The organism is Pseudomonas sp. A-B-19 (genome assembly GCF_019947515.1).
GTDB lineage: Bacteria > Pseudomonadota > Gammaproteobacteria > Pseudomonadales > Pseudomonadaceae > Aquipseudomonas.
The window spans coordinates 57,672-171,215 of the sequence record NZ_JAGYGN010000006.1 but is presented as its reverse complement, the minus strand read 5'-3'; the positions used below and the strand labels follow the sequence as shown (position 1 = coordinate 171,215).

Annotated in this window: 112 protein-coding genes, 4 tRNA genes and 1 pseudogene (2 of these 117 running past the window's edge); 23 read left to right on the top strand and 94 right to left on the bottom strand. The window is 60.4% G+C overall.

Annotated features, from left to right (window positions below; translation table 11 throughout):
• From ngg to KGA81_RS09230, 3 genes are all read left to right on the top strand, one after another.
• On the top strand, positions 1–865 hold the end of the coding sequence (gene ngg, locus KGA81_RS09240; RefSeq protein WP_223545566.1) for an N-acetylglutaminylglutamine synthetase. It extends 884 nt beyond the left edge of the window; the window shows 865 of its 1,749 coding nt (coding positions 885–1,749); its start codon lies beyond the left edge, outside the window; its stop codon occupies positions 863–865.
• A 154-nt stretch (positions 866–1,019) separates the two neighbouring features.
• The gene (locus tag KGA81_RS09235) at positions 1,020–2,210 is read left to right on the top strand and encodes an osmoprotectant NAGGN system M42 family peptidase (protein WP_218427562.1); all 1,191 of its coding nucleotides are present in this window, start codon (positions 1,020–1,022) and stop codon (positions 2,208–2,210) included.
• A 225-nt stretch (positions 2,211–2,435) separates the two neighbouring features.
• Complete coding sequence (locus KGA81_RS09230; RefSeq protein ID WP_150726221.1) at positions 2,436–2,663, top strand: YheU family protein; 228 nt, start codon at positions 2,436–2,438, stop codon at positions 2,661–2,663.
• A 5-nt stretch (positions 2,664–2,668) separates the two neighbouring features.
• Here KGA81_RS09230 and csrA read toward each other — a convergent pair whose 3' ends face one another.
• From csrA to KGA81_RS09165, 13 genes are all read right to left on the bottom strand, one after another.
• On the bottom strand, positions 2,669–2,854 hold the full coding sequence (csrA, locus tag KGA81_RS09225; RefSeq protein WP_223545565.1) for a carbon storage regulator CsrA: 186 nt from the start codon (positions 2,852–2,854) through the stop codon (positions 2,669–2,671).
• Between the two features lie 154 nt (positions 2,855–3,008).
• Positions 3,009–3,341 carry a YnfA family protein gene (locus KGA81_RS09220; protein ID WP_223545564.1) on the bottom strand — a complete coding sequence of 111 codons (333 nt, stop codon included), beginning with the start codon at positions 3,339–3,341 and terminating at the stop codon, positions 3,009–3,011.
• A 64-nt stretch (positions 3,342–3,405) separates the two neighbouring features.
• Positions 3,406–4,221 (bottom strand): SDR family oxidoreductase, encoded by an 816-nt coding sequence (locus KGA81_RS09215; protein WP_223545563.1) that lies wholly within the window; start codon positions 4,219–4,221, stop codon positions 3,406–3,408.
• 200 nt (positions 4,222–4,421) lie between these two features.
• Positions 4,422–6,515 (bottom strand): LTA synthase family protein, encoded by a 2,094-nt coding sequence (locus KGA81_RS09210; protein ID WP_223545562.1) that lies wholly within the window; start codon positions 6,513–6,515, stop codon positions 4,422–4,424.
• A gap of 337 nt (positions 6,516–6,852) precedes the next feature.
• A complete protein-coding gene (locus KGA81_RS09205) occupies positions 6,853–7,458 on the bottom strand; it encodes an START domain-containing protein (protein ID WP_223545561.1) in 606 nt (201 codons plus the stop codon).
• Positions 7,459–7,554: 96 nt separating this feature from the next.
• Positions 7,555–7,809, bottom strand: a complete 255-nt coding sequence (locus KGA81_RS09200; RefSeq protein WP_223545560.1) for a YkgJ family cysteine cluster protein — start codon at positions 7,807–7,809, stop codon at positions 7,555–7,557.
• A gap of 166 nt (positions 7,810–7,975) precedes the next feature.
• On the bottom strand, positions 7,976–8,458 hold the full coding sequence (locus KGA81_RS09195; protein ID WP_223545559.1) for a translation initiation factor 2: 483 nt from the start codon (positions 8,456–8,458) through the stop codon (positions 7,976–7,978).
• Between the two features lie 80 nt (positions 8,459–8,538).
• Positions 8,539–9,978 carry a PLP-dependent aminotransferase family protein gene (locus KGA81_RS09190; RefSeq protein WP_008050371.1) on the bottom strand — a complete coding sequence of 480 codons (1,440 nt, stop codon included), beginning with the start codon at positions 9,976–9,978 and terminating at the stop codon, positions 8,539–8,541.
• Between the two features lie 213 nt (positions 9,979–10,191).
• A complete protein-coding gene (locus KGA81_RS09185) occupies positions 10,192–11,004 on the bottom strand; it encodes an OmpA family protein (protein WP_108215384.1) in 813 nt (270 codons plus the stop codon).
• The gene (locus KGA81_RS09180; protein WP_223545558.1) at positions 11,001–11,357 is read right to left on the bottom strand and encodes a DUF4398 domain-containing protein; all 357 of its coding nucleotides are present in this window, start codon (positions 11,355–11,357) and stop codon (positions 11,001–11,003) included. Before KGA81_RS09180 ends, KGA81_RS09185 begins: the two co-directional genes overlap by 4 nt.
• Before the next feature lie 9 nt (positions 11,358–11,366).
• Positions 11,367–12,203, bottom strand: a complete 837-nt coding sequence (locus tag KGA81_RS09175) for a substrate-binding periplasmic protein (protein WP_223545557.1) — start codon at positions 12,201–12,203, stop codon at positions 11,367–11,369.
• 222 nt (positions 12,204–12,425) lie between these two features.
• Positions 12,426–13,355, bottom strand: coding sequence for an electron transfer flavoprotein subunit alpha/FixB family protein (locus KGA81_RS09170; protein ID WP_223545556.1), 930 nt, complete (start codon positions 13,353–13,355; stop codon positions 12,426–12,428).
• Positions 13,356–13,357: 2 nt separating this feature from the next.
• The gene (locus KGA81_RS09165) at positions 13,358–14,107 is read right to left on the bottom strand and encodes an electron transfer flavoprotein subunit beta/FixA family protein (RefSeq protein ID WP_007987229.1); all 750 of its coding nucleotides are present in this window, start codon (positions 14,105–14,107) and stop codon (positions 13,358–13,360) included.
• Positions 14,108–14,655: 548 nt separating this feature from the next.
• Here KGA81_RS09165 and KGA81_RS09160 point away from each other — a divergent pair.
• A complete protein-coding gene (locus tag KGA81_RS09160; RefSeq protein ID WP_223545555.1) occupies positions 14,656–16,320 on the top strand; it encodes an electron transfer flavoprotein-ubiquinone oxidoreductase in 1,665 nt (554 codons plus the stop codon).
• Positions 16,321–16,412: 92 nt separating this feature from the next.
• On the opposite strand, the gene KGA81_RS09155 is transcribed toward KGA81_RS09160, so the two are convergent.
• The 6 genes from KGA81_RS09155 to KGA81_RS09130 all read right to left on the bottom strand — a co-directional run bounded on the left by KGA81_RS09155 (position 16,413) and on the right by KGA81_RS09130 (position 22,302).
• The gene (locus KGA81_RS09155; protein ID WP_223545554.1) at positions 16,413–17,216 is read right to left on the bottom strand and encodes an IclR family transcriptional regulator; all 804 of its coding nucleotides are present in this window, start codon (positions 17,214–17,216) and stop codon (positions 16,413–16,415) included.
• A gap of 60 nt (positions 17,217–17,276) precedes the next feature.
• Positions 17,277–18,587 (bottom strand): MFS transporter, encoded by a 1,311-nt coding sequence (locus KGA81_RS09150; RefSeq protein ID WP_223545553.1) that lies wholly within the window; start codon positions 18,585–18,587, stop codon positions 17,277–17,279.
• A gap of 189 nt (positions 18,588–18,776) precedes the next feature.
• Entirely contained in the window at positions 18,777–19,925 is a 1,149-nt protein-coding gene (dgoD, locus tag KGA81_RS09145; protein WP_223545552.1) for a galactonate dehydratase, read from the bottom strand.
• Positions 19,926–19,973: 48 nt separating this feature from the next.
• Positions 19,974–20,594: a 2-dehydro-3-deoxy-6-phosphogalactonate aldolase gene (locus tag KGA81_RS09140; RefSeq protein WP_223545551.1), complete on the bottom strand. Its 621-nt coding sequence runs from the start codon at positions 20,592–20,594 to the stop codon at positions 19,974–19,976.
• Positions 20,595–20,613: 19 nt separating this feature from the next.
• Positions 20,614–21,606, bottom strand: coding sequence for a 2-dehydro-3-deoxygalactonokinase (locus KGA81_RS09135; RefSeq protein ID WP_223545550.1), 993 nt, complete (start codon positions 21,604–21,606; stop codon positions 20,614–20,616).
• Positions 21,607–21,819: 213 nt separating this feature from the next.
• Positions 21,820–22,302, bottom strand: coding sequence for a GNAT family N-acetyltransferase (locus KGA81_RS09130; RefSeq protein ID WP_057400335.1), 483 nt, complete (start codon positions 22,300–22,302; stop codon positions 21,820–21,822).
• A 344-nt stretch (positions 22,303–22,646) separates the two neighbouring features.
• Here KGA81_RS09130 and KGA81_RS09125 point away from each other — a divergent pair, with 344 nt between their 5' ends.
• From KGA81_RS09125 to KGA81_RS09115, 3 genes are all read left to right on the top strand, one after another.
• On the top strand, positions 22,647–23,852 hold the full coding sequence (locus tag KGA81_RS09125; RefSeq protein WP_223545549.1) for an MFS transporter: 1,206 nt from the start codon (positions 22,647–22,649) through the stop codon (positions 23,850–23,852).
• Positions 23,853–23,933: 81 nt separating this feature from the next.
• On the top strand, positions 23,934–24,257 hold the full coding sequence (locus tag KGA81_RS09120) for a hypothetical protein (protein ID WP_223545548.1): 324 nt from the start codon (positions 23,934–23,936) through the stop codon (positions 24,255–24,257).
• A 19-nt stretch (positions 24,258–24,276) separates the two neighbouring features.
• Positions 24,277–24,657, top strand: a complete 381-nt coding sequence (locus KGA81_RS09115) for a Rho termination factor N-terminal domain-containing protein (RefSeq protein ID WP_223545547.1) — start codon at positions 24,277–24,279, stop codon at positions 24,655–24,657.
• 216 nt (positions 24,658–24,873) lie between these two features.
• Here the strand turns inward: KGA81_RS09115 and araH are convergent, their stop codons facing one another.
• The 22 genes from araH to KGA81_RS09005 form a co-directional block, all read right to left on the bottom strand.
• The gene (gene araH / locus KGA81_RS09110) at positions 24,874–25,842 is read right to left on the bottom strand and encodes an L-arabinose ABC transporter permease AraH (RefSeq protein WP_223545546.1); all 969 of its coding nucleotides are present in this window, start codon (positions 25,840–25,842) and stop codon (positions 24,874–24,876) included.
• A gap of 12 nt (positions 25,843–25,854) precedes the next feature.
• Positions 25,855–27,393, bottom strand: coding sequence for an L-arabinose ABC transporter ATP-binding protein AraG (gene araG / locus KGA81_RS09105; RefSeq protein ID WP_223545545.1), 1,539 nt, complete (start codon positions 27,391–27,393; stop codon positions 25,855–25,857).
• Between the two features lie 65 nt (positions 27,394–27,458).
• Entirely contained in the window at positions 27,459–28,463 is a 1,005-nt protein-coding gene (locus tag KGA81_RS09100; RefSeq protein ID WP_223545544.1) for a substrate-binding domain-containing protein, read from the bottom strand.
• A 141-nt stretch (positions 28,464–28,604) separates the two neighbouring features.
• Positions 28,605–29,423: an SDR family oxidoreductase gene (locus KGA81_RS09095; protein ID WP_223545543.1), complete on the bottom strand. Its 819-nt coding sequence runs from the start codon at positions 29,421–29,423 to the stop codon at positions 28,605–28,607.
• Positions 29,424–29,696: 273 nt separating this feature from the next.
• Positions 29,697–30,572: an SMP-30/gluconolactonase/LRE family protein gene (locus KGA81_RS09090; RefSeq protein ID WP_223545542.1), complete on the bottom strand. Its 876-nt coding sequence runs from the start codon at positions 30,570–30,572 to the stop codon at positions 29,697–29,699.
• Between the two features lie 128 nt (positions 30,573–30,700).
• Entirely contained in the window at positions 30,701–31,417 is a 717-nt protein-coding gene (locus KGA81_RS09085) for a FadR/GntR family transcriptional regulator (RefSeq protein WP_223545541.1), read from the bottom strand.
• 189 nt (positions 31,418–31,606) lie between these two features.
• Positions 31,607–32,167, bottom strand: coding sequence for a DUF1285 domain-containing protein (locus tag KGA81_RS09080; protein WP_223545540.1), 561 nt, complete (start codon positions 32,165–32,167; stop codon positions 31,607–31,609).
• A 16-nt stretch (positions 32,168–32,183) separates the two neighbouring features.
• The gene (locus tag KGA81_RS09075) at positions 32,184–32,792 is read right to left on the bottom strand and encodes a DUF4823 domain-containing protein (protein WP_223545539.1); all 609 of its coding nucleotides are present in this window, start codon (positions 32,790–32,792) and stop codon (positions 32,184–32,186) included.
• Positions 32,793–32,948: 156 nt separating this feature from the next.
• Positions 32,949–33,917 carry a GTP 3',8-cyclase MoaA gene (locus tag KGA81_RS09070; protein ID WP_223545538.1) on the bottom strand — a complete coding sequence of 323 codons (969 nt, stop codon included), beginning with the start codon at positions 33,915–33,917 and terminating at the stop codon, positions 32,949–32,951.
• Positions 33,918–34,054: 137 nt separating this feature from the next.
• The gene (locus tag KGA81_RS09065; RefSeq protein ID WP_108215361.1) at positions 34,055–34,693 is read right to left on the bottom strand and encodes a TetR/AcrR family transcriptional regulator; all 639 of its coding nucleotides are present in this window, start codon (positions 34,691–34,693) and stop codon (positions 34,055–34,057) included.
• Positions 34,694–35,080: 387 nt separating this feature from the next.
• A complete protein-coding gene (locus KGA81_RS09060; protein ID WP_223545537.1) occupies positions 35,081–35,869 on the bottom strand; it encodes a TatD family hydrolase in 789 nt (262 codons plus the stop codon).
• A 72-nt stretch (positions 35,870–35,941) separates the two neighbouring features.
• Positions 35,942–36,928, bottom strand: a complete 987-nt coding sequence (locus KGA81_RS09055) for a DNA polymerase III subunit delta' (RefSeq protein WP_223545536.1) — start codon at positions 36,926–36,928, stop codon at positions 35,942–35,944.
• A complete protein-coding gene (gene tmk / locus KGA81_RS09050) occupies positions 36,921–37,553 on the bottom strand; it encodes a dTMP kinase (protein ID WP_223545535.1) in 633 nt (210 codons plus the stop codon). Before tmk ends, KGA81_RS09055 begins: the two co-directional genes overlap by 8 nt.
• A gap of 19 nt (positions 37,554–37,572) precedes the next feature.
• Entirely contained in the window at positions 37,573–38,805 is a 1,233-nt protein-coding gene (mltG, locus tag KGA81_RS09045; protein ID WP_223545534.1) for an endolytic transglycosylase MltG, read from the bottom strand.
• A gap of 3 nt (positions 38,806–38,808) precedes the next feature.
• A complete protein-coding gene (pabC, locus tag KGA81_RS09040) occupies positions 38,809–39,624 on the bottom strand; it encodes an aminodeoxychorismate lyase (RefSeq protein ID WP_223545533.1) in 816 nt (271 codons plus the stop codon).
• A complete protein-coding gene (fabF, locus tag KGA81_RS09035) occupies positions 39,624–40,868 on the bottom strand; it encodes a beta-ketoacyl-ACP synthase II (protein WP_223545532.1) in 1,245 nt (414 codons plus the stop codon). Before fabF ends, pabC begins: the two co-directional genes overlap by 1 nt.
• A 109-nt stretch (positions 40,869–40,977) precedes the next feature.
• Entirely contained in the window at positions 40,978–41,214 is a 237-nt protein-coding gene (gene acpP, locus KGA81_RS09030; protein WP_003175607.1) for an acyl carrier protein, read from the bottom strand.
• Between the two features lie 197 nt (positions 41,215–41,411).
• The gene (gene fabG / locus KGA81_RS09025; protein WP_223545531.1) at positions 41,412–42,152 is read right to left on the bottom strand and encodes a 3-oxoacyl-ACP reductase FabG; all 741 of its coding nucleotides are present in this window, start codon (positions 42,150–42,152) and stop codon (positions 41,412–41,414) included.
• A gap of 16 nt (positions 42,153–42,168) precedes the next feature.
• The gene (gene fabD / locus KGA81_RS09020; protein WP_223545530.1) at positions 42,169–43,107 is read right to left on the bottom strand and encodes an ACP S-malonyltransferase; all 939 of its coding nucleotides are present in this window, start codon (positions 43,105–43,107) and stop codon (positions 42,169–42,171) included.
• 124 nt (positions 43,108–43,231) lie between these two features.
• Entirely contained in the window at positions 43,232–44,242 is a 1,011-nt protein-coding gene (gene plsX, locus KGA81_RS09015) for a phosphate acyltransferase PlsX (protein ID WP_223545529.1), read from the bottom strand.
• 4 nt (positions 44,243–44,246) lie between these two features.
• Complete coding sequence (rpmF, locus tag KGA81_RS09010; protein WP_003179396.1) at positions 44,247–44,429, bottom strand: 50S ribosomal protein L32; 183 nt, start codon at positions 44,427–44,429, stop codon at positions 44,247–44,249.
• A gap of 13 nt (positions 44,430–44,442) precedes the next feature.
• Positions 44,443–44,970: a YceD family protein gene (locus tag KGA81_RS09005; RefSeq protein ID WP_008050439.1), complete on the bottom strand. Its 528-nt coding sequence runs from the start codon at positions 44,968–44,970 to the stop codon at positions 44,443–44,445.
• A 105-nt stretch (positions 44,971–45,075) separates the two neighbouring features.
• Between KGA81_RS09005 and KGA81_RS09000 the strand changes: the two genes are divergently transcribed.
• The gene (locus KGA81_RS09000; RefSeq protein WP_223545528.1) at positions 45,076–45,654 is read left to right on the top strand and encodes a Maf family protein; all 579 of its coding nucleotides are present in this window, start codon (positions 45,076–45,078) and stop codon (positions 45,652–45,654) included.
• A gap of 129 nt (positions 45,655–45,783) precedes the next feature.
• On the opposite strand, the gene KGA81_RS08995 is transcribed toward KGA81_RS09000, so the two are convergent.
• The 3 genes from KGA81_RS08995 to rluC are packed head-to-tail and all read right to left on the bottom strand — an operon-like array spanning position 45,784 to position 48,409.
• Positions 45,784–46,773, bottom strand: a complete 990-nt coding sequence (locus KGA81_RS08995) for a S49 family peptidase (RefSeq protein ID WP_223545527.1) — start codon at positions 46,771–46,773, stop codon at positions 45,784–45,786.
• A gap of 24 nt (positions 46,774–46,797) precedes the next feature.
• Positions 46,798–47,460 carry an HAD-IA family hydrolase gene (locus tag KGA81_RS08990; RefSeq protein WP_223545526.1) on the bottom strand — a complete coding sequence of 221 codons (663 nt, stop codon included), beginning with the start codon at positions 47,458–47,460 and terminating at the stop codon, positions 46,798–46,800.
• Entirely contained in the window at positions 47,447–48,409 is a 963-nt protein-coding gene (gene rluC, locus KGA81_RS08985; protein WP_223545525.1) for a 23S rRNA pseudouridine(955/2504/2580) synthase RluC, read from the bottom strand. The genes KGA81_RS08990 and rluC overlap by 14 nt, the downstream gene beginning before the upstream one ends.
• Before the next feature lie 702 nt (positions 48,410–49,111).
• Here rluC and rne point away from each other — a divergent pair.
• Positions 49,112–52,378, top strand: coding sequence for a ribonuclease E (rne, locus tag KGA81_RS08980; RefSeq protein ID WP_223545524.1), 3,267 nt, complete (start codon positions 49,112–49,114; stop codon positions 52,376–52,378).
• A gap of 165 nt (positions 52,379–52,543) precedes the next feature.
• Here the strand turns inward: rne and KGA81_RS08975 are convergent, their stop codons facing one another.
• The 12 genes from KGA81_RS08975 to KGA81_RS08920 form a co-directional block, all read right to left on the bottom strand.
• Positions 52,544–53,134 carry a nucleotidyltransferase family protein gene (locus tag KGA81_RS08975; RefSeq protein WP_223545523.1) on the bottom strand — a complete coding sequence of 197 codons (591 nt, stop codon included), beginning with the start codon at positions 53,132–53,134 and terminating at the stop codon, positions 52,544–52,546.
• A complete protein-coding gene (locus KGA81_RS08970; RefSeq protein ID WP_223545522.1) occupies positions 53,131–54,114 on the bottom strand; it encodes an XdhC family protein in 984 nt (327 codons plus the stop codon). Before KGA81_RS08970 ends, KGA81_RS08975 begins: the two co-directional genes overlap by 4 nt.
• Positions 54,114–56,444 (bottom strand): xanthine dehydrogenase family protein molybdopterin-binding subunit, encoded by a 2,331-nt coding sequence (locus KGA81_RS08965; RefSeq protein WP_223545521.1) that lies wholly within the window; start codon positions 56,442–56,444, stop codon positions 54,114–54,116. Before KGA81_RS08965 ends, KGA81_RS08970 begins: the two co-directional genes overlap by 1 nt.
• The gene (locus KGA81_RS08960; RefSeq protein WP_223545520.1) at positions 56,441–56,911 is read right to left on the bottom strand and encodes a (2Fe-2S)-binding protein; all 471 of its coding nucleotides are present in this window, start codon (positions 56,909–56,911) and stop codon (positions 56,441–56,443) included. Before KGA81_RS08960 ends, KGA81_RS08965 begins: the two co-directional genes overlap by 4 nt.
• 508 nt (positions 56,912–57,419) lie before the next feature.
• Entirely contained in the window at positions 57,420–58,439 is a 1,020-nt protein-coding gene (murB, locus tag KGA81_RS08955; RefSeq protein WP_223530340.1) for a UDP-N-acetylmuramate dehydrogenase, read from the bottom strand.
• Positions 58,436–58,900 (bottom strand): low molecular weight protein-tyrosine-phosphatase, encoded by a 465-nt coding sequence (locus KGA81_RS08950; protein ID WP_223545519.1) that lies wholly within the window; start codon positions 58,898–58,900, stop codon positions 58,436–58,438. Before KGA81_RS08950 ends, murB begins: the two co-directional genes overlap by 4 nt.
• Positions 58,900–59,664, bottom strand: a complete 765-nt coding sequence (gene kdsB, locus KGA81_RS08945; protein WP_223545518.1) for a 3-deoxy-manno-octulosonate cytidylyltransferase — start codon at positions 59,662–59,664, stop codon at positions 58,900–58,902. Before kdsB ends, KGA81_RS08950 begins: the two co-directional genes overlap by 1 nt.
• Positions 59,661–59,846, bottom strand: a complete 186-nt coding sequence (locus KGA81_RS08940; RefSeq protein WP_003179363.1) for a Trm112 family protein — start codon at positions 59,844–59,846, stop codon at positions 59,661–59,663. The genes kdsB and KGA81_RS08940 overlap by 4 nt, the downstream gene beginning before the upstream one ends.
• 23 nt (positions 59,847–59,869) lie before the next feature.
• Positions 59,870–60,880: a tetraacyldisaccharide 4'-kinase gene (lpxK, locus tag KGA81_RS08935; protein WP_223545517.1), complete on the bottom strand. Its 1,011-nt coding sequence runs from the start codon at positions 60,878–60,880 to the stop codon at positions 59,870–59,872.
• Positions 60,880–61,308: an ExbD/TolR family protein gene (locus KGA81_RS08930; RefSeq protein ID WP_223545516.1), complete on the bottom strand. Its 429-nt coding sequence runs from the start codon at positions 61,306–61,308 to the stop codon at positions 60,880–60,882. The genes lpxK and KGA81_RS08930 overlap by 1 nt, the downstream gene beginning before the upstream one ends.
• On the bottom strand, positions 61,305–61,940 hold the full coding sequence (locus KGA81_RS08925; protein WP_223545515.1) for a MotA/TolQ/ExbB proton channel family protein: 636 nt from the start codon (positions 61,938–61,940) through the stop codon (positions 61,305–61,307). Before KGA81_RS08925 ends, KGA81_RS08930 begins: the two co-directional genes overlap by 4 nt.
• A gap of 98 nt (positions 61,941–62,038) precedes the next feature.
• Complete coding sequence (locus tag KGA81_RS08920) at positions 62,039–64,273, bottom strand: DNA internalization-related competence protein ComEC/Rec2 (protein WP_223545514.1); 2,235 nt, start codon at positions 64,271–64,273, stop codon at positions 62,039–62,041.
• A gap of 135 nt (positions 64,274–64,408) precedes the next feature.
• Between KGA81_RS08920 and KGA81_RS08915 the strand changes: the two genes are divergently transcribed.
• Positions 64,409–64,924, top strand: a complete 516-nt coding sequence (locus KGA81_RS08915) for a DUF2062 domain-containing protein (protein ID WP_223545513.1) — start codon at positions 64,409–64,411, stop codon at positions 64,922–64,924.
• 381 nt (positions 64,925–65,305) lie between these two features.
• On the opposite strand, the gene KGA81_RS08910 is transcribed toward KGA81_RS08915, so the two are convergent.
• The 4 genes from KGA81_RS08910 to KGA81_RS08895 all read right to left on the bottom strand — a co-directional run bounded on the left by KGA81_RS08910 (position 65,306) and on the right by KGA81_RS08895 (position 68,474).
• Positions 65,306–66,085 (bottom strand): ABC transporter permease, encoded by a 780-nt coding sequence (locus KGA81_RS08910; protein ID WP_223545512.1) that lies wholly within the window; start codon positions 66,083–66,085, stop codon positions 65,306–65,308.
• Complete coding sequence (locus tag KGA81_RS08905; RefSeq protein WP_115947256.1) at positions 66,082–67,014, bottom strand: ABC transporter ATP-binding protein; 933 nt, start codon at positions 67,012–67,014, stop codon at positions 66,082–66,084. Before KGA81_RS08905 ends, KGA81_RS08910 begins: the two co-directional genes overlap by 4 nt.
• Before the next feature lie 133 nt (positions 67,015–67,147).
• Positions 67,148–67,771: a glutathione S-transferase family protein gene (locus KGA81_RS08900; protein ID WP_115947257.1), complete on the bottom strand. Its 624-nt coding sequence runs from the start codon at positions 67,769–67,771 to the stop codon at positions 67,148–67,150.
• 43 nt (positions 67,772–67,814) lie between these two features.
• Complete coding sequence (locus KGA81_RS08895) at positions 67,815–68,474, bottom strand: transglutaminase-like domain-containing protein (RefSeq protein WP_223545511.1); 660 nt, start codon at positions 68,472–68,474, stop codon at positions 67,815–67,817.
• A gap of 204 nt (positions 68,475–68,678) precedes the next feature.
• Between KGA81_RS08895 and KGA81_RS08890 the strand changes: the two genes are divergently transcribed.
• The 5 genes from KGA81_RS08890 to KGA81_RS08870 all read left to right on the top strand — a co-directional run bounded on the left by KGA81_RS08890 (position 68,679) and on the right by KGA81_RS08870 (position 74,487).
• Positions 68,679–71,126: an acyl-CoA dehydrogenase gene (locus KGA81_RS08890; RefSeq protein WP_223545510.1), complete on the top strand. Its 2,448-nt coding sequence runs from the start codon at positions 68,679–68,681 to the stop codon at positions 71,124–71,126.
• Between the two features lie 74 nt (positions 71,127–71,200).
• The gene (locus KGA81_RS08885; protein WP_007991629.1) at positions 71,201–71,608 is read left to right on the top strand and encodes a PA2817 family protein; all 408 of its coding nucleotides are present in this window, start codon (positions 71,201–71,203) and stop codon (positions 71,606–71,608) included.
• 528 nt (positions 71,609–72,136) lie between these two features.
• Entirely contained in the window at positions 72,137–73,360 is a 1,224-nt protein-coding gene (locus KGA81_RS08880) for a type II and III secretion system protein family protein (RefSeq protein WP_223545509.1), read from the top strand.
• Between the two features lie 119 nt (positions 73,361–73,479).
• The gene (locus tag KGA81_RS08875; protein WP_223545508.1) at positions 73,480–74,193 is read left to right on the top strand and encodes a tetratricopeptide repeat protein; all 714 of its coding nucleotides are present in this window, start codon (positions 73,480–73,482) and stop codon (positions 74,191–74,193) included.
• A gap of 18 nt (positions 74,194–74,211) precedes the next feature.
• On the top strand, positions 74,212–74,487 hold the full coding sequence (locus KGA81_RS08870; protein WP_223545507.1) for a DUF3613 domain-containing protein: 276 nt from the start codon (positions 74,212–74,214) through the stop codon (positions 74,485–74,487).
• A 141-nt stretch (positions 74,488–74,628) separates the two neighbouring features.
• Here KGA81_RS08870 and KGA81_RS08865 read toward each other — a convergent pair whose 3' ends face one another.
• The 11 genes from KGA81_RS08865 to KGA81_RS08815 all read right to left on the bottom strand — a co-directional run bounded on the left by KGA81_RS08865 (position 74,629) and on the right by KGA81_RS08815 (position 84,566).
• The gene (locus KGA81_RS08865; RefSeq protein ID WP_223545506.1) at positions 74,629–75,591 is read right to left on the bottom strand and encodes a type II secretion system F family protein; all 963 of its coding nucleotides are present in this window, start codon (positions 75,589–75,591) and stop codon (positions 74,629–74,631) included.
• Between the two features lie 29 nt (positions 75,592–75,620).
• Positions 75,621–76,607: a type II secretion system F family protein gene (locus KGA81_RS08860; RefSeq protein ID WP_223545505.1), complete on the bottom strand. Its 987-nt coding sequence runs from the start codon at positions 76,605–76,607 to the stop codon at positions 75,621–75,623.
• Positions 76,604–78,046, bottom strand: a complete 1,443-nt coding sequence (locus KGA81_RS08855; protein ID WP_223545504.1) for a CpaF family protein — start codon at positions 78,044–78,046, stop codon at positions 76,604–76,606. The genes KGA81_RS08860 and KGA81_RS08855 overlap by 4 nt, the downstream gene beginning before the upstream one ends.
• Positions 78,047–78,049: 3 nt before the next feature.
• On the bottom strand, positions 78,050–79,270 hold the full coding sequence (locus tag KGA81_RS08850; protein ID WP_223545503.1) for an AAA family ATPase: 1,221 nt from the start codon (positions 79,268–79,270) through the stop codon (positions 78,050–78,052).
• On the bottom strand, positions 79,264–79,758 hold the full coding sequence (locus KGA81_RS08845) for a TadE/TadG family type IV pilus assembly protein (protein WP_223545502.1): 495 nt from the start codon (positions 79,756–79,758) through the stop codon (positions 79,264–79,266). The genes KGA81_RS08850 and KGA81_RS08845 overlap by 7 nt, the downstream gene beginning before the upstream one ends.
• Positions 79,758–80,237, bottom strand: coding sequence for a TadE/TadG family type IV pilus assembly protein (locus KGA81_RS08840; RefSeq protein ID WP_223545501.1), 480 nt, complete (start codon positions 80,235–80,237; stop codon positions 79,758–79,760). The genes KGA81_RS08845 and KGA81_RS08840 overlap by 1 nt, the downstream gene beginning before the upstream one ends.
• Positions 80,238–80,245: 8 nt before the next feature.
• Complete coding sequence (locus tag KGA81_RS08835) at positions 80,246–81,580, bottom strand: TadE/TadG family type IV pilus assembly protein (RefSeq protein WP_223545500.1); 1,335 nt, start codon at positions 81,578–81,580, stop codon at positions 80,246–80,248.
• A 75-nt stretch (positions 81,581–81,655) separates the two neighbouring features.
• A complete protein-coding gene (gene cpaB / locus KGA81_RS08830; RefSeq protein WP_223545499.1) occupies positions 81,656–82,465 on the bottom strand; it encodes a Flp pilus assembly protein CpaB in 810 nt (269 codons plus the stop codon).
• A gap of 15 nt (positions 82,466–82,480) precedes the next feature.
• Positions 82,481–83,809: an AAA family ATPase gene (locus tag KGA81_RS08825; protein WP_223545498.1), complete on the bottom strand. Its 1,329-nt coding sequence runs from the start codon at positions 83,807–83,809 to the stop codon at positions 82,481–82,483.
• Positions 83,810–83,811: 2 nt separating this feature from the next.
• Positions 83,812–84,342, bottom strand: a complete 531-nt coding sequence (locus KGA81_RS08820) for a prepilin peptidase (RefSeq protein ID WP_223545497.1) — start codon at positions 84,340–84,342, stop codon at positions 83,812–83,814.
• Between the two features lie 29 nt (positions 84,343–84,371).
• Positions 84,372–84,566, bottom strand: a complete 195-nt coding sequence (locus tag KGA81_RS08815; RefSeq protein WP_223545496.1) for a Flp family type IVb pilin — start codon at positions 84,564–84,566, stop codon at positions 84,372–84,374.
• A 411-nt stretch (positions 84,567–84,977) separates the two neighbouring features.
• Here KGA81_RS08815 and KGA81_RS08810 point away from each other — a divergent pair, with 411 nt between their 5' ends.
• Positions 84,978–85,847: an AraC family transcriptional regulator gene (locus KGA81_RS08810; protein WP_223545495.1), complete on the top strand. Its 870-nt coding sequence runs from the start codon at positions 84,978–84,980 to the stop codon at positions 85,845–85,847.
• A gap of 58 nt (positions 85,848–85,905) precedes the next feature.
• Here KGA81_RS08810 and KGA81_RS08805 read toward each other — a convergent pair.
• The 4 genes from KGA81_RS08805 to KGA81_RS08790 all read right to left on the bottom strand — a co-directional run bounded on the left by KGA81_RS08805 (position 85,906) and on the right by KGA81_RS08790 (position 86,318).
• Positions 85,906–85,981: transfer RNA gene (locus KGA81_RS08805), tRNA-Gly, on the bottom strand.
• A 3-nt stretch (positions 85,982–85,984) separates the two neighbouring features.
• Positions 85,985–86,060: transfer RNA gene (locus tag KGA81_RS08800), tRNA-Glu, on the bottom strand.
• A 104-nt stretch (positions 86,061–86,164) separates the two neighbouring features.
• Positions 86,165–86,240 (bottom strand) — tRNA-Gly (locus KGA81_RS08795).
• 2 nt (positions 86,241–86,242) lie between these two features.
• Positions 86,243–86,318 (bottom strand) — tRNA-Glu (locus KGA81_RS08790).
• Positions 86,319–86,702: 384 nt separating this feature from the next.
• Between KGA81_RS08790 and KGA81_RS08785 the strand changes: the two genes are divergently transcribed.
• On the top strand, positions 86,703–87,461 hold the full coding sequence (locus tag KGA81_RS08785) for a hypothetical protein (RefSeq protein WP_223545494.1): 759 nt from the start codon (positions 86,703–86,705) through the stop codon (positions 87,459–87,461).
• Positions 87,462–87,704: 243 nt separating this feature from the next.
• On the opposite strand, the gene KGA81_RS30185 is transcribed toward KGA81_RS08785, so the two are convergent.
• The 4 genes and pseudogenes from KGA81_RS30185 to KGA81_RS08770 form a co-directional block, all read right to left on the bottom strand.
• Entirely contained in the window at positions 87,705–88,568 is an 864-nt protein-coding gene (locus KGA81_RS30185; RefSeq protein WP_411736549.1) for a methyl-accepting chemotaxis protein, read from the bottom strand.
• A pseudogene (locus KGA81_RS30180) lies at positions 88,566–88,790 on the bottom strand (HAMP domain-containing protein); the annotation flags it as partial. The pseudogene KGA81_RS30180 and the gene KGA81_RS30185, both read right to left, overlap by 3 nt.
• Before the next feature lie 996 nt (positions 88,791–89,786).
• A complete protein-coding gene (locus tag KGA81_RS08775) occupies positions 89,787–91,163 on the bottom strand; it encodes a PLP-dependent aminotransferase family protein (RefSeq protein WP_223545492.1) in 1,377 nt (458 codons plus the stop codon).
• A gap of 192 nt (positions 91,164–91,355) precedes the next feature.
• Positions 91,356–92,117 (bottom strand): SDR family oxidoreductase, encoded by a 762-nt coding sequence (locus KGA81_RS08770; RefSeq protein ID WP_223545491.1) that lies wholly within the window; start codon positions 92,115–92,117, stop codon positions 91,356–91,358.
• Positions 92,118–92,353: 236 nt separating this feature from the next.
• On the opposite strand from KGA81_RS08770, the gene KGA81_RS08765 reads away from it, so the two are divergent.
• On the top strand, positions 92,354–93,358 hold the full coding sequence (locus KGA81_RS08765; protein WP_223545490.1) for an NADP-dependent oxidoreductase: 1,005 nt from the start codon (positions 92,354–92,356) through the stop codon (positions 93,356–93,358).
• A 139-nt stretch (positions 93,359–93,497) separates the two neighbouring features.
• Here the strand turns inward: KGA81_RS08765 and pyrF are convergent, their stop codons facing one another.
• The 11 genes from pyrF to KGA81_RS08710 all read right to left on the bottom strand — a co-directional run bounded on the left by pyrF (position 93,498) and on the right by KGA81_RS08710 (position 103,042).
• Positions 93,498–94,196, bottom strand: coding sequence for an orotidine-5'-phosphate decarboxylase (gene pyrF / locus KGA81_RS08760; protein WP_177413210.1), 699 nt, complete (start codon positions 94,194–94,196; stop codon positions 93,498–93,500).
• 260 nt (positions 94,197–94,456) lie between these two features.
• Positions 94,457–95,512 carry an AI-2E family transporter gene (locus KGA81_RS08755; RefSeq protein WP_223545489.1) on the bottom strand — a complete coding sequence of 352 codons (1,056 nt, stop codon included), beginning with the start codon at positions 95,510–95,512 and terminating at the stop codon, positions 94,457–94,459.
• 69 nt (positions 95,513–95,581) lie between these two features.
• Positions 95,582–96,388 (bottom strand): DUF4892 domain-containing protein, encoded by an 807-nt coding sequence (locus tag KGA81_RS08750; protein ID WP_223545488.1) that lies wholly within the window; start codon positions 96,386–96,388, stop codon positions 95,582–95,584.
• Positions 96,389–96,396: 8 nt separating this feature from the next.
• Positions 96,397–97,056, bottom strand: coding sequence for a glutathione S-transferase family protein (locus KGA81_RS08745; RefSeq protein ID WP_223545487.1), 660 nt, complete (start codon positions 97,054–97,056; stop codon positions 96,397–96,399).
• A 50-nt stretch (positions 97,057–97,106) separates the two neighbouring features.
• A complete protein-coding gene (locus KGA81_RS08740; protein WP_223545486.1) occupies positions 97,107–97,961 on the bottom strand; it encodes an alpha/beta hydrolase in 855 nt (284 codons plus the stop codon).
• A complete protein-coding gene (locus tag KGA81_RS08735) occupies positions 97,958–98,764 on the bottom strand; it encodes an alpha/beta fold hydrolase (RefSeq protein WP_223545485.1) in 807 nt (268 codons plus the stop codon). The genes KGA81_RS08740 and KGA81_RS08735 overlap by 4 nt, the downstream gene beginning before the upstream one ends.
• A 113-nt stretch (positions 98,765–98,877) precedes the next feature.
• A complete protein-coding gene (locus KGA81_RS08730) occupies positions 98,878–99,321 on the bottom strand; it encodes a hotdog fold thioesterase (RefSeq protein ID WP_223545484.1) in 444 nt (147 codons plus the stop codon).
• A gap of 32 nt (positions 99,322–99,353) precedes the next feature.
• Entirely contained in the window at positions 99,354–101,021 is a 1,668-nt protein-coding gene (locus KGA81_RS08725; protein ID WP_223545483.1) for an AMP-binding protein, read from the bottom strand.
• A gap of 164 nt (positions 101,022–101,185) precedes the next feature.
• Positions 101,186–101,641: a phosphohistidine phosphatase SixA gene (gene sixA, locus KGA81_RS08720; protein ID WP_223545482.1), complete on the bottom strand. Its 456-nt coding sequence runs from the start codon at positions 101,639–101,641 to the stop codon at positions 101,186–101,188.
• Positions 101,638–101,985, bottom strand: a complete 348-nt coding sequence (locus KGA81_RS08715; RefSeq protein ID WP_223545481.1) for a DUF4389 domain-containing protein — start codon at positions 101,983–101,985, stop codon at positions 101,638–101,640. The genes sixA and KGA81_RS08715 overlap by 4 nt, the downstream gene beginning before the upstream one ends.
• Before the next feature lie 31 nt (positions 101,986–102,016).
• Complete coding sequence (locus KGA81_RS08710) at positions 102,017–103,042, bottom strand: NAD(P)H-dependent glycerol-3-phosphate dehydrogenase (RefSeq protein ID WP_223545480.1); 1,026 nt, start codon at positions 103,040–103,042, stop codon at positions 102,017–102,019.
• Between the two features lie 292 nt (positions 103,043–103,334).
• Between KGA81_RS08710 and KGA81_RS08705 the strand changes: the two genes are divergently transcribed.
• The 5 genes from KGA81_RS08705 (at position 103,335) to KGA81_RS08685 (ending at position 108,719) form a co-directional block, all read left to right on the top strand.
• Entirely contained in the window at positions 103,335–104,267 is a 933-nt protein-coding gene (locus KGA81_RS08705; RefSeq protein WP_223545479.1) for an ABC transporter substrate-binding protein, read from the top strand.
• The gene (locus KGA81_RS08700; protein ID WP_223545478.1) at positions 104,264–106,165 is read left to right on the top strand and encodes an ATP-binding protein; all 1,902 of its coding nucleotides are present in this window, start codon (positions 104,264–104,266) and stop codon (positions 106,163–106,165) included. The genes KGA81_RS08705 and KGA81_RS08700 overlap by 4 nt, the downstream gene beginning before the upstream one ends.
• 247 nt (positions 106,166–106,412) lie before the next feature.
• Positions 106,413–106,928: a 3-hydroxyacyl-[acyl-carrier-protein] dehydratase FabA gene (fabA, locus tag KGA81_RS08695; protein WP_223545477.1), complete on the top strand. Its 516-nt coding sequence runs from the start codon at positions 106,413–106,415 to the stop codon at positions 106,926–106,928.
• A gap of 11 nt (positions 106,929–106,939) precedes the next feature.
• Positions 106,940–108,160 carry a beta-ketoacyl-ACP synthase I gene (gene fabB / locus KGA81_RS08690; protein ID WP_223545476.1) on the top strand — a complete coding sequence of 407 codons (1,221 nt, stop codon included), beginning with the start codon at positions 106,940–106,942 and terminating at the stop codon, positions 108,158–108,160.
• Between the two features lie 370 nt (positions 108,161–108,530).
• The gene (locus KGA81_RS08685; protein WP_223545475.1) at positions 108,531–108,719 is read left to right on the top strand and encodes a hypothetical protein; all 189 of its coding nucleotides are present in this window, start codon (positions 108,531–108,533) and stop codon (positions 108,717–108,719) included.
• Positions 108,720–108,757: 38 nt separating this feature from the next.
• Here the strand turns inward: KGA81_RS08685 and KGA81_RS08680 are convergent, their stop codons facing one another.
• The 4 genes from KGA81_RS08680 to rlmD all read right to left on the bottom strand — a co-directional run.
• A complete protein-coding gene (locus KGA81_RS08680) occupies positions 108,758–109,300 on the bottom strand; it encodes a DUF2058 domain-containing protein (RefSeq protein ID WP_223545474.1) in 543 nt (180 codons plus the stop codon).
• A gap of 28 nt (positions 109,301–109,328) precedes the next feature.
• Positions 109,329–110,162 (bottom strand): nucleoside triphosphate pyrophosphohydrolase, encoded by an 834-nt coding sequence (gene mazG, locus KGA81_RS08675; protein ID WP_223545473.1) that lies wholly within the window; start codon positions 110,160–110,162, stop codon positions 109,329–109,331.
• 141 nt (positions 110,163–110,303) lie between these two features.
• A complete protein-coding gene (gene relA, locus KGA81_RS08670) occupies positions 110,304–112,547 on the bottom strand; it encodes a GTP diphosphokinase (RefSeq protein WP_108215290.1) in 2,244 nt (747 codons plus the stop codon).
• Between the two features lie 121 nt (positions 112,548–112,668).
• A protein-coding gene (gene rlmD / locus KGA81_RS08665) for a 23S rRNA (uracil(1939)-C(5))-methyltransferase RlmD (protein ID WP_223545472.1) crosses the window boundary here: on the bottom strand, positions 112,669–113,544 show its 3' portion. Its footprint extends 477 nt past the window's final position; the window shows 876 of its 1,353 coding nt (coding positions 478–1,353); its start codon lies off the right edge, out of view; the stop codon is at positions 112,669–112,671.

Genomic DNA, 113,544 nt, shown 5'->3' with positions numbered 1-113,544 from the left:
CGCCGACGCCGGACTCTTCACCCTCAGCCATGGCGGGCGCCGGGTACGCTGCCGAGAATCCCTGAGCGACCTGACCAGCGCCGTCAGCATGACCCTGTGCCAGGACAAAAGCCTGACCCACAAAGTGCTCAAGGCAGCCGGATTGAACCTGCCGGCGCAGCAGTTGGCGGGTAACGCCGATGACAATCTGGCATTCCTCGAAGAACACCAGCGCGTAGTGGTCAAGCCACTGGATGGTGAACAAGGGCAAGGGGTGGCGGTGGATTTGCGTACCATCGAGGAGGTGCAGCAAGCCATAGAAGCCGCTCGCCACTTCGACAGCCGCGTGCTGCTGGAAAGTTTCCACGAAGGCCTGGACCTGCGCATCGTGGTGATCGGTTTTGAAGTGGTCGCCGCCGCCATTCGCCGGCCGGCCGAAGTGGTCGGTGACGGCCAGCACTCCATCGGTGCATTGATCGAAGCCCAGAGCCGGCGGCGACAAGCGGCCACGGGTGGCGAAAGCAAAATCCCGCAGGACCGGGAAACCCAGCGCACCTTGCGTGCCGCCGGATACGACTACAGCAGCATTCTGCCGGCCGGTGAGCATCTGTTCGTACGACGTACGGCGAATCTTCATACAGGCGGTGTTCTTGAGGATGTAACGGCGATCCTGCATCCAACGCTGGTGGACGCCGCCGTGCGGGCCGCGCGGGCGCTGGACATTCCCATGGTCGGCCTCGACCTGATGGTGTCCGCCGCTGACCAGCCTGATTATGTATTTATCGAAGCCAACGAACGGGCCGGGCTGGCCAATCACGAACCGCAGCCGACAGCGGAGCGGTTTGTGGATTTGTTGTTTCCGCATAGTCAGCCGGTGGTCTCTTAGTGATGTGCTGTCTTGACTGGCCTCTTCGCTGGCAAGCCAGCTCCTACATTCGAATGAGTCCCTGTAGGAGCGAGCTTGCTCGCGAAGGGGCCAGCCCAGGCAACAAAAATCCCTCATCGAAACCGTCGATGGCCTCAATACATCAGGAGTTTCCATGACCAGCAAAATCCCCGAACCGGACCTCGGCTATCTGCAAAAAGTGCTGCTGGAAATGCTCGCCATTCCCAGCCCCACCGGGTTCACCGACACCATCGTGCGCTACGTCGCCGAGCGCCTTGAAGAAATGGGCATTCCCTTCGAGCTGACCCGGCGCGGCACCATTCGCGCCACGCTCAAGGGCAAGAAGAACAGCCCCGACCGCGCCGTTTCCGCCCACCTGGATACCATTGGCGCTGCAGTGCGGGCGGTGAAGGACAACGGCCGCCTGGCCCTCGCGCCGCTCGGCTGCTGGTCCAGCCGCTTTGCCGAAGGCAGCCGGGTCAGCCTGTTTACCGACAACGGCGTGATTCGCGGCAGCGTCTTGCCACTGATGGCGTCCGGCCACGCATTCAATACCGCCGTGGATGAGATGCCGATCAGTTGGGATCACATCGAGTTACGCCTGGATGCCTACTGCGCCACCCGTGCCGACTGCGAGTCGCTGGGCATCAGCGTCGGCGATTTCGTCGCCTTCGATCCGCTGCCGGAGTTCACCGAAACCGGCCACATCAGCGCCCGCCACCTCGACGACAAGGCCGGGGTGGCCGCACTGCTGGCGGCGCTCAAAGCCATTGTCGACAGTGGCCAAGAGTTGATGATCGACTGCCATCCGCTGTTCACCATCACCGAGGAAACCGGCAGCGGCGCCGCGGCGGCGTTGCCTTGGGACGTCAGTGAATTCGTCGGCATCGACATCGCACCGGTCGCGCCAGGCCAACACTCCAGCGAGCATGCGGTGAGCATCGCGATGCAGGACTCCGGCGGGCCGTATGACTATCACCTGTCGCGCCACCTGCTGCGCCTGGCCAGCGACAACGAGTTGCCCGCCCGCCGCGACCTGTTCCGCTACTACTTCAGCGACGCACATTCAGCGGTCACCGCCGGCCACGACATTCGCACCGCCCTGCTCGCCTTCGGCTGCGACGCGACCCATGGTTACGAGCGCACCCACATCGACAGCCTCGCCGCCCTGAGCCGCCTGCTCGGTGCATACATCCTCAGCCCGCCAGTGTTTGCCAGCGATGCGCAACCGGCCAAGGGCTCACTGGACCGTTTCAGCCATCAACTCGAACACGACACCCAGATGGAAAGCGATACGCGGGTGCCGTCGGTGGACAGCCTGGTGGGGCAGCGGTCGGAGAACTGATCCGGGTTCTTCTTCGCCAGATAAACCGCCATCGTCGGAACGCCGCCCGGAGCAAGCTCGCTCCCACAGTTGATCAGTGGTGAACACAATTCTCCGGTTCGCCGCTGAACCCTGTGGGAGCGAGCTTGCTCGCGATGGCGGCGGATCGGACAATAGAAAACGACCAAACTAGCGGCAATCTCGCAATCGCCGTAGCATCGCGCCATTGATCCAACCGAGGTGCTTATGCTGATCCCCCACGACCAACTTCAAGTCGACACCCTCACCCGCCTGATCGAGGATTTCGTGACCCGCGACGGCACGGACAATGGCGACGACACGCCACTGGAAACCCGCGTACTGCGCGTGCGCCAGGCCTTGACCAAGGGGCAGGCACTGATTGTCTTCGATCCGCAAAGCGAGCAATGCCAACTGATGCTCAAGCACGACGTGCCCAAGCACCTGTTTGACTGAAGCCTTCAGCGTCCCTTGGTTTTCGCCTGTTTGTTCTGAATCCGTTCGTAGATTTCGCAGCGGTGCACATTGACGTCCTGCGGCGCTTCGATGCCAAAACGAATGTTGCTTCCGTTGATCGCGAGAACGCGCACGGAAATGTTGTCACCGATGGAAATGGTTTCGCCCACAACGCGAGTGAGTACGAGCATGAGGAATGTCCTTCAAGGGTTACTGGCCCTTGAAGATGCCCGGCCCGCGGTATGCCTACAACGCTGTGACAGCAAACCAGACCGAACTGACAGCCCATGACGCACCATGCCTACGGAAAGGTCTGACAGACCGGTTGATTGTAGGGCCGATCTGTCAGGTCGCGGAGAATCGCGGCCCGAACAGGATGATGCTCGCGCCGATCACACACAACGCCACGCCAAGCCAGTCCGAACCCAGCGGACGAATCCGCTCGACCACGGCCAACCAGCCGATTGACGCAATGATGTAGATGCCACCGTAAGCAGCGTAGGCGCGGCCGGCGTAGGAGGTTTCGATACGGGTCAGCAGCAGGGCGAACAGGGTCAGGCTCAGGAGCGCCGGCACCACCCACCACATGCTTTTACCCTGGCGCAGCCACATCCAGAAGGCGAAGCAACCGGCAATTTCGAACAGCGCGGCGAGGAAAAACCACAGGTAATTGAGCATGCAAGCGTCTCGCGAGGATGGCCGATGGCGGCCACCCTAACCACAGCGTTGCCTGCGGGCAAGATCAGCTTGCGGATTGCCTGGCCTTGGCGCGCATTTTGTCGGCCATGACGGTCATTTCGTCGTAGAGCAGTTGCGGGTTCTTCTGCTTGAGCGCCCAGGCCATGCGGCCCTGTTCGTGGGGCAGGATCATGAACTCGCCGGCGGCGACTTGCCGGTAGATGTAGTCGGCGATGTCAGCGGCGCTGATCGGCGAGCTTTCCAGCAACTTGCCGACCTGGGCTTTCATGGCCGGGGTCGGACCGCGAAACGAGTCCAGCAGGTTGGTCTGGAAGAACGACGGACACACCACATGCACGCCGACTTCCTGATGCGCCAGTTCGATCAACAGGCTCTCGGACAACGCCACCACGCCCGCCTTGGCCACGTTGTAGTTGCTCATCGCCGGGCCCTGCATCAACGCAGCCATGGACGCGATGTTGATGATCTTGCCTTTGCTTTTTTCCAGCAGCGGCAGGAAAGCCTTGCAGCCCTTGACCACGCCCATCAGGTTGATCGCGATCTGCCAGTCCCAGTCCTCCAGGGACAACTCGCTGAAGAATCCGCCAGACGCCACACCCGCATTATTGACGATGACATCGATGCCGCCGAGTTTGACTTCGCAGGCCTGGGCGAACGCCGTCAACTGGCTGTAGTCGCGCACGTCGCAGCGCTGGATGAATCCGTCGCCACCGGCTTCGCGGACCCGTTTCAGGGTTTCCTGCAAGCCGGGCTCGCTGACGTCCGACAACGCCAGTTGCCAGCCTTCACGCGCCCAGCGCAACGCGATTTCGCGACCCAGGCCAGAGCCTGCACCAGTGATCATCATGCGATTTTGCATAGCGAACAGCCTTGTTGTTCTCGGAAGATGCACCGAGTGTAGCGAAGGAAATTGCCCGACCCACGCTCCATCAGATTGCTGAATGGCCCGAGCAAACCGCGGGAGCCTTTGCAGTAACCAATGCAACAAAAAAAAGATAGCGACCCGCCAGGCAAAAAAAAAGAGGCTCTTGAAGAGCCTCTTTTCTGTTGCGTCACAACTTACTGCGGCGTGCCGTGAACTACACCGGCAGTGTTGTCCAGCAAACTCTTGGTCGCGGTTTGCAGGAACGCTTCGAGCTTGAGCTTCAACTCAGCGGTACCCGGTGCATCCGCAATGATCTCGGCATGCGGCGTAGCGCCCATTTCGTACTGATACAACTTTGGCGCCATGTCCTTTTCCTTCGGCAGTACAAGGATCCGGTCGTCGCTGAGGATGGCCGTGGTCTGCTCGTTACCCGAAGGTTTGATCACACCAAAACCCTTATCGCCTTCAGGCAGGTTGAGCAGGTCGCGGCCCCAGCATTGCTGGCGAGTTTCGCCGCCCAGGCGTCCCATGATGGTCGGCACGACGTCGATCTGGGTGCCCACGGTATGGTCACGCTGACCGAACTTCTCCTGGATGCCCGGCGCGATCATCAACATCGGCACGTTGAAGCGGCCCAGGTCCATTTCAGTGATCTGTTGTTCGTTGCCGAAACCGTGGTCACCGACGATGACGAACAGGGTTTCCTTGAAGTACGGCTCCTTGCGGGCCTTTTCAAAGAACTGGCCCAGCGCCCAGTCCGCGTAACGCATGGCGGTCAAGTGCTCGTTCAGGCTGCCGCGATTAGTCACCCGCTCGACCGGCAATGGCGTCGGCAGGGCGTATGGCGTGTGGTTGGACAGGGTTTGCAGCAAGGCATAGAACGGTTTGCCATTTTCCCGCGCCTTGAGCTCTTGCAGGCTGCGATCGAACATATCCTGGTCGGACACGCCCCATGTCGGATCGGAGAACACCGGGTTAACGAAGTCGTTGCGACCGATGAAGTTGGTCATGCCCTGGTTGCTGAAGAAACCCGACTGGTTGTCCCAGGCGAAATCGCCGTTGTAGACGTACACGTCGTCATAGTGACGGGCACTGAGCAACTGCGGCAGGCCAGACAGTTTGTGGCTGCCTTCCGGGGTCTGCATCAGGTATTCGAAACCCGGCAGGTTCGGGAAGCAACCCATGGTGGCGAACATGCCCTGGTGGGTATGAGTACCGTTGGAGAAGAAGCGGTCGAACAGCAGGCCTTCCTTCGACAGCTTGTCGAGGTACGGCGTGATGTTGCCCGGCCCGCCCAAAGCCCCCACCGAGTGACCGGCCATGCTTTCCATCAGGATCACGACGACGTTCTTGATCGGCAGGGTCTTGTCGGTCGGCGGCGTGTAGTCACGACGTACGGCGGCCATGTCGGCGTCTACCAGTTTCTCGTCGGGCAGCACCAGCATGTCACGCACAACTTGCTGGGCTTGCTGTTGAGGCAGAGTGGCCTTCCAGATGTTGTCGCGATCTTCGGACATCCGGCTCTTCGCTGCGGCAACCAGCTGCAGGGTGCCGTTGAGGCCCAACTGGTTGGCGAAATTCGAATTGGTGGTATAGACGTCACCCCAACGCAGCGGCGGGCCCTGACGCAGGGTGCCACGGGCGGCGACCACGCAAACCAGCAGGCACACCACGAATACGGCGATACGGGCGTACCACGGCGCAACCTGGCGCGTGCCGATGCTGCCGCCACTGAACGGACCACGAGGGCGGGTCGCACGGTCGGCGCCCTTGAATGCCAGGCTCAGGATCCAGGTGCCCACGGCCCATGCCAACAGGTAACGGACCACCGGAAAACCGTACCAGAGCATGCTCATCACGGTTTTCGGATCTTCCTTGACGTACTGGAAGACCAGGCCGTTGAGGCGCTGGTGGAACTCACGATAGAAGTCCATCTCCATCAGGCCCAGGAACAACGCAATGCTGGAGACAATCGTCAGCCAGAAACGGAACAGCCCACGCGCTGCCATGGCCCGGACGCTGAACAAGGCCAACAGCAACGGAATACTGAGATAGACCACCAGACGCAGGTCGAAACGCAGGCCGTTGGCGAATGCCTCGAGGAAGGTCGAGGCCGGTGTGTCGAGGATCATCGAGCGGTTGTAAACCAGCAGCGCGACGCGCAGCAGGCTGAACATGACCATCATGACCAGGGCACACAACAGCGTGTAGGCCAGATGCGATTTGACGGTCGGTTGCAGCAGGCGACTAGAAGCTCGCTGCTGATTCAGGGCGTCCGGGATTGCCATGTCGTTTTAGGACCCATTGGAAGTTGAAGTTTCAAAAATACAGCTGCGCCTTGCCCTCTTTTCGGCCCGTACCAGGCCTGGGGGTTTGCGCGGTGCGCAAATGTTGCACGATCAACGGCAGCATTGCCATTGATAACTACCCTCATTCCGACTGTTTCATCCTGCATTCAGGAATACGCAGCGTGCTACGCAAGCGCCGGCGAATTGTCTTGGAGACCGGGTGAAAATTTCGTACAACGCATATTCGGAAACAAATTAAAGCGCCCTGCCCTGTCAAAAACGCAAACGCCCCGAACCGGTCGGGGCGTTACGAAGTCACCTTGAAGAAACGACAGCGTTACTTCTCGGCGCGTTCCTTGAGGGCTTTCAAGGTATTGAACGGGGCATCCACCACAAACTTGTTGGCCACCATCGACGGCACGCTGCCGCCCGGCTCGGTGTGCACCTGATAGGTCACTTCGACCTGGTCGCCCTTGGGCACGAACTTCCAGAAACCGTCGACCTTGGCGACCCGAACGAAGCCTTTTTCTTCAGGAATATATTTTGGTACGCCTTCAAGCTTGCGGGTCAGGCTGCCATCAGCCCCTTCGATGGTGGTGATGTGCAGCACCGAATCACGTGGAGTAACCGGCCACGGGGTGTTGAACTGAGTGTAGGTCCAGCTCTGGTCGCCTTCGTGCTTGAGCAGCTTCTGGGTTTTGCATTCGTGAATCCAGGCGCAGGCTCCGGACACGTCCTCCTGCAACGCGCGCAACCTGGCGATGGTGGTTTTCATCAGCGTGACGCCCTGGTAGGCCTTGTAGTCGGAGCCGGCCACTTCACTCAGGGAGATCTTGATGCCGTCTTCGTCTTTTTTGATTTTCCAGTCTTCGGCCTGGGCCGTCGAAGTAGCCAGCACAACCGTCAAACCACACAGCACAGCCATACGATGCAGCGAACCCATAGTCTTGTTCCTTATTGTTGAAGTTCCGTACGTTGGGCTTGCACCTGCGATCACCTTCAGGTTTTTCGCAGGTGATCGCAGGTGCAAGCCCACACATCACGCCGCCGTCATTTGCTCCCACCAGCCAATCAACCGGATCGCTTCTTCGCTGCTGTTTCCACACACCTCGGGGTCGGCCCCGAAGGCAGAACACACCGCCGGCCGTTCCGGCTGGCCGAAAATAATGCACAGGTTATCGGAGGAAAGTTGCAGGCAACGCTCCCCTGCGGCTTTGCCGTTGGGCATACCGGGAATCGGTGAACTGATGGAAGGGGCAATGCAACAAGCGCCACAGCCCTCACGGCATTTCATGACGACAAGCTCCTCGCGACGAGCAATGTGTAAAAGGACGGGGCACAGAGTACCCGTTTAAACAGTTGTTTTAAATTACCTGCGAGCGGGTTTTTCAATGCAAACGAACATGACCGACCAGTCTCCGACAAAGCGTCTGGCCTGCGGCTCGCGAATCAGGTTGACGTTACTGCTTGAACTCGAAGTCCAGTGCCGCGCCTTCGACATCGCGGCGCTCTTCCTTTCGCAGTTGCAGTTGCATTTCATTGCTGAGCAGGCGCCCATTGAGCTGGAACGGGCTGCTGTCGCTTTTGTCACCGAACATCGGAGGCAACAGCGGTTCACGCCTGGTCAATGGCACGGTTCCGACCGGCTTGAGCTCCTGAACCATATCCTTGGGCAGGCTCAGGTCCAACTTGGCGGATGGAAGCTCGGTCTTGACCACTTCGCTGGCCGGTTTCGATTTGGAGGCAATGGGCGGGCGCTTTTTCACGGGCGTCGCCGGTTTCTCGGCCGGCGAGGCTTTTTTCACAGGTTCGGGTTTTATCGGTGCGACGTGGAAACTGCCGGTGGCCTCTTGATCCTGCTCGGTAGCTGCTGCGACGAATGCCGGCTGAATACTCGCGAACAGGCAGAGCAAAAGCCAGGCGGCAGGAAAAGTCGGTTTCATGTATCCCACGGTGGGTGCAAACGGCAGAGGTGCATATGCTCGCCTGTTGCAGCCCACAAGACAAGCACCGTAGCAGCCTGTTACAAACCGCCCGCCATCTCCTGGCAGAGCTGGGTGGCCAGCATGCCCAAGGTCATCAACGCGCGCTCGGCTTCACGATTCCACGGGATGCCGCAATTGAGGCGAATGCAGTGATTGAATTGCTCGGTATTACTGAAGATCAGCCCCGGCGCAATACTGATGCCCTGCTGCAATGCCCGTACGTGCAACTCCTGGGTGTTGACCCGTCCCGGCAGACTGACCCACAGAATGAAGCCGCCGGTCGGCCGGGTCATCTGCGTGCCTTCCGGGAAATACTGCTGCACGGCCAGTTGGAAGGCGCTGAGGTTCTTGCGGTATTCCTGACGGATGAAGCGCAAATGCCGGTCGTACCCGCCATTTTCCAGGTAAGCGGCGATGCCCATCTGGGTCACGCTGCACGCGGAATGCGTGCTGAAGGTCTGCAAGCGCTGGATTTCCTGCTGATACTTGCCGGCAATCATCCAGCCGATCCGCACGCCAGGCGACAGGGTCTTGGAGAAGCTCGAGCAATAGATCACCCGATCCAGCCGATCGTAGGCCTTGAGGGACTTGGTGCGCCCTTGCTCGAACATCAGCTCGCCGTAGATATCGTCTTCGACAATCTGGATATCGAAGTCCGACGCCAGGCGCAGCAATTGTTTCTGCCGCTCCTCCGGCATGGTACCGCCCAATGGATTGCTCAGTCGCGTGGTCAGCACCAACGCCTTGATCGACCATTGGTTGGCCGCCAGTTGCAGGGCTTCCAGGCTCATGCCCGTGGCCGGATCGCTGGGGATCTCGATGACCTTGAGGCCCAACAGATCGGCCAGTTGCAGCAAGCCGTAATAGGTCGGCGACTCGGCCGCAATCAAATCGCCCGGACGGGTCAGCACACGCAAGGACATCTGCAGGGCATCGACGCAGCCGTGAGTAATCACCACTTCCGACGGATCGACCACCACGCCGGCATCGCGCATGCGGATCGCCACCTGTCGGCGCAACGGCTCGAAACCGGGGCTGAACATATAGCTGAAAGCCCGCGGGCTATGGAAACGGGTGACTTTGGCCAATTGCTGATGCAGTGCCCGCACCGGCAAGTAATCGACACTCGGTACTGCAGCCCCCAGCGGGAAGACACCTTCACGACGGGATTCGACCAGGACTTGTTGAATGATGCTGCTGCGGGTGACCAGGCCGGGGCGCTCGACCCGGGCGATGTCCGGCGTCGGTGCGGTGAGAGCCGGCGTCTGGTGCACGTAGTACCCCGACTGCGGCCGGGCGCGGATCAATCCCTGATCCTCGAGATTGGCATACGCCTGCAACACCGTCGCATGGCTGACATTGAGCTGCGAGCTCATCTTGCGCACCGAAGGCACGCGCTCCCCCGGCTGATAGACCCCACGGCGGATGTCTTCGGCCAGTTGTTGAGCAATACGTTGATAGAGCAAAAGATTGGTCATGACGCAGCACTCGATTTCACGGGCATTTTATTCTTGTGTGAAACAATACCGGAACAGTTTAGAAGTGTACGGGGACAGTTGCCACAATAGTCGACCGTACAGTGCAGTGTCAGCAAAATCTGTACTGTTTTGTGCGGCAAGTGGCGGACATAAAAAACCCGGCGCTGTATGGCAGGCCGGGTTGTAGGAGCTGTAGGAGCTGTAGGAGCAGCTTTAGCGGGCAGCGCCGAGCTGGCCCTTTTCGTCGGAAAACACAATTTCCACCCGACGGTTCTGCGCTCGACCCCGTTCCGACGCATTCGCGTCCACCGGATACTCGTCGCCATAACCCTCGACCTGGATACGCTTGTCGTCGATGCCCAGGTCCATCAACACGTCAGCCACCGATTGTGCGCGGTCGCGGGACAGCTTGAGGTTTTCCTGCTTGCCCCCGGTACTGTCCGTATAACCTTCGATCCGCACCACCCGCTTGGGATTGAGTTGCAGGAACTGCACGATCTTCAGCACCACACGGTTGGCCGAAGGTTTCAATTCCGCTTCGCCGGTGTCGAACAGCATGTCGCCCAATGTCATCACCAGGCCACGGTCGGTCTGGGTGGTCGTCAATGCCAGGATCTGCTCTTCGAGCCATTTGCCTTGCTGCTGCACGCTGAACAGTTTGGATTCACGCAGTGCCAGTTGCAGACGCTGACGTTCCAGTTCGAGTTTCGCCGCTTGCTCTTCGTTGAGCGCCTGATCGGTGTGTTCCCGGGCAATGGCACTATAGCGCTGGCTCAGATAGGCGTAATGCACCACGTCCGAACCGCTGCCCCAATAGCTGGACAGGCGATCGGCACGGGCCAGGGACTCCCCGGCGCGAATCACGTCCTTGGGGGCGATTCGCAGCACATTGGAGTCTTCCTTGACCTTCTGAAAATCGGTTCCAGCCTGCTGCAATGCGGTCTCGCTGTGCTGGCTGGCGCAACCAGACAGGCTCGCGCAGCCTGCCAGGATCAAACCGCCGAGGGCTTTGCTCTTGAGGCTCATTCGGCATCTCCCAGTTGCTTTTGCAGGCGGGCGATGCGGGTGTTGAGCACGTTCAACTGCTCCTCGCTCTTGGCCTTCAACACCTTGGCTTCAGCCAGGCGCGCATCGAGTTCGGCCTGTTCGGCCCGCATCCGCGCATTCTTGAAGGATTGATCGGTCATGTTGCCCTTGGCGCGGTTGTACTTGTCTTCGGCCAGTTTCATTTCCGGCACATCGTCGGCGGTGGCGCCCACGGCCCTGGCCTGTTCGAGTGCCTGTTCGGTCAGGCGAATCTGTTCATTCGGCGCAGGATCGGTTGCACAACCCGCCAGGGCGGTAAGGGCCACGGCAGCGAAAAGAGGTCGAATACTCACTGAAAATCCTTACTGTTTTGGGGTACTGACGGGTTGTTGCGAGGGTTGCTGCGGTTGTGAGCGTTGTGCCTTCCATCGCTCGATATTGCGCATCAGCACGGCTTCCGTCAGTCCGGACGCGGGCAATTCTGTCATCTTTTTGGCCAACTGTCCGCGCAACCACGGATCGTTGCAGGCCGAGTCATGGGAAATCGCCAGGTACAGGCCTGGCTTGTCGACCGGTTGCGGGCGAGTGACCAAATCACCGGCCATGCCCAGTGTCTGTGCGGTCGCCATGCCCGAGTAACGTCCTGCCAGCACAAACTCGACCTCGCCCAACAGCAGTTTCTGAAAGGCCTGGGTCAGGTTGGACGTGCGTGTGAGGGTCAGTTGCTGCCCGGCAAAGGTGCTGAATTGCGGGGTCAATCGGGCCTTTTCCGACATGGCACCGGGATGGCCGTGAAGATCTTGTGCTTCGTTATAGATCAGCGTCGAGTCCTTGCGTGTCCAGACCAGATAGTCGTTTTCCAGCAAGGGTGGATGGATGTAATCCAGGGTTTCCAGTTCGCTGACCGTCAACGCTGCATCCGCCAGCATGTCCATGCGCCCGCTGCGCACTTCGTCCAGGGCCTGGGCGCGTTTGCCGGCATACAGCAGTTCGACCTTGAGCCCCAGCTCCCCCGCCACTTGCTGCAGCAAATCGGCACTGGCACCGATCAGGTGTTCGGGATTCTGCGGGTCTTGCCACAGGTACGGTGGCGCGTCCGGGCTGCCGGTGACCACCAGGCGCTCACATTTGCCTGCGGCGACAGACAGCGCCGGCAATAGCGTCAATCCCAGCAAGCTCCACGCACAGCGCAGATCCATGGCAGTTCACTCCACTTGGATGTAACACCTGTAGGAGCGAGCTCGCTCGCGATGGTCGTTAACGATGACGCGTTCATTCTGGATAAACGCGGCGCCCTTGAACTCATCGCGAGCAAGCTTGCTCCTACAGGTATTGCGTTATCGGTGTTTCCCGGGATTCCGTGAAGAACCAAAAAAAAGCCCGACCAAAAGGCCGGGCTCTTTATAAGTGAAGCAGCCGGATTAGACCAGCTTCTCCAGCTCAGGGATGGCTTCGAACAGGTCTGCCACCAGGCCGTAATCGGCCACCTGGAAGATCGGCGCTTCTTCGTCCTTGTTGATCGCAACGATCACTTTGGAGTCTTTCATGCCGGCCAGGTGCTGGATCGCGCCGGAGATACCGACGGCGATGTACAGCTGTGGCGCAACGATCTTGCCGGTCTGACCGACCTGCATGTCGTTGGGTACGAAACCTGCGTCGACCGCGGCGCGCGATGCACCGACGGCAGCGCCCAGCTTGTCGGCCAGGGCGTACAGGTGTTTGAAGTTGTCGCCGTTCTGCATGCCACGGCCGCCGGAAACGACGATCTTGGCAGCGGTCAGTTCCGGACGATCGGACTTGGCCAGTTCTTCGCCGACGAAGCTGGAGATACCAGCGTCGTGGGCAGCAGCAACAGCTTCAACGGCAGCAGAGCCACCTTCAGCGGCAACCGGGTCGAAACCGGTGGCACGCACGGTGATCACCTTGACCGCAGCGTTCGATTGAACGGTAGCGATGGCGTTACCGGCGTAGATCGGACGCTTGAAGGTGTCGGCGCTTTCTACCGAGATGATCTCGGAGATCTGGTCAACGTCCAGGGCAGCGGCAACCCGCGGCAGGATGTTTTTACCATTGGAAGTAGCGGCAGCCAGGATGTGGCTGTAGCCCTTGCCCAACTCGGCTACCAGCGGAGCGACGTTTTCCGGCAGTTGGTGAGCATAGGCAGCGTTGTCAGCTACCAATACTTTGCTCACGCCAGCAATTTTCGCAGCGGCTTCTGCCAAGGCACCAACGCTCTGACCTGCAACCAGTACGTGCACGTCGCCGCCGATTTTGGCGGCGGCAGCCACGGTGTTCAGCGTGGCCGGGGCCACTGCTTTGTTGTCGTGTTCAGCGATTACCAAGATAGTCATGATTAGATTACCTTCGCTTCGTTTTTCAGTTTCTCGACCAGTTCAGCCACCGACTTGACCTTGATACCCGCGCTGCGTGCAGCCGGCGCTTCGACTTTCACGGTCTTGTTGGTGGAGGCGGTGGAAACGCCCAAAGCGTCCGGAGTCAGCACTTCGAGAGGCTTCTTCTTGGCTTTCATGATGTTTGGCAGAGACGCGTAGCGCGGCTCGTTCAAACGCAGGTCGGTGGTGACGATGGCCGGCAGTTTCAGGGAAACCGTCTGCGCGCCGCCGTCGATTTCACGGGTCACAGCTACGCTGTCGCCGCTGATCTCGACTTTCGAGGCGAACGTGCCCTGACCGTAGCCGCTCAATGCAGCAAGCATCTGGCCAGTCTGGTTGTTGTCGCTGTCGATGGCTTGTTTGCCAAGGATCACCAGCTGAGGCTGTTCCTTGTCGACAACGGCCTTCAACAGTTTGGCAACGGCCAGGGAAGTCAGGTCTTCGGCGGATTCGACGAGGATGGCGCGGTCGGCCCCCAGAGCCAGCGCGGTGCGCAGTTGCTCTTGAGCGGTGGACGGGCCGACGGAGACGACGACGATTTCAGTCGCAACACCCTTCTCTTTCAGGCGTACGGCTTCTTCCACGGCGATTTCGCAGAACGGGTTCATCGACATCTTGACGTTGGCAAGATCGACGCCGGAATTGTCCGCCTTGACGCGAACCTTGACGTTGTAATCCACAACGCGTTTGACAGCTACAAGAACCTTCATGGATTCCTCGTTACTCTCCGGTGAAAAGAAAGTCGCCTAGGCGAACCTGGCGGTTGATGCTCATCGGGCGCAAGGGCACCTCCAAAAACGCCGGCAAAGCGGTCAAGTGACCATCGCTCATGATGTGGATGACCGTTCGTCAGTGGTGACTGACGAGTCATTCAACATCGCGGCGTGTAGACTGCGCATCAACCCCGCGCAGCGCATCACTCTCTACTGCCATCGCCCTGTCTTTAGAGGTGCTCTTGAAACCAACAGTCAGCCTACGGCGAGCGCAAAACCGCCCGTATCTTGACCGGAACGCCTATTCCGGTCAATACGCCAAAATGGCCGTTCATAAGGCGCGTGACTTTGATTTCTCTGGCTTTGAGCCAATTCAAACAAACGTTTGTATTGGACGCTGGTAGTGGTGTAGATATAATGCGCCACCCAAAGAGAAAGGTGGTCAATCGATTGTCCGCTCTCGGCGTTGCGCCGGGATTCATGGATGCGACACCGAACCTCCAAATTAGAAAAAAAACTGTTGAGCCTTGAGTAGGAGATAGCCTGTGGAACGCGAATACATGGAATTCGACGTTGTCATCGTCGGTGCCGGCCCCGCTGGTCTTTCCGCCGCCTGCCGCTTGAAGCAGAAGGCCGCCGAAGCCGGTAAGGAAATCAGCGTCTGCGTGGTCGAAAAAGGCTCCGAAGTCGGTGCTCACATTCTGTCCGGTGCCGTGTTCGAACCACGGGCCCTGAACGAACTGTTCCCGGACTGGAAAGCACTCGGCGCGCCGCTGAACACCCCCGTCACCCGCGACGACATCTTCGTGCTCAAGAACTCTGAAAGCGCGCAGAAAGTTCCAGACTTCTTTGTGCCCAAGACCATGCACAACGAAGGCAACTACATCATCTCCCTGGGCAACCTGTGCCGCTGGCTGGCCCAGCAGGCCGAGAACCTGGGCGTTGAGATCTACCCGGGCTTCGCCGCTCAGGAAGCGCTGATCGACGAGAACGGCGTAGTGCGCGGGATCATCACCGGCGACCTGGGCGTCGACCGCGAAGGCAACCCGAAGGAAGGCCTGTACACCCCGGGCATGGAATTGCGTGGCAAATACACGCTGTTCGCCGAAGGTTGCCGTGGCCATATCGGCAAGCAACTGATCAAGCGTTTCAACCTGGACACTGACGCTGATGCCCAGCACTACGGCATCGGCCTGAAAGAAATCTGGGAAGTCGACCCGGCCAGGCATCAGCCTGGCCTGGTGGTACACACCGCCGGTTGGCCAATGGACATCATGGGCACCGAGAACACCGGTGGCTCGTTCCTCTATCACCTGGAAAACAACCAGGTAGTGGTTGGCCTGATCGTCGACCTGTCCTACAGCAACACCTACCTGTCGCCGTTCGACGAGTTCCAGCGCCTCAAGCATCACCCGGTGCTCAAGCAGTACCTGGAAGGTGGCAAGCGCATCAGCTACGGTGCCCGCGCCATCTGCAAGGGCGGCTTGAACTCGCTGCCGAAAATGGTGTTCAAGGGCGGCGCGCTGATCGGTTGCGACCTCGGCACCCTGAACTTCGCCAAGATCAAAGGCAGCCACACTGCGATGAAGTCCGGCATGCTCGCCGCTGAATCGGTGGCTGACGCGCTGTTCGCCGAGAAGGATGGCAGCGAAGAACTGACCACCTATGTGGACGCGTTCAAGAAGAGCTGGCTCTACGAAGAACTGTTCGCCAGCCGCAACTTCGGCCCGGCGATCCACAAGTTCGGCGCCATCGTTGGCGGTGGTTTCAACTGGCTCGACCAGAACATCTTCGGCGGCAAACTGCCGTTCACCCTGCACGACACCAAGCCGGATTACGCTTGCCTGAAGCTCGCGGCCGACTGCAAGAAGATCGACTACCCGAAACCGGATGGCAAGATCAGCTTCGACAAACTCAGCTCGGTGTTCATCTCCGGTACCAACCACGAAGAAGAGCAGCCGTGCCATCTCAAGCTGGCCGATCCGAGCATCCCGATCAGCAAGAACCTGCCTCTGTACGATGAACCTGCCCAGCGTTACTGCCCGGCCGGCGTATACGAAGTGATCACCAGGGAAGACGGCGAGAAGCGCTTCCAGATCAACGCCCAGAACTGCGTTCACTGCAAGACCTGTGACATCAAGGATCCTGCACAGAACATCACCTGGGTGACGCCTGAAGGCGCCGGCGGCCCGACTTACCCGAACATGTAAGCCGAACCGCTGAACATCAAGGCTCCCGAAACGGGGGCCTTTTTGTTGCGTGCGATTCAGGACATAAGACCGTCCCCACAGGGTTTTGTGTTTTAAACCTTGAGACCCAGCTCCGCCGACAGCCGGGCCGTAACGCCCTTGATCAGGGGAATCAGCTCGGCCATTTTTTCCAGCGGCATGTAAGGCACGGTACTGGCGATGCTGATACCGGCGACGATACGTTTGCTGGCATCGCGGATCGGCGCCGCCACGCAACGGATCGACGGTTCGTTGTCCTCCAGATCGAAGGCGTAACCGCCGGCCACGTACTCGACCATGCGCTGCTCGAACTGCTCCCAGGATTGCTCCGGGTGCTGTGGCCAGAATTGATTTTTCCCACCCAACGGCAGGCTGATTTCGTACAGGCGCTGCCACTCTTGCGGTGATTCATCGAGCATCAGTGCCTTGCCGATCCCGGTGCGCGCCAACGGCATGCGATGGCCGACCCGCGAACGCATTTCCGGGCCATTGCGCCCCGGATTCTTGTGCAGGTACAGCACCTCATCGCCTTCGCGGATCGCCAGGTGAATGGTGTCGCCGGTCAACGCCGACAACTCGTCCAGATACGGCCCGGCCAGGGTCACCAGCGGCAACTCTTCACGCGCCTGAAAGCCCAACTCGATCAGCTTCGGCCCCAGCAGATAGCCGACTTGCGGCACCACCCGCAGATAACGCTCGTCCACCAGGCAACTGGCCAGGCGATGGGTGGTGCTGCGCGTGGTGCCGATCAGCCGGGCGATTTCCTTGAGATCGCGGGCGCCGCTGGCCACGGCATGGACCACACCCAGACCGCGAAGCAGGGTCTGGGTGCCGGTCGGCGCGGCGTCCTTGGCGATTTTTGGGGCGTCTTCCTGCATATCCAGCCTTTACCGTTGAGCGAGTGAACGGGCGGCATTATGGTCGCCCGCGTGCCACGACTACAACTTGATACGCTCGACCTTGCCCACCAGCAAGATGTAGGACAGCGCGCCAATCAATGCCAGTACCGAGATGTAGGTGATCGCCGGGGCAAAAGAATCACCTGTGGCGAGGAAACCGATCACGATAGGCGTGGCAATCGCCGACAGGTTACCGATGAAGTTGAACACCCCACCGGTCAACCCGAGCAGGCGCGCCGGGGCGAGCGTCGATACCAGCGACCAGGTAATCGAAGCCAGGCCATTGCCGAAGAATGCCAGCGCAAGGAAGGCAATCACCAATGGCGTCGACTCGACAAAGTTGGCGCCGATGATCGAGGTGGAAATCAGCAAGCCGCTGATGATCGGCAGCTTGCGGGCGAAACCCACCGTGCAGCCGCGACGGATCAAGAAGTCCGAGAAGAAACCGGAACACAGCACGCCGATGAACGCGGCGAGAAACGGCAGCGACGCCAACAGGCCGGATTTGATGAAGTCCATGCCGCGGTATTTCACCAGGTAGGTCGGGAACCAGGTCAGGAAAAACCACAGGGTCGAGTTGAGGCAGAACTGCCCGAGGTAAATGCCCCAGAGTTTGCGCTTGGTCAGGACGATGCCCAGGTCGGTCCAGCTGAATGTGGCCTTGACCTTGGCCTGTTCGGCCTGGATATCCACCAGCCCGCCGCCCTCGCGGATCAAATCGATTTCCGCCTCATTGGCGCCTTTGAAGTCCCGCGGCTCGCGATACACCGCGTACCAGATCACCGCCCACACAATGCCCACCGCGCCGGTGGCGACGAACACCATGTGCCAGCCGAATTCGTGCTGCAGCCACGCCAGTACCGGCGTCAGGAAGGCCAGGCCGACGAATTGCCCGGAGGTGTAAAAACCGATCGCTGTGGCACGCTCGCGCTCGGGAAACCAGGTGGTGACCACGCGGCTGTTGATCGGATACGCCGGCGCTTCCAGGGCACCGACCGCCATGCGCAACACGAACAGCGCGATGAAGCTGGCGGCGAAGCCGAGCATCACCGTGGCCACCGACCACAGCAGCAAGGCGACGCTGTACAGGATCCGTGGCGGCACGCGGTCCACCAGCCAGCCACCGGGGATTTGCATGGCGGCGTAGGTCCAGCCGAACGCAGAGAAGATCAGGCCGACGTGAATCGGGTCAATGCCCAGGTCACTGGTCAAGGCCGGGGCGGCAATCGACAGGTTACTGCGGTCCAGGTAGTTGATCACCACGGTGATGAACAACAGCACCATGATGAAAAAACGCTTGCGGCTGGGCGTCACCAACGACGCCTGCCCGGTGAGGGTTTGCGGTTGCATGGGGGGTGCCTCTTCTTATGTTTATTGAGGTCGTTCTAAAGATTGGCGCTGCCCCCCTGTAGGAGCTGGCTTGTCGGGTCGCCGCATCGCAGCGAAGAGGCCGGCACATCCAACAACGATGTTGCCAGACACGCAGCCTTCGCTGGCAAGCCAGCTCCTACAGGGGGGTTGCGGTGGGTCAGGGAGCACTCACCACTCGGCAAAACTGCCATCGGCATGGCGCCAGATCGGGTTGCGCCAGCGGTGGCCGATGGCGGCGCGCTCGATCACGTATTCCTCGTTGATCTCGATGCCCAGGCCCGGGCCGTTCGGAATCTTCACGAAGCCTTGGTCGTAGTCGAACACTCGCGGATCTTTCACATAATCGAGCAGGTCGTTGCTCTCGTTGTAATGGATACCCAGGCTCTGCTCCTGGATGAACGCGTTGTAGCAGGCCGCGTCCAGCTGCAGGCAGGCTGCCAGGGCAATCGGGCCCAGCGGGCAATGCAGCGCCAGCGCCACGTCGTAGGCTTCGGCCATGTTGGCGATCTTGCGGGTTTCGGTGATGCCACCGGCGTGGGACGCATCCGGCTGGATGATGTCGACGTAGCCTTCGCTGAGCACGCGCTTGAAATCCCAGCGCGAGAACAACCGCTCACCCAAAGCGATCGGTGTACTGGTCAGCGGCGCCAACTCTTTGAGCGCTTCGTAGTTTTCGCTGAGCACCGGTTCTTCGATGAACATCAGCTTGTACGGATCGAGCTCCTTCATCAGCACCTTGGCCATGGGCTTGTGCACCCGGCCATGGAAGTCCACGCCGATGCCGACGTTCGGGCCGACGGCATCGCGCACGGCAGCGACGTTGGCCAGGGCCTGGTCGACCTTGTCGAAAGTGTCGAGAAATTGCAGCTCTTCGGTGCCGTTCATTTTCACCGCGGTGAAACCACGCTCGACCGCATCTTTCGCCGCCCGTGCGGTATCTGCCGGACGGTCGCCGCCGATCCACGAATACACACGAATCCTGTCCCGCACCTGACCGCCCAACAGGTCGCTGACCGACACGCCCAGCGCCTTGCCCTTGATGTCCCACAAGGCCTGGTCGATACCGGCCAGGGCGCTCATGTGGATCGCGCCGCCACGGTAGAAACCGCCGCGATAGAGCACGGTCCAGATGTCCTCGATGTTGCGCGGGTCTTTGCCGATCAGGTAGTCGGACAATTCTTCAACGGCTGCGGCAACGGTGTGGGCGCGGCCTTCGACCACGGGCTCGCCCCAACCGGTGACGCCCTCGTCGGTTTCGACCTTGAGGAAGCACCAGCGTGGCGGAACGATGAAGGTGGTCAGTTTGGTGATTTTCATCTGTTTGTCTCTCTTGTTAGATGCAGCGCTCGCAGCGCCCAAAAAGTCTTAACGGAGGGCTTTCCAGGCAGCGACGTAGGCCTTGGCATTGGCCGCCACTTGCTCTGCCGTCATACCCGGTTTGAACAGACCGGAGCCGAGGCCGAAACCTTTGACGCCCGCGTCGATAAACACCTGCATGTTGTCCGGCGTGATGCCGCCGACCGGCACAAGAATGGTTCCGGCCGGCAACACCGCGAGCCAGGCTTTGACGACGGCCGGCCCCATCTGCTCGGCCGGGAACATCTTCAGCACATCCGCTCCTTCGGCCAGTGCCGCGAAGGCTTCGGTCGGCGTGGCGACACCCGGCGACAGGTAAAGTCCCGCCGATTTCGCCGCGCGCAAGACCTTCGGATCGCTATGGGGCATGACGATCACCTGGCCGCCAGCGGCTTTCACTTGCTCGACCTGCTCCGGCGTCAACACCGTGCCGGCACCGATCAGGCAATCGGCGGGCAAGATGCTGCGCAGGATGCGGATACTTTCGTACGGCTCAGGGGAATTGAGTGGCACTTCGATGACGCGAAATCCGGCGGCGTACAGGACTTCGCCGATGGCGGCCGCTTCCTGCGGGCGCAGACCGCGCAGGATCGCGATCAGGCCGTTTTGTGCCAAGGCTTGTTTGAGCATGTCAGGTCTCCAGTCAGGTTTAACGGGATGCGGTGGACGTGACCAGGCCGGCAGCCAGCGCCAGTTGCCACAATCCGCGTTCGGTGGCCTGTTCGGCCAGGGTCACCCGGGCAAAACCGCAGGCGTCGAGCGCACGGCTGTAGCGGGCACAGAGTCGGGTGTTGCCAATGAGGATGATCGAAGGCAGATGCACGCTGTTGCGCCGGCGCCGCTGGACATTTGCCAGGGCCGCCAACTCATGGCCGATCAGCAGGCCGGACAGGTAGTCCGCCTGGGCGCTGGCGCTCAATTCGCCGGTCAGCCCGAGACTGCGGGCGCTGAACATTGTCGACAGCGGACCGGTTTCACCGTCCGCCGACAACGCGACCTGGACACCGCGATCAAACGCATCGCCATCGAAAGACCCGCCACGCTGTTGGGTGCGTCCGAGAATGCTGTGCTCACTGAGCACGGCGAACACTTCGCCGGTCATGAAGGTATCGAAATGCACGATGCAGCCGTCGGCCACTTCCACCCATTTCGAATGGCTGCCCGGCAGGCCGATCAACAGATCGGCGCCCGCCTCACCCGTCAGGTTTTGCAGCACGCCGAGCACCTGGGTTTCTTCGCCGCGCATCACGTTCGGCAAACGCGAACGCTCGATAACGCCGGGCACAATGTGCACATCGACGCCGCGCAGACTGCGCACGGTTTGCAAGGAAATACCGAGAGTGGCGACGTTTGCTGGCGTGTCGCGGTAGGCCGCTTCGCGCCAGCCCTGGGCGCTGCCGACCATGCCGCAGGCAATCACCGGCAAATCCGGCCGGGCGTCGAGCCAGTCGCCGCAGGCCTCGTCGAAGGCCAGTTCAAAGCCGTCGGCGCATTCCCGGCCGCCAATGATTCGCGGTGCTTTCGGTAGCTGCATGATCCCCGACGACAGCGAACGCTGTTCGAGGACCAAGCCACCTTCAGCCAGTTTGTAAGCACGTAATGAGGTTGTCCCCCAGTCGAGCGCGATCAATTGCGCCTGCATCGCTTCACCTGTTTTGGTTTTTGGCAGTGAGTGAGCGCGACTATAAACCTGTGCCGGGACAAATCTCAATATATAAATATCAATCCCATATTATGGGATAAAACAAAAAAAGATCGCAGCCTTCGGCAGCTCCTACACGGGATCGTCCACCGCGGTTTGGCGGTGTACATCGATCCGTAGGAGCTGCCGAAGGCTGCGATCTTTTAAGAAGTTTCAGTTACCCGCAGCAAAATCCCGCAGCACCGCCCCATCCATCCGATAGCGCACCCACTCCTCCTGCGGCTGCGCCCCCAGGGACTTGTAGAATTCGATGGCCGGGGTATTCCACTCCAGCACGCTCCACTCGAAACGGCCGCAGTCGTTGGCGCAGGCGATTTTCGCCAGATGCCGCAACAGGGTCTTGCCCGCGCCTCCGCCACGCTGTTGCGGGGTGATGTAGAGGTCTTCGAGGTATAGGCAATTGCTGCCAAGCCAGGTGGAATAGCTGAAGAAGAACACCGCGAAACCGATGGGCGCACCGTCGCGCAGGCAGATCAGGCCATGGGCGGTGGCGCCTTCGCTGAACAGGCTGCGCTCGATGTCGGCAACGCTGGCGATGACTTCATGGCGGGCACGCTCGTAGTCGGCCAGTTCAGTGATGAACGCGAGGATTTGCGGTGCGTCACTGGGGGTCGCCGGGCGGATTTCGATCGTCATGGACGTGCCTTGTCAAAAGTGGAAAACGCCATACTAAGTCGGCGCGGTACTTGTGGCGAGGGGGCTTGCCTGTGGCGAGGGAGCTTGCTCCCGCCGGGTTGCGCAGCAGCCCCAAAAGAAGGCAATGCGATCTTTCTGGAAAAACAGAGCCGATCGCAACAGGGCCTGCTTCGCAGGCCAGCGGGAGCAAGCTCCCTCGCCACAAAAGCTGATCCGCCACAAAGTGTCTGGAGGCTTTACTCCGGCCAACACTAACCCTGGCATCGATAACCTCGGACCAAACATTCGGGCACTGCGTGATTAGATAGCCGCGCTGCTCATTTATCCGGCCAAGGAACCACGTCATGCCTACCGCGACACCTCCTGTCTCAAGCAAGTTGTTTGGCCTGTTTTGCCTCGCCAGTTACCTGTTGTCGCTGTCCTACGGTTCGACGTTTTTGCTGTCATTGTTGATTGGTTCTCGCGGTGGCAACGAACACGACGCCGGCAGCGTGATTTCGGCGGCGATGCTCAGCACCTTTGCGGCGGTGATTGTTTCCGGTCATTTGTCCGACCTGCTCGGCGCCGCCCGCTCGGTGGCGCTGTTCGGTGTTTTGCTGGTAGCGGCGAGCCTGGGCTTCGCCCTGACCCCGGGCTTTGGCCATCTGCTGTTGTTTTTTGGCCTGCTGCTGGGTCTGGGCTGGGGCGTGTTCTACACCCTGGGGCCGATCATCGTCGCAAGCCTGGTGACACCCGCACAGCGTGCCAAATACTTCGCCCTGCTGTCGGGCAGCATGATGAGCGGGATCGGCAGCGGCCCGTTGCTCGGCCGCGCGGCGAGTGCGCTCGGTTATCCGGTGACAGCCGCGTTTTACCTGGCGGCGCTGGCCAGCCTGATCGGCGTATTGCTGTTCTGGCGTCTGGATCGGCAGTTGAAACAGGTGCCCGCGCAATCTGGCAGTGTGTCGCGGATTTCCTGGCGCGCAGCGGCTCAGGTGCTGTCGTCCAGGGCCGTTTTCCCGATCATCATGGTCGGTCTCGGCGGTTGTGTTTTCGGTGGTCTGTCGAGCTTTCAAACCAGTTATGCGGCGGCGCACTCGCTCGACTACTCGTTGTTCTTCCTCGGTTTCATGAGCGCGGCGATCAGCGGCCGCATGCTGGTTGCCGGCTTTGTGGTCAAGCGCGATCCATTGCGTGCGTCGTGCGTGCTTTCGGGGTTGATGGTGACGTCGATCGTGATGTTCGGTTTTGTCGTCGACAACAGCTTCAGCTACCTGCTCGCGGCGGTGATGCTCGGGATCGGTTACGGCCTGACTTACTCGGTGATCAACGGCCTGGCCGCCAATGAAGCGCCGAACGGCAGCACCGCGCAATCCTTGCTGCTGTTCAGCCTGTCGTACTTCATCGGCGTGTTCGGCTTCCCATTGCTGGCGGGGAAAATCATCGTCGAACAAGGCATGCCCACGCTGTTGCTCACGGTGTTGGCGGTTGCCTCGCTCAACTGGCTGATCACCGTGGGCCGTTTGATCTGGCGTAGAGCCATAGCGGTCAGGGCACTGGAACAAGCCTGAGCCGTTCGTCGCTGACAATGCACCCATCCGGATCGAGGGCGGACTAATCAGGTAAGGACTCTACCCGTTGGAGACAACACCATGACCCTGCCCAGGCTGACCGCCCTCGCCCTCACCGCCCTGCTGTCTTCTACCGCACTCGCCGGAACCATCGGCTCGGGCACCGGCCCGACCAATCCGGTGGAAAAACCCAGGGCACCGGCGATCCAGAGCGCTCCAGGCATGAACACCGACGGCACGACGATCGACCACAACCTCCCGCCTGCCACCGGCACCGACCCGCGCACCCAAGGCAAAGACATGGGCCGTCAGGGCGGGACGAATCTGCCGGACAAAAAAACGCCCGGCAATGGCGGCCTCGGTTCAAGCACCACCGAGGACGAGGAAAGCAACATGAGCCAGTAATCAAGCCAGGAGAAATCCCATGCCTCGTGGAAGTAAAACCAAATACACCGCCGAGCAAAAACGCAAGGCGCAACACATCGAAGACAGTTACGAAAGCAAAGGCCTTTCAAAGGATGAAGCCGAAGCCCGCGCCTGGGCGACCGTGAACAAACAGTCCGGCGGCGGCGAACGGGCCGGTGGGTCGGGGCGCAAGAAACCGGCCAGGGCAAAGTCTGCAGATCGCAAGGAGTCGGCGCGTCGGGCGGTGGCCACTCGTAAGGGGCACTCACGCAATAGCGCTGCATCCAGAGAGGCCCAGACGGTCGATAGCTTGAGGAAGGAGGCCCGGGCCAAGGGTATTCCCGGGCGGTCCTCGATGCGCAAACAAGAGCTGATCGAGGCGTTGCGCAAGGCGGGTTAAGGCCCAACTGTTTTGTGTTGAAGCTGATGGCCTCATCGTCGGATCGCCGCCCGGAGCAAGCTCGCTCCCACAGGGTTGCGCGTTGTTCACAAAATCTAGCCACACCTCAAATCACTGTGGGAGCGAGCTTGCTCGCGATGAGGCCGGCACATCCAACATAAATGTTGGCCGGTACTCCGCCATCGCGAGCAAGCTCGCTCCCACAGATAATGGATGTCAGCGCTGTTTCAGGCGATCGATCACCACCGCCAACAGCAGAATCGAACCCCGAATCACATACTGATAAAACGTGTCGATGTTCTTCAGGTTCATCGCATTCTCGATGATCGCCAGTATCAGTACCCCGGCAATCACGTGCCGGATCATGCCGATCCCGCCACTCAACGACACCCCGCCCAGCACGCAGGCCGAGATCACCGTCAACTCGAAACCCTGGCCGATCATTGGCTGACCGGAGGTCATGCGCGACGCCAGGATTACCCCGGCCAACGCACCGATCACCCCATGCACGGCAAAGATGATGATCTTGGTCCGGTCGACATTCACACCGGCCAGCAACGCCGCTTCCTGATTGCCGCCGATGGCCATGGTGTTGCGCCCGTAGGTGGTGTAGTTCAGCAGCCAGCCGAAGAACAGGAAACAGACGATGGTGATCAGGATCGGTACCGGCACACCAAACAACTGGCCGTTACCGAAGACGAAGAACGACTCCTGGGACACCCCTACCGCTTTGCCGTTGGCGAAGATGTAGGCCAGGCCACGCACGATCTGCATGGTCGCCAGCGTGGTGATCAGCGCGTTGACCCGTAGTTTGGCAATGACGATGCCATTGATCAGCCCGACGATCAGCCCCATCACCAACGCCGCACAGACACCGAGAAACACGCTGTCGGTGTCGCGCATCACCACCGCCGCGACTACCCCGGCGCAGGCAATCACCGAGCCCACCGACAAGTCGAAATGCCCGGACGCCAGGCAATACAACATGGTGCACGCCGCGATCCCGGTGGTGGAAATCGCCAGGCCCAGGCCGCGCATGTTCAGCGGCGAAAGGAAGTTGTCGATCATCAGGGTACAGAGCACGAAGATTCCGACGGCGGCCAGCAGCATCACCCAGTCATCGAGGAAGCGCCGCAGGTCCAGCGGTTTGCGCGTAGTCGGCAGTGTGTTGTTTTGGGTTGTCATCATAGTCACCTCTCAGTTCGCCACGCCGTCAGCGCGTTGGCGCGGCAAAGCCAGTTGCAGCAGGTTGGATTCGTTGGCCTGTTCGCGGCTCAGCTCGCCACGCAGCGCGCCTTCGCACAGCACCAGGATGCGGTCGGAAATACCCATGACTTCCATCAAGTCGCTGGACACCACAATCACCGCGATCCCCTCTGCCGCCAGGTTATGGATGATCTGGTAGATCTCGGCCTTGGCACCGATGTCGATGCCACGGGTGGGTTCGTCAAGCAGCAGCACTTTCATCGGCATCGACAGCCAGCGGCCGAGAATGGCCTTCTGCTGATTACCGCCGGAAAGAAACTTGATCTGCTGCCCGGCGTGGGGCGTTTTCACCTTGAGCGCCTTGATCTGCTGGTCGGCGTTGTCCTTCTCCCACAGGCCACGCAACAGGCAACCGAAGGTGGAGTGGGCGCCGCGTGCGCTGATGTTGATGTTCTCGGCGACGCTGGCCAGCGGCAGGATGCCTTCCTTCTTGCGGTCCTCGGGGCACAACAGGATCCCGGCGGCAATCGCGTCCCGGGGTGAGCGCAGCTTCAGTTCATGGCCACGAAGCTTCAGGTGTCCGGCGCTGTGGCGCGCCAGGCCGCTGAGCAGGCGCAACAGCTCGGTGCGACCGGCACCGACCAACCCGAACAGCCCGAGGATTTCGCCCTTGTGCACCTCGAAACTCACCGGCTCACGCAACCCCGGCCCGAGTAGACCGTCGACCTTGAGCGCCACGGCGCCGCGCTGGCGCGGGCGGTAATCGTAGATGTCCTGAATGTCACGACCGACCATGCAGGTGACCAGTTGATCGTGGGTCAGCTGGCTCATGTCGTCGAATGTGCGCACGTATCGCCCGTCCTTGAACAGCGTCACGGCATCACAAATGCGAAACACCTCTTCCATGCGATGGGACACGTAGAGCACCACTTTGCCCTCGTCCCGCAGCCGGCCGATGATCGCCATCAAGCGCTCGATCTCCCGCGCCGAAAGGCTGCTGGTGGGTTCGTCGAAGGCAATCACATGGGCGCCACGGGACAACGCCTTGGCTATCTCCACCAATTGCCGCTGGCCGAGGGACAGGCGCCCGACTTTCTCTTGCGGGTCGATTTCATCGGCCAGGCCTTTGAGACAGGCCAGTGCCTGCTGGCGCAGGGCACCTCGGTTGATCAGGCCGAAACTGGCCGGCAGGTGCCCGAGAAACAGGTTCTCGGCCACGGTCATTTCCGGCACCAGATGCAACTCCTGGTGGATCACCGCGACGCCACTGCCGATGCTGTCGGCGGTGGACTTGAAGTCCATCGCCCGCTCGCCGATCTGCAAGGCACCGCTGCTGGGCGTATAGGCCCCGCCGAGGATTTTCAGCAGCGTCGACTTGCCGGCACCGTTCTCGCCCATCAAGGCATGAACCTGCCCCGGATGGGCGACGAAGCTGATGTTGTCCAGCGCCTTGACCCCGGGAAAGGTCTTGCCGATCCCGTTGAAGCGCAAGCTGCCGCTGTGTTGTTGTGTATTTGTTTGCGCGTGCATAACCCACCTCTTCAAACCGGTCAGGCAGCCCCGTCGCCGAGGCCGCCGCTGAAATCAAACGGCCATCAGTTCCACAGGCCGATCTTTTCCAGTTCCTGCTTGAAGTTGTCGCGGGTGATCAGCGTCACGTCGTCCATGGCGGTGAATTTCGCCGGTTCAGTGCCGGTGGTGACCCACTCGTACATCATGCTCGCGGTGTTGTAGCCCTCGATGTGCGGGCTTGGCAGCATCGAGCCGTAGAAGCCGCTGTCGGGTTTCTTCAACTCGCCGATGGCGTCGGTGCCGTTGATGCCGATGCCGATCACGTTGGCCGCAGCGAAACCCGCGCTCTCGGTGGCGCGCACGCCGCCCAGGACCGTGTTGTCGTTCATGCCACCAATGATCAGGTTTTTCGCCGCGCCCGGCAGTTTCACCAGTGCCGAATTGGTGGCGTCCATGCTGCCTGGCACATCGAGGGTTTTCAGGGCCGCGAACAGGATGTGGTCTTTCGGCATGCCGGCGTCTTCGAGTGCCTTGATCGAGCCGTCGGTGCGCTTCTTGCCGGTGTCGAGTTCGTTGTAGGTGTTGATCACCGCATAGGTGTCTTTCCAGTCCCAGCCGCGCTTCTTCGCTTCGGTGGCCATGGCGTTGCCCTGCTTCTGGCCGACTTCGAACGCGGCCATGCCGAGGTACGGCACATCCTCCATGAACTTGCCGCTGGCATCGACGAAACGGTCATCGACGGCAATCACTTTCAGCCCGTTGAGTTTGGCCTTGGCCATGATCGCAGGTCCCAGGGACACGTCCGGCGGGCAGATCACGAAGCCTTTGGCGCCGTTGGCCGCGAGGCTGTCGATGGCAGAAAGGGTTTTCTCACCATCCGGCACGGCGATCTTGATCAGGGTGAAGCCTTTCTCTTTCCCGGCTTTTTCGGCAAAAGCCCATTCGGTCTGGAACCAGGGTTCTTCCGCTTGCTTGACCAGAAAACCGATTTTCACTTGCTCGGCCGCCAGCAGCGTGCTGCTCAGGCTGACCGCCGAGACCGCCAACGCGGCACAGCACAGGGAACGGATAGCATGACGACGATTCATAAGCTGACTCCTTGTTATTGTTCTTGAGCGTTCTTTGAAAGCGTTCTTTGTAAATAAAGGACGGTAAAACCGTACTGCAAATAGTCATATCGTATGATCATTGAATTTCAGGCGTAGTAATGCGCCTGAAAGCACGATCACTCAATCGTGGTACATCACCGAGCGCCCGCCATCGATAGTGATGCACGAGGCATTGATGAACGGCGCTTCATCGCTGGCCAGGAACACGGCGGTCATTGCCACTTCGCTCGGCTGACCGATGCGACGCGGCGGGTGCAGGTCAAACGCGCGCTGGCGTTCGGCGTGGGGGTCGGCGAAACCGTTCCAGTAATCGATGTTGATCTGGGTTTCGATATAGCCCGGCGCAATGGCATTGACGCGGATGCCCTTGGCCGCATATTCGATGCCCAGCGCGCGGGTCAGGCCGAGCAGGCCATGCTTGGCCACCGGGTACGGGAAGCAGCCCGGAATGATGTGGGAGGAATGGGTGGAGGCAATGTTGATGATGCTGCCGATGCCCTGTTCGATCATCTGCGGCAGTACCGCCTTGCAACCGTACCAGGCGCCATCGAGGTCAATGGCAAAGCAGCGATGCCAGTCTTCTTCGGTCATTTCCAGCGGGTCACGGAACACGTTGACCCCAGCGCAGTTGACCAGCACATCGATCCGGCCGTGCAGGTCGATCGCCAGCCGGGCCATGGCGTGCAAATCCTGTTGACGCGCCACGTCGGCCTTGATCGCCACCACATCGGCGCCTTTGTCCCGCCAGTGCGCCGCGACTTTCTCGACTTTCTCGGCCTGAATGTCGCTGATGATCAGCCTGGCCTGCTGGGACGCGAAGGTCGCCACAATCGCTTCGCCAATGCCCTGGGCGGCACCGGTCAGCAACACGACCTTGTTTTTCAGGCGTTCGCCCTTGGGCGGTTCGGGTACCGGTGGCAGTGACAGTGGCTCAGCCATGGATCAAGACTCCTGTTCGAAAACACGACGAAAACCGGGCATCTGTCGATGTCCGGTCAAAAGGCATTGAGGAAGAAACAGGTGAGTGCGAAAACGCTTCAGCCTGGAAACGGTTTGAGACACTGCCTACGCAAGGGAGCACGGGGAAACTTCGCTGCATCACTTCACCTGTTTTGTTTTTTTAAGTGTGAGTGCATGAAACTGGTGAGGCCGACTATAAACCCGGCCCGCTAAAAATCTCAATATATATATTTGCATCCCATATTATGGGAATCACCCAGCAAAACGCGTGCAATATTTTCCAGGTACATCCACTGGAATCGACAACACAGCCCCATCCAGCGGATGGCCCAGCGGACTGGCTGCGCTGGTGATGTACAGGGTTTTCAGGTCTGCGCCGCCGAACACACAGCTGGTAGGACGGCTGATCGGCAGTTCGATGATCCGGTCGACTTTGCCGTCAGGGCTCAACCTGAGCAGGCAGCTACCGTCCCAACGGGCATTCCAGATAAAACCTTCGGCATCCATCGCCGAACCGTCCGGGCCGCCACGCCCGTGCGGACCAAACCAGACCTGCGGCGCATCGAGGGCGCCGTCGGTACGGATGAAATATCGATACAGGGTGCCGTCGAGGCTGTCGCCGAAATACACGGTGGTGGCGTCATCGCTCCACAACAGCGTGTTGGGAATGCCCAGGTTACGCAGCAGCGGCACGACCCGCCCGGCGCGATCGATGCGAAACAGTCCGCCCGAACGGCGCAAGACGGGCAGGTCTTCACCCTGTTCTGCGATGTTGTTTTGCATGCTGCCGAGCCAGAGCCGGCCCTGGGCGTCGCAGCGGGCTTCGTTGGGGCGGTTGCCCGGTTGCGGATCGGCCACGCAGAACAACGTCAAACGCGGTTCCAGGCCAGGAGAGTCAAGATCGAGCCGGTAAACGCCACTGCTCAATGTCACCAGCGCATCGTCGCTTTCGCAGGGAATGAAGGACGACACATGCTCCGGCATCTGCCAGATCTGCACATTGGCGCCGCTCAACCGCAGGGCCTGTTTACCGGCGATATCCACCCAGTACAGGGCTTGGGTGGGAGCATCCCAGAACGGGCCCTCGCCCAGTTGTGCCCGATGTCCGGTCACTGCAGTCCACGCCATGAAACCTCCTGCACGGTTTTTGTTTTTATTGTGTAGGAGCTGGCTTGCCAGCGATGGAGTGTCAGTCGACATCGTCGTCGCTGATCCACCTTCGCCAGCAAGCTGGCTCCTACAAGTAGTTCGGGTATTCAGCTGGCCTTTTTATCGGCCATGACTTGCGGGTAGTAACGCTTGATCGCAAGGTCCGCGTTATCGATCAGGGTCATGCAGGCCCAAACGCCCCGGGCGGTATCTCGGGCCGCGATTGCCTCGGCCAGGTCCCGGTGAATCGGCAAGGTGCGACGCAGTTCATCCGGGTCCGCGGCGGATACTTCAAAGGCCACCGCCAGCAATGCGCCAAGGGCGGGAACCATTTGTTCGATGAATTGATTGTGGCTGGCGGCGAGGATGCACTCGTGGAAGAGCTGGTCGGCACGGTTGTAATCGATGCCGCTGTCCACCGCCCGTTCCAGCGCGTTGCAGGCCAGCAGGATCGCGTTCACCTGTTCGCCGGTTGCGCGCTCGCAGGCCCAGCGCACCGCCATCGGTTCGATGGTACGGCGCAGGTCGAGCAGATCGTCGACGAAGTTTTCCGGCAAGCCGCTGCGCGACAACCAGCCGACGACTTGTGGGTCGAAGAGGTTCCAGCGCCGCACCGGCAACACCCGCGTGCCGACCTTCGGGCCGACTTCGAGCATGCCTTTGGCAACCAGGGTTTTGATCGCTTCGCGGATGACCGTGCGGCTCACGCCGAGTTGTTCGCCGAGGTCGGCTTCGACCTTGAGTGACTCACCAGGCCTGACCTGCCCCGTGGCGAGCCAGCATCCCAGCCAGTCAACGGTCGAAGCATGAAAGCTGCTGGACATGGACACCTCAAAGCCGTACGTGATGGAAGCTCACGCTAATCATCATACGATTGTGTGTCAATTTGATTTTTTGAATATTCGCAAGCCACTGTGGGAGCGAGCTTGCTCGCGAAAGCGGAGTATCAGTCAACATTGATGTTGAAGCTAACGGCCCCTTCGCGGGCAAGCCCGCTCCTACAGGGATCGGTGTCAGGGTTCGAGGCCGATGGGGAAGAACTCGCCGCCACTCCATACACCGAGCCAGCTCTGGCCGTCGATCTCGCGGCTCACTGCCAACTCCACCAATTGATAGAACACGTTGCGATGGATCAAGGCTTCAAGATTGCTGCGCACATGCACATAAGGGGCCGGTTCCTGCGTTACCGGATCGACGACCACGCGCATCGGATGCTCGGCACCGGCCTCGGTGGTTTCATCGACGTTGGTGGTAAAGCGCAACAGCTGCGCCTGGCCCTCGCCTTCCACGTCCAGCGCAATCGCCACGAACGGCGCATCGTCGACCTTGATGCCGACCTTTTCGACCGGCGTGATCAGGAAATAATCATCGCCGTCGCGGCGAATGATGGTGGAGAACAGCTTGACCATCGGCTTGCGCCCGATCGGCGTGCCCAGGTAATACCAGGTGCCATCGCGGGCTATGCGCATGTCGATGTCGCCGCAGAAATCGGGATTCCACAGGTGCACCGGCGGCAAGCCTTTGGTCTTGGGGATTTGCCCCAGCAGGTCGTTGGCTTTTTGCGGGCCACTCATGGTGTTCTCCTTGGCATTACTGGTCGCTGAGCCCCAGCAGGCTGCGCGCGTATTGTTCCAGCGGCGGGCCCATCAGGTCTTCGGGTTTTTTATCGTGGAACGTCAGTAAACCGCCACGACTCTTGATGGTCGCAGTATCAATCAAATACTGGGTGCTGGTCTCGATCAACATGATCTGAATCATACCGCTGTCGATACCGAGACGATCCAGGGCTTCCTGATCCAGCCACTCGTCCGAGTTGCCGATACGGTCGTCAGACTTGGCAAACCGGGTGTAGAGCAGATAATGCGCACCGGCGGCACGGGCTTCGCCCATGGCCTGGTCAAGGCCTTCCGGTGTACGGGCACGGCGGACCATCGGGAAGTATTCGACGAAGCCATCGAACGCGACTTCGGCAATCACGTTGGGTCGTGGGTAAACGTCGCTGCCCGGGGGCATGAAAGCACCTTGGGCGATGTAGACGAACGAGTCCGGTTGAATGCGCAGATTGTTTACGCGACGACTGTCGCTGTGATCGAGTAACCCCGCATCGCTCATATGGTAACGAGTCCCTTCGGCCATATCGCTGACGTTCATGCAGCCACCAAGTGCCAAAACGGCCAGCAGCAAAACCAGGCTACGCATCCTATCCTCCAGAGGCCAGTGTCGGAAAACCGGCGAATGGCCGTAGGATGCAGCTTTTGCGCCAGCTCATGAGCCTTGTTGACTGATCTATAGCCATCGCGAGCAAGGATTTACGCAAACCTTGTGGGAGCGTGGCTTGCCCGCGATGAGGCCGGTTCAGCCGCCGATAATCTTCATGACAGTCGCTCCACCGGAGAACGCCACTTCCTGCTTATCGCCCAAGGCTTTCACCAGGAGCCTCTGCAAGGCTGGAAGTGCTTGATGGCGTGGCTTGTCCAGCAGGTCGCCGATGTAATGGCGATTGCTCGACGACAGGCAGCCATGCAGCCACCCGGTGGAAGATAAACGCAAGCGTGAACAGGTCCGGCAGAAAGGTACGCTCTCGTTGGCGATCACGCCGAAATAACCCTGGCCGGGGATTTCATAGCGCACCGCTGTCGCATCGACAGGCGCGTCGGCCTGCCGGTATTCGTAGCGCTCGGCAATCAGGCTCAACAGTTGCTGGAGGCTGACGAACTGCTGCAGAAAGGCATTGGAATCGCTGGCCAGATGGCCCATGCGCATCAGCTCGATGAAGCGCAGTTCATAACCACGCTCCAGACAGTAATCAAGCAGCGGCATCACTTGATCGAGGTTCTGCCCGCGCAGCGGCACCATGTTGACCTTGATCTTCATGCCGGCCGCACTGGCCTCGCTCATGCCGTTGAGCACTGTGGCCAGGTCGCCGCCCCGGGCAATGGCACGGAACGCACTGGCGTCAAGGGTATCGAGGGAAACGTTGAGGCGCCGAATGCCGGCGTTCACCAGCAGCGGCAGTTTCTTCGCCAGCAACTGGCCATTGGTGGTCAGGCTGATGTCTTCCAGGCCCATCTGCCCGACCGCCGTCATGAACGCTTCGAGTTTCGGGCTGACCAGCGGCTCGCCGCCGGTAATGCGCAGACGCTCGATCCCCGCCGCTTCAATCAGATACGCCACACCGCGCGCCATGGCTTCGGCCGACAACTCATCCTGCGCAGCCACCAGCCGCTTGCCATTGGGCACACAGTAGGTACAGGCGTAATTGCAGGCTGAGGTCAGGCTGATTCGCAGGTTGCGAAAACGCCTGCCTTGACGGTCAACGATCATGGGCACTCCGGCGGAAGAATATCGGGCCGCTAAAACTTGACTCAGAAATCAAGTTTTAGCAAGTCCTCTACCTGAGTATATTCCTGCGGCACTGCGCCAAGTAGCGAAATAATGGCGCAATAAGGCAACTGAATGGCTCAGCTGCCGGGAGTGTCGGTGTCGCGCTTGCGCTTGTTACCCATGCGCACGCCGATATCCATCAGGAACTGGAAGAAACCTTCCTGATCTTCCAGCACGTTGCTCCAGAACGGCGAGTGGTACAGCGCGACGGCACCGTGCACCAGCGCCCAGGCCGCGCAGTAATGGAAGTAAGGCGGCACGTCTTCCAGCTTGCCTTCGCTGATCCGGCCTTTGATCAGCAGGGTCAGGCGTTCGAAATTCGAGGCACGGATCTTGTGCAGTTCCTCGATCATCTCCGGCACCTGGTTGCCCTTGACTACTTTTTCTTCGAGGCGGTCGAACAGGCGATAGCGTTGTGGATCGCGCATGCGGAATTCGAAGTACGCCCGGGACAGGGCTTCCTTGTCTTTGTCGACATCGGCCGAATGCAGCAGCGTGTTCAAATCGCGCTCGTAGTCGAGCATCAGGCGCAGATAGATTTCCGCCTTGGACTTGAAGTGCTTGTAGATCGTGCCTTTGCCGATACCGACGGCATCAGCGATCATCTCGACGGTGACACTGTCTTCACCCTGTTCGAGGAACAGCTTGAGCGCGGTATCGAGAATTTCCTGCTCGCGGCGACGAAACTCACGGACCTTACGAGGTTCTTTATGCATAAGAAAAGGTCTGTCGGGGTCAAAATTCGAAGCCGCGTATTATGCCTAACTTGCGCAAAAATGCACGGATCATCCGACCATATCTGCGCTTTCTGGTCATTTTGCGTACGTTTGCAGGTTGATGAGAACCCTTCCGAAGCGCACGTATTCCAAATTTGTTTAAAAACCCTGACCAGCAAACTGGACGAGGCGCAATCCTGATCAATACTTCAACTGTCGGCGGGGCATCTCCCCCAAGTGTCACGCCGATATTGGTACCAACGGACCGCGTACCATTGTTTTACTCCTAATGGTCTTAACCCGGATTCACCCCCCAGAACCCGGGTTTTTTTTGCCTGCGATTTAACCTTGTTGGAGCGAGCCTGCTTGCGAAAGCGGATTCGATCCCTAAACCGATTTCACATGCGCCAGGGGAAACAACCGCTTGAAGTTCTCAGTGGTCTGCTCGGCAAACCGCTCGTAGGGCTCACCACGCAACATTGCCAGAAATTCCGCAACTTCACGCACGTACTGCGGCAGGTTTGGCTTGCCGCGATAGGGGATCGGCGCCAGGTAAGGCGAGTCGGTTTCCACCAGCAATCGGTCGGCCGGCACCTTGCTGGCCACATCGCGCAACGCATCGGCATTGCGGAAAGTGACAATCCCGGACAGGGAAATGTAATAGCCCATGTCCAGTGCAGCCTTCGCCATTTCCCAGTCTTCGGTAAAGCAATGCAATACGCCTGCCTGGGGCAACGCCGCTTCACGCAACAAGTCCAGGGTGTCGGTGCGGGCACCACGGGTGTGGATGATCACCGGTTTGCCGGTCTGCTGCGCCGCTTGCAGGTGCAGGCGAAAGGATTGCTGCTGCAACTGCGCCGCTTGCGGCTCGTAGTGGTAATCCAGGCCGGTTTCGCCGATGGCGACCACCCGCGGGTGATTGAGCTCCTGCAACAGCCAGTCCAGCGCCGGCGCGGCACCCGGCTGTACATCCAGAGGGTGTACGCCTACCGAGCAGTCGACGTCGTCATAACGTTCGGCCAGGGCCTTGACGTCGGCCGCGTTGTCCGCGCTGACACCGATACACAGAAAGTGCCCTACCCCGCGTTGTCGGGCCGCATCAAGGGCGGCATCCAGGGAGCCGTCGTGGGCGGCCAGGTCGAGGCGATCGAGGTGACAATGGGAATCTACAAGCATAAAGGGCTGCAACTTACGTCGAGTGGGTGGGACGGGCGGATATTCTGATACTCGGAGTCTAGGCGCGGACAGTCATCTTTGGCCAGGCAACGATGCCCATTGCACCAGCAATGCCTCCAGCAGCAAGGCCGGATTGAGGTTGGCCTTGCTCAAGACTTTCTGCCTTTGGGCGAGGATCCAGTCCTGAATATCGAGGACTTTGCCCTGGGCGCTTTTCTGCGCCAGGTATTGCACGACCTTGCGCATGTCGGCAAGGCCCAGTCCAGCCTCGTCCTGGGTCAACTGATAGCGCAGGACCAGGCTCGACCAATCGCAGAACCAATCGAACAGGCGCAACATCGGAATGTTTTTCCACTCTTCGGCCAGTTGCGTCGGTGACTGCTGTTGCTTGAGGAGCTTTTTCACCCCTTCTACCACCTGCGCGCGCTGTTCACGCACGCCCTGGCCCTGAAGACTGACCGCTGCCAGTGGCGAACCGGCGGCCAGCGTCAGCAGTTCGACGCGTTCTTCTTCTGAACACTCCGGCAACGCCTGGGCCAGCCATTTCAAGCTCATGGCCTCGCCCGGCAGCGGACAGGCCTGCTGCACGCAGCGACTCTTGATGGTTGGCAACAAGCGGCTCGGCTGATGACTGACCAGCAATAAAACGGTATCGCCGGACGGTTCTTCAAGGCTTTTGAGCAAGGCGTTGGCGGCATTGATGTTCATCGACTCGGCCGGCTCGATGAGCACCACTTTGCGCCCGCCCAACTGCGCAGTCTGCACCACGAAACCGACCAGATCGCGAACCTGATCGACCTTGATCGCCTTGTCGGCTTCTTCCGGTTCCAGGATGTAGTTATCCGGGTGGCTGCCAGCCTTGAGCAGCAGACAGGATTTGCATTCACCGCAGGCGTCCAGCGCGTTCGGGCGCTGGCACAGCAAGCTGGCCATCAGGCGCTCGGCCAGTGCCCGCTTGCCAATCCCGGCCGGGCCATGCAGCAGGTAGGCATGTGCATGCTGGGCGCGACCGGCCAGTTGCTGCCAGAGGTTTTCCTGCCACGGATAGGCCTCAGCCACGGCTCAACTCCAGCAGGCGCGGCAGCAAGGCATCCAGCGACTGCTGAACCTGTGCCAACGGTTGGGCAGCATCGACCAGCACATAACGCGCCGGATCCGCCTCGGCCCGCTTGAGGAAGGCTTTGCGTACGGCATCGAAAAAGGTCCGGCCTTCGCGTTCGAAGCGATCCAGACGACCGCGAGCACTGGCGCGGGCCAGACCGACCTCGACAGGCAGATCGAAAATCAGCGTCAGGTCCGGGCGCAGATCGCCCTGAACGAAGGTTTCCAGGGTCGCGATGCGCTCCAGCGACAAGCCACGGCCGCCGCCCTGGTAGGCGTATGTCGAATCGGTGAAACGATCACACAAGACCACGGCACCGCGGACCAGCGCCGGGCGAATCACCTCGGCCAGGTGCTGGGCACGCGCCGCGAACACCAGCAGCAACTCGGTATCCGGGTTCATGACTTCATCGACCGGGGCCAGCAGCACTTCACGGATGCGCTCGGCCAGCGGCGTGCCACCCGGCTCGCGGGTCAGCAGCACCTCGGCGCCAGCGGCGCGCAGGCGCTCGGCCAGGTATTCGCGATTGGTGCTCTTGCCGGCGCCTTCCGGGCCTTCCAGCGTAATAAACAAGCCAGTCACAGGCAGTCCTTAGTCAGAGTCATTGCGGGCTATTCGGTGCGTTGGCATCGAGTTCCGGCACTTCAGGGGCCGGCGCAGGATCTTGCGCCGGCACTTGCGGCAGCGCCTCGGGAGCCGTGTTCGGTGAAGCGGCCGGGATCGGAGCCACATCTTGCGAAGACCTGGCCTCCTGCGTACCGCTTTGATCAGCCTCGGTTGGCGGCGTCTCGGGCGTGGAGGCGGGCGCCGGGCTGGAGCGGTAATCGGCACGACGCTTGAGCTGGAACTCCTTCACAGCATTGTTGTGAGCGTCCAGGTCGTCGGAGAACACGTGAGTGCCATCACCACGCGCCACGAAGTACAGGCTGTTGCCTTCCACCGGATTGAGTGCCGCATGGATGGCTTCGCGACCGACCATCGAAATCGGCGTCGGCGGCAGGCCCGCATTCATGTAGGTGTTATAGGGCGTCGCTTCCTTGAGATGAGACCGGGTCAGCTTGCCGTTGTAGCGGTCGCCAAGGCCGTAGATCACCGTCGGATCGGTCTGCAGCAGCATGCCCATCTCCATGCGTCGTACGAACACGCCGGCAATTTTCCCGCGCTCCTGCGGAACGCCGGTTTCCTTCTCCACCAGCGAGGCCATGATCAGCGCCTGGTAGGGTTCGGTGTACGGCACATCCGCTGCGCGCTGCTCCCATTCCTTGGCGAGCACTTCGTCGAGGCGCTCGTAAGCGGTTTTCAGCAGCTCGACATCGGACATGCCACGCACGTAACGATAGGTGTCAGGAAAGAAGCGCCCTTCCGGGAAAGTCCCGCTGTGGCCGAGCTTGTCCATGACCTGGCTGTCGCTCAACCCGTCGAGACTATGGTCGAGCTTCTCTTCTTTGGCCAGCGCTGCACGGACCTGGCGGAAATTCCAGCCTTCGACCAGGGTCAGGCTGTACTGAACCATTTCCCCGCGTTTCCACAGGTCGATCAGGCCTTCGACGGTCATGCCCGGCTTCATGCGGTATTCACCGCTGTGCAGGGGTTGCCTGGCGAGGTTGAATCGCCAGTATACCCGCAGCCAGAATGCGTCCTTGATGACACCATCGGCTTCGAGTCGGTAGAAGGTGCGGGTCGGCGTGGTGCCCTTGGGCACATCCAGCAATTGTTCCTGGGCAACGTTCAGCGGCTGTACCAGCGCCGAATGAATTTTCCAGGCGGAAGCACCCAACAGCAGCCCCGCCAGAACCAGTCCGGTTTCCAGCAGCAGCAAGAATTTACGTCTCACGTATCAAGCATCCAGTAGCGCACGGGCGATGGTTTGGAGTTTACGTGTGAGCGGCCCAACCGGCCAGTGAAGAGCAGCACAGGCGCGCACCGGCCAAACGCCATACACGCTGTTGCAGATAAATACTTCGTCAGCCCATTGCAGTTGTTCGAGGGGAATGTCGGTGATTTGCGTGGGGATTCCCAGCGTCCTGGCCTGAAACAATATTTCGCCACGCATCACGCCGGCCACGCCGCAGCGCTTGAGGTCGGCGGTGACGAGTACACCATCACGCACCAGGAACAAATTGCTGAACACGCCTTCAATCACGCGCCCGGCCTGATCGAGCATCAAGCCTTCGGCATGCTCGGCATCCTGCCATTCGGCACGGGCGAGGACCTGTTCAAGACGGTTCAGGTGCTTGAGGCCGGCCAGTAGTGGCTGTCTGGACAATCGCGTGGTGCACGGAAACAGACGAACACCCTGCTCGCCATGCACGACTGGGTAAGCCGCGGGTGGATTGCCTTGCAGAATGCGTCGGGCCTGAGCCGAAGGATCCGGGGCGTAACCGCGCAGACCGTCGCCACGAGTGAGGATGAGCTTGAGCACCCCGTCACCCAGTGCCGCGGCGTAGGCCAGCAGTTCGCTGCGGATCAACGCCTGATCGGCGGCAAGCGCCAGACGCGAACAGCCGTCCGCCAGACGCGCCAGATGCCGATCCAGCAATACGGGCTGCCCGTTGCGCACGGCGATGGTCTCGAACAGACCATCGCCATAAGCCAGGCCGCGATCCTTCAGCGACAAAGCGTCAGCCGGCTGACCGTCGACCCAGCTGTCCATCAGCCTGCGAACCGGCGGAACACCAGCGAACCGTTGGTGCCGCCAAAACCGAAGGAGTTGGAAACGACCACATCGATATCCATGTTGCGCGCCGTGTGCGGCACGAAATCGAGGTCGCAGCCTTCGTCCGGTTCATCGAGGTTGATGGTCGGCGGCGCTACCTGGCCGTTGATCGCCAGCACGCTGAAAATCGCCTCGACCGCGCCCGCCGCACCCAGCAGGTGGCCGGTCATGGACTTGGTGGAACTGACGGCCAGCTTGTAGGCGTGGTCGCCGAACACCGACTTGATCGCATTGACTTCGGCCAGGTCGCCTGCGGGAGTCGAGGTGCCGTGAGCGTTGATGTGCTGCACTTGATCGCCGTTGATTTTGGCATCGCGCAGCGCATTGGTGACGCAACGAGCAGCACCGGCGCCATCGACTGGCGGCGAGGTCATGTGGTAGGCATCGCCACTGGTGCCGAAGCCGATCAGCTCGGCGTAGATGGTCGCACCACGGGCCTTGGCGTGTTCCAGCTCTTCCAGAACCAGCGCACCGGCACCGTTGGACAGCACGAAGCCATCACGGCCCTTGTCCCACGGACGGCTGGCGCGGGTCGGCTCGTCATTGCGGGTCGACAGCGCGCGGGAAGCACCGAAACCGCCCATGCCCAGACCGCAGGCCGCCATCTCGGCGCCGCCGGCGATCATCACGTCGGCTTCGTCGTACATGATATTGCGAGCTGCCATGCCAATGCAGTGGGTACCAGTGGTACAGGCCGTGGCGATGGCGTAGTTGGGTCCCTGTGCCCCCAGATGGATCGACAGGAAACCGGAAATCATATTGATGATCGAGCCTGGCACGAAGAACGGAGAGATCCGTCGCGGGCCGGTCTCGTGCAGGGTGCGGGCGGTTTCTTCGATATTGGTCAGACCGCCAATACCCGAGCCCATGGCCACACCGATACGCTCACGGTTGGCGTCGGTGACTTCCAGGCCGGCATTGCGTACCGCCTGAAAACCTGCGGCCAGACCGTACTGAATGAACAGGTCGAGCTTGCGGGCTTCCTTGACCGACAGGTATTCCTCGACATTGAAGCCCTTTACCGAGCCGCCAAAACGGGTGGAATAGGCAGAAAGGTCGGCGTGTTCGATCAGACCAATGCCACTGCGGCCAGCCAGAATGCCCTGCCAGCTGCTTGGCACATCCGTGCCCAGTGGCGACAACATACCCATACCGGTGACTACGACGCGTCTACGCGACACAGCACTCTCCTTTTTTCAAATGACGACTTTGCATCAGGCCTAAAGAAAAAACCGCACGCCGTGATAGCAGTGCGGTTTTTCCATGACAGCGAGCAACGATTACAAACTATTACGCCTGGTGGCTAGTAACGTAGTCGATTGCAGCTTGTACGGTAGTGATCTTCTCGGCTTCTTCGTCAGGGATTTCGGTCTCGAATTCCTCTTCCAGAGCCATCACCAGCTCAACGGTGTCAAGGGAGTCGGCACCCAGGTCTTCTACGAAGGAAGCAGTGTTGACCACTTCTTCTTCTTTAACGCCCAGTTGCTCAGCAACGATTTTCTTGACGCGCTCTTCGATGGTGCTCATACCTTGTTTTCACTCCTAATGGACAAATTCAGGCAGCTGGCCAGTGGGTAAGTGTATAGAAAGACTTTTCAGCTTTTCAACTGAAAGCTTCACTCCTCAAACCCGGTGACCCTATGCCTATAAAATAGATTGCAGCTTTATAACGGATTTTAGACAGCTCGTATGACATTTTTTTGAAGCAATCCGTCACATTTGAATTACATGTACATCCCGCCGTTCACCGGGATTGTAGCTCCGGTAACGTAAGCCGCACCGTCCGACGCAAGAAAAGCGACCACGGACGCGATCTCTTGAGCCTGCCCCAGGCGCCCCAGCGGAATCTGCGTCTGCAAGGCTTCACGCTGTGCCTCGGGCAATTCACGGGTCATATCGGTATCGATGAACCCTGGGGCCACCGAGTTTACCGTAATCGAACGCGAACCGACTTCACGGGCCAGAGCACGGCTGAAACCTTCCAGGCCGGCCTTGGCGGCAGCGTAGTTTACTTGGCCTGCGTTGCCCATGGCACCCACAACCGAACCAATACTGATAATTCGGCCCCAACGGGCTTTGGTCATGCCGCGCAAAACGCCCTTGGACAGGCGGAACAGACTGTTCAGGTTGGTATCGACAACGTCGTGCCACTCGTCGTCTTTCATGCGCATCATCAGGTTATCGCGGGTGATGCCGGCATTATTGACCAGGATCGCTGGCGCACCGAACTGCTCCTGAATGCTCGCCAGGACTGCAGCCACGGACTCGTCGCTGGTGACATTGAGTTCAAGGCCGGTGCCCTGAATGCCGTGTTCTTTCAGGGTGGCGGCAATGCGCTCGGCACCCGACGCGGAGGTCGCGGTACCCACAACGATGGCGCCCTGACGACCCAGTTCCAGGGCGATGGCCTGGCCGATGCCACGGCTGGCACCGGTGACCAGTGCAACTTTACCTTGCAGACTCATGCAAGCTTCTCCTGATTCAGGCCAACGCTGCACGGGCGGCAGCGAAAGCGTCTGGGGTATTGAGGTTGGATGTCGACACGCCTTCGGCGCAACGCTTGTTCAGACCGGCCAACACTTTGCCCGGACCGCACTCGACCAGGCTGGTCGCGCCCTTGGCGGCCAGCGCCTGGACCGATTCAACCCAGCGTACTGGCTTGTACAGCTGTTCGAGCAGATCGCGCTTGAGGGTTTCCAGATCGGCCGGCACATCGGCACTGACGTTCTGTACCACAGGAATCTGCGGTGCCTGCCAGTCGATAGCGGCGATGGATTCGGCGAAACGTTCGGCAGCCGGACGCATCAGCTCGCAATGGGACGGCACGCTGACCGGCAACGGCATGGCGCGCTTGGCGCCACGTGCCTTGCAGCCTTCAATGGCGCGCTCGACGGCAGCCTTGGCACCGGCGATGACCACCTGGCCCGGCGAGTTGAAATTCACCGCGCTGACCACTTCGCCTTGCGCCGCTTCGGCACAGGCTGCCAGTACGTCGGCATCGTCCAGGCCCAGGATGGCAGCCATACCGCCTTGTCCGGCCGGCACGGCTTCCTGCATCAGCTGGCCACGACGTTCGACGAGCTTCACTGCATCGCCCAGGCTCAGACTGCCTGCCGCGACCAGCGCGCTGTATTCACCCAGGCTGTGCCCGGCAACGTATGCCGGGCGCGCACCACCCTCCGCCAGCCACAGACGCCACAGGGCGATCGAGGCAGTCAGAATGGCCGGCTGGGTTTTATCGGTTTGATTGAGTTGCTCTTCCGGCCCTTGCTGGGTCAGTGCCCACAGGTCGTAACCCAGTGCATCGGAAGCTTCTTTGAATGTTTCGAGAACAACCGGATGTTGCGCGCCCAGCTCGGCCAGCATGCCGAGGGACTGCGAACCCTGTCCTGGAAAGACGAATGCGAGGGAAGCAGACATGTAACAAGCCCCTAATGATCTTGTCGTCGGAGAATTGGCGTCCCGCTTGGGGGCGCAAGAAACTGACAGTTGGATGGCCCTTCGAACCAACCGGTCACATTTAAGCATTGTCCGACGAAAACGCCTAAAGCAATAAATCCTCGAGACGACCGTGAATGCGCTCGGGCAGGTTTTCCTGAATTTCGATCAGAGCACGCTGAATGGCGCTTTGAAAACCCTGCACTCCAGCAGAACCGTGGCTCTTCACCACGATCCCCTGCAATCCGAGAAAGCTCGCACCGTTATGCCGGGCAGGTGCCAGATCGGCCTGCAGACGTTTCATCAAGGGCAGCGCCAGCGCGCCGACCATGCGAGAGGCTACGTTCTTTCTGAACAACGCCTCGATGCGCCCGGCAATCATGGTCGCCAGGCCTTCGCTGGATTTGAGCAGGATGTTGCCGACAAAACCGTCACACACCACCACATCCGCTTCGCCGCGGTACAAACCATCACCTTCGACGAAACCGATGTAATTGATGCCGCGAGCCGCCTGTAACAAAGTGGCGGCCAGCTTGACCTGCTGGTTGCCCTTGATGTCTTCGGTGCCGATATTCAGCAACGCCACCCGTGGACGGGCGATGCCCAGCGTTTGCGCAGCAACCGAGCCCATGACTGCAAACTGCAGCAGATGCTCGGCACTGCAATCGACGTTGGCACCCAGGTCGAGCAATTGGCAGTAACCCTTCTGTGTCGGAATCGCCGCCACCATGGCCGGACGATCAATACCCGGCAAGGTCTTGAGCACGAACCGCGACAACGCCATCAACGCCCCGGTATTACCGGCACTGACACAGGCCTGGACTTTGCCGTCGCGCAACAATTCCAGGGCTACACGCATCGACGAGTCAGGTTTGCCACGCAAGGCCTGGGCGGGTTTTTCGTCCATGGTAATGACTTCGCTCGCCGGGGCAATCGACAGGCGCGCGCGATCCACAGCCGAATGGCCAGCGATCAATTCTTCAAGCAAGGAGGGTTGACCGACGAGGGTCAGGTGCAGCGAGGGTGTAGCAGACAGGCAAGCAAGGCACGCCTGAACAATGCTGCGGGGACCGAAGTCCCCGCCCATTGCGTCAATCGCGATGACTTGAGCGGACAAGTGATTACTCGTCAGCGCCCTTGTCGATCACTTTACGGCCACGGTATACGCCTTCTGGCGATACGTGGTGACGCAGGTGAACTTCACCGGTGGTTTTTTCTACAGACAGGGTGCTAGCCTCGAGAGCGTCGTGCGAACGGCGCATGTCACGGGCAGAGCGGGATTTTTTGTTCTGCTGAACAGCCATAATTGATTAACTCCTAAACGTTTGGGTCACGCTTTAACTGCGCCAATACACTGAACGGGTTGGACCGCGTTACCTCGTCCTCGCTCGGTTCGGGCTCATCGAGACCCGCCGGCTGCTGGCATTCTTCCGGATGATGAGCAGGCACAATGGGCAAGGCGAGCAGAAGCTCCTCCTCGATCAGTGACTGCAGATCCAAAGGATCTTCGCCCAGTTCCAGCACGTCATAACCTTTCGGCAACGACTGGGTATTCGCACCCTCCTTCACCACGGCGTAACTGCATTCGCTGTGGATCGGCAGGGTGACCAGCTCAAGACAACGCTGGCAAACCATTTTGACTTCAGTGTCGATAAAGCTGTGGATGACCACAGATTTACGTTCATCTCGTTCAAAAACGAATTTAGCCTGCACCGTACCGACATTGTCGGAAAGCGGGTCGCAGAGTCTCTCCAAATCGGCCAGCAGCATTTCACCTTGAAGGGTGGTGCCACGATCAGCCAATTTGCGCGGGTCAACGTGAGGTGGAATCGGGTCATTCAACATAGGCGCAGCATTATAGGGATGCACCCGCCCATGTCAAAGGAAATTCAGCCCTGTCCGTCACTTGCAAGCCTCGCTAGAATCCGCACCTGCCTTCTGGAGATGCGCATGTTGCCTTTATTACTCGCTTCAGGCTCGACCTATCGCCGGGAATTGCTGGCCCGCTTGCAGCTGCCTTTCACGTGCAGCTCGCCGGATATCGACGAAAGCCATCGCCCAGGCGAATCCGCCATCGAGCTGGTCAAGCGCCTCGCCGAAGAGAAAGCGCGCGCCCTGGCCGACAGCCATACCGCTCATCTGATAATCGGCTCCGATCAGGTCGCCGTACTGGGAGAGCGGATTATCGGAAAGCCCCACAGCTTCGAAAAGGCCCGCGAACAACTGCTGGCCGCCAGCGGTGCCCGCGTGACATTCCTGACCGGCCTGGCTCTGCTCAACAGCCAGACCGGACACTGCCAGGTCGATTGCGTGCCATTCACCGTACACATGCGCACACTCGACGCGGCCCGCATCGAACGCTACCTGCACGCCGAGCAACCCTACGACTGCGCAGGCAGCTTCAAGGCCGAGGGGCTGGGGGTAAGCCTGTTTCAAAGCACGGAAGGCCCTGACGCCACCAGCCTGATCGGCCTGCCACTGATTCGCTTGATCGATATGCTACTGGCCGAAGGCGTGCAAATCCCGTAGGAGCCGGCTTGCTGGCGAACCAGGCGACGCGGTGTATCAGGCATGCCGCCTTCGCTGGCAAGCCAGCTCCTACAGTTCATGCAAACGCAAAAAAACCGACAATTGCCGGTTTTTTGTGCATTCGAAAGATCAGCGCAACGACGGACCGTTAAAGCCCATCCACATCGCCAAATGCTCAGCCACGCTGGCACCGAGCTTTTTCGAGAAGCGATCGAACGGCGATTCCTGAACAGTGAAGTCCACCAGTTCTTTCTCACCGATCACATCCCGCGCAACCGAACTGGCATTGCCCAGCCCATCGATCAACCCCAGCGGCAGCGCCTGCTCGCCGGACCAGACCAGACCGGAGAACAGCTCCGGATGCTCCTTGTCCTTCAGGCGATCGCCGCGCCCCTGCTTGACACTGCTGATGAACTGCTTGTGGGTCGTATCGAGCACGCCCTGCCAGAAGGCGGTTTCTTCCGGCTTTTGCGGCAGGAACGGATCGAGGAACGACTTGTGTTCGCCAGCGGTGTAAGTGCGCCGCTCGACGCCCAGCTTCTCCATGGTGCCGACAAAACCATAACCGGCCGCCGTCACACCGATGGAGCCGACCAGGCTGGCCTTGTCGGCGTAGATCTGATCTGCCGCGCTGGCGATGTAATAAGCACCGGAAGCCCCGAGATCGGAAATGACCGCATAAAGCTTGATGTCCGGGTGCAGGCCACGCAGACGACGAATCTCGTCATAGACATAACCCGACTGCACCGGACTGCCGCCCGGGCTGTTGATGCGCAGGATGACGCCCTTGACCTTCTTGTCCTCGAAAGCCGCGCGCAGGCTGCCAACGATATTGTCTGCGCTGGCCGGCTCCTTGTCGGCAATCATGCCTGTCACATCGATCAACGCCGTGTAATTGGCACTGAGGGTAGCGGCCTTCTCCATATCCATCAGCGGCGAAAACAGGGCAATGGCGCCGAACAGATACACAAAAGTCAGTGATTTGAAGAATATCCCCCAGCGACGGGACCGGCGCTGCTCCTGTACGCTGGCCAGCAGCGTCTTTTCCAGCAGCTTCCAGCTCTTGTCGTCACCGCTCTCTGCGCTCGCCTTGGCGGGCGCCTTCCATTCGTCGGTCATGCCATCCACCCCAAATACAACCGGTTAAGCCCGCTGACCCAGCCAGGCATGCAATTCTGAAAAACGGTCGATAGCCAGTCGCGGCTCATACAACTTCAACGCATCGATCGATTGGGCACCATAACTGACGGCCACCGAGCCCATGCCGGCGTTGCGCGCCATCTGCAAATCGAAGGACGAATCACCGACCATCAACGCCTGTTCCGGGCGAACCTCGCAATGGGCCAGGATTTGCTCGAGCATCAGCGGATGGGGCTTGCTGGCGGTCTCGTCGGCAGCGCGGGTGATATCGAAGTAATTCTCCCAGCCATGGGACTTCAACACCCGGTCCAGCCCGCGACGGGCCTTGCCGGTCGCCACGGCCAGATGATAACCCTCGGCACGAAATGCCTCGAGCGACTCGACCACACCCTCGAACAGCGGCGAAGGCACTGCTTCCGAAGCAATGTAATGTTCGGCATAGTGCTCGCGGAATGCGATCAACTCGCCATCACCAATCTCGGGATACAGGGTGCGGATCGCTTCCGGCAAGCCCAGGCCGATGATGCCCTTGACGGCAAAATCATCGCGCTGCTCAAATCCGGAGCGCTGCGAGGCAACGTGCATGGCCTCGACAATCCGGCCAATGGAATCGGCCAGTGTGCCGTCCCAATCGAAGATCAGCAGCTTGTAATCAGAAGGGCGCACTCAATCGCTCCACAGTCTTGGCCCACATATCGTCGACCGGGGCCTGCAACTTCAACTCGCCGCCATCCGGCAACGGCACAGTCAGCATGTAGGCATGCAGAAACAGGCGCTTGCCGCCCAGATCGCGAATTTCCTTACTGAAACCTTCGTCGCCATACTTGGTGTCGCCAGCGATGCAATGCCCGGCATGAAGGGTGTGGACACGGATCTGGTGAGTCCGGCCGGTAATCGGCTTGGCTTCGATCAGGGTGGCAAAGTCGCCGAAGCGGCGCAGGACCTTGAACACCGTCACGGACTCCTTGCCCTCCTCCTCGTCGACCTCGACCATGCGCTCGCCGGAACGCAGATTGCTCTTGCCCAGCGACGCACGGACTTGCTTGATCGAGCTCGCCCAGTTACCGCGGACCAGCGCCATGTAGCGCTTGTCGACGCCATCACCGCGCAACGCAGTGTGCAAGTGGCGCAACATGCTGCGCTTCTTGGCGATCATCAACAGGCCGGAGGTATCACGGTCGAGACGGTGAACCAGCTCGAGCTCCTTGCAATCGGGGCGCAACTGACGAAAGGCTTCGATCACCCCGAAAGTCAGGCCGCTACCGCCGTGCACAGCAATGCCCGCGGGCTTGTTGATCACGATCAGGGCCTTGTCTTCGAAGACAATCGAGGCTTCGAGTCGCTGCAGCAGGCCTTGTGCCAGTGGCACCGGCTCGTCGCGCTCGGGCACGCGAACCGGCGGCACGCGCACGATATCGCCCGCCTGCAGCTTGTACTCGGGCTTGATCCGACCTTTGTTCACCCGCACTTCGCCTTTGCGCAAAATGCGGTAAATCAAGGTCTTGGGCACGCCTTTGAGTCGGGCGAGAAGGAAATTATCAATACGTTGGCCGGCATATTCCGGCGAGACCTCAAGCAGTTGTACGCTTGGAGTCGGGGGGGTTGTCGTCGTCATGCCGCGGATGATAACAATTTTTTATGGAATTGAAGCACTTAATCATTGCTGCTATAGTCGCGAACGTCGCCAAAAGCGGCCTGGGCAGCGGACCAACGGTCAAAAACCGGCCCTGACCAACGCAATTCACCAGGACGCGAGGCCGTCCTACGCGGCTTTCGCTACGTAACGGTGGAGTTTGCAGGTGTAACGAGCGCAGGTGACATGAGGCCTGAATCACGCCACAAAGCAGAGTTTCCCACTCGTTTTGCGAGCCATATTCACGGCCAGTTCACAAAGTGCAGTCAGCTGCGAATGACCCCGAGCGAAAGCATCGGAAACAACGCCTAAATTAGCCATGATGCGTGACCTCCCCTTTCGGAGCTCACGGTAAATGCCAACCCGCTGCGGATTCTGCGCGCGGCAGCACCCGAATTATCAGGGATACGTGTAGGGTGGAGATGCACAACCGCCGGACTGTGTAGCAACAGGCTTTCTCAAGACGCTTCATCTCGTCCACAGCCGCTGGTTGATTCCTCCTCCTGACTGAGTGCTTAAGTAGCCACAGCAAGCAGGACGCGTACGTCGCGATGAAGGCCCACATTGGCCGGACTTCGCTGGACACGGGAAATGGCCAACCACTCCCGACGCACCTGACACCGACCGTGAGAAGTCGTGTGTGCCGAACGCCGTTTCCGGCAGCCCGGAAACCGACGGTACTACATGAAAAGAATGCTGATTAACGCAACTCAACCCGAAGAGTTGCGTGTTGCACTGGTAGATGGCCAGCGCCTTTACGACCTGGACATCGAATCCGGTGCACGCGAGCAGAAGAAGGCCAACATCTATAAAGGCCGGATTACTCGCATCGAACCAAGCCTTGAGGCTGCCTTTGTCGATTTCGGCTCTGAGCGCCACGGCTTCCTGCCCCTCAAAGAAATCTCCCGCGAATACTTCAAGAAAGCCCCGGAAGGTCGTGTCAACATCAAGGACGTCCTGAGCGAAGGCCAGGAAGTCATCGTTCAGGTCGAAAAAGAAGAGCGTGGCAACAAGGGCGCCGCCCTGACCACCTTCATCAGCCTGGCCGGTCGTTACCTGGTGCTGATGCCGAACAACCCGCGTGCCGGCGGCATTTCCCGTCGCATCGAAGGCGAAGAGCGCAATGAACTGCGTGAAGCGCTGAACGGTCTGGTTGCCCCGGCCGACATGGGTCTGATCGTGCGTACTGCCGGCCTGGGCCGCAGCAGCGAAGAAATGCAGTGGGACCTCGACTACCTGCTGCAACTCTGGACCGCCATCAAGGAAGCCTCGCTGGACCGCGCCGCGCCGTTCCTGATCTACCAGGAAAGCAACGTGATCATCCGCGCGATCCGCGACTACCTGCGCCAGGACATCGGCGAAGTGCTGATCGACAGCGTCGAAGCCCAGGACGAAGCCCTGACCTTCATCCGCCAGGTGATGCCGCAGTACGCCAGCAAGATCAAGCTGTACGAAGACAGCGTTCCGCTGTTCAACCGCTTCCAGATCGAAAGCCAGATCGAAACCGCTTTCCAGCGCGTCGTCGAACTGCCTTCCGGCGGTTCCATCGTCATCGATCCGACCGAAGCCCTGGTGTCCATCGACATCAACTCGGCGCGCGCCACCAAAGGCAGCGACATCGAAGAAACCGCCCTGCAAACCAACCTTGAAGCGGCTGAGGAAATCGCCCGTCAGTTGCGCCTGCGCGACATCGGCGGCCTGATCGTCATCGACTTCATCGACATGACCCCTGCCAAGAACCAGCGCGCCGTGGAAGAGAAAGTCCGCGAATGCCTGGAAGCCGACCGCGCCCGCGTGCAAGTCGGTCGCATCTCGCGCTTCGGCCTGCTGGAAATGTCCCGTCAACGCCTGCGTCCATCCCTGGGCGAAAGCAGCGGCATCGTCTGCCCGCGTTGCAACGGCACCGGCATCATCCGTGACGTTGAATCGCTGTCCCTGGCGATCCTGCGCCTGATCGAAGAAGAAGCCCTGAAAGACCGTACCGCCGAAGTTCGTGCACAAGTGCCGATCCCGGTGGCTGCGTTCCTGCTCAACGAAAAACGCAACTCGATCACCAAGATCGAACTGCGCACCCGTGCCCGCATCGTCATCCTGCCGAACGATCACCTCGAGACGCCGCACTTCGAAGTGCAGCGCCTGCGTGATGACAGCCCGGAAGCGGCCACCAACCAGTCCAGCTACGAAATCGCCGCTGCCGCTGCCGAAGTGGAAGAAGTCCAGCCAGCCGCTGCGACCCGCACCCTGGTTCGCCAGGAAGCCGCGGTCAAGACGGCGCCGGCCCGCGCCAACGCTCCGGTTCCGACCGAAGTTGTCGCGCCGGCCCCTGCACCGGTTGCCGTGCCAGAGCCAAGCCTGTTCAAAGGCCTGGTGAAGTCGCTGGTCAGCCTGTTCGCCACCAAGGAAGAGCCTGTCGCACCGGTTGTGGTTGAAAAGCCTGCCGCCGAGCGTCCGGCCCGCAACGAAGAGCGTCGCAACGGTCGCCAGCAAAGCCGCAACCGCAACGTTCGCCGCGATGAAGATCGCAAGCCCCGCGAAGAACGTGCACCGCGTGAAGAACGTGCACCACGTGAAGAACGCGCACCGCGTGAAGAGCGCCAGCCACGCGAAGTTCGCGAGCCTCGCGAGTCCCGTGAAGAAACTCCGGCAGTCGCCCGCGAAGAACGCGCACCACGCGCTCCTCGTGAAGAACGTGCACCGCGCGCTCCGCGTGAAGATCGCAAGCCACGTGGCGAGCGCGAAGAACGCGTTCGTGAACTGCGCGAGCCTCTGGATGCCGCTCCGGCTGCTCCAGCCGCCGCTGTCGCCACTGCTACCGCTGAAGAGCGTCCGGCTCGCCAGCCACGTGAAGAACGCGCGCCACGCCCTCCCCGTGAAGAGCGTCAGCCACGTGCCGAACAAGCTGCCCCTGTCGAAGCCGAAGAAGAACTGACCACCAACGAAGAGCAACTGCAGGAAGACGGTCAGGAAAGCGCCGAGGGCGATCGTCCACGTCGCCGCTCCCGTGGCCAGCGTCGTCGCAGCAACCGTCGCGAGCGTCAGCGTGACGCCAACGGCAACGTGATCGAAGGTTCGGAAGAGTCCGAGTCCGGCGAAAACGCCGAAGCACCAAGCGTTGCCGATCTGGCCGCCGGCCTGGCTGTCACCGCAGCCGTCGCCAGCAGCGTGATCAGCGCGCCAGCCGAAGCACAGGCCAACGAGCAAGCCGAACGCGCCACTGCCGCGACCCTGGAAACAGCTCCGGTTGAAGCGCCAGCCGTTGAAGCGACCACCCCGGTCGAATTCACTGCGTCACCGGAAATCGAAGTGGCACCAGCGCCTGAGGCACAGCCTGCCTTTGAAGCGGCTGCCGAGCCGGTTGCAGTGGTTGAAGCACCTGACGTGGTTGCAGAAGCCGTCGTTGAAACCGTGACTGAAAACGTGCGTGAAGTTCGCGAAGAGCAAACCGCGTTCAACTGGGTTGCCGAGCCAGCCGTCGCTGAAACCGCTGCACCAGCTGTTGAAACCCCAGTGGCTGAAGCCATGGTTTCCGAGCCGGTGGTTGCCGCCGCAGAACCGGCTCCAGCGCCGGTGGTTGAAGCGCCAGTCGTTGAAGCACCGGTTGTTGCCCAAGCACCTGCACCGGTAGTCGAGGCCGCGCCTGTCAGCGCCCTGACGCCAAGTGGCCGTGCGCCTAACGACCCACGCGAAGTGCGTCGTCGCAAGCGTGAAGAAGAGCGCCTGCAGAAGGAAGCCGAACTGGCTGCCGCTGCGGCTCCAGCTGAAACGGCCGTCGCTGCAGAGCCTGCACCGGTTGCTGCTGAAGTGGTTGAGGCAGCGCCTGCCCCGGCCGCTGAAGTGGCTGCCGAGCCGGCTGAGTCGGTGATCCACGAAGCACCGCGCTCCGTTCAGGAAGCGGTAGAGCAACACGAGCAAGCCGAGGAAAAAGAACACGAGACTAAACCTCTCGTCTGATTCCATCGGCCACTGAAAAGCCCCGCCTGGTGATCCAGGCGGGGCTTTTTTTATATCGGCGGTCAGGAGGACAGACCGCGTTATCGTTCTTCGCTGGCAAACCAGCTCCTACACAGATATTTGGCCATCACCTGTAGGAGCTGGCTTGCCAGCGAATGCGATGTGTCAGGAAAAGCCTAATCTGGCCGGCACATCCACATCCCACAACACACCGGGATCCGCCACTGCCACCTCAACCACCCGCCCCTGGGCGAACAACGGTTTGGCGCCACGATCTCCCGATAGCGCCATCAATCCCGCTGCGAAGTCCCTTCCGAACCCGACCGGATGCCCGTACTCACTGCCCTGCACGGGCACGCTGATACTGTCACCGCCAATACCTGCCACCACCTGCTCGATACTGGACGGCAGGATGAAAGGCATATCCCCCAGCACTATCAGCCAGCCATTGAGCTCCTTGCAGGCAGCGACCCCGGCGGCAATGCTGTCGCCCATTCCCGTCGATTCGATCAGCACAATCTCGCAACCATAGGCCTGAGCCATGCGAATCACTTGCGGGCGGTCAGCAGTGGTCACCAGTACGCGCTTGTCCAGCACCGCCGGCAGGTTGACCAAGGTGTGCTCGATGACTGATCGAACCGCACCGTCACGACCGGTGCAGTCCACCAGCAGCTTATCCTTATCGTCACCCGCCACCTGACGAAACCGGCTGCCCTGCCCCGCCGCCAGCACGATGACGCCAATGGACTCGTTCATACTCTCTCCCGCAAGACTTTCTTCTGCTTCAGTTCGACGCCGTTTTTGACCGCCACGATTTCCGCCATGAGCGACAAGGCAATTTCCGCTGGATTATGACTGCCAATGTGCAAACCGATCGGACCATGCAAGCGGTCAATCGCCGGTTGCGACAAACCCAGTTGAGCCAGGTTTTCCCGGCGCTTCTGGCTGTTGACCCGCGACCCCAGCGCCCCGACGTAAAAAGCCCTGGAATCCAGGGCCGTGAGCAGCGCCATGTCGTCCAGGCGCGGATCATGGGTCAAGGCCACGATGGCCGTGCGTTCATCGGTCTGGATATTCAACACCGCCTCATCCGGCATGCCCGAAACGAATCGTCCGTGTTGCTCCTCCCAGCCGTAGACGAACTCGCTACGCGGATCGCAAATCAACACCTCGAAATCCAGCAGGCGGGCCATTTCGGCGACATAGCGCGATAGCTGCCCTGCGCCGATCAGCAGCAAGCGCCAGCGCGGGCCATAGATCGCCCGCAAGGTCTGTCCGTCGAACGTCAAGACGTCAGCTTTATCGGCCGGCTGCAAAAGCACTTCGCCGGTGGCCAGGTTCAGTTCACGGGCAACGATTTCATGGGCCTCGCAACGGGCGAGCAATTGCTCGACCCAATCCCCATCGTCGATACGCTCCTCGGTCAAGCGCAAGGTGCCACCGCAGGGCAAGCCGAAACGTGCGGCTTCCTCGCGGGTCACGCCGTAGGTGATCAATTGCACCGGCGGCCCGTCGAGCGCAAGGCGCCCGTCGTGCAGCCGGGCGATCAAGTCATCTTCGACACACCCGCCCGAGACCGAACCGATCACCACGCCGTCTTCGCGCAAGGCCAGCATGGCGCCGGGTGCCCGGGGCGCGGTGCCCCAGGTTTCGACCACGCTGTACAACACCACCCGCTGTCCGGCGCGGTGCCATTGCAACACGCTGCGCAGGACGTTCAGATCGACGCTGTCCATCAGGCTTCGGCCTTCTGCCAGCCCGACAGCTGATAACGAACCGGCAGGCTGCGGATGCGTTTGCCAGTGGCCGCAAAGATCGCATTGCACAGTGCCGGCGCAATCGGCGGCACACCCGGCTCACCGACACCGCCCAATGGCACGTCGCCCGGCGGCGTCACCAGATGCACGGCCACCTCTTTTGGTGCCAGGGACATGCGCGCCACTTCGTACATGTGGAAGTTATCCTGCTGGACCTTGCCATCCTTGAAGCTGATTTCCCCCAGCACCGCATTACCCAGGCCCATGACACAGGCGCCTTCGAACTGCGCGCGAATCCGCTCGGGATTGATCTGCGGCCCGCAATCGACGGCGATGTCGGCCTTGTGCACCACCAGCGTGCCGTCGTCTTTGACCTCCACCTCGATCACCGCCGCGACATACGTCACGAAGCTGTAATGCACTGCCAGGCCCAGACCGCGGCCCTTGGGCAACTCGCGCCCCCAACCGGCGGCTTTGGCGGCGGTCTCCAGTACCGTGCGCAGGCGCGCGGTGTCGATCGGATAACGCTCGGGGGATTCGCCGTAGTTCCACCCTTCACTCAAGGTGCGCGGGTCGATCTGACGGTCCGGACCGAGCAATCTGATCTGGTACTTCAGCGGGTCCTCACCGGCCTTGTGCGCCAGCTCATCGATAAAACTCTGGATCGCGAAACCATGGGGAATGTTCGACACCGAGCGATACCAGCCAACGCGGGTGTGCGCCGTAGCTTCGGGGTTCTCCAGGCGAATGTTGGGGATCGCATACGCCATGTTGGTGAATCCCATGCCCAGTTCGAACGCTGCCTCATGGTTCATGCCCGGTGCAAACAACGCGGTGATGCTCGGGGCCACCGTGCGGTGCAACCAGCCGGATGGCAGGCCATCCTTGTTCAGGCTGGCCTTGAGGTATTCGGCCGATACAGTGTGAAAGTAGGAACAATGGATGTCGTCTTCGCGGGTCCATTGCACCCGCACCGCTTTACCGGGGAATTCCCTGGCGAGGATGGCGGCTTCGATGATGAAGTCAGGCTTGGACTTGCGCCCGAACCCGCCGCCGAGCAAGGTCACGTTGAACGTGACCTTGTCGAACGGCAGGCCCAGGCGTTCACCGATCCGCTCCCGGGTGACCTGCGGTGCCTGGCTTGGCCCCCAGGCTTCACAGGCACCGTCCGTGAACCGCGCAATGGCGACCATCGGTTCCATCGGCGACTGTGACAAATGCGGCAAGTAGTAGGAAGCTTCCAGGGTGCTGCCGGCGCTGGCCATGGCCTTGTCGATGTTGCCGGTATTGCGCACCACCTTGCCGGGTTTGAGCGAGGCTGCTTCAAGTTCCTTGCGATAGGCGATCGAGTCGTAGCTGGCATTGGGGCCGTCGTCCCACTCGATTATCAGCGCCTCGCGGCCCTTGATCGCCGCCCAGGTATTGCTCGCCACCACGGCGATCCCGCCGAGCGGTTGAAATTCCGAAGGCAACGGACGGCTTTCGATCTGCACCACCTTGACCACACCGGGGACTTTCATCGCCGCGCTGCCATCGAAGCTTTTGACTTTGCCGCCATACACCGCGGGCCGAGCAATGGTCGCATACAGCATGCCGTCGAAATGCACGTCGGCGCCGTACACTGCACGTCCGTTGACGATGTCCTCCCCATCGATGGCCTTGGTGCCTTCCTTGCCGATGTAACGGAATTGCGCGGGTTGCTTGAGCTTCAGGCTGTCGCGGGCCGGAACCGGCAAGGCGCCTGCGGCAGAGGCCAGGGCGCCATATCCGAGCTCGCGGCCGGACGGCTCATGGACAACCTTGTGCAATTGCGCATGGCATTCGCCAACCGGCACTTTCCATTGCGCAGCGGCAGCCTGTTCGAGCATGGTCCGCGCAGCGGCACCGCAGCGACGCATCGGTTCGTACCAATGACGCATGCTGCGCGAGCCGTCGGTGTCCTGATTGCCGAAGCGCACTTCATCGCCGGGGGCCTGCTGCACCTTGACCATCGCCCAGTCGGCTTCCAGTTCATCGGCCACCACCATGGTCAAGCTGGTGCGCACGCCCTGGCCCATCTCCGAACGGTTGCAGATCACGGTCACCGTGCCGTCGGCGGCGATGCTCACATAGACTTTCGGATCGTCGACCCAGCCATGGGGCATGCCGTCGGCGCCGAATTTCTTCTCTTTCTCTTCGGCAAAGGCGTCCTGCCAGCCCCAGCTCGCCGCCAATACCAGCGCACTGGTGGCACCCACGCCTTTGAGGAAGCCACGGCGACTGAGCCGGCTCAGATTGCTCAGGGCGAAATCATTCGGTAACCGGCTCATGCCTTGGCCTCCTTCAGGTGAGTGGAAGCCTGGCGGATGGCGGTCTTGATTCTGTTGTAGGTGCCGCAACGGCAGATGTTGCCGACCATGGCTTCTTCGATCTGCTCGTCGCTCGGGTTCGGATGGGTCTTGAGCAGCGCCGTCGCCGACATGATCTGCCCGCCCTGGCAGAAGCCGCATTGGGCGACTGCCGTGTCGAGCCAGGCTTGCTGCACGACTTTGCCGATCGGGTCGGCGTGCAGGTTGTCGATGGTGCTGACATTCTGTCCGATCACTGAACCGATGGGCGTGATGCAACTGCGGGCCGGAGCCCCTTCGATATGAATGGTGCAGGCGCCACACAGGCCCATGCCGCAGCCGAACTTGGTGCCGTTGTAACCGGCCACGTCGCGGATCGCCCAGAGCAGCGGCATGTCCTCGGTGACGTCGAGTTGATGGTCTTGACCATTGAGTTTCAGGGTAATCATGGGCACGCCCGCATGGCTCTTCAGTTATGGGGTCGAGCAATCTGCCGCTGGATCTCGATGGGTCGCACGCAGATCGACTCAGGCTAATGGGCTCTCTTGTGCAGACGCAGCCGTCTGCACCGGGCCTTTGGTGGAGCAAGAGTGTGCATCGTTAGCTGACTAAGTTAACCGAGCATTAACAAAAAAGCCCGGCACAATAAACATTGTGCAGGGCTTTTTGATCCGTCCTGGAAGCTTAGGGGGCGTTCTCAATTAGTTTTCCCGTCGCGTTGTCGCCTTAAAGCGGGCCAGGCAAGGCGCAGGCCGCTGGGAATGGTTGTTCCCTTTCCAAGGCCTGCAACGCAGCCTGGCCCGCTTTAAGGCACAACCCGAAGGGCCGGGCCTGCTGTTGTGCAGGGCTGCGTTGCTCGAAGCTTATTTGGAATGACCAAACCACGCTTCTCGCGCCTTGCCCTGCACAACAGCAGGCCCGGCGCGGCGTGAAAACTAATTGAGAACGCCCCCTAACTCAATAGCGGTTCGGTTCCATTTCCAGATCGACATGGAAACGCTCGAAAATGTCTTTCTGGATGCGCTGCGCCAGATGGAGCAGTTGCATGCCGCTCGCGCTCCCGTAATTGACCAGCACCAGCGCCTGCAATTTATGCACGCCAGCGTCAGCCTCACGGAACCCCTTCCACCCTGCCCGTTCGATCAACCAGCCAGCGGCCAGTTTCATTCGACCGTCGGGTTGCGCATAGGCCACCAGGTCCGGGTACTCACCCTTGAGCCGCGCAGCCAGCGCCGCCGACACCAAAGGGTTCTTGAAGAAGCTGCCGGCATTGCCGAGTACGGCCGGGTCCGGGAGCTTTTCGTTGCGGATACTGCAAATAGCCTGGCTGACATCGCTGGCGGTCGGATGCTCGATGCCTTGTTCGGTCAGGCGCTGACGCACCGGGCCGTACTCCAGATGCAGATGCGCGGCGCGGTCGAGGGCGAAACGCACACGCAGGATCAACCAACGACCCGGCTCCTGTTTGAACAGGCTGTCGCGGTAAGCGAAGTTGCACTCTTGCAATGTGAAGTCACGCAGTTCGCCGCTCTGGCGATCGAGGGCGGTCAAGCCGGCGAACACGTCCTTGATCTCGACCCCGTAAGCGCCAATGTTCTGCATCGGTGCCGCACCGACAGTACCGGGAATCAGGCTGAGGTTTTCCAGGCCGGACAACCCCAGCGCCAGCGTGTGCTGCACAAAGGGATGCCAGGGCTCGCCCGCCTCGGCTTCGATCACCACTTTGCTGCCATCATCGCTGATCACGCGAATCCCGCACGTGGCCATGCGCAGCACCAGTGAATCGATATCCGCCGTCAGCAGCAGATTGCTGCCACCGCCGATCACCAGCACCGGAACCTCGTGTTCCAGCCCATAGGCCAGGGCTTCACGCACATCGGCGTCGCTATGGGCCTCAGCGAACAGCAAAGCCTCAACGTCCACGCCAAAGCTGTTGAACGGCTTGAGCGAAACCTGCGATTGAACCTGCAAACTCATAACCGTCCCTTTAATTCGATCACCAGTAAATCACTGGCGTGCTCGATCAGGTCCAGCACCTGCTCGAAGCCTTGCTCGCCGTCGTAGTACGGGTCCGGCACTTCATCGACTTGCGACGGGTAACGGCGCAGGAACAGGTCCAGCTCGGCCTTGCCCTTGGCCGGTTGCAAGGCCTCGAGGTTGCGCAGATTGCTGTTGTCCATCGCCAGGATCAGGTCGTAGGTGGCGAAATCGGCGCGGCTGACTTGCCGGGCGCGCTGGGCGGACAAGTCATAACCACGCAGTTTCGCCGCGGCCTGACTGCGCTTGTCCGGCGCCTTGCCGACATGCCAGTCACCGGTGCCGGCGGAAGCGACTTCGACCCGATCAGCCAGACCCGCTTCACGCAATTTGTGCCGCAGCACACCTTCGGCCGTGGGAGAGCGGCAGATGTTGCCCAGGCAGACGAACAGAACCCGCATCACGCCTCCAGCAGGCGACGAACGCGCTCGAGGTCTTCAATGGTGTCGACACCGGCTGGCGGGGCGATCAGTGCGTCGGCCACATGGATCCGCACGCCGTGCCACAGGGCACGCAGCTGTTCCAGGCACTCGGTGTTTTCCAGCCAGCATGGACCCCAGCTGACGAAATCCTGCAGGAAACCGGCGCGGTAGGCATAGATGCCGATATGGCGGCGGTACGGCACACCTTCGGGCAACTGCTCAGGGTTCACGGCGAACGCATCCCGCGCCCAGGGCAAGGTGGAGCGACTGAACGTCAGCGCCAGGCCATTGAGGTCGCTGACGACCTTGACCACGTTGGGATTGAACAGGGTGTCCACATCTTCGATCGGCTCGGCCAGGGTGGCCATGCGCGCTTCGGTATGTGCAGCCAGGTTGGCGGCGACCTGATCGATCACGCTCGGCGGGATCAGCGGTTCGTCGCCCTGGACATTGACCACGATGGCGTCGGGCGCCAGGCCCAGTTTCATCGCCACTTCGGCCAGGCGATCGGTACCGGAGTTGTGGTCTTCACGGGTCAGTACCACTTCGGCGCCGAAACCCTTGCAGGCCTCGATAATACGCGCGTCGTCGGTGGCCACCACCACCCGCTCGGCACTGCTTTTGCTCGCCTGTTCCCAGACGTGCTGGATCATCGGCTTGCCGGCGATCAGCAACAGCGGCTTGCCCGGCAGGCGGGTGGAGGCAAAACGCGATGGAATGACGACGGTAAAGGCTGTGGTCATTTATCCAGGCGCTCGTCGGTGGTCAGGGTGCGCGCTTCGGATTCGAGCATCACCGGGATGCCGTCGCGAATCGGATAGGCCAGGCCTGCGCCCTTGCTGATCAGCTCGGTCTTGTCGGCGCTGAGCTTGAGCGGGCCTTTGCAGACCGGGCAAGCGAGAATATCGAGCAATTTGGTGTCCATGAGCATTCCCTGAAAAAACGGAGTTAAGGCAACAAACGAGCCGGCAGCAGACGCATCAGCTGTGTGTCGAACCAGGCCACGAAGGCCGGCGACGGCACGGCATCGACCGCCAGGTACCACCAGTCGGCGGCGGCAAAGGCACGGCATTTCACCGCGTCTTTTTCCGTCATCACCAACGGCAATGACGGCGTGAAATTCAATGCCTGCACGCTGTATTCGGCGTGATCGGCAAACGCATGTGGAACCGGCTTCCAGTGTAGCGTTTCGAGGGTCTTGAAGAAACGTTGCGGATTGCCGATGCCGGCCACCGCGTGCAGGGCCTGGCCGCCGGGGAAGTGATCGAGGGGACGCCGTTCGCCGCTGCGCAGATTGACCAGCGCGGTGGATTGCAATTGAAAGGCAAATCCATCATCGCAGTCAGTCGCGGCACCGTTGTAGAGGATCGCGTCGACGCTTTGCAGGCGCTCCACCGGTTCACGCAATGGCCCGGCAGGCAGGCAACGGCGGTTGCCCAGGCCGCGAGCGGCGTCGATCAACACCAGCTCCAGGTCACGGGCCATACGGTAGTGCTGCATGCCGTCGTCAGACAGGATCAGGTCCAGCGGCTCACTGGCCAGTAACGCTTTGACTGCGTTGCTGCGATCGGGGTCGATCATCAGCGGCACGCCCGTGCGCTGGACGATCAGCAACGGCTCGTCACCGGCTACGTCGGCGCTTTGTTCGGCTTCAACTCGCCACGGCAACCGAGGCGGTTTGGCGCCGTAGCCGCGGCTGACCACGCCGACCCGCAGGCCGCTGCGCTGGCAGTGCTCGATCATCCATAGAATCAGCGGCGTCTTGCCGGTGCCACCCACGGTGATGTTGCCCACCACAATCAGCGGCACGGGTGGCAGATAGATCTGGCCCTCACCCGCCAAAAAGCGCTTGCGCTTGTTCATGACCACGCGCCGGTACAGCCACTCCAGTGGCTGCAACAGCTTCAGGGCCGGATGACCTGCGTACCACGCGGCCAGCAATCGATCGGACATGGCCATCAGGACGCGGGGGGAGCCGCTTCGATGGTGGTCATGCGCAAATGGCTGAATCCGAGTTTGCCGGCGGCGTCCATCGCAGTGATGACCGACTGATGCCGGGATTTGCCGTCGGCGCTGATGGATAATGGCAGGTTGGTATCACCCTTGGATTCTTTCTGCAGCGCTTCCATCAACGTGGCCAGGTCGCTTTTTGGCAATATATGGTTATTCACGGAGAACACGCCGTCGGCACTGATGCCGATATCGAGCTGTCGGGTCTGGTCGTCGGCAGATGCGCCAGTGACCGCTTCCGGCAGCTCGACGCGCAGCTGGGTCTCACGGGTAAAGGTGGTAGTCACGACGAAAAACAGCAGCAGGATGAACACCACGTCGATCAGTGACGCGAGGTTGATGTCCACCGTTTCCCGTGGTTTGCGGCGGAATTTCACGCTTTGCTCCCGGACAGGTCCACGTCACGGTCGCCCTGCACCACCTCGACCAGCTTGATCGCTTCCTGCTCCATGCCTACCACCAGCTCATCGATCCGGCGTTGCAGGAATCGATGGAAGAATACCGCCGGGATACCGACCATCAAACCGGCAGCCGTGGTGATCAGGGCCTTGGAAATACCACCGGCCAGCACCGAAGCGTTGGTGGTCATGCCATTGCCGGTAAACGCGCTGAAAATATCGATCATGCCCAGCACGGTGCCCAGCAGGCCCAGCAATGGCGCCATGGCGGCAATGGTGCCCAAGGCGTTGAGGTAGCGTTCGAGCTCATGGATGACCCGTTGGGCGGCCTCTTCGATGCACTCCTTCATGATCTCGCGACCATGCTTGGAGTTGGCCAGGCCCGCTGCCAGGATTTCACCCAGTGGCGAGTTGGCGCGCAGCTCCTTGAGTTTTTCTTTATTGAGCTGTTTGTCCTTGATCCAGACCCAGACCTGCCCGAGCAAATGCTCCGGGGTCACGCGGCTGGCGCGCAGCGTCCAGAGACGCTCGGCGACGATGGCCATGGCCGCGATGGAACTCAGAATGATCGGCAGCATCATCCAGCCGCCGGATTTGACCAATTCCCACACAGTGACAGTCCCCTCGAAAAAGTGCGCCACTCTAACATAGGGGGTGCAAGCACCGAAGACCGTGATGGCGCATCCGGTCGGGCTTTGATAATGCCCGGTCATGGGTCCGAGGGCGGCGGATCGCGCCAGAAACGCCGTTCCTGGCGCATCGTCCACGGTGGCTCGAAGCGCCCCAGTTGCAGACGAATGGCACCCTGTTCGACGCTGTCGTAGATCGCCATTCCACGTTTTTGATAACGCGCGATGACCGTGGGATGCGGATGGCCAAACGAATTGCCCTGCCCGCGAGAGATCAGCGCAGCCTTTGGTTGCAGGACATCCAGCAGGGCCCTGGACGACGAACTGCGACTGCCGTGGTGTGGCGCCTGCAGCCAATCGGTGGGCCGGGCCAATGGACTATTGAGCAGGGCTCGCTCGGCGGCGGCATCAATGTCGCCACTCAACAGCAGCCGTTCGCCATTGGCCTCGATCAGCAAGACACAGGAGTTCTGGTTGCTGTCGCCGGCCAATGGCCAGTGCCAAAGCTGAAAATCGACTTCATCCCAGGTCCATTGCCGACCACTGTCACAGCGCTCGGCCTGCAGCTGCGCAGGCAGGTCCGACGGTTCACCACTGACCACCTGTTTCACCGGCAAGCCTTTGGCAACTGCCCGGGCACCGCCGGCATGATCGGCATGGGCGTGGCTGATCAGCATCAGGTCGAGGCCCTTCACCCCCAGTTTGCGCAACGTCGGCAGCACCACCCGCTCCCCCTGGTCGAGTTCACCGAAGCGCGGTCCTGCGTCATACAGCATCGTGTGATGCCGAGTGCGCACCAGGATCGCCAGCCCCTGGCCGACGTCCAGTTGCCAGACTTCGGCCATGCCTTGCGGCAACATCGGCCTGGGCGAAAAAACCAGCATCAACAGCATCGGCCAGCCTAACGGGCGCATCGGTACGCCTCGCGGCAGCAATAACAAGAAGGCGCCAATGGCACCGATTACCCAGGCCCATAACGGGACTGCCGCGGGTACCCATGCAGGAACCTGACCGCTGACGAGCCCCAATCCCCTGAACCACCAGTCGATCAGGCCACCCGCCAGCCACAGCAATTTTTCACCCACGTAAGGCACCGGCAGCATCAGCGTCCCGAGCAACGCCGGTGGCAGTACCACCAGACTGATCCAGGGCACTGCGAACAGATTGGCCAGCGGCCCGCTGAGACTGACGGGCAACCCCAGTGCCAGTAACAACGGGAACAGCCCGATTGCAATCAGCCACTGGGCGCGGGTCCAGGTTTGCCACCAACGCCATGGCCCCAACCGGCCACCGAAGGTCAATATCAAAACCGCCACGGCCGCGAAGGACAGCCAGAAACCAGGCTGAAGACTCGCCAGCGGCTCCAGCAGCAAAATGCCGTCGAGTGCCAGCAACAGCGGCCACCATGCACCGAGATGACGGAACCGTAGACGCCACAACAACACCAGACCAATCATCACGCAGGCCCGTCGCACCGGCACCCCGAAACCGGCCAGCATCCCGTAACCGAGCGCCGCGGCGAATGCCAGGCCACACGCCCAGGGCAACCATGGCAGACGGTTCGGCCACGCCCCAAAGCGGGCCAGACCGGCGATCAGCAGATACACGACCCCCGCCAGCAATCCGATGTGCTGCCCGGAAATCACCAACAGATGCACCGTGCCGGTGTCCTGTAATACCTGCCAGTCTTCGCGACTCAGCCCGGCACCGTCCCCGAGTACCAATGCCGTCAACGCGCCGCTTCGCCCTTGGGCATCCACCGCCAGCAAACGCTGACGGATTGCGTCGCGCCAGGCCCATTGGGCGGGTGCAAGGCGTTCGCCCTCCTTGACCGTCCCGGTCGCCCCGATGCGTTGTGCCAGCAACCAGGCTTGATAGTCGAATGCCTGCGGATTGAGGAGCCCGACCGGGCGCTTGAGCTTGACTGCCAGACGCCAGCGCTCGCCACTGTTCACCGGCGGCCCGCCATACCAGGCCAGGCGCATTTGCTGCGGCAGCCGGGTACGTCGGGACTGGATGTCGGTCAACTCGAAACGCACGATACCGTCATCATGCCGGGGCAAGCCTGTGACCCGCCCTTCGATCCAGCGGGTTTCGCCGTCCAGCGCCGGCGGCAACCGGTCATCCAGCGCCCACTGCGCATTCGCGCAGGCCCAGCTCAAACCGAACAGGTAAAACGCCACCGGATACGTCCTGAACGGCAGCAACATCAAACCCGCCACCGGCATCGCCAGCCACAACCAGACCGGCGGCAGTGCCGGTAAAAAGCGCAAGGTCAGCAGACCCAACGCCAGCGCCATCATCCCTGTGCGCATAAGCCCGTCCTTGAGAGTACCCTCCAAGGATTAGCCCGCCCGTCACATGGACGTCGTCAATAATTGTCACAAAGTCTGAATGGGCAGCTCGTAGAATCCAGACATACTTGCCGCCCTGACCGACCGAGAAGCCTTATGCCCCGGCGCTTGTTCAAACGTTACATGCCAGATCCGATGAGCATCAGGGAACACAAGTCCTTACGCTTTCTCGGCACGCTGTTGCATGACCCGAACCTGTGGCACCTCAATCGCCACTCCGTTGCCCGCGCCATGGCCGTGGGTCTGTTCGCCGCGTTCCTGCCGATCCCGCTGCAGATGCTGCTGGCGGCCATCCTCGCCATCATCGTGCGCGGCAACATGCCGATTGCCGTGAGCCTGGTCTGGCTGACCAACCCGATCACCATGCCCGCCGTGTTCTTTTGCACCTACCAGACCGGCGCCTGGCTGATGGACGTCCCCGCCCGGACGTTGCCGGACTCGTTGACCTGGGAATGGATCAGCGGCGAAATCTCGACCTTGTGGCAACCGTTTCTATTGGGCTCGGTGGTAACCGGGCTGGTACTCGGGGCACTGGCCTACTTCCTGGTAATGATGTATTGGCGCTGGTGGGTGACCCGCCAATGGAAGCGGCGCAAGCAAAGCCGGCTGTGAGCATGCAAGACGGCCTCCACTGTGGGAGGCCGTTTTTTTTACAGTGTCCGGGCTGACGCCATCCACGGTGTAGGAGCTGGATTGCCAGCGAAGGCGTATCTTCAGCCAACCCATTGGTCGACTGATCTACCGCTTTCGCTGGCAAGCCAGCTCCTACAGGGTGATGAGGTATTCGCGCGGGTGGGTGACCCGGCAATGGAAGCGGCGCAAGAAAAGCCGGACGTGAGAATGCAAAACGGCCTCCACTTTGGGAGGCCGTTTTATTTGTGGTGTCTGGGCTGACGCCATCGCGAGCAAGCTCGCTCCCACAGGGGATCCACGTCGCGAAGTAGATCCCCTGTGGGAGCGAGCTTGCTCGCGATGCAGGCGACGCGGTATCCCTTAAGTCCGCATCCCGCGCCCGCTGACCAGCAACCGTGCACATCCGAGGTAAAGCACCACGGTCGCCACCAGCATGAACGTAATCGCAATACTGATCCGGATATCCGACACGCCGAGGATGCCGTAACGGAACGCGTTGACCATGTGCAGCACCGGGTTGGCCAGGGACACGGTCTGCCAGAACGGCGGCAACAGCGAGATCGAGTAGAACACCCCGCCGAGGTACGTCAGCGGCGTCAGCACGAAAGTCGGGATGATCGAAATGTCATCGAAGTTGCGCGCAAACACGGCGTTGATGAAGCCCAGCAGCGAGAAGATCGTCGCGGTCAGCACTACCACCAGAACGGTCACGCCCAGGTGATGCACCTGCAACTGGGTGAAGAACAGCGACAGCAGGGTCACGATGATCCCCACCATCAAGCCACGCAGCACGCCGCCCAGCGTGTAGCCGATCAGAATGGTGTGCGGCGACAGCGGCGAGACCATCAGTTCTTCGATGGACCGCTGGAACTTGCTGCCGAAGAAACTCGACACCACGTTGCCGTAGGAGTTGGTGATCACCGACATCATGATCAACCCCGGTACGATGTACTCCATGTAGGTGAAGCCACCCATACCGCCGATTTGCCGACCGATCAGATTACCGAAGATCACGAAGTACAGGACCATGGTGATGGCCGGCGGCAGCAGGGTCTGCGGCCAGATCCGGGTGAAACGCCGGACTTCACGGTAAACGATGGTGTTGAGGGCAACGAGGTTGGGGCGCAGCTCGGCACTCATACCGCCACCTTCGACAGATTTTTCTCCACCAGGGACACGAACAACTCCTCGAGGCGATTGGTTTTGTTGCGCAGGCTCAGCACTTCGATGTTCTGCTGCGCCAACTGGGTGAACAGCGCGGTGATGCCCATGGACTTGTCCACCTGGACTTCCAGGGTGTGGCTGTCGATCAGCCGGCACGGATAGCCGAGCAACTGCGGCGCTACTTGCAAGGTGTTTTTCATATCCAGCAGGAAGGTTTCGACATGCAGTTGGCTGAGCAACTGCTTCATGCTGGTGTTCTCGACGATGGTGCCGTGGTCGATGATGCCGATGTTGCGGCACAACTGCTCAGCCTCCTCCAGGTAATGGGTGGTGAGGATGATGGTGATGCCTTTCTGGTTCAGCTCGGTGAGGAAACTCCACATCGAGCGACGCAGTTCGATGTCCACCCCGGCAGTCGGTTCGTCGAGGATCAGCAGGCGCGGTTCATGCACCAGTGCGCGGGCGATCATCAGGCGCCGCTTCATGCCGCCGGACAATGAACGCGACGGCACGTCCTTCTTGTCCCACAGGCCGAGCTGGGTCAGGTACTGTTCGGCGCGTTCCTTGGCGATTTTCGCCGGGATGCCGTAGTAGCCGGCCTGGGTCACGACGATGTCGAAGGTCTTCTCGAACTGGTTGAAATTGAATTCCTGGGGCACCACGCCGATGCAGCGCTTGAGCTGCGCAGGATTCTTGTCCAGGTCGTGACCGAAGATATTCACCGTGCCGCTGGTCTTGTTCACCAGGGTCGAGAGAATCCCGATGGTCGTGGATTTGCCGGCGCCGTTCGGGCCGAGCAAGGCGAAGAAGTCACCTTCGGCGACATCCAGATCGATACCACTCAGGGCCTGGAAACCGTTGCCGTAGGTTTTGGTTAACTGCCGGATGGACAGAGCGGAACTCATATCTGATTTACGCACCAAGAAGGGAAAAAAGGGTCAGGTAAGGGCGGGCGGCGCGCATTGCAACCACGTCGCATCAGCGCAATGGTGCTTGTCGCCGCCACACAAGTACAGTCAAGTGTGTCGATAGTGAGTATTAAGTCAACGCGGTCATAACCGCCTTTTGATATGCCGGACGCTGTTTCAACCGCGCGTACCAGGCCTGCAGATGCGGCTGTGGCGCACGCTCGATCGGCATCTCGAACCAGGCATAAATGAAACTGCCCAGGGGAATGTCGCCCATGCCGATTTCGTCTCCGGACAGGTAGGGTTTGTTCGCCAACGCCTGATCGGCCATCGCCAGCAGCGTGTCGCATTCCTTGATCGCCGCCTTGATGGCGGGCCAGTCCTGCTGGTCTGCCGGGGTACGCAGCACACCCCAGAACACGGTACGGAACGGACCGGCAAAGCTTGAGGTGGTCCAGTCCATCCATTTGTCGGCGCTGGCACGGGCTTGCAGATCCGCCGGGTACCAGGCCGTGTCGGCGGCGTGACGGGCCATCAGGTAACGCACGATGGCGTTGGACTCCCACAACACAAAACCGTCGTCCTCAATGACAGGCACGCGACCGTTGGGATTCATGGCGCGGTATTCGGGCGTATCGACGACACCAAAGGCGCCACCGGCATCGATAGCCTCGTAGGCCAGCCCCAGTTCTTCGGCGGCCCACAATGGTTTTCTGACATTCGACGAGTTTTTCCGACCCCAGATCTTCAGCATGACCGCCTCTTTTTCGGTAAGTGGGCAGGCAGCATACGCCGGATCAGGCGCGACTCAAATCGCTCTGCATATCACCCAGCAGCGGTTGCTGTTGCTCACCGAACAGGTGCGGATAGCATTTTTCCAGGTGTTCGAAAAAGAACGCTTCAGGGACGTCGGCGAACTGGCCATGATCGACCAGGTACTCCATCAGCTTTGCGCCATCGCGGTTGAAGGGATGAAAAACGCTGTCGTTGATCCCGTCGAATTCCAGCGGCGCCACATTGAACAGGTCGCAGAGTTTTTGATTGAACGCAGGCGTCGCTTTGACCCAGCGATCCTGTAAGTAAAATTCGGTGTAGCCGTGCATGGCGAACATGTCGCTCTTGAGCAACTCAAGCAGCCGTGGCGTCGACAAATGATTGCGCACATCCGCCAGGCCGATCCGCGCGGGAATCCCGCAATGTCGCGCCGCACCCGCCAGCAACGTGGCCTTGGGCACGCAGTAACTCTCCCCGGCCGCCAATGCATGACTGCCGCACAGGGTCTGCGGATCGCGACTGAATGTGTACGGGTTGTAACGCACCCCTTCGCGCACGGCGTAATAGAGACTGATCGCCTGCGCAAGCGGATCGCGACTGGGGCCACGGTGTTTCTCGGCGAACTCCACCACGCAAGGGTGGTCACTATCGATGAAGCGGCCGGGACTCAGATACTCGTGCATGAGAACAATCTCCTGGGGAAGCCCCGAGTCTAGCGAGCGCTTGAGCACAGAGATAACGACGTTTCGGCCAAACATGGGCGCTTTGCCGCTCGCTCGATCAACGTTTTTCCCACGATTCCAATCACATGGCTGTGACCGGCCTGTTTTACGGATGCCGTCTAAGCTCTGAGGGCTGGTTCGCCCTGGTTTCACGGAGGATTGAATATGCTGCTGTTGTGGATACTGGTTCTGCTGGTCGGGATTGCTTATTTGGCCCACCGCCGCATCGCCCCGCTACCCGCCCTGGTCATCGTGGCCGTCTATGCCGTGGCAATGGGCGCTTTCAGCCGCGCGCCGGGCTGGTTGCTGCTGGTTTTCTGGGTGTTGATCGCCGCCGTCGCCGCGCCCCTGCTGCTGCCCGACCTGCGCCGCAAACTGTTCAGCGCGCCGATGTTTAACTGGTTCCAGAAAACCCTGCCACCCATGTCGCAAACCGAGCGCGATGCCATCGACGCCGGCACGGTCTGGTGGGATGGCGAACTGTTCAGTGGCCGCCCGGACTGGAGCAAACTGCTGTCCTATCCCAAAGCGCAATTGAGCGAAGAGGAACAGGCTTTCATCGACGGGCCGACCGAAACGCTCTGCACCATGGTCAATGAATGGCAACTCAGTCAAACCATGGACCTGCCGCCCGACGTCTGGACCTTTATCAAGGACAACGGCTTTTTCGCCCTGATCATCCCCAAGGAGTTTGGCGGCAAGGGTTTTTCCGCTTATGCCCACTCGCAAGTGGCGATGAAACTGGCGAGCCACAGCGGCGACCTCGTCACCACCGTGATGGTCCCCAATTCCCTCGGCCCGGCCGAACTGTTGCTGCATTACGGTACCGACGAACAACGCAATCATTACCTGCCACGCCTGGCACGCGGTGACGATATCCCGTGCTTTGCCCTGACCGGCCCGTTGGCCGGCTCCGACGCCGGCGGCATGCCGGATTCGGGAGTGATCTGCAAAGGTCAATGGCAGGGTCAGGAAGTCCTCGGCCTGCGCCTGAACTGGGAAAAGCGTTACATCACCCTCGGCCCGGTGGCTACCCTCCTCGGCTTGGCCTTCAAGGCCTACGACCCGGATCACCTGCTGGGCGATCAAGATGACCTGGGCATCAGCCTCGCACTGATTCCGACCGACCTGCCCGGTGTCGAGATCGGCCGTCGGCATCTGCCGTTGGACGCCGCATTCATGAATGGCCCGAATTCAGGCAAGGACGTGTTCGTCCCGCTGGAGTTCCTCATCGGCGGCCAGGAGATGCTCGGCAAAGGCTGGATGATGCTGATGAATTGCCTGTCGGTCGGGCGTTCGATTTCCCTGCCGGCGGTGGGCACCGGCATGGCCAAGTTCACCAGCCTGGTGACGGGCCAATACGCTCAGGTTCGCGAGCAGTTCAACGTGCCGATTGGCGCTTTCGAAGGCATTCAGGAAGCCATGGCACGCATTGGCGGCAATACCTGGATGATGGACGCCGCCCGCATGCTGACCGCCAATGCGGTGGATCTGGGCGAGAAGCCGTCGGTGCTGTCGGCGATTCTCAAGTACCACCTGACCGAGCGCGGCCGCGACTGCATCAGCGATGCCATGGATGTGCACGGCGGCAAGGCAATCATCATGGGGCCAAACAACTACCTCGGTCGCAAATGGAACTGCGCGCCGATTTTCATCACCGTCGAAGGCGCGAACATTCTCTCGCGCAACCTGATCATCTTCGGCCAGGGTGCAATTCGCTGCCATCCCTTCGTCCTCAAGGAAATGGCCCTCGCCAGCCGTGAAGACAAGGATCAGGCGCTCACGGAATTCGATGGCCTGCTGCTCCAGCACATCGGTTTCGCCGTGGGCAACGCCGCCAGTACGCTGGTGTTGAACCTCGGTTTCGGGCACCTGGAACACACGCCGGGCGACAGACTCAGCCAGGGTTACTTCCGCGCGCTCAATCGTCAAGCCGCTGCTTTCGCCCTGCTCGCCGACCTCAGCATGATGCTGCTGGGAGGTGAATTGAAACGCCGGGAACGTCTTTCCGCACGGCTGGGCGACGTGCTGAGCAACCTTTACCTGGCCTCGGCCGCACTCAAGCGCTACCACGATCTCGACTCACCGCAGTACATGGCGCCACTGCTGACCTGGGCCATGGAGGAAAGCCTGGGGCAGGCCGAACGCGCCATGGATGAGCTGCTGAATAACTTCCCGAACAAAGTCGTGGGCTGCCTGTTGCGGGTGATCGTGTTCCCGTTCGGTCGCCGGCACAAAGGGCCATCGGACAAACTCGGTGCCGAAGTCGCTGGGTTGATTGGCCGCGCCAAGGGCGACCCGGCCCTGGAGGAATTGCTTCTGGGTTGCTATCGCCCCCAAGCGAGCGACGATCCGGTCGGTGCATTGCAACACGCCTGTAATCTGTTGAGCGCCGCCCAGCCATTGCAGAAAAAGCTGCATGTGGCACTCAAGAGTGGTCAGGTCAAACCGCTGGCCGGCGAGTCGGCGATCGATGCCGCCCTCGAGGCTGGCGTGTTGCAGCCGATGGAAGCCCAAACCCTGCGTGAAGCCGAAGCGGCCCGGCGCACGGTGATCGACGTCGATGACTTTGACCCAAAGGCTTTGGCGCTGGCCAAGGGAAAAGTCCGCTGATCCCTTCCGGCATGTAAAAACGGGCGCGGGCGCTTTATACTCCCGCGCCCGTTTTGCTCTTGAGGACTTATCTCGTGTCCAACATCGTTGCCGATCATCTCGTTTTACTCGACCACCTGCGCAGCATCCTGGTCGCCGTAGGTGAGGCCGAGCAGGTTCCCGAAGAAAGCCATGCCTTGTTCCTTGAGCGCTTCGACGAATTGCTGGCGTCACTGCCGATCGATCCGATCGAAAGCCAATACCTGGGCCAGGACATCCTGACTCAAGTCATTTCCCGTTATCCGCAAATTGCCCACCTGATTCCACGGGATCTGCTGTGGTATTTCGCCGGTGACTGCCTGCACTACTTGTCCGATGAAGAGATCGACCTGTATCAGGCCCTGGAAGAGCGTCGCTTCGAAGCCGAACAGAACGACGAACCTTTCGACTGGAATCAGGAAAAACAACTGCTGGCGTTGTCGAATCAGGACAGCAAGCACTGATCTTCTATCAGTGAAGCCAAAGGCCCGCATGCTTGAGCATGCGGGCCTTTTTTTATTGCCTTCAGCACACCCCGTCGACATCAGGCAACCGCACTGCGCTGTGACCTTGCCCGAATCGCTCGCCCGCCCGCCTAAATCCAGCCTTTGCACCAATGCTTTTGTTTAAATTCATGGCACTTTGGTTTGATTGAACTACCTTCAAACAATAAGAAATCATCACGGCTGGATTTTCCACGTTAGCTTCAGTGATCAGACAGCGAATTGGCAAAAGGAGTTACCTCACCATGATCCTGGCAGGCGTTTTCCGGCTCTGTACCTTCAATTACCGATTGCTTTCCGAGGGAACCAGGTCGCTCGCTGTCCAGCCAGATCAGCGAGGTGGACCCGCTCGTGTGTAACACAAGGAATAACGCCAAGGCCATGGATAACGGGTCTGGCGCATTGGAGGGGGGATAGCCCGATCCCCGTGAAGTGATCCGAGACGACTCAGTCCGCCTTAAGACGGCCTATCCAGTGAGGATGTACTTAATGAGCTTTCGTAGCGAGCCCGCGTTCAAGCGAATTATCCATGGCCTGTTCTGGATGGGCCTTTGCGTGGATGCGGCTCAGGCCGCGCCGGCCAATTGCCCGCAACTGGACAGTTGGCCGACAACCTACGAGGTCGGTCAGGGGCTGCAGAGTGAACTGCGCAGCCCCGTTGCGGTAACGCAACTGGCGGTGGGTGACCCGAAAATTGCCGATGTGCAACCCAGCGGCAGCAACGCGTTCATACTCACCGGCCTTGCGCCCGGGACCACCAGCCTGATGGTCTGGACCGCCTGTTCGAAAACGCCGCGCCAAAGCATGGTGTTCGTCAAGGGTAAAGCCACGGCGGCGCTGACCAGCGCGCCCTCGGTGCCCTCCGACGACCTGCTGCTGCCGAGCCAGGTGCAGACCGATATCCGCTTCGTTGAAGTCAGCCGGACCAAGCTCAAGGAAGCTTCCGCCTCGATTTTCGGCGTCCGCGGCAACTTCCTGTTCGGCTCGCCGCGAACCTTGCCCACCATTGGTGGCATTGTCACGCCGTCGGTACCGGTGAGAAACGACCAGTTCAACCTCACGTTTGCTACCGGCAATACCCTGGTGGCGCTCAACGCGCTGGAAGGCAGCGGTTTCGCCTACACCCTGGCGCGGCCAAGCCTGGTAGCGCTCAGCGGGCAGAGTGCGAGCTTCCTGGCCGGTGGTGAAATACCGATTCCAGTGCCCAGTTCCGGCAGCGATAACGTGTTCATCGAGTACAAGGAATTCGGTATCCGCCTGACCCTGACGCCGACCATCATCGGGAAAAACCGTATCGCGCTGAAGGTGGCGCCGGAAGTCAGTGAACTGGACTTCACCAACGCCGTGAGCATCGCCGGCACGGTCGTCCCGGCCCTGACCGTACGCCGTACCGACACCAGCATCTCCCTGGCCGACGGCGAAAGCTTCGTCATCAGCGGCCTGATCAGCTCCCGCAACACTTCCCAGGTGAACAAGTTTCCGGGGCTGGGCGATATCCCGGTTCTGGGCGCGTTTTTCCGCGACAACACCATCAACCGTGAAGAGCGCGAACTGCTGATGATCGTCACCCCGCATCTGGTCCAGCCACTGGCGGCCAATGCACAACTGCCGTCATTGCCTGGCGAGCAGCTGCGCAATTATGACCCGAACTTCTACCGCATGTTTTTCCTGGAAAATGGCGACTTCGACAGTCGCAGCGGGCTCTCGCCATGAACCGGAGCCGGAACCAGACGGGCCTCGCCCTCACGCCTGACGGTGACTTTGCACGCTTGCCGGGCCAGCCTTATTGCCATTGGCCAGGCGTTCAACCTGTTGTAGCCAGGGGACCTTCGATGAAAGCAGTCATTGCAATTGCGGCGACATTAATGCTGGCCGGTTGTGCCAGCAACGGCATGCCTTCGCGACCGGCCAGCTGTGCCAAGCCCGGTTCGGAGCAGGAACTGGCCCTGAACCTGGCCGACAGCATGGCCGACGAAGGCCGTTTGTATGCCAGCCTGGCGAATCTGGAAGGAATGCCCGATAACCTGGTCCAGGTTCGCCTGCGCAAGGCTCGGGTGCTGCGTTTGATGGGGCGTAGCGGCGACGCGCAGCCCTTGTACGAAAGCTTGCTCGGCACCTGTCTGGCGGCTGAAGGGGAACTTGGCTTGGGCCAGTTGGCCGCCGCCAAAAATGATAACGCCAGCGCTGCCACTCACCTTGAGCGTGCGGTGCAGATGGCCCCCACCGACGACAGGATGCGCAATGACCTGGGGGTCGTCTACCTCAATCAGCACCGGATCCCTGAAGCACGCTTCGAGTTCATGACCGCCATGGAGCTCAAGCAGGCAAACACATTGGCGGCACTCAATATGGTGACGCTGCTGATCTACCAGGATAACTGGAAATCGGCCGCCGAACTCGTGACCCGCGCCGACTTGAGCCCCAAGCAAGTCATAGAGGCTCAAAACCGCGCGGAAAAACTCAAGGCCTCCGCCAATAAAGTGGTGGCTACCGATGGCAATCGCAAGGCTGAGGTAGCCGATGCCTCTACCAGTGCGAGCAAGTAAAACGTACGAGGAGTCGAGATGAATACCAAACGGCTGTTGATCCTGTGCACGGCTTGCCTGTCCACCTCTGCCTGGGCCATCGAGCCGGGCCCCTCTTCGCCGTATCAACAAGGCACCGAACAGTGGTTGCAGCTGCAGATTCGCGGTGTGGTTGCCTCCCCTCACCTGCAAACCGCTTCGGCCACCGAACGTGACTTGGCCATGCAGCGTTGGCTGAATAGCTTCAACTTCCCGATTCCGCAATATTTTGACCAGGATACAGCGGGACAAATGACCATCGGCAACGGCAACTAAGGCATTTCGACGGATGATCAGCCTCTGGCATAGTCCAGAGTGGCCTGGCTGCAAAGCCGGGCTTGTTGTCGTGTGCAGGAATATGCAGATCAGGATCGGGTGGCAAGGCCATCGCACTCGACGGCCTCTTACCGTTTTACCTCACCCGAATGCTCTGATTACCCCGATCAGGGGCGGACCAATAGCGACCAGAAAGAAGCTCGGCCACAGGCAGAAAATCAGCGGAAATACCAGCTTGGTACCGACTTTCGCCCCCATCTCTTCGGCAGCTTGTGTTCGCCGGTCACGGAATTCATCGGCATAGATGCGCAGGGTGTCGGCCACGCTGGTGCCGAAGCGGATACTTTGCGCCAACAGACTGACCAGCCCTTGCACATCTTCCAGCCCCGTGCGCGCTGCCAGTTGCTTGAGCGCTTCGGTACTGGGAATGCCGGCGCGGATTTGCGCGTTGACCAGTGCCAGCTCCTCCGCCAGTTCAACCTGGCTGACCTGCATTTCCTCTGCCACCCGCTCGATGGTCTGCGGCAATGCCAGACCCGACTCCACGCACACCACCATCAGATCCAACGCATCCGGAAAGGCGGCACGCAGGCTGCCCTGCCTGGCCTGCTTACGCTTATCGACATACATCGCGGGCAGTAACCACCCGACAGCAGCCGTCATTGGCACCAGCAACAACCACATATTCAGAGAAAGCCCGGAGAACATCGGCAACAATAACAGCGCAAGGCCAACCAAAATCAGTGGCAACAGCAAGCGCACGGCCCAGTACATCTGTACCGCCGATGACGAGCGGTAACCGGCGTGCATCAACAGGGTTCGGGTGGCAGACGCCTTAGCCCCCTCAGGCGAACCAAAACGTTGACCGACCCGCTCCAGCAATAATTGCAGATTACCCGGCGCTTCCTGCCCGGCGACATTCCCTGAGTGACCGCGTTTGATAAGTGCCAGGCGACGCTGTACCGGATCCTGTAGCCCCGACACCAGCAACATCACGGTGACGGCCGCGAGCACCGCACTCAAACCGATTGCACTGACGAACAACATTCGCGCCAGCTGCGCATTGCCCACCAGCTGACTGAACAACCCGAGCAAATACTCCATGACCTGCACCTCCGCGAAACGAATTCCACTCAAACCTGTATCCGGATGATTTTGCGAATCCAGAGAATCCCGAGCAACATGGCGCCGAAAGCCCCGATGATCAGCTTTTTACCTGTGGGATCATTGATCAGCACAGGCAAGTAAGTGGGGGTTGTGATCAGGATCGCCGCCGCCAACACGAACGGAATGGCCACCAACACCCAAGCCGATATACGTCCTTCAGCCGACAAGGTCTTAATCTTGCGCTGGAAACGGAAGCGCCCGCGAATCAGACTACTCAGACGCTCCAGCACCTCGGTCAAATTGCCGCCAGTCTCACGATGGATGAGGATCGAGGTCACCAGCATCATCACCGTCATGCTCGGCATCCTCTCCAGCAGGCCGAGCATGGCCCGGCGCACATCGTTGCCATAGTTGATATCGGCGAAGGTCAGGCCGAACTCCTGAGCCACCGGTCCCTTGTGCTCCTCGGCCACCAGACGCAGGGTTTCATTGAATGGGTGCCCGGCGCGCAGAGCGCGGCACATAGCATCCAGCGCATCCGGCAGGCCCTCCTCGAACGCAGCGAAACGCTTGCCACGGTCGCGAGAGATTTTCAGTATGGGTAACCAGAAGATCGCGAAACCTGCCACCAACGCCATCCACCAGACTGGCGAGACCATCCAGATCAGGACACCCACCCAGACACCCAGCACCAGCCCGAGCAGCAATACCCGATAGGCCCGGTATTCGTGCCCGGACTGCTCGATCATTTGCGTCAATGCTTCCATAAAGGGCAGCTGTTCAAGCCTGGCCTCCAGTGGCGACAAGCGCGTCAGGTATTTCTGCCGCAACACAGTTTGCATGTTGGGCAAATTATTGGCTTTCTCCATGACGTGCAGGCGGCCGCGGATGCGCTTGCGCATCTTGCCGGCCTCGCCGAATACCGGCACCGCCACACCCTGGGACAGGAGGAAGACGGCGATAAACACCATGCCGAGGAACATCAGAATGAATTCACCGGGAACCTGGCTCATGGCTGCCGCGCCTCCATCCACTCAGGCCTGAACATCGTCAGCGGCAACTCGATGCCGCGCTTGGCCAGCACATCACGGAAGGCGGGGATCATGCCACTGGGCCGATAATCCCCCAGTACTTCGCCGTTTTCGCCCATGCCATGGCGTGCGAAGGAAAATATTTCGGTCATGGTGATGATCTCGCCCTCCATGCCGTTGATTTCCTGCACGCTGACCAGTCTGCGCTTGCCGTCCTCCTGGCGTTCCAGCTGGATCACCACATCGATGGCCGATGCGATCTGCTGACGCATGGCCTTGATCGGGAAGGTCGCGCCGGTCATCGACACCATGTTCTCGACCCGCCCCAACGCATCGCGCGCGGTGTTGGCGTGGATCGTGGTCAGCGAGCCATCGTGGCCGGTGTTCATCGCAGTCAGCATGTCCAGCGCCTCGACGCCGCGCACTTCGCCGATCACGATGCGGTCCGGCCGCATCCGCAGGCTGTTGCGCACCAACTCCCGCTGGCTCACCTCGCCACGTCCCTCGATGTTCGAAGGCCGGGTTTCCAGGCGCACCACGTGGGGCTGCTGCAGTTGCAGTTCCGCCGAGTCTTCGATGGTGACGATCCGCTCATTGTGCGGAATGAAACTGGACAGCACATTGAGCATGGTGGTCTTGCCGCTGCCGGTACCGCCGGAAATCAGCACGTTCAAGCGCCCACGGACAATCGCCTTGAGCAGCAGGGCAATGGCCGGGGTCAACGTCCCCACCTGGATCAGGCTGTCGGTATTGAGCAGGTCCACCGCAAAGCGCCGGATCGACACGCTCGGGCCATCGATGGCCAGCGGCGGGATAATCGCATTGACCCGCGAACCGTCCTTGAGCCGGGCATCCACCAAGGGCGAAGACTCGTCGATACGCCGCCCCAGGCTGGAGACGATGCGATCGATGATGTTCAGCAAATGCTGATCATCGCGAAAGCGCACATCGGTGCGTTGCAGTTTGCCAAAGCGCTCGACATAGACCGAGGCGTGGCCGTTGACCAGAATGTCGGACACGCTGTGGTCAGCCAGCAACGGTTCCAGGGGGCCAAGGCCGAGCACCTCGTCGGTGATCTGCTTGATGATCAACTGGCGGCTGGACGTACTCACCGGTGCCGAATGCTCATCGAGCAAGCGCTGGCAAATTTCGCGAATCTGCCTCGCGGCCTCAGCCTGTTCAAGGGAGTCCAGCAAGGACAGGTCCATGACCTTGAGCAACTGCTGGTAGATCTTTTCTCGCCACTCGGCCTCCACCGGGGTGACCTGACTTTTGGTTTCGTAAAGAACGTCCGGCGTTGCCCGTTCCCACGCCATCACTTCTTCTGCCGGATCCAGCTGTTCGTCACCCGGCTGGTTAGCCTGCGACGAGGCGGATTTAGCGGCCTGTTTGCGCAAGCGGTTACGAAAGTCGCTGATCATGGGTCACCCCCCGAAAAAACGGTTGAAGGCGCGTTTGAACACGCCTTTTTTTCCAACCACCTGGTTGCCGACCAGGTCATCGGCCACGTTGCGCAAGGCAGCGGTGATCGCCGCCTTCGGCGCATGCAGACCCAACGGCACGCCCGTGTTCTGACTCTGGCTGACCACGTTGAAGTCGTTGGGTAATTTCGACAGGTTGGTGCAGCGTAGCGCTTCGCCGATATCCTTGAGGCTGACCGCCGCCGACTTGTCATAGCGGTTGACCACTATCTGCAGTTGATCCCCACGCACACCCAGGTCTTCGCGAAGCATCCGCACCAGAGAACTGGCATCGCGCAGATGGCTGACGCTCTGTTGCACCACCACGTACACCCGATCCACCTGTTCCAGCACGGAGCCGGTGAGGTGGTCGATTTGCCGCGGCAGATCGATCACTACCCAGTCATAGCTGGCGCGGGCCAACTGCAACAGGGTGTCAAGTTGTTCGGGTTGGGCATCCTGCGGCAGACACAGCTCACCGGCCCGGCCACCCAGCACATGCAGGGTCGGGCTGAAGTGGCTGCAAAAACCCCGTAGCGCGACGCTGTCCATGCCATCGATCTGATGCAACACTTCCAGATGGCTGTGCGCCAGCGCCACATCCAGGTAATGCGTCACGCTGCCAAATTGCAGGTCCATGTCCAGCAACAGGGTACTGCCACCCTTCATGCTGAGCTGCTGGGCCAGGTTGCAGGCCAGCAAGGTTCCACCGGAACCGCCCTTGGCGTTCATCACGGCGATCAATTTCCCTACTGTCCCACTGCCGGTCCGAACCTCCATGACCAGCCGATTCAAGGCGACGACCAGTTCTGTCTCGGCGACAGGCTCCGGCAGCACGTCACGGGCGCCGGCCTGCATCGCCAGGCGCATGGCTTCCTGGTCGCTGAGTAGCCCGCACACCAACATCGGCGGACGTTCATGGGCCGGGCGCTGCAGCAGGGCCGCCAGCTCTTCGCGCCACAGGTGGCTGACGCGCAACAGCAACAGATCGGGCATCCGGTCCAGGCCGTAGAGCGGGTCGACATGCCCGTTGCTCACCAGCCGAGTACTCACTTCCAGGCTGGGCATGCGTTGGCAGACGCTCTGCAGGTCGCGCAACGACGTGGCATCACGGCTGCTGATCAGCAACCGTAGCCCGGCTTTGCCGGTCGAACTGGAGAGTGGCGTGTCCCTGGTATTCAACATGGCGTGATCTCCCCGGAATCGGAATGACGCCCGAGGCTTTCGCGTGGCAACGTTGCCCTGAACGTAGGCAAGGTAATGGGCACACCGATCCCGGGAATGAATAAATTGAAAACGAAGTTTTGCAGGCTCAACTGGACGTAGCGGATGGCACGAAAACCAGTGACGCTGACCAGGTCAGCGGGGTTGGCCACCAGCGCACCGTTTACGTCCAGATAAGTCAGCGTCAGATTGGTCGTGGCCAGATTGCCGATCAGCTGGCTCGTACCTGCGTCGGTCGCGGCATTGAAGATCGCCCGTCGCAACACCACCGGATCGCTGATATTGCACACCGCCGCCAGGCGCGTACCGCGGCGCACGGCTTCATCCAGCGCATTGACCGTAAAGTACAGGCGGCCCATTTCCAACACGCCGAACAACAGCGTGAACATCAGCAGACCAATGAGGGCGAACTCCACTGTATAGGTGCCGCGCATGTGTTTTCTGTTCATCACAGGGCCCTCATCACGGTAGTGGCGACCAGCGGAATGCTCAGTGCAATCTGATTTCCAAAAAAACCGGGAAGCGATCCGGTGCAATTGCCAGCGCCAATCACCGGGCAGAACGTGTAAGTAATGGTGACCCGCACATGGTCGGTACCCACTGCGGCAACGACCACGTTGCCAGTCGTCAGCCCTGACACCACCGCGGTCCCGGTGTTGGCAGGCACGCCATACACCGCCACGTTTTTCGTCTGGGTCAGTAGCGTATCGCTCAGGGTGATCATACCCAGCGTCGAGTTCCAGGCCTGGCTGGCGACGAACCGGTCGGCATCTCGGCTGGCCTGCAGCAGCACGTTGTACTGATAGAGCATGCGGCCGAACTCACCGAAGGCCAGCAACAACAACAGCAGCACCGGCAGGACCAGGGTGAACTCCACTATGGCCAAGCCTTGCTGGCGCTGCCGATGTTTAAATCTGTGAAGTCTCATGACGCCTCCTACGAGTCAGTACTCGGAGTGCCGCTGCCGTTGAGATAGGTTTTGTAGAGCTGAATGATCTGCGGCCCAGTAGAGGTTGACGGCGAGGGGCCGGCCACGTTGTCGCCTTCGCACTCCTTCACGAACTGGCCGAAAATCTGCGCGTCCCCGCCGCCGCCATTCACGGGCTGCACAACGAAATAGCAGCCAAAACCGAGGACGGGGATCGAGGTCGATCCGCCCTGTTTGCCGGTGCAGTTGCCCACCACGACTTTCAGCATCCGGCGCTCGAACACCCCATTGCCCTGGCAACCACTCCCCCCTGCCACACACGCGGCAACGCTCGCACGCCAGTCGTTGTAGTCAAGTATCGCGTTGCCGCCCGCCGTGAGATTGCCGTTGCTCGAGGTGACGGCTTGCCCCTGGTAGGTCGGACCTGTGCCGTTGTCAGTGATTGCGGGGTTGCTGGATGTGGTCACCAGGTCCGGTGGATAGGCTGAGGCACTTATCTGGCCGCCGTTGTAGATGCCGAAGCGCGTATTCAGGCCTTGAGAGGTAGGGCCGGCCGTGTTGCCAGGAGCGGTCTGGACATTGTCCCCAACATCGCGACACTCCTTGCCGCCTCCAGCCAGATCCTCCCTGACCTGACTGCCACCCGAGCCAAAATCGAGCAACTGAAAGTTGCCTGGACCAATGGGCGACGAAGTGCCGGAAGCTGTCTTCAATACCTGCAAATCACCAAACTGGAAGCCCCAGAACATGCCCGTGCCCGGGTTGTATTGAGTCGGATCGCCACAGACCATCAAAGGTGAGAGATCGCAGGGGTTGGTAGGACTGGGGCCAGCGGTGGCGATCGCCGCCACCGCTTTGGCTCCCAGGCCGCCAGGGCCGAATGTCTGGGCAAAGTTCCAGAAAAAACCCGTCAGGTTATAGCTCGGTACCGATACCCGAACGTACTTGGCATCCGCCGGCCCGGGATAGGAGAACGGGCCATAGACGCTGCTTGCCAGTTCCACCACTGCGAATGCACCCGCGTTGCCGCCGACCGCCGTGGCCAATTCGTTGTTGCCCGTGGCATTGGCATTCTGTGTCAGTGTATTGAGCGCAGCGGTACGCGTCGCACTGGCACTGTTGACGCCACCCTCCACCTGGCTCAGGGTCTTGGCACCACTCAGGGCGGCGGCATCCACCGCATTCTGCAGGCGCGTTTTGTTCAGCATCATATGCCCGCCATCCAAAGCCAGCGCCGCCATCATGGCCATCGCCGCCAACGCGATCACCATCATTACACTCACCGATCCTTCCTGGCGCCTTGGCGTCGAAGTGAACGGCCGCTGAATACGAAGATTCATCATCAAGCCCTCGATTGCCGATACGGATCCGGATCGACTCCGCCAATACCGTGGTGCCCTGGCAGCTGTTGCGCCCGGTCAGCGAATTTTGACTACATTGGCCTCGATCCCGCGAATAATGGTGACGGCTCTGCCACCCTCTCCATTACCACGCGGCACTACGCGTTTTGGCTCTGCAGCAGTGGCAACCGCCATGACCGGTGCGGCAGAGGCAACGGCCGCGGTTTTCTTCTCGAGGTTCAGTGGGTTACGCAGCGCCAGTTGCAACTTGCCTTCCGTCTGCGCCGTGACCAGGGTTTCCGCTTCAGCGGCCGACATCTCCAGCGTCACGGCGCGCACCACCACCGGTTGGGTCTTGTCGGTACCCGCGGTCTGATCCACCGCCAACACCCGCAAGTTCTCGAGGATGGTCCTGGAGGAAGCGCTGTTAGTGCCGGCATTGGTGGTTTTGGTCGCCAGTACATCGACCCGGTTACCCGGCAACAGGAATCCGCCGACGCCGACCACATCGTCCACCCGTACCGATATGGCGCGTTTGTCCGGGGCAATCAAAGAGGCCAGGGTGCTGCCCCCCAGGTGCTCGCTCAGACGCGCGCCGCGCACGATGTCGCCCCGCAGAATGTCGAACGTGGCGATCTTGCCCACGGCTTTTTCGCTGGCATCGAAGGCATCGTCAGGGATCGTATCCATGGGCATGCGTACGGTCGTGACCTGCTGGGCCTCGACCATCTGCCCGAATGGAATCTCTACCGTGGCGACCACCACGCTTCGCAGGTGGTCATCCGGGCTGGCATTGAGCCGCGCGCTCAACCAGGAGTCGGCCATCCATGCAGCGCCAAGGCCCATGGCCAGGGAAACGCCTATCAGGGTCAGCGTACGAGAGCTCATGTCAGTATCTCCGTATCAAAGAAAGTCGAGCTGGACGAAGTAGTTGTGCCAGGCCCATTCCAACTCTTTCGGTGACAGTGGTCCGCAACCGCCTATATAACGCTGGCGATCGAGCGCCATGTTCAGGAGATCGCGGGGATGGCAGGGCACCAGGGGCATGCCTTCACTTGCATACAGCCTTTGCAGCGCATAACGCACCAGCAGCGGGTCATAGGAAATGCCCAGGCGCTCGCTTTCCATACGCCAGATCTTTTCGTACTGCTCGGGCTTCAGGTAACCGAACTGCAGCTTGTAGCCAATCCGGCGCAGGAAGGCCTCATCGGCCAGTTCCAGGGGATTGAGGTTGGTGGAAAACACTAGGATAAGATCGAACGGCAGCTCGCAATGCCGACCGCCGCCCAGATTAAGGAAATCGCGTTTCTCTTCCATCGGGACGATCCAGCGATTGAGCAGCTCGGCAGGCGCCATACGCTGGCGCCCCATGTCGTCGATGATGAACAGGCCATTGCTGGCCTTGAGCTGCAAGGCGGCCTGGTATTGACGGGTAAAGGGGTCATAGCGAACGTCCAGTTGCTCCATGCTCAACTCACCGCCCGTGATGACGATCGGGCGTTTGCAGCGCAGCAGTCGACGGTCGATCCCTTCGTTGAGCATCAGGTTGTTCTGTTGAGCATTTTCATCGAGCCGCTGATGCACCTGCGGGTCATAGATCTCGATCACCGACTCGTTGATGACGATGGCATGAGGCACCCAGATAGCCTCGGCGAACAGACGGATCAGCCGACTGCTGACATAGGTCTTGCCGGTACCCGCGGGGCCATAAATCATGATCGCGCGCCCGGAGTTCATCGCCACACCCAGTTGATCGAGCATCTCCTCCGTGAGCACTACGCCAGCCAGGGCATTGCGCATATCGTTGGCGTTGATGCGACCATGGTGAATGGTCTGCAGTTTGATCAGGGAGCGGTAGGTACTCACCGGCAAGGGTGCCGCACCGATATAGCCACTGCGCGACAGGGCATCGCGGGCGGCACTGCGACCACGTTCGGTCAGGCCGTAACGCAACATCTGCCCGCCCGTTTGACTCGCCTGGCCCAGCACTTCGACACGGCCATCCTTGCGCAGAAACGCCAGGACCTCTTCAAGTACCGCGCCGGTCAGTGCCAGGCGATCCACCAGCCGCGACATGTCCAGCACACCGGCATCGAACAAATGCTTGCACACCAACTCACTGAGAAAACTGTCTGTCAAACCGGTTTCGCGGATTGTGCACGGCTGAGGAGCCAGTCGTTGCACCGCTTCCCGCTCATTTGGGAAGGCATCACTATCAACCATGACGTGCATGACTAATCTCCCAACCCACTGGCAACGAGTTGCCAGTAGATGCTGCCCAGCGTGCCGAGCAAGATTGCAACTGCGTAAGGGAAGGGCTTGCCGGCCGCCTCGTCCGCACTCGGCGCCAGGTAGGCCCGAACCTTCAGAATCAGCCAATAACGCCCCAGGGTTTGCAACATCTGACCGTGCACCAGCACAATCAGAAAACCGCACAGAGCGCCAAATACCAGACTGTATAGCGCGGCCCACAGTGCGTAATGAACCGGCAGGAAGCTACCAACCATGGCCATCAACTTGACGTCGCCAGCGGCCATGCCCCCCACGGCATACATGGGCAGAAACAGCGCAAAACAGATCAGGATGCCCAACAGGCCGTCACCCAACCCGCTTATCCCACCTGAGTAAGCCTGGCTGGCCAATCCCAAGGCCAGGCCCACGAGGATCAGCAGGTTGGGAATGCGGTGGCGACGAATATCGCTCACCACCGCTACGCCCAGCAGCCCTATCAGCAAACCAGTAGCCACCAGCTGCTCGATGGACATCACATCACCCCCCCTTTCGGAAATTACCGTTACCGGCAAGCAGCACCACCAACAGCAGTGCACAACGCCGTGATTCGGGTATGCACGTTCGTTCCGAGGTCGGTGAACGCGAAGGCAACAGCCGCCGTAATCAACCCTCCCGCTACCGCATACTCAACAATGGTCAGACCATCTTCGTCTTTGACGAATTTCAGTACCGAAGCCTTGATTGTTTGCATGATCATTTTGCCCACCTCACTCGAATGTTGTTTTTTCTGAGGCAGTACTTTCTGTGCTGCCTGATGCAACCCTAGTCAGTGGCAAGGCATGGGCGTTAGGAAGATTTTGCACTTCGTTAGGACTTTTTTGCGGGGCGGCCAAATACGCAGCATTGGCTTTTGCAGAAGTAACAGGAGGGGGTAAACAAGGCACTGAAACGCAAAGACAATTGTCATTGATTCACAAGCGACAAGCGGTTCAACCCGGGTTCGTCGATAACACACCAACAAACACTCGCCCGGAGCGGCCTTCCAGGCAGCCCATAGAGCGAATAGAACTAAAAATCGCCTTTCCTATCAGGATTAAATCTGCAAAGTGATGGCACCTTGGCAATACTCCTTAACAAAGTGAGTCACCCAGAACCCCAGAGTAGAGACATGACGTCCAATTTGACCAAAAGGCCATCGCTCCTGTGGTTCGATCTGACTCATGATCGGTCCACGAAAGAACTCGCCGCGCAGTTCGAGGACTCCTGCGACTGCAAACTGGCGAAAAACTCCGTGCTGCCCGTCGCGGAAGCGGCAGATATGATCTGCGTCCATTTTGATCGCCCCGACACGCCAGGCTTGCGGCTGTTGCTGGAGATCAAACACACCACCCCCACCATCCCGATCACCATGTTCACCGTGCAGCACTCGGAGGAACTGGCTGTATGGGCCATGCGCTCCAGCGTCTGGGAATACATGGTGCTCCCGCTCTCGAGCACCGAGAGGAAGCGTTACCTGACGGCGGTGGTGCAGCTCTGCGAGCTGCGCCGAAATGCCCACGGCCGAGGCAGCTCCTCGCAGATCGACCACTCCCCGACCCTGCCGGAAAGCATCCGGCTGACCTCGGGACACCAAAAACACCAGGCGCTGAGCAATGTCATGCTGTACATCGAACAGCACTTTCGAGACAACATCGATCAGAGGGACCTGGCACAGCGCTGCGGCATGACGACATTTCGCTTCAGCCGTCTGTTCAAGGAAGCCAACGGGCTTGGCTTCACGGATTACATCCTGGACAAGCGCATGAACTTCGCCAAGGATCTGCTCGACAACAGCCAGATGCCGATTACCAGCATCGGCTATGAGGCCGGCTTCAAGGATCCTTCCTACTTCGCTCGTGCCTTCAGGCAGTTCGCCAATTGCACACCCAGCGAATACCGCGTGACACGCCAAATCAAAGCGGCTGCCGCTGCGCAACCGGTGCAGGATGACAAAACCATTGAAGCGCTCGAAAGCCTGGTACAGAGCCTCAGCGGTTGATCCGTTTTTTTACGCGCACACAAAAACGCCGCTCAATGAGCGGCGTTTTTGTTAAATATGGAGCGGGAAACGAGACTCGAACTCGCGACCCCGACCTTGGCAAGGTCGTGCTCTACCAACTGAGCTATTCCCGCAAATGGCGTCCCCTAGGGGACTCGAACCCCTGTTACCGCCGTGAAAGGGCGGTGTCCTAGGCCACTAGACGAAGGGGACACGCTACCCGGAACACATGGTGTGTGTTTCGGTGTCCAGAGCCGCATCCGAAGACTTGGTTCTGGTTTCACTCAGCCCTGCCCGAAAGCAACGCTGTTTAAAATTGGAGCGGGAAACGAGACTCGAACTCGCGACCCCGACCTTGGCAAGGTCGTGCTCTACCAACTGAGCTATTCCCGCATTGGCGTCCCCTAGGGGACTCGAACCCCTGTTACCGCCGTGAAAGGGCGGTGTCCTAGGCCACTAGACGAAGGGGACACACGTACAACATTCACTCCCTGCTTCGTTTCGCTGTGTGCTTTACGCTGCAAGTGGCGCGCATTCTATGGATGGATTGAGAGGTCGTCAACCCCCTGATATAAATTTATTTAAATCAATGACTTCACCCTGCTTTCGGGAGCCGTTGCGGTTTTCCGCTGCCCGACGTTTGACGCTTGTATTCCGGCACCCGCCAAGACGTTATAGTCCAGCCAATGATGGCAATTTGTATATCGAGTGCCATCATTCATAAAAACGAGGCTGCGGCCGATATAAGCACAAGCATGTCCGATCCAACCCGTCGTGCGGGCCTGGGCGCTCAAATGCCAAGCCATCCGACTCGCATGCGTAACCTATAAAGAGGTCTTACCGGTGACGCCACTCATGATCACCCTGCTCGTCGTAGTCGGGATCGCACTGTTGATCGCCATTGGTTACATGAACCATGTGCTGGAAAACAACAAGCTGGAAAAGGCCCGTACCAAGATTGAACTCAATGATCGTCTGCGTCGCTGCGGCGAAATCACCGAGACGTTCCCCGGCCAGCTGATGACCCCGGCACTCAAGCTGTTGTTGGCCCGCCTGGAACTGAACGTCTGCCAGCGCTTGCTCAACCAGGAAAAATCCAGCGCCAACCTCAAGGCACGGATCGTCGAGCTGGAAGCCCTGGTCGGCCAGGGTGAGTCCATCCCGGTCAACAATCCGCCGGCACCGATCCAGACCGAAGCCAAGGCCAAGGATGTACGCTTCCTGCTCGAAGCCCTGCACGGCCAGATCACCCGCGCGACACAGGACGGCTACCTGGCCGCCAACGAGGCCAAGCGCTGGATTCGTGAAGTGCGCCACATCCTGGTGCTGCTGCACATCGAGTTCTTCAACAACCTCGGCCAGCACTCCCTGCAACAGAACCAGCCCGGGCAGGCTCGCCTGGCGTTTGAGCGCGGCGTGCAATACCTGCGCAAACAGCAGGAGCCACAGGTCTACGCCGAGCAACTGGAATACCTGGAAAAGCTTCTGGCCCGCGCCAATGACCAGGTCATGGATCGCATTGCGCCGGTTGAAGGCGAAGTCAACCAGTTGACCGAAGGCTTAAAAGACGTCGAGGCCGACGCGGACTGGAAAAAGAAAGCGATCTACGACTGATCAGCGAAAACACAAAGCCACCGAGAGGTGTAATGCTGCTCACTAAAGGACAAAAACTATACCTGTGGCGAGGGAGCTTGCTCCCGCTGGGGCGCGAAGCGGCCCCAAAAATGGGACTGCTGCGCAGTCCAGCGGGAGCAAGCTCCCTCGCCACAGGTTAGTTATTGCTCTCTCTATAGCTCTTGAATGAAATGAACAGCATTAACCGAGATGTGGCTGTTTTGGGCCAGGCCGATGATCATTTCAAAGCCTGAAATGCCCCACCATGCCCTTCAGTTCAACCCCCAGCTGCGCCAATTGAATACTGGACGCTGCATTGCCCTGCATGGCCAGCGATGACTGGTCGGCACTGGCGCGAATACTGGTGACACTGCGGTTGATCTCTTCGGCCACCGAGCTCTGCTCCTCGGCTGCCGCGGCAATCTGCTGGTTCATCTGCTGGATCAAGGATACCGCCGCGGCAATACTGCCCAGCGCACTCTCGGTCTGCAATGCGTCACTGACCGCCAGCTTCACCAACTCGCCACTGCTCTGGATCTGCTGCACCGACGACTGCGCCGCCGAGCGCAAAGCGCTGACCAGGCGTTCGATTTCCTCGGTCGATTGCTGGGTTCGCTTGGCCAACGCGCGCACTTCGTCGGCCACCACCGCAAAACCCCTGCCCTGCTCGCCGGCCCGCGCGGCCTCGATCGCCGCGTTCAATGCCAGCAGATTGGTCTGCTCCGCAACACTCTTGATCACACTCAACACCGTGCCGATATTGTGGATTTGCGCACTCAGGCTTTCGATGCTCGAACTGGCGGAAGTGGCCGAGTCCGCCAACTGCTCGATCCGTGCCATGCTCTGGCGCACCACCTGCTGGCCACTTTCAACCTTGCCGTCCGCTGTTTGCGCGGCCAACGCGGCTTCTTCCGCATTGCGCGCGACATCATGCACCGTGGCGGTCATCTGATTCATTGCAGTGGCGACCTGCTCGGTTTCTTCCTTCTGCGAACTGACCTCAAGGTTGGTCTGTTCAGTCACCGTCGACAGTGACTGGGCGGACGTCGCCAACTGTTCGATACCCGACTGCAAGCCGCTGACGATATGGCTGAGCCCCGCGCCCATTTGCTGCATTGCCTGCATCAACTGGCCGATTTCGTCACGGCGGGTCACGTCGATGGTCGCGCTCAAATCCCCCGAGGCAATCTGCTGCGCCACATGAATCACACTGCGCAGCGGCGCCACGATCAAGCGGGTGATGAACCACGCGGCAACCAGCCCAACCAGCAAGGCCAGGGCGGAAGAGCCAATGATCAGCAGCGAGTTCTTTTTCAGTTCAGCCTGCATCGCCTGGTCTTGCGCGACATAAGCCTGATCCACGCGCTCCACCACTTGGGCTGCGCGCTGGTGCAATTGCTGATAGACGGTTTTTTCCTGTTCCAGCAGGTCGGTGTACTCGGCGAGCTTGTCACTGAAACTGGCGATATGCCCCATCACCTCATTGAGGACGGTCTGGTAACCCTCATCCTTGACCGTGGTCTTGAGCTGCTCGGCCTGAGTCAATGCCTGGCTGGCCTGTTCGATCTTGCCCTGCCCGGCGCTGCCGTCGCCCTTGCGGCTTTGATCCAGACGCACGCGCGCTTCATTCATGGCTTGCAGCATCAAGCGTGAAACCTGGCTGACCTGGCTGGCCTGCTCGATGAATTGCGCACCGTCCTTGCCTTCGGAATCCTTCAGGGCATAGGCGCCGTCATCGGCGAGCCCGGACTGCAATACATCAAGATTATTGGCCACGCTGGACACCGACCAACTGGCCATTTCCAGCGCCAGGTCCTTGGCCTGGGTGAGCGAGACAAATTCGTCGAAGGCCTTGCGATAGGCGCCCAGGGACTGCTCGACATCATTCATCACCGGCACGTTGGCCGCAGACGCGGCCTTGAGCTGGCCGGCCAGGGCGATCAGGCCATCGACGCCCTCGTGCAGGGCGTCGGCGGTTTTCGGATTGCCGTGCAAGGCGTATTCCTGCTCCAGCAGCCGCACCTTGAGCAAACCGCTGTTGAGCGATGACATTTGCTTGAGCCCGTCGAAGCGCTGGCTGATGGTTTGCAGGGACCACACGCCAATGCCCGCCACCAGCGCAGTCAACAACAGCACCAGGACAAACCCGATACCCAGTTTTTTTGCCATACCGAGGTTGGCAAAACGTCCTTGCACGGCCGAATTCATTGCTCTTAGTCCCCTGCCAAAGTCTGTAGACGCAGATTCGCAACGGGCCAGTAGCAACACAAGGCTCTGGCGCCTCAATAATGGCAAAAAGCTACATCAACGTCGTTTTCAGAACGCTCAAGGTCGATCCCGGGCAGTGGCCTGAAAGAGCGCACGGGCACGCGGGTCGCAGGCATAGGCCACGTTGATACGCTGCCAGTCACTGGCCTCGCCCGAGGGGGTGAAAGCGGTCTTCGATGACAGCAGTACACCCAGGCGCCCTGCCTGGGTCCGCACCTGATCGTAGTCGGAGATTTGTGATCGAGCCCAGATGAACAGGCCTCCCGCCGGTTTGCCGAAAACCTCCCATTCGGCATCTTCAAGCAACTGCAACACCGCCAGCCGGTTGCTGTTCAAGCGTTGGCGCTGACGCTGCACCAGTTTGCCGTAGGCACCGTTAGCCAACAGGCACGCCAGCACCGACTCGCAAAATCGTGACGCGCCCATGCCAGTGATCATCTTGACCTCGGCCAGGCGCGTAATGACTTCGGAACCGGCCACCACGAAACCGACCCGCAAGGAACTGCTGAGTGTCTTGGAATAGCTGCCCACGTAAATCACGTCGTCGTCCAGGGCAGCCAGTCGCGTACCGGAACCACTGTGCAAATCCGCATAAACGTCGTCTTCGATCACCTGCACGCCAAAGGCCCTGGCCAGCTGCAGCACGCGGCGCGCCACCGCCGGTGCAAGGCTGCTGCCGGTCGGGTTGTGATAGAAGCTATTGATGACCAGCCCCTGAGGCCGGTGTTTGACCAGCACCGATTCGAGCACATCCACGTCCAGTCCTCGCGGTGTTCGCGGCACCCCGACCATGTGGATGCCGTGCAGCCTGAGCAGATCGAACAGCACCGGATAACCCGGACTTTCCACGACCACACAGTCACCGGCCTTGAACAGTGTCCGCACAATCAGATCGAGCCCCTGACTGGCACCCGTCGTGGTCATGATCCGGTTGTCCTGCCCCCGGATGCCCAGCTGCCTGAGGCGTCTGAGTATCTGTTGGCGCAAGGCAGGCAATCCCAGCGGCGTGCTGTAGTTGAACAGGCTAGCCGTATCGGTACGACTGACTTGCCGAATCGCGTAACTCAGATCGTCGGTCTCGCGCCAGCTTTCAGGCAGCCCGCCACAGCCCAGCCTCAACTCACTCGACCAGGCCCCGTGTTCGGGCTCCGCCCCGTCGAACCACGCAGGCTCGTGCCTGGCAACCGTAGCCAATGCCGGGTCGGCAACCCTATAGCCGGCCCCATGACCGGACACCAGCACTCCCTGCGTCACCAGGCGTTCGCAGGCCTGCGAGACGCTTGACTGACTGAGCAAATTGATCTGCGCAATCTGTCGCACCGAAGGCAGGCGCGCACCGGGCGATACCCCGCTGGAACGAAGCCAGCAGGTCAGCGCGTCAACAATTTGCTGTACGACAGGCACCAGCGCCTGTCGGTCGATCCTCAATTCCATGAGCAAGCAAACTCCTGTTGATCTTGCGAGCAGCAGTTAATCACAGGAGTGCCCGAATACATGTGCGACAACGCCGCCAAAACCCGTTGCTTTAATCATTTGAAACACATTGCCTGATCCCGTTGCACCTCCATAAAACCAGCCATCTCAGCTCCCACAGATTGAACTTTTCCTTGGTAGAGATGCATTGCTTTAAAAGGCAGTAACGCCACCATCCACTGCCAATGAGTGACCCGTAGTAAACGCCGCGCCATCGCTGCACAGGTACAGCACCGCGCTGGCGATTTCTTCGACTTTGCCGATGCGACCGACCGGATGCATGGCGTTGGCGAACTCGCCTTTTTTCGGGTCGGCTTCATAAGCGCGACGGAACATATCCGTGTCGATCACCGCCGGGCACACCGCGTTGACCCGGATCTTTTTCTTGGCGTACTCGATGGCCGCCGACTTGGTCAAGCCGATCACCGCATGCTTGGAGGCGGCGTAGATGCTCATTTTCGGCGCGGCCCCGAGGCCGGCCACCGATGCCGTATTGACGATCGCACCGCCCCCTTGCGCCAGCAGCAGCGGCAATTGGTATTTCATGCACAACCAGACGCCTTTGACGTTGACGCCCATGATCGCGTCAAACTCGTCGAGCGTACCTTCGGCCAGCTTGCCTTTCTCGATTTCGATGCCGGCATTGTTGAAGGCATAGTCGAGGCGACCGTAAGTATTGATCACCTCCTCCATCAGATTTTTTACATCGCTTTCCAGGGTAACGTTGCAGCGCACGAAGGTCGCCTCGCCACCGGCTGTACGAATCAGCGCCACCGTGCCCTCGCCGCCCGCCACGTCCAGATCGGCCACCACGACCTTCAGGCCCTCGGTAGCAAATGCCTGGGCGGTCGCGCGGCCGATACCGGCCGCCCCGCCTGTTACCACAACCACCTGGCCGGAAAACGTCATGCTCATTGTTATGTCCTCGAAGAGAAGAAAGCGGGGAATCGCGCAGGACCAATCTAGCCACGGAGGTCTTGAACACGGCAGCACTATCAAGGCTCCGGTTGGGTGCCCATGAGTTGCAGTGATGGTACGTTCGTACCAACTATCACCACACTGTATCAACCTGCATTCGCCACATCAGCCGGACTTGCGGCATCGTCGCTGACCGGCTATCAACAAAGCTTCATTCATCTTGAGTGCCCGCCATGACCTCCCAGACCAATCGCCAATTCCTGCTTGCCAAACGTCCGGTTGGCGCGGCGACCCGCGAAACATTCACTTATCAGCAAGTGCCGGTCGGCGAACCGACGGCGGGTCAGATCCTGGTTCAAAACCAATACCTGTCCCTGGACCCGGCCATGCGTGGCTGGATGAATGAGGGCAAGTCCTACATCCCGCCGGTCGGGATCGGCGAAGTCATGCGCGCCTTGGGTGTGGGCCAAGTCATTGCCTCGAACAACCCGGGGTTCGCGGTCGGGGATTACGTCAATGGCGCCCTGGGCGTTCAGGATTTCTTCCTCGGCGAGCCGCGAGGCTTCTACAAGGTCGATCCGAAACTGGCACCTCTGCCACGTTACTTGTCGGCACTGGGCATGACCGGGATGACGGCGTACTTCGCCCTGCTCGACGTCGGCGCCCCGAAGGCCGGTGACACCGTGGTGCTGTCGGGTGCGGCCGGCGCCGTGGGCAGCATCGCCGGGCAGATCGCCAGGATCAAAGGCTGCCGGGTGGTGGGCATCGCCGGCGGCGCGGACAAGTGCAAGTTCCTGATCGATGAACTGGGTTTCGATGGGGCTATCGACTACAAGAGCGAAGACGTCCTTGCCGGCCTCAAGCGCGAGTGCCCGAAAGGCGTCGACGTATATTTCGATAACGTCGGTGGCGACATCCTCGACGCGGTGTTGAGCCGCCTGAACATGAAGGCGCGGGTGGTGATTTGCGGTGCCATCAGCCAGTACAACAACAAGGAGGCGGTCAAGGGCCCGGCTAATTACCTGTCACTGCTGGTCAACCGCGCGCGCATGGAAGGTTTTGTGGTGATGGACTACGCCGCCCGGTACGCCAGCGCCGCCCAGGAAATGGCCGGCTGGATGGCCAAGGGGCAGCTCAAGAGCAAGGAAGATATCGTCGAAGGACTGGAGACCTTCCCGGAGACGCTGATGAAATTGTTCAACGGCGAGAATTTCGGGAAGTTGGTGTTGAAGGTTTGACCGAATGTAGGAGCGAGCTTGCTCCGGGCGGCGTTCCGACGAAGAACGCAATGACACCGCGTTTATCCATGATATGCGCGCTATCGTTGACGACCATCGCGAGCAAGCTCGCTCCTACAGTGGGTTCTGCGGTGTCTGATCAGGCCAGTTCGGCCACGACCGAAGCCAGTGCCTTGGCCGGATCCGCCGCCTGGCTGATCGGACGACCGATCACCAGATAGTCGGAACCGGCATCCAGCGCCTGGCGTGGCGTCAGAATACGGCGCTGATCGTCCTGGGCGCTGCCCGCCGGGCGAATCCCCGGGGTCACCAGCTGCAGCGACGGATGCGCCGTTTTCAGCGCGTGGGCTTCCAGGGCCGAGCACACCAGCCCGTCCATCCCGGCTTTTTCCGCCAGGGCGGCCAGGCGCAGAACCTGCTCTTGCGGCTCGATGTCCAGACCGATACCCGCCAGATCTTCACGCTCCATGCTGGTCAACACGGTCACGCCGATCAGCAGCGGTTTCGGACCGCTGCGCTGATCCAGCACTTCACGGCACGCGGCCATCATGCGCAGACCGCCGGAGCAATGCACGTTGACCATCCACACGCCCATCTCCGCAGCCGCCTTGACGGCCATCGCGGTGGTGTTCGGGATGTCGTGGAACTTGAGGTCCAGGAACACTTCGAAACCCTTGTCGCGCAGGGTGCCGACGATTTCCGAGGCGCAGCTGGTGAACAGTTCCTTGCCGACTTTGACCCGGCACAGTTTCGGGTCCAACTGATCGGCCAGCTTCAGTGCGGCGTCACGGGTAGGGAAATCCAGGGCGACGATGATAGGAGTCTGGCAGGCGGACATGAGTGGGCTCTCAGGCAAGTCGAAATCGGCGCGCATTGTAGCGGAACCAGCGCCGCTGCGGGACCCGATGATCGGTAAATCGTCGCGACGGCTCCGGCAAGACTAGCCCTCGAGGCGAATGTGTTGAGCTCGCCGCATTCACGACACGCCCGCAACACCGGGCCCGCTACCCTCGGCAACCGCAACATGCGCCTGATCCCTCAGGGCGGGCTTGCTCCCGGCGGCGTTCCGACCAAGAGGCCCTGAGCAGAATACAAATTTCAGGGCTGGCGATCTTCAACCCGTGCCTGGGTCTTGCTCCAGTCGATCAGCAGGCTGTAGGCCACGGCCAGCAACGTCGGGCCAATGAACAGGCCGATAAAGCCAAAGGCAATCAACCCGCCAAACACCCCAAGCAACACAATGACCAGCGGCAGGTTACCGCCACGGCTGATCAGGTACGGCTTGAGCACGTTGTCGACACCGCTGATGACGAATGTGCCCCAGATGCCGAGGAATATGGCCAGCCCGTACTCGCCTTTCCAGGCCAGCCACGCGGTTGCCGGAATCCATACCAGCGGCGGGCCCATCGGGATCAGGCTGAGCATGAACGTCACGATGCCGAGCACCAACGCACCCGGTACGCCTGCAATCAGGAACCCGATCAGCGCCAGGATCGCCTGGGCCGCCGCGGTGCCGATCACACCGTTCACCACCCGCTGTACCGTGCCCGCCACCAGTTCAATGTAGTAGCCGGCCCGTTGACCGATCAGCCGCTCCAGCAACGTGTGGACAAACGCCGCCAGGCGCGGCCCGTCACGATAGAAAAAGAATACGAAGACGATGCTCAGGGTCAGCTCGAGAATACCGCCGCCGATCTGTGCGCTGCGCGCCAGCAACCAGTTGCCCACCTGCCCCAGATAAGGCTTGAGCGACACCATCATCGCCGCGCCCTGCTCATCGATGCTGTTCCAGATCCCGACCAGCCGCTCGCCCACCAGGGGAATCGAACCCAGCCACACCGGTGCTTCGGGTAGCCCTTCGACCTGCGCATCCTTGATGAATGCCGTGGCATCGCGCACATGATCGGCAAGGTTGAAACCCAGCCACACCAGCGGTGCCGCTACCAGCACCATCCACCCCAGCGTCAACAAGGCCGCCGCCAGAGACTCGCGGCCATTGAGCCAATGGGTCAACAAACGCATCAGCGGCCAACTGGCAAATGCCAGGACCGCGCCCCAGAACATCGCCGACCAGAACGGCGCCATCACCCAGAAACTCGCGCCGAACAACACCACGAGCAGGATCTGCACCAACAGGCGATCGTTATTGATCATCAAAAGTCTCGACAAAGTCAGTCAGCAAAAGAGTAGGCGACCGCTGCGTGCACGCTCGCCCGGTACAGCCTAGCGCAATAGCTCGATGTGCAGGCCAGAGCCTTCGGCACTGCCGGTTTCCATTCGCGCGGCACGCACGCCCTGGGCAATCAGGGCCTGACGCCAGGCTTCGGCGTTCGCTCCGGAAATACTGACCCGCAAAGTGGTGTCCAGATTCAGTCCGCGAGAAATCAGGCGTAGCCAGATCTCGTCAGGCGTGCTGTTCAACATGGGAAAATCGAGCTCACCGGTGCTCTTGAGTTCACGCAGCAAGGTCGCGGAGGTCGGCAACAGCTCGCCCAGCGGTGCCGAAGCTTCGAACTGTTCGACATGCAGGTAGGCTTTGCGATTACCGCGGGTGATGCTGTACAGCGCGACGAGCGTGTTGTCCCGTGGAGCGGCAAGTCGCAGCAGCAAATAGGCTTGTTGATCGTCGGCGCCGTACAGCTTGGCGTTGCCGAAGACTTGATTGGCCCAGAGGCTGCTTTCGCCGCAATCGCGCGCCTGGCACCAGAAGAGCAACCCGGCGCCCTGCTGTTGCAAGGCCTCGCGGGCAGCGGTGAACGCCTCGATGGATGAATGCTCCGATGGCAACTCGTAGGTCACCGAAGTGACGTTGCCGCGGGCACTGACCTGACCGTCGTAACGTAACTGGCCACTGATTTTACGAATCGAACCCAACGGGTAGATCCGCTCCAGTTCGGCGGCGGGGCGATAATCGACAATCTGCGCGTCGACCATGCGCGGCACTATCGGCAGGTCCTGACTGCCCGGAACATCGGCGGCGAACGACAAGGGACTGAAACTGCACAGCACCAGTAAACTGAATGAACGCATGGATAGATTCATCGGATCAGCATGGCCTGGGCGCCCTTGACGACACTGGCTTCATCGGCGCGTGGCGGTACCTGCAGACCACGCTGCACCGCCGGCCGGGCCTCCAGGGTGGCCATCCAGCGTTGCAACGCCGTCAAGCCCTCCACCGAGACGCCCGACCACTCGTAGCCGCGCACCCAGGGAAAGGTGGCGATGTCGGCAATGCTGTACTCGCCGGCGAGGAACTCCACGCTTTGCAAGCGCGTGTCGAGCACTTCGTAGAGGCGACGGGTTTCATGCTGATAACGGTCGATGGCGCCCTGGAGTTTTTCCGGGAAGTAGCGGAAGAACACGTTGGCCTGGCCCTGCATCGGGCCGATGCCCCCCATCTGGAACATCAGCCACTGCAATACCAGCGAACGTCCCTTCGGGTCGCTCGGCATCAGTTTGCCGGTCTGTTCAGCGAGGTAAATCAGGATGGCGCCGGATTCGAACACGGCGAAATCGCCGTTGGCGCGATCGACAATCGCCGGAATCCGGCCATTGGGGTTGATCTTGAGGAAGTCCGCGGACTTCTGTTCCTTCTTGTCGAAACTCAGGGCATGCACCGTGTAGGGCAGGCCGAGCTCCTCGAGCACGATAGAGACCTTGTGGCCATTCGGGGTCGCAGCGGTGTAGAGATCTATCATGGTTGTCTCCCATTTCAACCCGCCAAGCCTCGACAGTTGCCCGGCGCAAGTCAAGGAATGGCGAAGAACCGATTGAAACAGTCTGCGACAAGCTCGGCACCGGACTCGTCATTCAGGTGCAAATGGTGGCCACCCGGCAGCTGTTCCCGGCTAAAGGGTAGACGCTCCAGCAATTCAGGATGTTTGGCGAGCATGCCGTCGGCGGCTACCACCAGTGTTGCAGGACATTTGACGCGCTGGACGAAGGCCATGGCCTGTTCGGTGGTAAGACGCAGCGGCGACGGCAGCGTAAGACGATTGTCGGTGCGCCAGGTGTAACCGCCCGGCACCGGCATCAGGCCACGCTGCGCCAGCAGTTCGGCGGCTTCGCGGCTGACCGCCACCAAGCCCTTCATGCGCGCTTCGATGGCTCGGTCCAGGGTGTCGTAGACCGGTTTGCGCTTTTCCCGCAGATCCAGTTGCGCTTGCAGGGCCATGCCCATTCGCTCGGCAGCGTTTTCACCTTTGTCTGTAGGAGGAATGATGCCGTCGATCAACGCCAGGTGGGTGACTCGCTCGGGCATCGACCCAGCGATGATCAGCGAAGCAATGGCGCCCATCGAATGCCCCATCAGCGCAAATTTGCTCAGGCCAAGCTGTTCGGCGACCTGCAGCACATCGTGGGCGTAGTCCCACATGGCGTAACCGGCTCCCGGCGGGCGATGTCCGGAATGACCGTGACCGGCCATGTCCAGGGCGATGATGCGCAGGCCTTTGAGTTTGGGCGCCAGACGGGCAAAGCTGTTGGCGTTGTCCAGCCAGCCATGCAAGGCAATGACCGGCAACCCGTCTTCAGGACCGAACAGGTGCGCCGCCAGTTCGATGTGCGGCAGGCTCAAGCGGACCTCTTCAACGACGTGGCTCATGCGCAATCCTGTTGTCGACGGCCGTCCCAGCGGTAGAACAGGCCTTTGAGCATTTCAGCGGTATCAAGGGGACGTTCGAGCGGAAACATGTGACCGCCGGGCATGGTCAACGACTCGCCCAACGGCAGGCGGTCGACGTTACTTGCGTGATGGCGCATCACTACACGGCTGTTGTGCCCGCGAACCACCGCCAGCGGCACTTGCAACCGCCGGGTGCTGCCCGGGCTGGTGTGCGGCACGCCGCGATAGATGCTGATTTCCGTGGCTGGGTCGAACCGCAAGCGCAGTATGTCATCGACCTGGTGCAAGCCATGTTGCAGGTAGGCATCGAAGCATTCCGGGTCGAAGCCGCGAAACAGGGTTTTACCGGCGAAGTACTTGCGCGCGCTTTCAAGGTCGGCGAATTCCTCGCGACGACCGAGGGTCCGCCCGGCCGGCGTCAAGCGGTCGATGAAACCGAAGCGTTTGGCCGCCCGGATGACCCATCGATCGGCTCGGGTCAGCACTGGCGAGTCGAGCATCACCACCCCGCGATACAACTCAGGGCAGCGCAAGGCCGCATGCAGGTGCAACACGCCACCGAAGGAGTGGCCGACGCCCCACACGGGCCCGGCCTGTTGTTGCAGGTGATGGATCAGCTCATCCACCAGGTTGTACCAGTTGTCGTCCGCCGGGAAACGCGGGTCGTGGGCGTGCTGCTCCAGATGCGTCACCTGAAACTCGGGGGCCAGCGCCGCAAACAACTTGCCGTAGGTCCCCGAAGGAAAACCATTGGCGTGGGCGAAAAAGATCTGTTGCGACATACCTGCAAATCCATGAGCGAGACCAGGCATTGATTGTCCGCAAGAGCGCGTCCTGCGGCAATGACCGTAACTGACAGGAATGATGACAGTCCGGTCAAAGCCATGGCTTTGGTTCAACGTGCCGGCGGATTCTCACCCAACGGCACCACCGCCATGGTCAGCCGCGACACGCAACTGGCCTTGCCCTCATCACTGGTCAGCCGAATGTCCCAGACATGGGTCGTACGGCCGATGTGGATCGGTTTGGCCACCGCCGTCACCCGCCCGCTGCGCAGGCCGCGCAGATGGTTGGCGTTTATTTCCAGGCCCACGCAATAGAACTTGCTGGCATCGATGCACAGGTAACTGGCCATGGAGCCGACCGACTCGGCCAGCACCACCGAGGCACCGCCGTGCAGCAAACCGTATGGCTGGTGAGTGCGATGGTCAATGACCATGCTGGCCGTCAGGGACTCATCGTCAAAGGCCTCGAAACGGATGTCCAGCACTTCACCGATGGTGTTTTTCTGGATAGCGTTCAACTGCTCGATGTTGGGAGTGGTGCGCCACAGGCTCATCGCAGAGTTTCCTTGTTGGTTCTGTTCATGGATCAATCCTGCCACAGCACCGCTTCGCTGCGCTCGCTCCATTCTTCAAAGCGCTCACCGTAAGCCGCTTCGATCACATTGCGCTTGATCTTCAGGGTCGGGGTGAGAAAGCCGTTTTCCACGGCCCAACTGTCCTTGACCACCACCAGGCGCCGCAGCCGTTCATGTTTGTCGAGGGACGCATTGACCTCTTCCAGCAGTTTTTCCAGGCTCGAATGCAAGCCGGCGCGCGCAGCCCCGCCGGCATCCTGCTGGCCGACCGCCGACAACACGCACAAGCCCAACGGTGCCCCCAAGCCATCGCCCACCACGCAGACCTGTTCGATGCGCGAGTGCACGGCCAGACGATTTTCAATCGGCGCCGGGGCCACGTATTTGCCTTTGCTGGTCTTGAAGATTTCCTTCAGGCGTCCGGTCAGGCGCAGATTGCCTTCGGCGTCCTCCTCGCCCTTGTCGCCGGTGCGCAGGAAGCCGTCCCCGGTAATGGTATCGGCGGTTTTTTCCGGTTCCTTGTAATAGCCGAGCATGGTCGCGCCACTGCGCACCATGACCTCCCCCGTCTCGGCGATCCGCACTTCGACTTCCGGGCACGGTTTGCCGATCCAGCCCGGCTTGTTCTGGCCCGGCACGCCGATGTGCGAATAGCCGCAACTCTCGGTCATGCCGTAGACCTCCAGCACATCCAGCCCCAGTTTGCGATACCACTGCAACAAGGTCTGCGGCACCGGAGCTGCGCCGGACAACGCGATGCGCAACGCGTCCAGCCCCAACCCGGCGAGGACTTTATGCCCGACCCGCTTGCCGATGATCGGCAGGCCGAGCAGGAAGTCGAGGCGTTTTGCCGGGATCTTGCCGTACACGCCCATCTGGAATTTGGTCCAGATGCGCGGCACGCCAAACAGTGCGGTCGGGCGCGCACGTTTCAGATCGGTGAGAAAGGTGTCCAGGCTCTCGGCGAAAAATACCGTTTGGCCGGTGTAAATCGATGCCAACTCGACGAACATCCGTTCGGCAACGTGGCACAGCGGCAGGTAGGACAACAGCCGGTCCGACTCGTCAAGGCCGAACAACGCAGTGCCGCGTGTGGTGGCAAATCCCAGATTGCCGAAGCTGTGCATCACGCCCTTGGGCATGCCAGTGGTGCCGGATGTGTAGATGATGGTCGCCAGTTGATCGGCGTCAGGCTTGGGATTGTCCTGGATTGGCGAGTTGCGTTGCAGGTCGTCCCAACTGAAATCAAAGTCGCCGGGGGGATGCAGGGGCAGGCTGATGGTCGGCAGATCGGGGCTGACGCCACGGGACATGCCTGGCCAGTCGTCGAGCTTGCCAATGAACGCCAGCTGCGCTTGCGAGTGTTCGAGTACCTGGGCAACGGTCTCGGCGGTGAGATTGGGGTACAACGGCACCGACACATGCCCGGCCATCCAGATCGCCAGGTCGGCGATGATCCAGTGCGCACAGTTCTTCGAGATCAGGGCGATATGGCTGCCCTGCGGCAGTTCCCGCGCGCGCAACCAATGGGCCGCGCAACGGGCCTGATGAGCGACGTCCGCCCAGGTCAAGGTCTCGACCTGGCCACCTGCGACAGGCTGGACCAGAAAGCGCTGGCGGGGATGGCGGGCCTCACGCTCGTAGAAAACATCCAGCGGCAAACGAAAGGCAGCAGACATGACTTGCTCCTGTTTTTGGGTCTGGAGCAAGCGTAGTCAACCAAGCAAATGCTTGGTTGACTATTTAACAGAAAAACAAAATCAAAAGATCGCAGCCTGCGGCAGCTCCTACATGGAAATGGCATCCATCCTGTAGGAGCTGCCGCAGGCTGCGATCTTTGCTTTTATGGGTGCTCGATGCTGACGAGCTTCATCGACCCGATCAGCAACTCGTCGCCATTGAGTTCGGCCAATCCGGCGGTGCCGACTCTTTCCGGCGGATACCCGGCGCCATGTTGCAGGTAACTCAATAAATTCCCCACCAGCGGGTTGTGGCTGACCAAAAGGACATTGCTGACCGACACCAACTGCTCAGCCACTTTGTCCGGGTCGGTGTCCGGGGTCAGCCATTCGACGGTGCGGATTTCCGGTTCGAATCCCAGTGCTTCGCGCACCAGTTGCGCCGTCTGCTGCGCTCGCAGGTAAGGACTGGCATAGATCGCCGTCAGCGGTTGGCCCATCAGTAAAGCGGCGCTGTGCAGCACCTCTTCACGACCGTGGTCTGTCAGTTCCCGCTCCGAATCGTGGGGACGGGAGCCGTGCGGCACGGCTTCACCATGACGCATTACCCAGAGTTTCATAGCTTGGGTTCCTCATCTCGGGCCGAATGCGGTGCCGGTGCCACGACATGCGGCGCTTCACCTTCCGGCGTACGCGGCGTCGGCCAATCGGCGAACGGCCAGGGCTTCTGGTCGCTGTGAAAGCTGCCGAAACGACCGATCTGCGCCAGAAACTGGCTCAGGCTGTCGCCGAAATTCATCAAGCTGGCGTTCGGGGCGCCATAGATCAAACGATAGATCAACTGCACCAGCACGACGGCGCCGAGGATGAACTGCGCCACTTGCCACACCAGCACGAACACCAACATCCACAACACACGCAGCAGGATGGACTCGTATTTGGCTTCTACTTTTGGATCGTTCATGCGCAACTCCCTGCTTTTCTGGCAAGCGTGATTAGTTGAAATCACTGGTGGAAATAAAATCGACGTCGGTTTTCGGCTCTCCACGCATCAGCAGACCGATGACCTGTTCCAGCGTGCGCCCCTCGAACAGGATCGCGTGCAGCCCGGCGACCAGCGGCATGTACACGCCAACCTCCTGGGCTTTGGCCTTGAGCACTTTAAGGGTGTTGACCCCTTCGGCGACTTCGCCCAGGCGTGTAACGGCCTCGTCCAGGCTCAGGCCCTGGCCGAGGGCAAAGCCGACCTGATAGTTGCGGCTCTTGGGCGATGAACAGGTCACGATCAGATCGCCCACGCCCGCAAGTCCCAGGAAGGTCATCGGATTGGCACCCTGATTCACCGCAAAACGGGTCATTTCCGCCAATGCCCGGGTGATCAGCATGCTCTTGGTATTTTCCCCCATGCCCAGCGCCACCGCCATGCCGGCGATGATCGCGTAAACGTTTTTCAACGCCCCGCCCAGCTCCACACCGAATCGGTCGGCGCTGGCGTAAACACGAAAGGTGCGGCCATGCAGCGCGGCCTGAACCTGCTGGCAGAGTTCTTCGTCTTCACTGGCGACCACCGTGGCGGTCAGTGCGTGTTCGGCGATTTCACGGGCAAGGTTAGGTCCGGACAGGACGCCGATGCGGGCCTGCGGAGCGATCTCTTCGAGGATCTCGCTCATCAGTTTGAATGTGTGGGCTTCGATGCCTTTGGTCAGGCTCACCAGTAATTTGCCGGTCAGCCGTTCGGCGTATGGCACCAGCACCGAGCGCAGCGCGCTGGAGGGCAATGCGACAAAACACAGGTCACAGGCGTCCAGGGTGGCTTGCAGGTCGGTGACCGGCGTGACGCCGGGCAGAATCTTGATGCCTTTGAGGTAACGCGGGTTTTCGCGATTGACCCGCATGGCCTCGGCCTGTTCGGGATCACGCATCCACTGAAGGACCTGAAGCCCATTTTCGGCCAGCAGATTAGCCACGGCGGTTCCAAAACTTCCGCCTCCCAGGACCGCAATCGGGCGCTGCTCAGTCATATGCAATCCGTTAATCCATATCTGTGGCAATGTCGGCATTATACGGGGCAGCCCATCGGCGGCCAGCCCCGACATCAAATACCGGCAGTTGTGGGAAGAAGACCAATAAAACCGAGGAAAATGCGGACATCGCGAATGGAAAAGTCATTCGGCTCGGTTAACATGCGCGCGATCAATCACTGACTGGGATGTGTTGTGTCTCCGGGTGCTCCTTCTTCGCGTTCGCCCCTGGTACTGGCGCTGATTTTCAGCTCGCCGGGGCTGGCGCTCGTCGTGGAGCCGGAACTTTAATATGTCGTATTGCCCGGCCTGGAAAACGCCGTCCCTGCGCCGGCTGCTGGCGGTGCTTTGTCTATTGTTCAGCAGCTTGTTCGGTAGCCTGCCGGGCAACGCGGCGGACATTGTGCTCACGGGTGCCGAAGACACCCCCGGTGTGCGGGCGTTTACCCAGGCCCTGAGCGAGTTGCGACCGAACGATAACGTACGCTTCCAGACACTGGCGAGTTTGCCCGTTCCTGACAGGCTGCCGGAAAACATCCGCCTGATACTGCTCGACCTGCCCAGCCTCGACTGGCGCCTGCAGGGCACCCGGGGGCCGGCGACACTGGTGTTGCGCATCAGCCGCCTGCAAGCCCGGCAACGCTTGAACAACACGCTGCCGGCACACCTTTCCCTGCTATGGCGCGATCCGCCACTGGACCGCCAGTTACGCTTGACCCGCACCCTGTTGCCCGACGCCAAACGCATCGGCGTGCTCTACGACAAGCACAGTGAATTTCTGTTGAATGAGCTGCGTAATGCCGCCCTCCCCTTGGGCCTGGAGGTGGTCACCCAGCGCTGGGACAACATTCACGACAGTCGTCCGTTACAGGCCCTGCTCAATAACAGCGACGTGTTGCTGGGCCTGGACGATGCCGACCTGTACAACCCGCAAACCGCAAAGAACCTGCTGCTGAGCAGCTACTCACGGCAAATGGCGCTGATCGGACCCAACGCAGGTTTCGTCAAGGCCGCAAGCCTGGCCAGCACCTACAGCGATCAGAGCGACTGGCTGGCGATCCTCGACGACTTGCTCGACCGGCCACCGGCCACCTGGCCGCGCACGCTCTATCCCCATCGATTCAAGGTCGCGAGCAATCCACAGGTGGCGCGTTCATTGGGTATCGAACAGATAAACGAAGCGTTGGTCGCCACGTTGCTGGCTGAAGGAGAACGCCGTCCATGAACTTGCGCCGTCGCTGGGACATCAACACTCGCACCCAACTCATCAGCCTCGGCCCTGCACTGCTGCTGACCTTGTTGCTGATCAGCTTCTTCACGTTCGTGCGCATCCAGGATCTGCGTCAGGAAATCACCCACACCGGGCAATTGATCGCCAACCAACTGGCCCCGGCCACCGAATACGGAGTGATCTCGGGCAACAGCGAAGTGCTCGAAACCTTGCTCAAGGCGACCCTGGCCACGCCCAACGTGAGCTTTCTGGAAATCCAGGACAGCGCCAACCGGGTTCTGGTGTATGTCGAACAACCGAGCGAACACCACAATCGCGCGCACCAGCTCGAAGTGTTCCAGGCACCGATACGGCTCCAGCAAATCGCGTTGCACAATGATTTTTTCCAGAGCAGCAAGTCCGCCAGCGCGGCCCCCACCGAAGACTATCTCGGCCGGGTGATCGTCGGACTGTCCAATGACGCCTTCAGCCAACGCCAGCAGGGAATCGTGCTCAAGGCCGCCATTCTGGCGCTGTTTGCCCTGCTATTTACCTTCTTCGTGGCCCGGCGTCTGGCGGGCAGCCTGTCGCAACCCATCCGTGATATCGGCAATGCGGTCAAGGCGATCCAGGACGGCGACTACAAAACACCGCTGCCCATTGTCGACGACACCGAGCTGGGGGCGTTGTCGCAACACATCAATAACCTCGCCAGCGGTCTCGAGCAGGCCAGCCGCGAACAGCATCAGGCCATGGCGCAGTTGATCCAGACCCGCGAAGAAGCGGAACAGGCCAACAACGCCAAATCCGACTTCCTCGCCATGATGAGCCATGAACTGCGCACACCGATGAATGGTGTACTGGGCATGCTGCAGTTGCTGGAAACCACTGACATGACCGAGGAGCAGGTGGAGTACGCGGCGCTGGCCTCGGAATCTACCGAGCACTTGCTCAAGGTCATCAACGACATTCTGGATTTCTCGCGGATCGAACGTTCAGAGCTGGAGCTGGAGCACATTGCGTTCAATCTCGTCGAACTGATCGGCAGTTGCGCCCAGTCGTTCCAGCACAGCGCCGCACAACGCGGCCTCGACCTGCAACTGATGGTCCCCGATGACATGCGCGGCTTGCAGGCCAAGGGCGACCCGACGCGTATCCGGCAGATACTGGTCAACCTGATCGGCAATGCGCTGAAGTTCACCGAGCAGGGCCGCATCACCATCGAGGCGCAGTGGCAGTCGCTGGACCACGAGTTGCTGTGGTTCACCTGCAGCGTGCGCGACAGCGGCATCGGCATCCCGGCGCAAAGCCTGGAATTGATGTTCAACGCGTTCCAGCAGGCCGACAGCTCCATTTCAAGGCGCTACGGTGGCACCGGGCTGGGCCTGCCGATTGCCCGTACCCTCGCCGAACGCATGGGCGGCACCTTGCGCGCGCAGAGTGAGGAAGGCCGCGGTTCGGTGTTCACCCTGGAAATTCCCCTGGCACTGCACCAGCAGACGCAGACGCTGTTGCCCCCCCGCGCGCAAAACGGCGACAGCGGCGGCGAAGGGCGCAATGTGCTGTTGGTCGAAGACAACCCGGTCAACCAGACGGTCATCGAAGCCATGTTGCGCAGCCTGGGCTTCAAGGTCAGTCTCGCGGTCGACGGCGCGCAAGCGGTTCGCAGTGCCGAGAGCCTGATTTTCGAAGCGATCCTGATGGATTGCCGCTTGCCGGTCATCGATGGCTATGAAGCCACCCGACAGATCCGCCAATTACCCGGTTGCACCGACCTGCCGATCATCGCGCTGACTGCCAACGCCCTGCAGGGTGACCGCGAAGCCTGTTTGTCGGCGGGGATGAGCGATTACCTGGCCAAGCCGTTCAAACGGGCTGATCTGCAGCAAATTCTGCAGCGATGGGTGCAGTAGTACAGGCCTTTCGAGCATCTGCGACTGGCGTGAAAGGCGAAAGTGCGGCAGTCTTAAGCCCCCGAACAGGCCCGAAAAGGGGCTTGAATAATAATTTCAGTGCACAAGTGTACATTCATGTCCTTGGTGCTGTGACTTTCACCACAACGCAATAGTCTATGAGTAGGCTGCCGGTTCGAGGCATGAACGCGTCGATCGGCCGGGAAGATTTGCCCCACCTGCCGCATGGGACTATTGAGGAGCTCGCATGACCAAACAAAACGCCTTTACCCGGGAAGACCTGCTGCGCTGCAGTCGCGGTGAGCTGTTCGGCCCAGGTAACGCGCAACTGCCCGCCCCGAACATGCTGATGGTTGATCGCATCACCCTGATCAGCGAAGAAGGTGGCAAGTACGGCAAAGGTGAATTGGTCGCCGAGCTGGATATCACTCCGGACCTGTGGTTCTTCGGCTGCCACTTCGAAGGCGATCCGGTGATGCCGGGCTGCCTGGGCCTAGACGCCATGTGGCAACTGGTCGGCTTCTTCCTGGGCTGGCAAGGCCTGCCGGGCCGTGGCCGTGCGCTGGGTTCGGGCGAAGTGAAGTTCTTTGGTCAGGTTCTGCCGACGGCCAAAAAAGTCACCTATAACATTCATATCAAGCGCGTCCTCAAGGGTAAACTGAACCTGGCCATCGCCGACGGTTCGGTCACTGTAGACGGTCGCGAAATCTACACCGCCGAAGGCCTCCGGGTCGGCGTGTTCACCTCCACTGACAACTTCTAAGGGTTATCCGCATGCGCCGCGTCGTTATCACTGGTCTGGGCATCGTTTCTTGCCTGGGCAATGACAAAGAGACCGTCTCCGCTAACCTGCGTGCAAGCCGCCCTGGCATCCGGTTCAACCCGGAATATGCCGAAATGGGTCTGCGTAGCCAGGTTTCCGGCTCCATCGACCTCAACCTTGAAGAACTGATCGATCGCAAGATCTATCGCTTCGTCGGCCACGCGGCAGCTTATGCCTACCTGGCCATGAAAGATGCCATCGCAGATTCCGGTCTGACCGAAGAGCAGGTTTCCAACGTGCGTACCGGCCTGATCGCCGGTTCCGGTGGCGCGTCGACCCTGAACCAGATGGAAGCGCTGGACATCCTGCGCGAGAAAGGCGTCAAGCGCGTCGGCCCGTACCGCGTTACGCGGACCATGGGCAGCACCGTTTCGGCTTGCCTGGCCACCCCGTTCAAGATCAAGGGTGTGAACTACTCGATCTCCTCCGCTTGCGCCACCAGTGCTCACTGCATCGGTAACGCCGTGGAGCAGATCCAGTTGGGCAAACAGGACATCGTCTTCGCCGGCGGCGGTGAAGAAGAACACTGGAGCCAGTCGTTCCTGTTCGACGCCATGGGCGCCCTGTCCAGCAAGCGCAACGACACCCCGGAAAAAGCCTCCCGCGCCTACGACGCCGACCGTGACGGTTTCGTCATCGCCGGCGGTGGCGGCATGGTCGTGGTTGAAGAGCTGGAACACGCTCTGGCCCGCGGCGCGAAGATCTACGCGGAAATCGTCGGCTACGGCGCGACCTCCGACGGCTACGACATGGTTGCCCCGAGCGGCGAAGGCGCGATCCGCTGCATGCAGCAGGCGCTGTCCACCGTCGATACCCCGATCGACTACCTGAACACCCACGGCACCTCGACCCCGGTCGGCGACGTCGCGGAAATGAAAGGCGTGCGTGAAGTGTTCGGCGACAAGGCTCCGGCCATCAGCTCCACCAAGAGCCTGTCGGGTCACTCCCTGGGCGCCGCTGGTGTTCACGAAGCGATCTACTGCCTGCTGATGATGGAAGGCAACTTCATTGCCGGCTCCGCCAACATCGACGAGCTGGACCCTGAAGTGGCCGACCTGCCGGTGCTGACCAAGACCCGCGAAAACGCCACCATCAACACCGTGATGAGCAACAGCTTCGGTTTCGGCGGCACCAACGCCACCCTGGTACTGAAGCGCTGGCAGGGTAAGTAATACCCCCGCCATAACGCCGCACAGGAAAACGCCCCGACTGGTTCGGGGCGTTTTTTTTGCCGTTTTTTTACCTACGTTTGATTTCCGCTTTTGTAGGAGCTGGCTTGCCAGCGAAGGCGTTCTCAAGTACGCCTTCGCTGGCAAGCCAGCTCCTACAGATAAGGGTTCAGCCGGGCTTGCAAACATGAAGCTTTTGTCATGAAACCAAACGCCCTGCGACTGAATGTCGCGGATTCCGAGGGCTGCAGGACTGTTGCCGTTTTTGCAAAAAACCCTTACCAATCTCAGTCATTTACTTAGCAAGCTACCAAACCCTATAACAGAGGCCTGCACATGCCTTGCTGCAGATAACAGAGATTGGAGCTAGCAGATGACTGTAAAAGTAACTGAACGCGACGATTCACATAAATCCCACGAGGGTGTAGCCGCCGGTATCCGGATCTGGGATGTGCATCAACAAGACCTGCTGGTCGGGATGTTCCATTGCGAGAAAGACGCCCACAACTACAAGGCCGAACTGGAACTGCAAGAACAGCAACGCGAGTTACAGTCCGCCTGAGAAAACCTGCAGGAGCGAGCTTGCTCGCTCCTGCAGTGTTACCACATCAGATCATCAGGGATCTTGAAGGCGGCGTACGGATCGTCCTCGGCCGCGACCTCTTCGGTCTGCACATTCAATTGCACGATGCGCTGTGGGTCGCGTTCCTGAATCTTCAGTGCCGCCTCGCGCGGAATCACTTCGTAGCCGCCAGCGTGATGCACGATGGCCAGCGAACCGCTGCTGAGCTTGTTGCGCATCAGGGTGTTGACGCAGATGCGCTTGACCTTCTTGTCGTCGACGAAGTTGTAGTAATCCTCGGTCGTCAATTTCGGCAGGCGCGAGACCTCGATCAATTGCTTGACCTGCGCGGCACGGGCCTTGGCCTCGGCCTTCTCCTGCTGCTGGCGGTTGAGCTCCTGGTCACGCTTGACCTTCTCGGCCATGGCTTCCTGCGCTGCACGCTGCTGGGAATCATCCAGCTCGATCTGGCCTTTGTGGGCCAGGCGTTGTTGTTTCTGTTTGTCTTTGCTGACCTGCTTGGCCTGCTTCTGGTTGACCAGCCCTGCTTTGAGCAACTGGTCGCGAAGGGAAATGCTCATGGTGCTTATTACTCACTTAGGCCACTGCTCAACCGCAGCTGGGCAAATTCTTTTCCTGACGTTTGGCTTCGCCCCACAAGGCGTCCAACTCTTCGAGGGTGCAATCTTCCATGGGACGGCGGGTGTCGCGCAATGCCTGTTCGATAAAACGAAAGCGTCGTTCGAACTTGCCGTTGGCGCCACGCAGTGCGGTTTCCGGGTCGACCTTGAGATGCCGCGCCAGATTGACTACGGAAAACAGCAGGTCGCCGATCTCGTCTGCCACGGCTTGCGGATCGTTTTCCGACATCGCTTCGAGGACTTCATCGAGTTCCTCGCGCACTTTATCGAGCACCGGCAAGGCGTCTGGCCAGTCGAACCCGACCTGCCCCGCGCGCTTCTGCAACTTTGCCGAACGGGACAACGCTGGCAGTGCGGAGGGAACATCATCGAGCAACGACAGCTGTTCGGGCGCTGAAGATTTCTCCGCGCGCTCCTCGGCCTTGATCTCTTCCCAACGCTGCTTGACCTGCTCTTCACTCAAACGCGGGACATCCAGCGACGCGTACAGGTCACCCGTGGGGAACACGTGGGGATGACGGCGGATCAGCTTGCGGGTGATGCCGTCGACCACGCCTTCAAATTCGAAGCGCCCCTCTTCCCGGGCCAACTGGCTGTAATAAACCACCTGGAACAACAGATCACCCAGTTCACCCTGCAAATGATCGAAGTCGCCGCGCTCGATGGCGTCGGCGACTTCGTAGGCTTCTTCCAGAGTGTGGGGGACGATGGTGGCGTAAGTTTGCTTGACGTCCCACGGGCAACCGTATTGCGGGTCGCGCAGGCGGTTCATGAGGTGCAGTAAATCTTCAAGTGAATACATCAATCTGTCTCTGCCTGCTCTCTGTAGGAGCGCTCGCGATGGACGTTAACGGTGACGCGTACTGTCTGAATGAACGCGTCGCCCTCAGGTTTTTCGCGAGCAAGCTCGCTCCTACAGTTAAAGAGTTAAAGCCCTCTCGCCTCATGGCGTACGGTTACGCCGGGTTTCGATGATGTTCGGCAACTGGGAAATCCGCCCCAGCAACCGCCCAAGCGCGTCCAGCCCCGGTATCTCGATGGTCAGGGACATCAGCGCGGTGTTGTCCTCCTTGTTCGAGCGGGTGTTGACCGCCAGCACGTTGATCCGTTCATTGAGCAGCACCTGCGAGACGTCACGCAGCAGACCGGAACGGTCGTAGGCACGGATGACGATGTCCACCGGATAGGTGAGCACCGGCACCGGCCCCCAGCTGACCTGGATGATTCGCTCGGGCTCGCGCCCGGCCAACTGCAGCACCGAGGCGCAGTCCTGGCGGTGAATGCTCACGCCGCGACCCACGGTGATGTAACCGACGATTGCATCGCCCGGCAACGGCTGGCAGCAGCCGGCCATCTGGGTCATCAGGTTGCCGACACCCTGGATCTGGATATCGCCGCGCTTGCCCGGCTTGTAACCGGTGGCCTTGCGTGGAATCAGTTCCAGTTGCTCGTTGCCACGCTCAGGCTCGACCAGTTGCTGCGCCAGATTGACCAGTTGCGCCAGACGCAGATCCCCGGCGCCGAGGGCGGCGAACAGGTCTTCGGCGGTTTTCATGTTGGCCTTGTCGGCCAGCTTGTCGAAATCCACCGCGGGCAGGCCGAGGCGATTGAGCTCGCGCTCAAGCAGTGTTTTACCGGCCGCGACGTTCTGGTCACGGGCCTGCAACTTGAACCAGTGAACGATCTTCGCCCGCGCCCGCGACGTGGTGACGTAACCCAGGTTCGGGTTCAGCCAGTCGCGGCTCGGGGTGCCGTGCTTGCTGGTGATGATCTCGACCTGTTCACCGGTTTGCAGGCTGTAATTGAGCGGCACGATGCGCCCGTTGATCTTGGCGCCACGGCAGTTGTGACCGATTTCGGTGTGTACGCGGTAGGCGAAGTCCAGCGGCGTCGCACCCTTGGGCAAATCGATGGCGTGACCGTCCGGGGTAAAGATGTAGACCCGGTCGGGCTCGATATCGACCCGCAGCTGTTCCGCCAGGCCACCGATGTCGCCCAGCTCTTCGTGCCATTCGAGCACCTGGCGCAGCCAGGAGATTTTCTCTTCGTAGTGATTGGAGCCGGACTTGACGTCGGTGCCCTTGTAGCGCCAGTGCGCGCACACACCGAGTTCGGCTTCTTCGTGCATCGCATGGGTGCGGATCTGCACTTCCAGCACCTTGCCCTCGGGCCCGATCACCGCCGTATGCAGCGAGCGATAACCGTTTTCCTTGGGGTTGGCGATGTAGTCGTCGAACTCTTTCGGAATGTGTCGCCACAGGGTATGGACGATGCCGAGCGCGGTGTAGCAATCACGCATTTCCGGCACCAGCACGCGAACGGCTCGAACGTCGTAGATCTGGCTGAACTCCAGACCCTTGCGCTGCATTTTGCGCCAGATCGAATAGATGTGTTTGGCCCGGCCGCTGATGTCGGCGTCGACGCCGGTGGCCTGCAATTCGTTCTTCAGTTGGCTCATCACGTCGCTGATGAAGCGCTCGCGATCCAGGCGCCGCTCGTGGAGCAACTTGGCGATCTGCTTGTACTGGTCCGGCTCCAGGTAACGGAAGGACAAGTCCTCCAGTTCCCACTTGATGTGACCGATACCCAGGCGATGGGCCAGTGGCGCGTAGATGTCGAAGACTTCACGGGCGACGCGGTTGCGTTTTTCGTCGTCGGCGGTCTTCACCGCACGGATGGCGCAAGTACGCTCGGCCAGTTTGATCAGGGCGACGCGAACGTCGTCGACCATGGCCACCAGCATCTTGCGCAGGTTTTCCACCTGGCCCTGGGTGCCCATCACCAAGGACTTGCGCGGGCTCAGGCTGTCGCTGATCGCCGCCATGCGTTGCACGCCGTCGATGAGTTTGGCCACCACCGGGCCGAAGCGCTGGCTGACCGCCGGCAACGGGATCTGGCCTTCGCGCACGCCCCGGTACAGGACCGCGGCGACCAGTGAGTCCTGATCGAGTTTGAGATCGGCGAGAATCTCGGCGATTTCAAGGCCGGTACGGAACGTGGAGTTCCCTTCCGACCACAGATTCTGTGCCGCATTGGCTTGTTGTTCGGCCTCGCGAGCGTACTCGCAGGCCTCTTTCAAGGCTTCGCGATCCAGTGCCAGATCGACACTCACCGCGTGATCGAGCCAAGCCTCGAGATTGATACTGCCGTCGGTGTTGATCGGCTGGTGTGCTCTCACCTGTACCATCTTGCTTACCTTCCCTACGACGCAGATTCAATGCGTCAATTCGCTGACCTTCGTTACCCATGCGCCCACGTCGGGCTGGTGCGCGGCTGCACGGGCGGGCCAGTCGGACCAGACGAGCATCCTAGCTCGCTTCAAATAACGCCATGGCCTCGACATGTGCCGTTTGAGGAAACATATCGAGAATCCCGGCACGTTTTAACCGGTAGCCCTGCTTGATCAATTCGACCGTGTCACGCGCCAGAGTGGCCGGGTTGCACGACACGTACACCAACCGTTCGGCGCCCAGGGTCTTGAGCTTGTGAACAACCTCGAAAGCACCGTCACGCGGTGGGTCCAAGAGTACCGCACAAAAGCCTTCGGCGGCCCATTCGGCGTCCGTCAAAGGCTGGGATAAATCGGCCTGAAAAAACTTCGCGTTATGCAGATTATTGCTAGCCGCATTCGCCGCTGCCCGATCGACCATCACCTGCACGCCTTCGACCGCCACCACTTCGCGAGCAGCCCTGGCCAGTGGCAAGGCAAAGTTGCCCAGACCACAGAACAGATCGAGTACGCGCTCATCCGCTGTCGGCTTCAACCAGTCCAGCGCCTGGGCGACCATCGCTTCGTTGACCGCGGCGTTGACCTGGATGAAATCCCCGGGACGGTACGCCAGCTCCAGACCCCACTGTTCAAGACGATAGCCCAACGACTGCCCGGCCTCGACCGGTTGCGGTTCGCCGTCGCCATGCAGCCACAACTGGGCCTGGTGGAGCGCGCAGAAATCCTTGAGGATCGTCAGGTCAGCGTCGGACAACGGCGCCATGTGCCGCAGCAAAACCGCCAGCGTCGAGCCGCTGAACAACTCCACATGCCCCAGTGCCTGAGGTTTGCTCAAGCGCCGCAGCATCTGGGGCAGGCAGGCCATGATGGGTTGCAAGGGCTGTACCAGCACCGGGCAATCATCGATGCCAACGATGTCCTGGCTGCCGGCGGCGCGGAACCCGACTTCGAGTTT

Bases quoted from the DNA above. Each gene is read 5' to 3' on its own strand.
- KGA81_RS08685 (WP_223545475.1), top strand. From the start codon at position 108,531: ATGACTGTAAAAGTAACTGAACGCGACGATTCACATAAATCCCACGAG.
- KGA81_RS08785 (WP_223545494.1), top strand. From the start codon at position 86,703: ATGATCACCCTGCTCGTCGTAGTCGGGATCGCACTGTTGATCGCCATT.
- KGA81_RS09140 (WP_223545551.1), bottom strand. From the start codon at position 20,594: ATGCTCAAACAAGCCTTGGCACAAAACGGCCTGATCGCGATCCTGCGC.
- KGA81_RS08680 (WP_223545474.1), bottom strand. From the start codon at position 109,300: ATGAGCATTTCCCTTCGCGACCAGTTGCTCAAAGCAGGGCTGGTCAAC.
- KGA81_RS08730 (WP_223545484.1), bottom strand. From the start codon at position 99,321: ATGAGCCTGTGGCGCACCACTCCCAACATCGAGCAGTTGAACGCTATC.
- KGA81_RS08840 (WP_223545501.1), bottom strand. From the start codon at position 80,237: ATGAGACTTCACAGATTTAAACATCGGCAGCGCCAGCAAGGCTTGGCC.
- KGA81_RS08960 (WP_223545520.1), bottom strand. From the start codon at position 56,911: ATGATTACCCTGAAACTCAATGGTCAAGACCATCAACTCGACGTCACC.
- KGA81_RS09200 (WP_223545560.1), bottom strand. From the start codon at position 7,809: ATGAAATGCCGTGAGGGCTGTGGCGCTTGTTGCATTGCCCCTTCCATC.
- KGA81_RS09185 (WP_108215384.1), bottom strand. From the start codon at position 11,004: ATGAGCCTCAAGAGCAAAGCCCTCGGCGGTTTGATCCTGGCAGGCTGC.
- KGA81_RS08890 (WP_223545510.1), top strand. From the start codon at position 68,679: ATGCTGCTGTTGTGGATACTGGTTCTGCTGGTCGGGATTGCTTATTTG.
- KGA81_RS08905 (WP_115947256.1), bottom strand. From the start codon at position 67,014: ATGAGTTCCGCTCTGTCCATCCGGCAGTTAACCAAAACCTACGGCAAC.
- KGA81_RS09060 (WP_223545537.1), bottom strand. From the start codon at position 35,869: ATGCTTGTAGATTCCCATTGTCACCTCGATCGCCTCGACCTGGCCGCC.
- rpmF (WP_003179396.1), bottom strand. From the start codon at position 44,429: ATGGCTGTTCAGCAGAACAAAAAATCCCGCTCTGCCCGTGACATGCGC.
- KGA81_RS08855 (WP_223545504.1), bottom strand. From the start codon at position 78,046: ATGATCAGCGACTTTCGTAACCGCTTGCGCAAACAGGCCGCTAAATCC.
- KGA81_RS08735 (WP_223545485.1), bottom strand. From the start codon at position 98,764: ATGTCGCAACAGATCTTTTTCGCCCACGCCAATGGTTTTCCTTCGGGG.
- KGA81_RS08965 (WP_223545521.1), bottom strand. From the start codon at position 56,444: ATGAGCCGGTTACCGAATGATTTCGCCCTGAGCAATCTGAGCCGGCTC.
- KGA81_RS08815 (WP_223545496.1), bottom strand. From the start codon at position 84,566: ATGATCATGCAAACAATCAAGGCTTCGGTACTGAAATTCGTCAAAGAC.
- KGA81_RS09120 (WP_223545548.1), top strand. From the start codon at position 23,934: ATGACCCTGCCCAGGCTGACCGCCCTCGCCCTCACCGCCCTGCTGTCT.
- KGA81_RS08920 (WP_223545514.1), bottom strand. From the start codon at position 64,273: ATGCGCACAGGGATGATGGCGCTGGCGTTGGGTCTGCTGACCTTGCGC.
- KGA81_RS08745 (WP_223545487.1), bottom strand. From the start codon at position 97,056: ATGATAGATCTCTACACCGCTGCGACCCCGAATGGCCACAAGGTCTCT.
- KGA81_RS08725 (WP_223545483.1), bottom strand. From the start codon at position 101,021: ATGTCTGCTGCCTTTCGTTTGCCGCTGGATGTTTTCTACGAGCGTGAG.
- KGA81_RS08705 (WP_223545479.1), top strand. From the start codon at position 103,335: ATGTCGTATTGCCCGGCCTGGAAAACGCCGTCCCTGCGCCGGCTGCTG.
- fabG (WP_223545531.1), bottom strand. From the start codon at position 42,152: ATGAGTCTGCAAGGTAAAGTTGCACTGGTCACCGGTGCCAGCCGTGGC.
- araH (WP_223545546.1), bottom strand. From the start codon at position 25,842: ATGACAACCCAAAACAACACACTGCCGACTACGCGCAAACCGCTGGAC.
- KGA81_RS09165 (WP_007987229.1), bottom strand. From the start codon at position 14,107: ATGAAGGTTCTTGTAGCTGTCAAACGCGTTGTGGATTACAACGTCAAG.
- KGA81_RS08875 (WP_223545508.1), top strand. From the start codon at position 73,480: ATGAAAGCAGTCATTGCAATTGCGGCGACATTAATGCTGGCCGGTTGT.
- acpP (WP_003175607.1), bottom strand. From the start codon at position 41,214: ATGAGCACCATCGAAGAGCGCGTCAAGAAAATCGTTGCTGAGCAACTG.
- KGA81_RS08765 (WP_223545490.1), top strand. From the start codon at position 92,354: ATGACCTCCCAGACCAATCGCCAATTCCTGCTTGCCAAACGTCCGGTT.
- KGA81_RS09075 (WP_223545539.1), bottom strand. From the start codon at position 32,792: ATGCGTAGCCTGGTTTTGCTGCTGGCCGTTTTGGCACTTGGTGGCTGC.
- araG (WP_223545545.1), bottom strand. From the start codon at position 27,393: ATGCACGCGCAAACAAATACACAACAACACAGCGGCAGCTTGCGCTTC.
- KGA81_RS08880 (WP_223545509.1), top strand. From the start codon at position 72,137: ATGAGCTTTCGTAGCGAGCCCGCGTTCAAGCGAATTATCCATGGCCTG.
- csrA (WP_223545565.1), bottom strand. From the start codon at position 2,854: ATGCTCGTACTCACTCGCGTTGTGGGCGAAACCATTTCCATCGGTGAC.
- KGA81_RS08910 (WP_223545512.1), bottom strand. From the start codon at position 66,085: ATGAGTGCCGAGCTGCGCCCCAACCTCGTTGCCCTCAACACCATCGTT.
- KGA81_RS08865 (WP_223545506.1), bottom strand. From the start codon at position 75,591: ATGGAGTATTTGCTCGGGTTGTTCAGTCAGCTGGTGGGCAATGCGCAG.
- KGA81_RS09080 (WP_223545540.1), bottom strand. From the start codon at position 32,167: ATGAGTGGCCCGCAAAAAGCCAACGACCTGCTGGGGCAAATCCCCAAG.
- KGA81_RS08950 (WP_223545519.1), bottom strand. From the start codon at position 58,900: ATGCGGGTTCTGTTCGTCTGCCTGGGCAACATCTGCCGCTCTCCCACG.
- KGA81_RS09205 (WP_223545561.1), bottom strand. From the start codon at position 7,458: ATGGGTTCGCTGCATCGTATGGCTGTGCTGTGTGGTTTGACGGTTGTG.
- KGA81_RS08810 (WP_223545495.1), top strand. From the start codon at position 84,978: ATGACGTCCAATTTGACCAAAAGGCCATCGCTCCTGTGGTTCGATCTG.
- KGA81_RS08835 (WP_223545500.1), bottom strand. From the start codon at position 81,580: ATGATGAATCTTCGTATTCAGCGGCCGTTCACTTCGACGCCAAGGCGC.
- fabB (WP_223545476.1), top strand. From the start codon at position 106,940: ATGCGCCGCGTCGTTATCACTGGTCTGGGCATCGTTTCTTGCCTGGGC.
- rne (WP_223545524.1), top strand. From the start codon at position 49,112: ATGAAAAGAATGCTGATTAACGCAACTCAACCCGAAGAGTTGCGTGTT.
- KGA81_RS09235 (WP_218427562.1), top strand. From the start codon at position 1,020: ATGACCAGCAAAATCCCCGAACCGGACCTCGGCTATCTGCAAAAAGTG.
- KGA81_RS08750 (WP_223545488.1), bottom strand. From the start codon at position 96,388: ATGCGTTCATTCAGTTTACTGGTGCTGTGCAGTTTCAGTCCCTTGTCG.
- KGA81_RS08825 (WP_223545498.1), bottom strand. From the start codon at position 83,809: ATGCACGTCATGGTTGATAGTGATGCCTTCCCAAATGAGCGGGAAGCG.
- fabA (WP_223545477.1), top strand. From the start codon at position 106,413: ATGACCAAACAAAACGCCTTTACCCGGGAAGACCTGCTGCGCTGCAGT.
- KGA81_RS09070 (WP_223545538.1), bottom strand. From the start codon at position 33,917: ATGATCGTTGACCGTCAAGGCAGGCGTTTTCGCAACCTGCGAATCAGC.
- KGA81_RS09085 (WP_223545541.1), bottom strand. From the start codon at position 31,417: ATGTCCAGCAGCTTTCATGCTTCGACCGTTGACTGGCTGGGATGCTGG.
- KGA81_RS08845 (WP_223545502.1), bottom strand. From the start codon at position 79,758: ATGAACAGAAAACACATGCGCGGCACCTATACAGTGGAGTTCGCCCTC.
- KGA81_RS08740 (WP_223545486.1), bottom strand. From the start codon at position 97,961: ATGAGCCACGTCGTTGAAGAGGTCCGCTTGAGCCTGCCGCACATCGAA.
- KGA81_RS09190 (WP_008050371.1), bottom strand. From the start codon at position 9,978: ATGACCAATCTTTTGCTCTATCAACGTATTGCTCAACAACTGGCCGAA.
- kdsB (WP_223545518.1), bottom strand. From the start codon at position 59,664: ATGACCACAGCCTTTACCGTCGTCATTCCATCGCGTTTTGCCTCCACC.
- KGA81_RS08770 (WP_223545491.1), bottom strand. From the start codon at position 92,117: ATGAGCATGACGTTTTCCGGCCAGGTGGTTGTGGTAACAGGCGGGGCG.
- KGA81_RS08975 (WP_223545523.1), bottom strand. From the start codon at position 53,134: ATGAACGAGTCCATTGGCGTCATCGTGCTGGCGGCGGGGCAGGGCAGC.
- KGA81_RS09005 (WP_008050439.1), bottom strand. From the start codon at position 44,970: ATGTTGAATGACCCGATTCCACCTCACGTTGACCCGCGCAAATTGGCT.
- KGA81_RS09135 (WP_223545550.1), bottom strand. From the start codon at position 21,606: ATGCAGGCGCAATTGATCGCGCTCGACTGGGGGACAACCTCATTACGT.
- murB (WP_223530340.1), bottom strand. From the start codon at position 58,439: ATGAGTTTGCAGGTTCAATCGCAGGTTTCGCTCAAGCCGTTCAACAGC.
- lpxK (WP_223545517.1), bottom strand. From the start codon at position 60,880: ATGGCCATGTCCGATCGATTGCTGGCCGCGTGGTACGCAGGTCATCCG.
- KGA81_RS09155 (WP_223545554.1), bottom strand. From the start codon at position 17,216: ATGCAGGAAGACGCCCCAAAAATCGCCAAGGACGCCGCGCCGACCGGC.
- KGA81_RS09230 (WP_150726221.1), top strand. From the start codon at position 2,436: ATGCTGATCCCCCACGACCAACTTCAAGTCGACACCCTCACCCGCCTG.
- mazG (WP_223545473.1), bottom strand. From the start codon at position 110,162: ATGTATTCACTTGAAGATTTACTGCACCTCATGAACCGCCTGCGCGAC.
- pyrF (WP_177413210.1), bottom strand. From the start codon at position 94,196: ATGTCCGCCTGCCAGACTCCTATCATCGTCGCCCTGGATTTCCCTACC.
- KGA81_RS08775 (WP_223545492.1), bottom strand. From the start codon at position 91,163: ATGGAATTGAGGATCGACCGACAGGCGCTGGTGCCTGTCGTACAGCAA.
- KGA81_RS09000 (WP_223545528.1), top strand. From the start codon at position 45,076: ATGTTGCCTTTATTACTCGCTTCAGGCTCGACCTATCGCCGGGAATTG.
- KGA81_RS09125 (WP_223545549.1), top strand. From the start codon at position 22,647: ATGCCTACCGCGACACCTCCTGTCTCAAGCAAGTTGTTTGGCCTGTTT.
- KGA81_RS08700 (WP_223545478.1), top strand. From the start codon at position 104,264: ATGAACTTGCGCCGTCGCTGGGACATCAACACTCGCACCCAACTCATC.
- KGA81_RS09150 (WP_223545553.1), bottom strand. From the start codon at position 18,587: ATGCAACCGCAAACCCTCACCGGGCAGGCGTCGTTGGTGACGCCCAGC.
- KGA81_RS08710 (WP_223545480.1), bottom strand. From the start codon at position 103,042: ATGACTGAGCAGCGCCCGATTGCGGTCCTGGGAGGCGGAAGTTTTGGA.
- KGA81_RS08820 (WP_223545497.1), bottom strand. From the start codon at position 84,342: ATGTCCATCGAGCAGCTGGTGGCTACTGGTTTGCTGATAGGGCTGCTG.
- KGA81_RS09215 (WP_223545563.1), bottom strand. From the start codon at position 4,221: ATGCAAAATCGCATGATGATCACTGGTGCAGGCTCTGGCCTGGGTCGC.
- KGA81_RS09210 (WP_223545562.1), bottom strand. From the start codon at position 6,515: ATGGCAATCCCGGACGCCCTGAATCAGCAGCGAGCTTCTAGTCGCCTG.
- rluC (WP_223545525.1), bottom strand. From the start codon at position 48,409: ATGACGACGACAACCCCCCCGACTCCAAGCGTACAACTGCTTGAGGTC.
- sixA (WP_223545482.1), bottom strand. From the start codon at position 101,641: ATGAAACTCTGGGTAATGCGTCATGGTGAAGCCGTGCCGCACGGCTCC.
- KGA81_RS09065 (WP_108215361.1), bottom strand. From the start codon at position 34,693: ATGCATAAAGAACCTCGTAAGGTCCGTGAGTTTCGTCGCCGCGAGCAG.
- dgoD (WP_223545552.1), bottom strand. From the start codon at position 19,925: ATGAAAATCACCAAACTGACCACCTTCATCGTTCCGCCACGCTGGTGC.
- KGA81_RS09100 (WP_223545544.1), bottom strand. From the start codon at position 28,463: ATGAATCGTCGTCATGCTATCCGTTCCCTGTGCTGTGCCGCGTTGGCG.
- KGA81_RS09175 (WP_223545557.1), bottom strand. From the start codon at position 12,203: ATGGATCTGCGCTGTGCGTGGAGCTTGCTGGGATTGACGCTATTGCCG.
- cpaB (WP_223545499.1), bottom strand. From the start codon at position 82,465: ATGAGCTCTCGTACGCTGACCCTGATAGGCGTTTCCCTGGCCATGGGC.
- KGA81_RS09115 (WP_223545547.1), top strand. From the start codon at position 24,277: ATGCCTCGTGGAAGTAAAACCAAATACACCGCCGAGCAAAAACGCAAG.
- fabD (WP_223545530.1), bottom strand. From the start codon at position 43,107: ATGTCTGCTTCCCTCGCATTCGTCTTTCCAGGACAGGGTTCGCAGTCC.
- KGA81_RS09220 (WP_223545564.1), bottom strand. From the start codon at position 3,341: ATGCTCAATTACCTGTGGTTTTTCCTCGCCGCGCTGTTCGAAATTGCC.
- KGA81_RS08895 (WP_223545511.1), bottom strand. From the start codon at position 68,474: ATGCACGAGTATCTGAGTCCCGGCCGCTTCATCGATAGTGACCACCCT.
- KGA81_RS08850 (WP_223545503.1), bottom strand. From the start codon at position 79,270: ATGTTGAATACCAGGGACACGCCACTCTCCAGTTCGACCGGCAAAGCC.
- KGA81_RS08915 (WP_223545513.1), top strand. From the start codon at position 64,409: ATGCCCCGGCGCTTGTTCAAACGTTACATGCCAGATCCGATGAGCATC.
- KGA81_RS08755 (WP_223545489.1), bottom strand. From the start codon at position 95,512: ATGATCAATAACGATCGCCTGTTGGTGCAGATCCTGCTCGTGGTGTTG.
- KGA81_RS08995 (WP_223545527.1), bottom strand. From the start codon at position 46,773: ATGACCGACGAATGGAAGGCGCCCGCCAAGGCGAGCGCAGAGAGCGGT.
- KGA81_RS30185 (WP_411736549.1), bottom strand. From the start codon at position 88,568: ATGGGCGCGGGGCTCAGCCATATCGTCAGCGGCTTGCAGTCGGGTATC.
- KGA81_RS08970 (WP_223545522.1), bottom strand. From the start codon at position 54,114: ATGGACAGCGTCGATCTGAACGTCCTGCGCAGCGTGTTGCAATGGCAC.
- KGA81_RS09130 (WP_057400335.1), bottom strand. From the start codon at position 22,302: ATGACGATCGAAATCCGCCCGGCGACCCCCAGTGACGCACCGCAAATC.
- KGA81_RS08940 (WP_003179363.1), bottom strand. From the start codon at position 59,846: ATGGACACCAAATTGCTCGATATTCTCGCTTGCCCGGTCTGCAAAGGC.
- KGA81_RS08900 (WP_115947257.1), bottom strand. From the start codon at position 67,771: ATGCTGAAGATCTGGGGTCGGAAAAACTCGTCGAATGTCAGAAAACCA.
- relA (WP_108215290.1), bottom strand. From the start codon at position 112,547: ATGGTACAGGTGAGAGCACACCAGCCGATCAACACCGACGGCAGTATC.
- KGA81_RS08870 (WP_223545507.1), top strand. From the start codon at position 74,212: ATGAATACCAAACGGCTGTTGATCCTGTGCACGGCTTGCCTGTCCACC.
- pabC (WP_223545533.1), bottom strand. From the start codon at position 39,624: ATGGACAGCTGGGTCGACGGTCAGCCGGCTGACGCTTTGTCGCTGAAG.
- KGA81_RS09195 (WP_223545559.1), bottom strand. From the start codon at position 8,458: ATGAAACCGACTTTTCCTGCCGCCTGGCTTTTGCTCTGCCTGTTCGCG.
- KGA81_RS09170 (WP_223545556.1), bottom strand. From the start codon at position 13,355: ATGACTATCTTGGTAATCGCTGAACACGACAACAAAGCAGTGGCCCCG.
- KGA81_RS08715 (WP_223545481.1), bottom strand. From the start codon at position 101,985: ATGAACGATCCAAAAGTAGAAGCCAAATACGAGTCCATCCTGCTGCGT.
- KGA81_RS09095 (WP_223545543.1), bottom strand. From the start codon at position 29,423: ATGGCTGAGCCACTGTCACTGCCACCGGTACCCGAACCGCCCAAGGGC.
- KGA81_RS08860 (WP_223545505.1), bottom strand. From the start codon at position 76,607: ATGAGCCAGGTTCCCGGTGAATTCATTCTGATGTTCCTCGGCATGGTG.
- KGA81_RS09090 (WP_223545542.1), bottom strand. From the start codon at position 30,572: ATGGCGTGGACTGCAGTGACCGGACATCGGGCACAACTGGGCGAGGGC.